103 protein-coding genes and 1 tRNA gene (1 of these 104 running past the window's edge) are annotated in these 115,343 nt (G+C 58.0%); 55 read left to right on the top strand and 49 right to left on the bottom strand.

Annotated features, from left to right (window positions below):
- Positions 1–485: the beginning of a PLP-dependent aminotransferase family protein gene (locus HNR03_RS25900; RefSeq protein ID WP_259156743.1), read on the bottom strand. 925 nt of this gene lie to the left of the window's left edge; only the first 485 of its 1,410 coding nucleotides appear in the window; the start codon lies at positions 483–485; its stop codon lies off the left edge, out of view.
- Between the two features lie 122 nt (positions 486–607).
- On the opposite strand from HNR03_RS25900, the gene HNR03_RS25895 reads away from it, so the two are divergent.
- A complete protein-coding gene (locus tag HNR03_RS25895; protein ID WP_259156741.1) occupies positions 608–1,099 on the top strand; it encodes a RidA family protein in 492 nt (163 codons plus the stop codon).
- A gap of 61 nt (positions 1,100–1,160) precedes the next feature.
- Here the strand turns inward: HNR03_RS25895 and HNR03_RS25890 are convergent, their stop codons facing one another.
- The 4 genes from HNR03_RS25890 to HNR03_RS25875 all read right to left on the bottom strand — a co-directional run bounded on the left by HNR03_RS25890 (position 1,161) and on the right by HNR03_RS25875 (position 5,028).
- The gene (locus tag HNR03_RS25890) at positions 1,161–1,865 is read right to left on the bottom strand and encodes a hypothetical protein (protein ID WP_222588362.1); all 705 of its coding nucleotides are present in this window, start codon (positions 1,863–1,865) and stop codon (positions 1,161–1,163) included.
- Positions 1,866–2,001: 136 nt separating this feature from the next.
- Complete coding sequence (locus HNR03_RS25885) at positions 2,002–2,739, bottom strand: DUF72 domain-containing protein (RefSeq protein WP_259156737.1); 738 nt, start codon at positions 2,737–2,739, stop codon at positions 2,002–2,004.
- A gap of 58 nt (positions 2,740–2,797) precedes the next feature.
- Complete coding sequence (locus HNR03_RS25880; protein ID WP_259156735.1) at positions 2,798–4,315, bottom strand: HAMP domain-containing sensor histidine kinase; 1,518 nt, start codon at positions 4,313–4,315, stop codon at positions 2,798–2,800.
- A complete protein-coding gene (locus HNR03_RS25875) occupies positions 4,312–5,028 on the bottom strand; it encodes a response regulator transcription factor (RefSeq protein WP_259156733.1) in 717 nt (238 codons plus the stop codon). Before HNR03_RS25875 ends, HNR03_RS25880 begins: the two co-directional genes overlap by 4 nt.
- A gap of 152 nt (positions 5,029–5,180) precedes the next feature.
- Between HNR03_RS25875 and msrB the strand changes: the two genes are divergently transcribed.
- From msrB to msrA, 3 genes are read left to right on the top strand one after another with little or no spacing between them, the layout of a single operon-like run.
- Positions 5,181–5,699 (top strand): peptide-methionine (R)-S-oxide reductase MsrB, encoded by a 519-nt coding sequence (gene msrB, locus HNR03_RS25870; RefSeq protein ID WP_259156732.1) that lies wholly within the window; start codon positions 5,181–5,183, stop codon positions 5,697–5,699.
- Between the two features lie 43 nt (positions 5,700–5,742).
- The gene (locus HNR03_RS25865; RefSeq protein ID WP_259156730.1) at positions 5,743–7,506 is read left to right on the top strand and encodes a cytochrome c biogenesis protein DipZ; all 1,764 of its coding nucleotides are present in this window, start codon (positions 5,743–5,745) and stop codon (positions 7,504–7,506) included.
- Between the two features lie 30 nt (positions 7,507–7,536).
- Entirely contained in the window at positions 7,537–8,247 is a 711-nt protein-coding gene (msrA, locus tag HNR03_RS25860; RefSeq protein WP_259156729.1) for a peptide-methionine (S)-S-oxide reductase MsrA, read from the top strand.
- Here the strand turns inward: msrA and HNR03_RS25855 are convergent.
- Both HNR03_RS25855 and HNR03_RS25850 read right to left on the bottom strand, forming a co-directional pair.
- Entirely contained in the window at positions 8,244–9,257 is a 1,014-nt protein-coding gene (locus HNR03_RS25855) for a sensor domain-containing diguanylate cyclase (protein WP_259156728.1), read from the bottom strand. The genes msrA and HNR03_RS25855 overlap by 4 nt on opposite strands.
- A gap of 75 nt (positions 9,258–9,332) precedes the next feature.
- Positions 9,333–10,235, bottom strand: a complete 903-nt coding sequence (locus tag HNR03_RS25850) for a LysR family transcriptional regulator (RefSeq protein ID WP_259156727.1) — start codon at positions 10,233–10,235, stop codon at positions 9,333–9,335.
- A gap of 102 nt (positions 10,236–10,337) precedes the next feature.
- On the opposite strand from HNR03_RS25850, the gene HNR03_RS25845 reads away from it, so the two are divergent.
- Positions 10,338–11,516, top strand: coding sequence for an aspartate aminotransferase family protein (locus tag HNR03_RS25845; protein WP_259156725.1), 1,179 nt, complete (start codon positions 10,338–10,340; stop codon positions 11,514–11,516).
- A 139-nt stretch (positions 11,517–11,655) separates the two neighbouring features.
- On the opposite strand, the gene HNR03_RS25840 is transcribed toward HNR03_RS25845, so the two are convergent.
- From HNR03_RS25840 to HNR03_RS25810, 7 genes are all read right to left on the bottom strand, one after another.
- Positions 11,656–12,156 carry an adenylate kinase gene (locus HNR03_RS25840; protein WP_259156724.1) on the bottom strand — a complete coding sequence of 167 codons (501 nt, stop codon included), beginning with the start codon at positions 12,154–12,156 and terminating at the stop codon, positions 11,656–11,658.
- A 14-nt stretch (positions 12,157–12,170) separates the two neighbouring features.
- Positions 12,171–14,093 (bottom strand): alkaline phosphatase D family protein, encoded by a 1,923-nt coding sequence (locus HNR03_RS25835; RefSeq protein WP_259156722.1) that lies wholly within the window; start codon positions 14,091–14,093, stop codon positions 12,171–12,173.
- 80 nt (positions 14,094–14,173) lie between these two features.
- Positions 14,174–14,554: a hypothetical protein gene (locus HNR03_RS25830; protein WP_259156720.1), complete on the bottom strand. Its 381-nt coding sequence runs from the start codon at positions 14,552–14,554 to the stop codon at positions 14,174–14,176.
- 299 nt (positions 14,555–14,853) lie between these two features.
- Positions 14,854–15,075, bottom strand: coding sequence for a formate dehydrogenase subunit delta (locus HNR03_RS25825; protein ID WP_259156717.1), 222 nt, complete (start codon positions 15,073–15,075; stop codon positions 14,854–14,856).
- On the bottom strand, positions 15,072–17,954 hold the full coding sequence (gene fdhF / locus HNR03_RS25820; protein WP_259156715.1) for a formate dehydrogenase subunit alpha: 2,883 nt from the start codon (positions 17,952–17,954) through the stop codon (positions 15,072–15,074). The genes HNR03_RS25825 and fdhF overlap by 4 nt, the downstream gene beginning before the upstream one ends.
- Positions 17,951–19,498, bottom strand: a complete 1,548-nt coding sequence (locus HNR03_RS25815; protein WP_259156714.1) for an NADH-quinone oxidoreductase subunit NuoF — start codon at positions 19,496–19,498, stop codon at positions 17,951–17,953. The genes fdhF and HNR03_RS25815 overlap by 4 nt, the downstream gene beginning before the upstream one ends.
- Positions 19,495–19,971 (bottom strand): formate dehydrogenase subunit gamma, encoded by a 477-nt coding sequence (locus HNR03_RS25810; protein WP_222588347.1) that lies wholly within the window; start codon positions 19,969–19,971, stop codon positions 19,495–19,497. The genes HNR03_RS25815 and HNR03_RS25810 overlap by 4 nt, the downstream gene beginning before the upstream one ends.
- 416 nt (positions 19,972–20,387) lie before the next feature.
- Here HNR03_RS25810 and HNR03_RS25805 point away from each other — a divergent pair, with 416 nt between their 5' ends.
- Positions 20,388–20,729 (top strand): potassium channel family protein, encoded by a 342-nt coding sequence (locus HNR03_RS25805; protein WP_259156710.1) that lies wholly within the window; start codon positions 20,388–20,390, stop codon positions 20,727–20,729.
- A 76-nt stretch (positions 20,730–20,805) separates the two neighbouring features.
- Positions 20,806–21,174, top strand: coding sequence for a PH domain-containing protein (locus tag HNR03_RS25800; protein ID WP_090180398.1), 369 nt, complete (start codon positions 20,806–20,808; stop codon positions 21,172–21,174).
- A gap of 201 nt (positions 21,175–21,375) precedes the next feature.
- Here HNR03_RS25800 and HNR03_RS25795 read toward each other — a convergent pair whose 3' ends face one another.
- Positions 21,376–21,690 (bottom strand): DUF3077 domain-containing protein, encoded by a 315-nt coding sequence (locus HNR03_RS25795; protein ID WP_259156708.1) that lies wholly within the window; start codon positions 21,688–21,690, stop codon positions 21,376–21,378.
- 762 nt (positions 21,691–22,452) lie between these two features.
- On the opposite strand from HNR03_RS25795, the gene HNR03_RS25790 reads away from it, so the two are divergent.
- A complete protein-coding gene (locus HNR03_RS25790) occupies positions 22,453–23,370 on the top strand; it encodes an Abi family protein (protein ID WP_259156706.1) in 918 nt (305 codons plus the stop codon).
- Positions 23,371–23,650: 280 nt separating this feature from the next.
- A complete protein-coding gene (locus tag HNR03_RS25785; protein ID WP_259156704.1) occupies positions 23,651–24,007 on the top strand; it encodes a hypothetical protein in 357 nt (118 codons plus the stop codon).
- Between the two features lie 203 nt (positions 24,008–24,210).
- Here HNR03_RS25785 and HNR03_RS25780 read toward each other — a convergent pair whose 3' ends face one another.
- The 4 genes from HNR03_RS25780 to HNR03_RS25765 form a co-directional block, all read right to left on the bottom strand.
- Positions 24,211–24,546, bottom strand: a complete 336-nt coding sequence (locus HNR03_RS25780) for a hypothetical protein (protein WP_259156700.1) — start codon at positions 24,544–24,546, stop codon at positions 24,211–24,213.
- Between the two features lie 264 nt (positions 24,547–24,810).
- Positions 24,811–25,227: a hypothetical protein gene (locus HNR03_RS25775; RefSeq protein WP_259156697.1), complete on the bottom strand. Its 417-nt coding sequence runs from the start codon at positions 25,225–25,227 to the stop codon at positions 24,811–24,813.
- An 852-nt stretch (positions 25,228–26,079) separates the two neighbouring features.
- Positions 26,080–26,496, bottom strand: coding sequence for a hypothetical protein (locus HNR03_RS25770; RefSeq protein ID WP_259156696.1), 417 nt, complete (start codon positions 26,494–26,496; stop codon positions 26,080–26,082).
- A 1-nt stretch (position 26,497) separates the two neighbouring features.
- A complete protein-coding gene (locus tag HNR03_RS25765; protein WP_259156695.1) occupies positions 26,498–27,052 on the bottom strand; it encodes a Panacea domain-containing protein in 555 nt (184 codons plus the stop codon).
- 450 nt (positions 27,053–27,502) lie between these two features.
- On the opposite strand from HNR03_RS25765, the gene HNR03_RS25760 reads away from it, so the two are divergent.
- The 3 genes from HNR03_RS25760 to HNR03_RS25750 all read left to right on the top strand — a co-directional run bounded on the left by HNR03_RS25760 (position 27,503) and on the right by HNR03_RS25750 (position 30,866).
- Entirely contained in the window at positions 27,503–28,369 is an 867-nt protein-coding gene (locus HNR03_RS25760) for a hypothetical protein (protein ID WP_259156693.1), read from the top strand.
- Positions 28,347–28,763: a hypothetical protein gene (locus tag HNR03_RS25755; RefSeq protein WP_059403154.1), complete on the top strand. Its 417-nt coding sequence runs from the start codon at positions 28,347–28,349 to the stop codon at positions 28,761–28,763. The genes HNR03_RS25760 and HNR03_RS25755 overlap by 23 nt, the downstream gene beginning before the upstream one ends.
- 444 nt (positions 28,764–29,207) lie before the next feature.
- Positions 29,208–30,866 carry a hypothetical protein gene (locus HNR03_RS25750; protein WP_259156687.1) on the top strand — a complete coding sequence of 553 codons (1,659 nt, stop codon included), beginning with the start codon at positions 29,208–29,210 and terminating at the stop codon, positions 30,864–30,866.
- Positions 30,867–31,423: 557 nt separating this feature from the next.
- Here HNR03_RS25750 and HNR03_RS25745 read toward each other — a convergent pair.
- The 13 genes from HNR03_RS25745 to HNR03_RS25685 form a co-directional block, all read right to left on the bottom strand.
- A complete protein-coding gene (locus HNR03_RS25745; RefSeq protein ID WP_161807459.1) occupies positions 31,424–32,044 on the bottom strand; it encodes an abortive infection system antitoxin AbiGi family protein in 621 nt (206 codons plus the stop codon).
- A 675-nt stretch (positions 32,045–32,719) separates the two neighbouring features.
- On the bottom strand, positions 32,720–33,085 hold the full coding sequence (locus HNR03_RS25740; protein ID WP_259156683.1) for a histone-like nucleoid-structuring protein, MvaT/MvaU family: 366 nt from the start codon (positions 33,083–33,085) through the stop codon (positions 32,720–32,722).
- A gap of 64 nt (positions 33,086–33,149) precedes the next feature.
- A complete protein-coding gene (locus HNR03_RS25735) occupies positions 33,150–33,338 on the bottom strand; it encodes a hypothetical protein (protein WP_259156681.1) in 189 nt (62 codons plus the stop codon).
- 54 nt (positions 33,339–33,392) lie between these two features.
- On the bottom strand, positions 33,393–34,256 hold the full coding sequence (locus tag HNR03_RS25730) for a hypothetical protein (protein WP_259156678.1): 864 nt from the start codon (positions 34,254–34,256) through the stop codon (positions 33,393–33,395).
- An 89-nt stretch (positions 34,257–34,345) separates the two neighbouring features.
- Positions 34,346–37,252, bottom strand: a complete 2,907-nt coding sequence (locus tag HNR03_RS25725; protein WP_259156676.1) for a DUF927 domain-containing protein — start codon at positions 37,250–37,252, stop codon at positions 34,346–34,348.
- A complete protein-coding gene (locus HNR03_RS25720) occupies positions 37,249–37,521 on the bottom strand; it encodes a DUF3077 domain-containing protein (RefSeq protein WP_259156673.1) in 273 nt (90 codons plus the stop codon). The genes HNR03_RS25725 and HNR03_RS25720 overlap by 4 nt, the downstream gene beginning before the upstream one ends.
- Positions 37,518–37,802: a hypothetical protein gene (locus HNR03_RS25715; protein ID WP_259156672.1), complete on the bottom strand. Its 285-nt coding sequence runs from the start codon at positions 37,800–37,802 to the stop codon at positions 37,518–37,520. Before HNR03_RS25715 ends, HNR03_RS25720 begins: the two co-directional genes overlap by 4 nt.
- Positions 37,799–37,960, bottom strand: coding sequence for a hypothetical protein (locus HNR03_RS25710; protein ID WP_252882638.1), 162 nt, complete (start codon positions 37,958–37,960; stop codon positions 37,799–37,801). Before HNR03_RS25710 ends, HNR03_RS25715 begins: the two co-directional genes overlap by 4 nt.
- Positions 37,961–38,336: 376 nt before the next feature.
- Positions 38,337–38,642 carry a hypothetical protein gene (locus HNR03_RS25705; protein ID WP_259156664.1) on the bottom strand — a complete coding sequence of 102 codons (306 nt, stop codon included), beginning with the start codon at positions 38,640–38,642 and terminating at the stop codon, positions 38,337–38,339.
- The gene (locus tag HNR03_RS25700) at positions 38,639–38,893 is read right to left on the bottom strand and encodes an AlpA family transcriptional regulator (protein WP_172791591.1); all 255 of its coding nucleotides are present in this window, start codon (positions 38,891–38,893) and stop codon (positions 38,639–38,641) included. The genes HNR03_RS25705 and HNR03_RS25700 overlap by 4 nt, the downstream gene beginning before the upstream one ends.
- 82 nt (positions 38,894–38,975) lie before the next feature.
- The gene (locus tag HNR03_RS25695; RefSeq protein ID WP_259156660.1) at positions 38,976–39,914 is read right to left on the bottom strand and encodes a hypothetical protein; all 939 of its coding nucleotides are present in this window, start codon (positions 39,912–39,914) and stop codon (positions 38,976–38,978) included.
- A 242-nt stretch (positions 39,915–40,156) separates the two neighbouring features.
- Positions 40,157–41,398: a tyrosine-type recombinase/integrase gene (locus HNR03_RS25690; protein WP_259156659.1), complete on the bottom strand. Its 1,242-nt coding sequence runs from the start codon at positions 41,396–41,398 to the stop codon at positions 40,157–40,159.
- Between the two features lie 165 nt (positions 41,399–41,563).
- A tRNA-Leu gene (locus tag HNR03_RS25685) sits at positions 41,564–41,648 on the bottom strand.
- Between the two features lie 107 nt (positions 41,649–41,755).
- Between HNR03_RS25685 and queA the strand changes: the two genes are divergently transcribed.
- The 6 genes from queA (at position 41,756) to HNR03_RS25655 (ending at position 47,845) form a co-directional block, all read left to right on the top strand.
- Entirely contained in the window at positions 41,756–42,805 is a 1,050-nt protein-coding gene (gene queA, locus HNR03_RS25680; protein ID WP_090180447.1) for a tRNA preQ1(34) S-adenosylmethionine ribosyltransferase-isomerase QueA, read from the top strand.
- A gap of 14 nt (positions 42,806–42,819) precedes the next feature.
- Positions 42,820–43,935 carry a tRNA guanosine(34) transglycosylase Tgt gene (tgt, locus tag HNR03_RS25675; protein ID WP_167360532.1) on the top strand — a complete coding sequence of 372 codons (1,116 nt, stop codon included), beginning with the start codon at positions 42,820–42,822 and terminating at the stop codon, positions 43,933–43,935.
- A 43-nt stretch (positions 43,936–43,978) separates the two neighbouring features.
- Positions 43,979–44,317: a preprotein translocase subunit YajC gene (gene yajC, locus HNR03_RS25670; protein WP_007916913.1), complete on the top strand. Its 339-nt coding sequence runs from the start codon at positions 43,979–43,981 to the stop codon at positions 44,315–44,317.
- 63 nt (positions 44,318–44,380) lie between these two features.
- Positions 44,381–46,249, top strand: coding sequence for a protein translocase subunit SecD (secD, locus tag HNR03_RS25665; protein WP_090180453.1), 1,869 nt, complete (start codon positions 44,381–44,383; stop codon positions 46,247–46,249).
- Positions 46,250–46,258: 9 nt separating this feature from the next.
- Positions 46,259–47,173 carry a protein translocase subunit SecF gene (secF, locus tag HNR03_RS25660; protein WP_222588338.1) on the top strand — a complete coding sequence of 305 codons (915 nt, stop codon included), beginning with the start codon at positions 46,259–46,261 and terminating at the stop codon, positions 47,171–47,173.
- A 120-nt stretch (positions 47,174–47,293) separates the two neighbouring features.
- Positions 47,294–47,845, top strand: coding sequence for a glycine zipper 2TM domain-containing protein (locus HNR03_RS25655; protein WP_222588337.1), 552 nt, complete (start codon positions 47,294–47,296; stop codon positions 47,843–47,845).
- A 251-nt stretch (positions 47,846–48,096) separates the two neighbouring features.
- On the opposite strand, the gene suhB is transcribed toward HNR03_RS25655, so the two are convergent.
- Positions 48,097–48,915 (bottom strand): inositol-phosphate phosphatase, encoded by an 819-nt coding sequence (suhB, locus tag HNR03_RS25650; protein WP_008014726.1) that lies wholly within the window; start codon positions 48,913–48,915, stop codon positions 48,097–48,099.
- Positions 48,916–49,061: 146 nt separating this feature from the next.
- Between suhB and trmJ the strand changes: the two genes are divergently transcribed.
- The 21 genes from trmJ to HNR03_RS25545 all read left to right on the top strand — a co-directional run bounded on the left by trmJ (position 49,062) and on the right by HNR03_RS25545 (position 67,925).
- Positions 49,062–49,832 carry a tRNA (cytosine(32)/uridine(32)-2'-O)-methyltransferase TrmJ gene (gene trmJ, locus HNR03_RS25645; RefSeq protein ID WP_201193707.1) on the top strand — a complete coding sequence of 257 codons (771 nt, stop codon included), beginning with the start codon at positions 49,062–49,064 and terminating at the stop codon, positions 49,830–49,832.
- A 2-nt stretch (positions 49,833–49,834) separates the two neighbouring features.
- The gene (gene cysE / locus HNR03_RS25640; protein ID WP_259156655.1) at positions 49,835–50,611 is read left to right on the top strand and encodes a serine O-acetyltransferase; all 777 of its coding nucleotides are present in this window, start codon (positions 49,835–49,837) and stop codon (positions 50,609–50,611) included.
- A gap of 184 nt (positions 50,612–50,795) precedes the next feature.
- Positions 50,796–51,287, top strand: a complete 492-nt coding sequence (gene iscR, locus HNR03_RS25635) for a Fe-S cluster assembly transcriptional regulator IscR (protein ID WP_007903581.1) — start codon at positions 50,796–50,798, stop codon at positions 51,285–51,287.
- A 51-nt stretch (positions 51,288–51,338) separates the two neighbouring features.
- Entirely contained in the window at positions 51,339–52,553 is a 1,215-nt protein-coding gene (locus tag HNR03_RS25630) for an IscS subfamily cysteine desulfurase (RefSeq protein ID WP_222588335.1), read from the top strand.
- Positions 52,554–52,636: 83 nt separating this feature from the next.
- Positions 52,637–53,023 (top strand): Fe-S cluster assembly scaffold IscU, encoded by a 387-nt coding sequence (gene iscU / locus HNR03_RS25625; RefSeq protein ID WP_003443374.1) that lies wholly within the window; start codon positions 52,637–52,639, stop codon positions 53,021–53,023.
- Positions 53,024–53,057: 34 nt separating this feature from the next.
- The gene (gene iscA / locus HNR03_RS25620) at positions 53,058–53,381 is read left to right on the top strand and encodes an iron-sulfur cluster assembly protein IscA (protein ID WP_007903589.1); all 324 of its coding nucleotides are present in this window, start codon (positions 53,058–53,060) and stop codon (positions 53,379–53,381) included.
- 8 nt (positions 53,382–53,389) lie between these two features.
- Positions 53,390–53,911 carry a co-chaperone HscB gene (hscB, locus tag HNR03_RS25615; protein ID WP_259156654.1) on the top strand — a complete coding sequence of 174 codons (522 nt, stop codon included), beginning with the start codon at positions 53,390–53,392 and terminating at the stop codon, positions 53,909–53,911.
- Positions 53,912–53,962: 51 nt separating this feature from the next.
- A complete protein-coding gene (hscA, locus tag HNR03_RS25610; protein WP_259156653.1) occupies positions 53,963–55,825 on the top strand; it encodes a Fe-S protein assembly chaperone HscA in 1,863 nt (620 codons plus the stop codon).
- 2 nt (positions 55,826–55,827) lie between these two features.
- Complete coding sequence (gene fdx, locus HNR03_RS25605) at positions 55,828–56,169, top strand: ISC system 2Fe-2S type ferredoxin (protein ID WP_222588333.1); 342 nt, start codon at positions 55,828–55,830, stop codon at positions 56,167–56,169.
- 14 nt (positions 56,170–56,183) lie between these two features.
- Positions 56,184–56,384 carry a Fe-S cluster assembly protein IscX gene (gene iscX / locus HNR03_RS25600; RefSeq protein ID WP_259156652.1) on the top strand — a complete coding sequence of 67 codons (201 nt, stop codon included), beginning with the start codon at positions 56,184–56,186 and terminating at the stop codon, positions 56,382–56,384.
- A gap of 92 nt (positions 56,385–56,476) precedes the next feature.
- Positions 56,477–56,902: a nucleoside-diphosphate kinase gene (gene ndk / locus HNR03_RS25595; RefSeq protein ID WP_007903599.1), complete on the top strand. Its 426-nt coding sequence runs from the start codon at positions 56,477–56,479 to the stop codon at positions 56,900–56,902.
- Between the two features lie 28 nt (positions 56,903–56,930).
- Positions 56,931–58,079: a 23S rRNA (adenine(2503)-C(2))-methyltransferase RlmN gene (gene rlmN / locus HNR03_RS25590; RefSeq protein WP_046054692.1), complete on the top strand. Its 1,149-nt coding sequence runs from the start codon at positions 56,931–56,933 to the stop codon at positions 58,077–58,079.
- 12 nt (positions 58,080–58,091) lie between these two features.
- On the top strand, positions 58,092–58,850 hold the full coding sequence (gene pilW / locus HNR03_RS25585) for a type IV pilus biogenesis/stability protein PilW (RefSeq protein WP_222588332.1): 759 nt from the start codon (positions 58,092–58,094) through the stop codon (positions 58,848–58,850).
- A complete protein-coding gene (locus HNR03_RS25580; RefSeq protein ID WP_222588331.1) occupies positions 58,850–59,902 on the top strand; it encodes a RodZ family helix-turn-helix domain-containing protein in 1,053 nt (350 codons plus the stop codon). The genes pilW and HNR03_RS25580 overlap by 1 nt, the downstream gene beginning before the upstream one ends.
- Positions 59,903–59,905: 3 nt before the next feature.
- Positions 59,906–61,015 (top strand): flavodoxin-dependent (E)-4-hydroxy-3-methylbut-2-enyl-diphosphate synthase, encoded by a 1,110-nt coding sequence (ispG, locus tag HNR03_RS25575; RefSeq protein WP_008147751.1) that lies wholly within the window; start codon positions 59,906–59,908, stop codon positions 61,013–61,015.
- 36 nt (positions 61,016–61,051) lie between these two features.
- A complete protein-coding gene (gene hisS / locus HNR03_RS25570; protein ID WP_222588330.1) occupies positions 61,052–62,341 on the top strand; it encodes a histidine--tRNA ligase in 1,290 nt (429 codons plus the stop codon).
- A gap of 40 nt (positions 62,342–62,381) precedes the next feature.
- The gene (locus tag HNR03_RS25565) at positions 62,382–63,023 is read left to right on the top strand and encodes a tetratricopeptide repeat protein (RefSeq protein ID WP_222588329.1); all 642 of its coding nucleotides are present in this window, start codon (positions 62,382–62,384) and stop codon (positions 63,021–63,023) included.
- Positions 63,016–64,167 (top strand): outer membrane protein assembly factor BamB, encoded by a 1,152-nt coding sequence (bamB, locus tag HNR03_RS25560; protein ID WP_259156648.1) that lies wholly within the window; start codon positions 63,016–63,018, stop codon positions 64,165–64,167. Before HNR03_RS25565 ends, bamB begins: the two co-directional genes overlap by 8 nt.
- A 212-nt stretch (positions 64,168–64,379) precedes the next feature.
- Positions 64,380–65,849 carry a ribosome biogenesis GTPase Der gene (gene der / locus HNR03_RS25555; protein ID WP_090180494.1) on the top strand — a complete coding sequence of 490 codons (1,470 nt, stop codon included), beginning with the start codon at positions 64,380–64,382 and terminating at the stop codon, positions 65,847–65,849.
- A 145-nt stretch (positions 65,850–65,994) separates the two neighbouring features.
- Positions 65,995–67,143: a pyridoxal phosphate-dependent aminotransferase gene (locus HNR03_RS25550; protein WP_259156647.1), complete on the top strand. Its 1,149-nt coding sequence runs from the start codon at positions 65,995–65,997 to the stop codon at positions 67,141–67,143.
- Positions 67,131–67,925, top strand: coding sequence for an amidohydrolase (locus HNR03_RS25545; protein ID WP_259156646.1), 795 nt, complete (start codon positions 67,131–67,133; stop codon positions 67,923–67,925). The genes HNR03_RS25550 and HNR03_RS25545 overlap by 13 nt, the downstream gene beginning before the upstream one ends.
- A gap of 203 nt (positions 67,926–68,128) precedes the next feature.
- Here HNR03_RS25545 and leuA read toward each other — a convergent pair whose 3' ends face one another.
- Positions 68,129–69,808, bottom strand: coding sequence for a 2-isopropylmalate synthase (leuA, locus tag HNR03_RS25540; RefSeq protein WP_090180500.1), 1,680 nt, complete (start codon positions 69,806–69,808; stop codon positions 68,129–68,131).
- A 398-nt stretch (positions 69,809–70,206) separates the two neighbouring features.
- On the opposite strand from leuA, the gene HNR03_RS25535 reads away from it, so the two are divergent.
- A complete protein-coding gene (locus HNR03_RS25535) occupies positions 70,207–70,563 on the top strand; it encodes a hypothetical protein (RefSeq protein ID WP_259156645.1) in 357 nt (118 codons plus the stop codon).
- A 136-nt stretch (positions 70,564–70,699) separates the two neighbouring features.
- Here the strand turns inward: HNR03_RS25535 and HNR03_RS25530 are convergent, their stop codons facing one another.
- Both HNR03_RS25530 and xseA read right to left on the bottom strand, forming a co-directional pair.
- Complete coding sequence (locus HNR03_RS25530) at positions 70,700–71,521, bottom strand: peptidoglycan DD-metalloendopeptidase family protein (protein WP_259156644.1); 822 nt, start codon at positions 71,519–71,521, stop codon at positions 70,700–70,702.
- 3 nt (positions 71,522–71,524) lie between these two features.
- Positions 71,525–72,904, bottom strand: coding sequence for an exodeoxyribonuclease VII large subunit (xseA, locus tag HNR03_RS25525; RefSeq protein ID WP_259156643.1), 1,380 nt, complete (start codon positions 72,902–72,904; stop codon positions 71,525–71,527).
- A 96-nt stretch (positions 72,905–73,000) separates the two neighbouring features.
- On the opposite strand from xseA, the gene HNR03_RS25520 reads away from it, so the two are divergent.
- From HNR03_RS25520 to guaA, 4 genes are all read left to right on the top strand, one after another.
- Positions 73,001–73,768: a sulfite exporter TauE/SafE family protein gene (locus HNR03_RS25520; protein WP_222588322.1), complete on the top strand. Its 768-nt coding sequence runs from the start codon at positions 73,001–73,003 to the stop codon at positions 73,766–73,768.
- A gap of 188 nt (positions 73,769–73,956) precedes the next feature.
- Positions 73,957–74,505, top strand: coding sequence for a sugar ABC transporter ATPase (locus tag HNR03_RS25515; protein ID WP_222588321.1), 549 nt, complete (start codon positions 73,957–73,959; stop codon positions 74,503–74,505).
- 117 nt (positions 74,506–74,622) lie between these two features.
- Positions 74,623–76,092 (top strand): IMP dehydrogenase, encoded by a 1,470-nt coding sequence (guaB, locus tag HNR03_RS25510; protein WP_090180524.1) that lies wholly within the window; start codon positions 74,623–74,625, stop codon positions 76,090–76,092.
- Between the two features lie 125 nt (positions 76,093–76,217).
- The gene (guaA, locus tag HNR03_RS25505; RefSeq protein ID WP_222588320.1) at positions 76,218–77,795 is read left to right on the top strand and encodes a glutamine-hydrolyzing GMP synthase; all 1,578 of its coding nucleotides are present in this window, start codon (positions 76,218–76,220) and stop codon (positions 77,793–77,795) included.
- A gap of 72 nt (positions 77,796–77,867) precedes the next feature.
- On the opposite strand, the gene HNR03_RS25500 is transcribed toward guaA, so the two are convergent.
- Positions 77,868–80,846, bottom strand: coding sequence for a membrane-targeted effector domain-containing toxin (locus HNR03_RS25500; RefSeq protein ID WP_259156641.1), 2,979 nt, complete (start codon positions 80,844–80,846; stop codon positions 77,868–77,870).
- Positions 80,847–81,065: 219 nt separating this feature from the next.
- Here HNR03_RS25500 and HNR03_RS25495 point away from each other — a divergent pair, with 219 nt between their 5' ends.
- Entirely contained in the window at positions 81,066–82,442 is a 1,377-nt protein-coding gene (locus tag HNR03_RS25495; protein ID WP_259156640.1) for a multicopper oxidase family protein, read from the top strand.
- Entirely contained in the window at positions 82,442–82,939 is a 498-nt protein-coding gene (tadA, locus tag HNR03_RS25490; protein ID WP_222588315.1) for a tRNA adenosine(34) deaminase TadA, read from the top strand. The genes HNR03_RS25495 and tadA overlap by 1 nt, the downstream gene beginning before the upstream one ends.
- Before the next feature lie 248 nt (positions 82,940–83,187).
- Here the strand turns inward: tadA and cmoB are convergent, their stop codons facing one another.
- From cmoB to HNR03_RS25450, 8 genes are all read right to left on the bottom strand, one after another.
- Positions 83,188–84,144 carry a tRNA 5-methoxyuridine(34)/uridine 5-oxyacetic acid(34) synthase CmoB gene (cmoB, locus tag HNR03_RS25485; protein WP_208669739.1) on the bottom strand — a complete coding sequence of 319 codons (957 nt, stop codon included), beginning with the start codon at positions 84,142–84,144 and terminating at the stop codon, positions 83,188–83,190.
- A complete protein-coding gene (gene cmoA / locus HNR03_RS25480) occupies positions 84,141–84,920 on the bottom strand; it encodes a carboxy-S-adenosyl-L-methionine synthase CmoA (protein ID WP_197678923.1) in 780 nt (259 codons plus the stop codon). Before cmoA ends, cmoB begins: the two co-directional genes overlap by 4 nt.
- A gap of 153 nt (positions 84,921–85,073) precedes the next feature.
- A complete protein-coding gene (locus tag HNR03_RS25475; RefSeq protein ID WP_259156639.1) occupies positions 85,074–85,709 on the bottom strand; it encodes a lysoplasmalogenase in 636 nt (211 codons plus the stop codon).
- A 2-nt stretch (positions 85,710–85,711) separates the two neighbouring features.
- Entirely contained in the window at positions 85,712–86,104 is a 393-nt protein-coding gene (locus tag HNR03_RS25470; RefSeq protein WP_259156638.1) for a protease inhibitor I42 family protein, read from the bottom strand.
- Positions 86,105–86,315: 211 nt separating this feature from the next.
- A complete protein-coding gene (gene lon, locus HNR03_RS25465; RefSeq protein WP_259156637.1) occupies positions 86,316–88,733 on the bottom strand; it encodes an endopeptidase La in 2,418 nt (805 codons plus the stop codon).
- Between the two features lie 947 nt (positions 88,734–89,680).
- Entirely contained in the window at positions 89,681–90,058 is a 378-nt protein-coding gene (locus tag HNR03_RS25460; protein WP_222588311.1) for a DUF6124 family protein, read from the bottom strand.
- A gap of 523 nt (positions 90,059–90,581) precedes the next feature.
- Positions 90,582–92,990, bottom strand: a complete 2,409-nt coding sequence (locus tag HNR03_RS25455) for a glucose/quinate/shikimate family membrane-bound PQQ-dependent dehydrogenase (protein WP_259156636.1) — start codon at positions 92,988–92,990, stop codon at positions 90,582–90,584.
- 209 nt (positions 92,991–93,199) lie between these two features.
- Positions 93,200–94,582 carry a carbohydrate porin gene (locus HNR03_RS25450; protein ID WP_259156634.1) on the bottom strand — a complete coding sequence of 461 codons (1,383 nt, stop codon included), beginning with the start codon at positions 94,580–94,582 and terminating at the stop codon, positions 93,200–93,202.
- Between the two features lie 286 nt (positions 94,583–94,868).
- Between HNR03_RS25450 and HNR03_RS25445 the strand changes: the two genes are divergently transcribed.
- Together HNR03_RS25445 and HNR03_RS25440 are read left to right on the top strand one after the other, a co-directional pair.
- Positions 94,869–95,099: a VF530 family protein gene (locus HNR03_RS25445; protein ID WP_259156632.1), complete on the top strand. Its 231-nt coding sequence runs from the start codon at positions 94,869–94,871 to the stop codon at positions 95,097–95,099.
- A 2-nt stretch (positions 95,100–95,101) separates the two neighbouring features.
- On the top strand, positions 95,102–95,773 hold the full coding sequence (locus HNR03_RS25440) for a Pr6Pr family membrane protein (protein ID WP_259156630.1): 672 nt from the start codon (positions 95,102–95,104) through the stop codon (positions 95,771–95,773).
- Between the two features lie 124 nt (positions 95,774–95,897).
- Here HNR03_RS25440 and HNR03_RS25435 read toward each other — a convergent pair whose 3' ends face one another.
- Together HNR03_RS25435 and HNR03_RS25430 are read right to left on the bottom strand one after the other, a co-directional pair.
- Positions 95,898–96,683, bottom strand: a complete 786-nt coding sequence (locus HNR03_RS25435; RefSeq protein ID WP_259156629.1) for a siderophore-interacting protein — start codon at positions 96,681–96,683, stop codon at positions 95,898–95,900.
- On the bottom strand, positions 96,680–97,258 hold the full coding sequence (locus tag HNR03_RS25430; RefSeq protein ID WP_259156627.1) for a PadR family transcriptional regulator: 579 nt from the start codon (positions 97,256–97,258) through the stop codon (positions 96,680–96,682). The genes HNR03_RS25435 and HNR03_RS25430 overlap by 4 nt, the downstream gene beginning before the upstream one ends.
- A 499-nt stretch (positions 97,259–97,757) precedes the next feature.
- Here HNR03_RS25430 and HNR03_RS25425 point away from each other — a divergent pair, with 499 nt between their 5' ends.
- The 6 genes from HNR03_RS25425 (at position 97,758) to HNR03_RS25400 (ending at position 104,744) form a co-directional block, all read left to right on the top strand.
- On the top strand, positions 97,758–98,243 hold the full coding sequence (locus HNR03_RS25425; protein WP_259156625.1) for a fimbrial protein: 486 nt from the start codon (positions 97,758–97,760) through the stop codon (positions 98,241–98,243).
- Positions 98,244–98,350: 107 nt separating this feature from the next.
- Complete coding sequence (locus HNR03_RS25420) at positions 98,351–100,873, top strand: TcfC E-set like domain-containing protein (protein ID WP_259156623.1); 2,523 nt, start codon at positions 98,351–98,353, stop codon at positions 100,871–100,873.
- Between the two features lie 31 nt (positions 100,874–100,904).
- Positions 100,905–102,176, top strand: coding sequence for a hypothetical protein (locus tag HNR03_RS25415; protein ID WP_310504658.1), 1,272 nt, complete (start codon positions 100,905–100,907; stop codon positions 102,174–102,176).
- Positions 102,177–102,219: 43 nt separating this feature from the next.
- A complete protein-coding gene (locus HNR03_RS25410) occupies positions 102,220–102,960 on the top strand; it encodes a molecular chaperone (RefSeq protein ID WP_259156621.1) in 741 nt (246 codons plus the stop codon).
- Positions 102,961–102,975: 15 nt separating this feature from the next.
- Entirely contained in the window at positions 102,976–103,476 is a 501-nt protein-coding gene (locus HNR03_RS25405) for a fimbrial protein (protein WP_259156620.1), read from the top strand.
- A gap of 50 nt (positions 103,477–103,526) precedes the next feature.
- On the top strand, positions 103,527–104,744 hold the full coding sequence (locus tag HNR03_RS25400) for a hypothetical protein (RefSeq protein ID WP_259156618.1): 1,218 nt from the start codon (positions 103,527–103,529) through the stop codon (positions 104,742–104,744).
- A 47-nt stretch (positions 104,745–104,791) separates the two neighbouring features.
- On the opposite strand, the gene HNR03_RS25395 is transcribed toward HNR03_RS25400, so the two are convergent.
- Positions 104,792–109,852, bottom strand: coding sequence for an NEL-type E3 ubiquitin ligase domain-containing protein (locus HNR03_RS25395; protein ID WP_259156616.1), 5,061 nt, complete (start codon positions 109,850–109,852; stop codon positions 104,792–104,794).
- 147 nt (positions 109,853–109,999) lie between these two features.
- Positions 110,000–113,116, bottom strand: coding sequence for a transglycosylase domain-containing protein (locus tag HNR03_RS25390; RefSeq protein WP_259156615.1), 3,117 nt, complete (start codon positions 113,114–113,116; stop codon positions 110,000–110,002).
- Positions 113,117–113,734: 618 nt separating this feature from the next.
- Between HNR03_RS25390 and HNR03_RS25385 the strand changes: the two genes are divergently transcribed.
- The gene (locus HNR03_RS25385) at positions 113,735–115,156 is read left to right on the top strand and encodes an amino acid permease (RefSeq protein WP_259156612.1); all 1,422 of its coding nucleotides are present in this window, start codon (positions 113,735–113,737) and stop codon (positions 115,154–115,156) included.
- Positions 115,157–115,343 lie beyond the last annotated feature (187 nt).

Here is a 115,343-nt window from a genome sequence, read left to right as displayed (position 1 = left end):
CGCAGCGGCAGGTAACCGCCCACCTCACCGTATTCGCCCATGCGCAGCGCGGTCGCACGAAGGGTGCCGCGCACGGCTTTTAGGAGTTCTTCAGCGGGCAGCCACGAACCCGGCAAGAATCCGCATCCGGGGCGCAACGCGCCATTGTTCAACAGGATTGCGCGGCGGACCCGACTGAGTATGTCCTGGGGTTGCAGGTCCGGGCCTGGCGCAGCCGGTGGCTGGTTGATGGCCCGTTGGACGTAGTGCCCCGAGCCCTGGCGTGAAACCACCAGTCCCTTGGCGCGCAATCGGTCCAAGGCATCGACCACCGTGGATTTGCCCACGTTCATCAATTCGGACAGTTCGCGAATCGGTGGCAACTTGGCCCCGTGAGGCAAGCCACCCTGGCTGATTGCCACAGACAGCTGATCGACGATCTGCTGCACCAGCGGAACTCCCGGCTGGAATTCGATGGCGGCGATCACTGCGCGCTGAGCCTGCATTTTACTGGTCTCCCTGGCAGTAAAGTTCGCTGGATTCTATACGAACTTGCCCTGATCAACGCAAACGACTGCCTCTACCATCATCTGCGCGGTTCGCATGATTGACCAAGGGGGTCCAGTAGATGATTCAGCAGATAACCCGCGATGAACGTTTCCTCGCGATGGCCAAAGAACACGGCTTTGACATCTACGACGAGAACGCAGCCGGCGGGCACTACGCGCCGCTGCTTCGGCACGGTGACGAGGTGTACGTCAGTGGCCTGGTGCCGCGCATGAACGGCAAAGTCCAGTACCCTGGGCGCGTCGGACTGGAACTCAACATGGCCGATGCCCAAGAGGCTGCCAGCATCAGCGCGATACGCGGGTTGGCGCTGATCCGCGAGGCCATTGGTTCACTGGATAACGTCAAGGCGCTCCTTCGCATCACGGTGTATGTGAAGTCCACATTCGATTTTGTCGACCTGAGCGAAGTGGCCAACGGTGCATCGGACGTGCTCACGCATGTATTGGGCGATGCCGGTCGACATACGCGAACGACTGTCGGTGTTTACCAGTTGCCGAAAAACGCCCCCGTCGAAATCGACATGATCGCGGCGCTGCATCCGTCGGTGTAATCAATCCAGCGGGCAATAAAAAGCCCCGCATGCGAGGGCGGGGCTTTGAGGTGTGGCAGTGTTACTGCGCGGCGATGCTGTAGCCGTCGAACGCGGTTTGCTGCTGAAGGGCGGTGATGATGTTCTTGCGGTTGACCGCTTGTTCGGCCCCGGTGTTGTCCAGGAACGTCTCGCTCTCGATCTCTGCGTCATCGCCTTCGCCGACGAAGGTGAAACCGAGGAATTCCAGCGCTTTGCGATCAACGTTCAGGCTCGAACGGGGAGTGCGCAGCGGCAGCGTGACGCTTACGCCGTCCTTGCTGATGGTGAACACTTCAAGATCTTTCTTGGCGCGAGCCGCTTTGCTCTTGCCGCTGCTCGGGTTGCTGATGGCCTGATGCGTCTGGTTCAGCACCTTCAATGCCAGGCCATAAACGATTTCCTGAAAGGCCGGATCGTCCTTGAAACTGGACAGAATGCGGCTGATCGGGAATTTGCTGCTCAAGTCTTCCAACGCGGCAATGTCAGCGGCTTCGGCATCTTTGAGTTGCTTGAGCTCGCCCATCAATTCGTAGGCTTTATCGTCGTCGAAGCTGTCGTGGGCCTGGCGGATCGCGGTGCGCAGCTCGCGGATCTGGTCGCTTTCCCGAGTGGACTGAAACGCGTCCAGGACCATCTCGCTGATGGTCTTGGCTTGTGGAACATGCTGTGAAAGATTGATGGAGTTTTCGTATTCCGCTTTGGACGACAAGGTGACTACGGATTCAGCGGTATTGGAATCGGACATTGAAATTTCACTACTTCTTTTAACTTGGGTTTAGGCGAGAAAGCACAGGGCCTTTTCAGGCCGCCTAATCTATTGGACCCAGCCTGAGTTGTCACGGATGAACAGGCCGCTGGTCATCATTTTTGCCGTGGAGGCTTTAGCCTGGGGCCACCATTTGTTGAAGCTCCAGCGCATTGGCGGTCGCCGCGCCACTGGCGGTGTTGTCGAAAATGCACCAGATGGGCCTGTCTTGAGCTTGGGGTTGCAGCGTTATGGCCAGTTCTTCCAGCCATGGCGTCTCGTAGCTTGAGTAGTAGATTCTCGGTGAGCCGTGCAACCGGAAATAGCGGATACCCTGCCATCCGCCGGGCACGTCACCTTCGGGGATCGGCGAAGGATCGGCTGCCACTTGCCCGATTCGATGTTCAATCAGCAATGCCTGCGCCTGCGGTGTCTGCCAGCTGACATGCCTGGGTTCCAACACCGCAAATCCGTCGTAGCGTGAACGAAATACGCTGAAAAAGCCTTGAGCCGTCTTGTCTTCAAACGCCAGGGAAGGTGGCAGCTGGATGAGCAGGCAACCAAGCTTCTGGCCCAAATGGGAGCATTGCCCGATGAACTCATCGATCAGCTTTGCACAGTCCAGCAAACGCGCTTCGTGGGTAATCTGCTTGGGGACTTTGACCGAAAACCGAAAGCCCTCCGGCACGCTCTCGGCCCACCGGGCATACGTTGCCGGGCGGTGGGGTCGATAGAAGGAGCTGTTGATTTCCACGCACGTCATCCGTGCGGCATACCGCTGCAGGTGAGTGCCTACGGTGGGAAATGCCTCCCAATGATCACGGGGCAGGCTCCAGCCGGCGCAACCGATGTACAAGGGCGTCGTGGCAGTCATCAAGGGCTACTTGCCTCAGCGTCAGGTCGGGTTCAAAGCTGTGACCGCTGAAACGAGGCTATTTCCCCATCGAGTTCAGGTTCATCGAGCGAACGGCCCATTGTTCAGCGGTTTGCTCATCCACCGGCAAGGAGAAACGGAAAGTCGCGCCGCGTCCTGGCACATCGACCAACTGGATCTCGATACCGTGTAGCTGCAGGATCCGATGCACGATGCGCAATCCCAATCCGCCATCGCGTCGGGCACCACCAATGTTGAATGGACGCAGGAACAAGCCTTCGCGCAGTTGTGGGGCTATGCCCGGTCCGGTGTCGCTGACGGTGACCTCAATGAACGACCCGTGAGGACGCAGGCTCAACTCGATTTCGCCGCCTTGTGGTGTATCGCGCAGGGCATTGTCGAACAGATTGGTCAGCACTCGCTCGATCAGCCCCAGATCGGCGCAAGCCGTCGAAATGTTCGGTGCGAAGCTCGCCTTGAGTTCGATCTGGCGTGCCTCGGCGGTGAGTTCGAATTTCTGGAAGATGTCCTGCACCAGATCGGTCAGGGAGAAGCGTTCGAGCACGGGTTGTACAAATCCGTGCTCCAGCCGCACCAGTTCCAGCAGTGATTGCGCCAGGCCACCGACCTTGCGGCTTTGATCCAGCGCGATGCCTAGGTAGCGCCGACGGTCAGCGGGGGACAGCGTGGTGTCCTTGAGCGACAGCGTTTCCAGATAACCGTGCAGCGAAGCCAGCGGTGTGCGCAGGTCGTGGGAGATGTTGGCCACCAGTTCGCGGCGCTCCTGATCCTGGCGGGTCAGCGAACGCCATTGTTCGCTGAGGCGGGTTTGCATCTGGCGGAAGGCGGCGTCGAGCACGGCGATTTCATCGTGGCTGGCCGCCTTTTCAACCGGTTCCGGGGTGGGCGGTGTAGTGGGGACGGCGTCGATGTCGAACTGGCTGACTCTTTCGGTCAAGCGCCGCAGCGGCCGGGTGATCAGGGCAAATGCCGTGAGACCGGCGATCAGGCACAACAACGCCACCAGACCAATGGACAACAGGGCGGTATTGAGCGCAGCGCTGGTGGCGCCGCGCTCGGCGAAGCGGTCGTGTTCTTCGCTGAGCAACACCACATAGAGATAACCCGCGGGTTTACCGTTGACCTGCAACGGCGCGGCGCTGAATACCTTGCGGCCCTCGGTGCTGCGCGGGTCGTCACCGAGAATTGGCAGCGCGTCGCCCTTGAGCAAACGCTGGATCGGCGTCAGATCAATGCGCTCGCGATGTATCCGGCCCTCCGGCGCGGCACTGCCGACAATGCGGCCTTCGGTGTCCAGCAGGTACACCTCGACACTGGGGTTGACCAGCATCAGTTTGCTGAACAGTTCGCGCACGGCATCGGGCATCAGGCCATTGCTGTCCATCAGCACCGTGTCGCGGGCAATGTGCTGCGCCAGGTCCCGGGACAATCCTTGCACCACTTCCAGTTCATGCATCTGGTTGGAGCGCACTTGCATCCAGGCCGATGTGCCGCAGCACACCAGCAACAGAACGGCGAACACCAGGGACAGGCGTTGTGTCAGGGTCAGCCTCATGGCTGCTCCTCCCTGGCCGCGAATTTATAACCGCGACCCCACACCGTGAGGATCCGCGCGGGTTGCGCCGGATCGGTCTCGATCTTGGCCCGCAGGCGGTTGATGTGCGTGTTGACCGTGTGCTCGTAGCCTTCGTGGCTGTAGCCCCAGACGGCGTTGAGCAAGTCCATGCGCGAGAACACCTTGCCCGGCTGGCGGACGAAGAAATACAACAGGTCGAATTCCCGTGGCGTGAGGTCCAGGCGCCGACCGTCGAGCGTGACGTCGCGAGTGATCGGATCGATGGAAAGACCGTCGGCGAGCAGGCTGCCGGCATCCATTTTCAGGTTGCGCGCCATCGCGTCGACGCGTCGCAGCAGGGCTTTGACCCGGGCAACCAGTTCAAGCATGGAAAAAGGCTTGGCCAGATAATCGTCGGCACCGAGCTCCAACCCCAAAATGCGGTGCACTTCGCTGGAGCGTGCGCTGGTGATGATGATCGGTGTGTAGCGAGCCATTGCCCGCGCTCGACGGCAGATTTCCAGGCCGTCGACGCCGGGCAACATCAGGTCGAGGATCAGGGCGTCCCAGCTTCCTTGCTGCAGCAGTTGCATGCCCTCGTTACCGTCGGCGCAGTGCACCACCTCGAACTGCTCATCGCGCAGATGCAGGCAGATAAGGTCGGCGATGTGCAGGTCGTCTTCGACCACCAGGACACGTTTGGTCTGTTCCATAAAGCTCAATCCTTTGTAGCGCAATGGGCACATTGTGCGGGTTTTCCTCGGGTCGAGTTATCACGAATTGTTTAACTCCCCGTGAGGATTTGGCGATCAACCCAAGCCTAGGCTGTGTTCCATGTCAGGCACCTGGAATTTTGGAGAAGGCCATGTTTTCACGGCGACAGTTTCTTGTAGCGGGCGGCGGGCTGGGGGCTGCAGCGTTGGTGATCGGTGTATTGCCAAAATTTTCCGCCAGCACGGCGCTGGTCAGCGATGCCAGTGCGGCGGAAGCTTTCGAGGTGACTCACAGCGACAGCGAATGGCGCGCCATGCTCAGCCCCGAGCAATACGAAATCCTGCGAGCAGAGGGCACGGAGCGGGCGTACAGCAGCCCGCTGAACAATGAGCACCGCGAGGGTCTGTTCGTCTGTGCCGGTTGTAATCTGCCGCTGTTTTCCTCCAAAACCAAATTCGACAGCGGCACCGGTTGGCCGAGTTTCTGGACGCCGCTGGACAACGCGGTGGCCACCCGTCAGGACCGGTCCCTCGGCGTCGTGCGTGAAGAAGTGCATTGCCGACGGTGCGGTGGTCACCTGGGCCATGTCTTCGATGACGGGCCAAAACCCACCGGCCTGCGCTACTGCATGAACGGGCTGGCGCTGACCTTCGTGCCCCAGGCGGCTTGATCCGTGGGCCCGTCCTTCCACTCACTTCATGCAGGTCGATGCTATGTGGCTTCTGGTTCTCGCTTATCTCGGTGGTGTGCTGACGATCGTCAGTCCGTGCATCCTGCCGGTACTGCCTTTTGTCTTCGCGCGCACCGGGCAGCCATTTATGAAAAGTGGTTTGCCGCTGTTGGCGGGCATGGCACTGACCTTCGCGCTCGTCGCCTCGTTGGCGGCGGTGGGCGGCGGCTGGGTGGTGCAAGTCAATCAGTACGGTCGCTGGCTCGCGTTGCTGTTCGTGGCACTGTTCGGTCTGACGCTGTTGCTGCCTCGGCTGGCCGAGCGTCTGACCCGGCCACTGGTGGCAGCCGGCAGTCGACTGTCGGAAGCGGCGGGCGCCGACCCCAAACCACGTCCCGGCGCTTCGTTCCTGATCGGCGTCGCCACGGGCCTGCTCTGGGCTCCCTGCGCCGGGCCGATTCTGGGCCTGCTGCTGACCGGGGCCGCGCTGCAAGGGGCAAGCATCGCAACCACCTTGTTGTTGCTGGCCTACGCCGCGGGTGCCGCTACCTCCCTCGCCGTGGCGCTGTTGCTGGGCGGTAAAGTCTTCGCGGCGATGAAGCGTTCGATTGGTGCTGGCGAGTGGCTGCGTCGCGGACTGGGCGCGGCAATGCTGGCCGGTGTGGCGGCGATTGCCCTGGGGCTGGATACCGGGATTCTGGCGCGGTTCTCGACCGCTTCCACTGGCGGCATCGAGCAAGCGCTGGTTGGCCGGTTGGCGGGGCAATCACCGAGTAACGGCGGGGTAATGATGGCCGCTGGCGGGGCGATGAAAGTGTCGGCGAAAGCGCCGGATGCATTGCCAGTCGAAGGCAACCTCCCGCCGCTTGACGGTGCTGTCCAATGGCTCAATTCGCCGCCTCTGACCGCACAGGCGTTGAAGGGCAAAGTCGTGTTGGTGGATTTCTGGACTTACTCCTGCATCAACTGTCTGCGCACCTTGCCGTATGTGAAAGCCTGGGCCGAAAAATACCGTGATCAGGGGCTGGTGGTCATCGGTGTCCATGCCCCCGAGTTCGCCTTCGAGCGTGATGTGGGCAATGTCACCAAAGCCATGAAGGACCTGGGGATCAACTACCCGGTTGCAGTCGATAACGACTATCGGATCTGGCGTGCTTTTAATAACGAGTACTGGCCGGCCCATTATTTTGCCGACGCTCAAGGGCGCATTCGCTATCACCACTTCGGTGAAGGCGAGTACGCCGAATCGGAACGGGTTATCCAGCAGTTGCTGCGTGAAGCGGGCGCCGCAAAAGTCGACAGCGGGTTGATCAATGCCGACGCCACGGGTGTTCAACTCGCACCGGACATGAACGAAGTGCAATCGCCGGAAACCTATGTCGGCTACCAGCGCGCGGAGCATTTCGTGCCTGAGGCCAGTCTGGCTCCTGACACAGTCGCGACGTACAGCCCGCCCTCCCAACTGGCTCTCAACGACTGGAGCCTCGGCGGTCAATGGAAAGTTGGCTCGGAACGCGCCACCTCAAGCGCGCCGGCCAGTCGAATCGTCTACCGCTTTCACGCGCGGGATCTGCATCTGGTCCTGAGTCCCAATACGGACGGTAAACCGGTGCGCTTCAAAGTGCTGATTGACGGACAAGCGCCTGGCGATGCCCACGGCACTGACGTGGCACCCGATGGTCGCGGACTCGTCACCGAACAGCGTTTGTATCAATTGGTGCGCCAGAACAGCGCTGTGACCGATCACACCTTCAGCATCGAGTTTCTTGATCCGGGTGTGTCGGCGTATGCGTTTACGTTCGGTTGATAGCCTTTCATTTACTTAGGAGTCAGACTCATGAAAACCCCGTTTACCTGGCGCCGTACCTTGTTGGGTCTGGCTGCGACGGGTGTCATCGGCCACTGTGCGGCGTTCTCTTTCGGTGGCGAAGAGGCGGTCGTCATTCCGCCGCCAGCGCTCGACGAAACCACCCAGGCCCACAGCGAAACGGCGGTTTTCGCCGGCGGCTGCTTTTGGGGCGTACAAGGCGTGTTCCAGCACGTCAAAGGTGTGAAGAAAGCCGTGTCGGGTTATGCCGGCGGTGCAGCGAACACCGCCCGCTATGAGCGCGTCAGTGAGGGCGATACCGGTCATGCGGAATCGGTCGAGGTCACGTTCGATCCTGCGCAGGTCAGTTACGGCACCTTGCTGCAAATCTATTTCTCGGTGGCGCATAACCCCACCGAACTGAACCGTCAGGGGCCCGATAGCGGCACCCAGTATCGGTCGGCAATATTCCCCGAGAACACCGAACAGCAGCGCGTGGCCAAGGCCTATATCGCGCAGCTCAACACCGCGCATTTATTCAACAAGCCGATTGTGACCACGCTGGAAACCTACAACGGTTTCTACCCGGCCGAGGAGGAACATCAGGACTTTCTGACCGAGCACCCGACGTATCCGTACATCGTGATCAACGATCTGCCGAAGGTGGCGCAGTTGAAACAACTGTATCCAGAGCGGTATCAGGAGAAACCGGTGCTGGTGAAGGCGGGGAGCAGCAGTTAGCCCGAAATCACATTCTTGCCAGCGACTTTCGACCGATACAGCGCCTGATCGGCCCTCGCCAGAAGGCCGGTCTGTTGCTCTTCCTCGAAGCGCTGGACCACGCCAAAACTCATGGTCACGTGAAACTCGCCCACAGGCGGCAGGCTCTCCAGCCCATGGCGGATGGTCTCGGCCAAGGATCGGGCGTCGGCCAGCGAAGTGTTGGGCAGGATCATGATGAACTCGTCGCCGCCCCAGCGCGCCAATAGATCGCCTTCGCGCACGTAGCGCTTCACGCTTTCGACGACCTGCACCAACGCGGCATCTCCCAGCGCATGACCGTAGTAATCGTTGATGTTCTTGAAGTCATCGATGTCCATGGCGATCAACGATAACGGTTGCCGAAAACGTTGGGCTCGCTCGCATTCCTGGGGCAGGGTTTTCTCTAGAAGATAGCGATTGGCAATCGATGTCAGCGCATCGGTTTCCGCCAGTTTGCGGTTTTCTTCCAGTTGAATCTGTAACTGCTGATTGACCCGGGACAACTCCCGAGTGCGCTCTTCGACGATGGCTTCAAGGGATTGATTGCGCCTCTCCATCTCTTCGAGGAGGCGTTTCTTATCGTCGATGCTGCGGTGAGCGCCGACCATTCGTGCGACCGATCCGTCGACATTGCGGGCCAGTATGTAGCCGCGATCTTCGATCCAGGTGTAACTGCCGTCCTGTCTGCGACAGCGATACTCGGCTTGATAACCCGGCGTCCGTTGATTCAAGTAATCATCGAACACGGCCATCACCCGCGGGAAATCGTCGGGGTGGATGACGTTCTCCCAGGTAAACACGGTGTTGTCCAGGGAGTGCGCGGCGTAGCCAAGCATCTCGTACCACGCGGGATTGCGGTAGACGAAACCGGTGTTGGCGTTCCAGTCCCAAATGCCGTCACTGACCAGTTCCAGAATGGTGTGCAACATGTCTTCGTTCAAATCCGACATATTGAATTTCAACGGCTCGATATTTGATGCCTCACCCATCACCGCTCTCCCTGCCGCACTGATATCAAAGTGACCCGTCAGTCGCGGAGAGTAAGGCATGGCCTATTGTTGCGGCTAGTGTTTGCCCCACTTCTGCATGGCAAAGTCGACGAAGCGACGTAGTTTCGGCAACCGGTAGCGATCCTGGGCATACAACAGGTTCATTGGCCGACTCAGCTGGAAATCCGGCATCAAAGCCACCAGTTTGCCGTCGCGCAAATCCTGCTCGACCAGGGCATCGGGCAACATCACGACACCCATGCCCGTGCGAGCCGCCTGATGCAGGCCTGCCGAACTGTTGATCACCATCGGCCCGCTGACCGTCACCATGACTTCGCCTTCAGGCCCGCTCATACGCCATTGTTTACCCACGGAATGCCAGTCGTCGCCGACCGGATACGCAAAGGACAGGCAGTCGTGATGTTGCAGATCTTCGGGTTTTGTCGGTGTGCCGCGACGTGCCAGATAGTCCTTCGAGGCGCACATGGTCAGGGTGTAGTCGATCAGTGGGCGGGCGATCAGGTTGGTGGGTTCGAGAGCCCCCAGGCGAAACGCCACGTCCAGACCGTTTTCGAGCAGATCAGGGCGCCCGTTGGTGAGCACCACATCCAGTTTGACTTGCGGGTACTGCAGGGTGAATTCGCTGAGCGCGGGCGCGAGTCTTTCTGTACCGAAGGTCAGGGGCGCCGTGATGCGCAAGGTGCCGGTCGGTGTGTCCTGGCTCTGTTCCGCCAGTCGCTCGGAATCTGCCACCAATCCCAGCACCTCAAGGCAACGCTGGTAGTACGCGGTGCCGAATTCGGTCAGGCGCTGGCGCCGTGTTGTCCGGTGAAGCAAGCGCACGCCAAGGCGTTGCTCAAGGGCACGAAGGTGATTGCCGACCATGGTCGTGGACATATCGCCCTGCTGGGCCGCCGCCGTCATGCTGCCGGTTTCCACCACTCTTACGTAAACCGTCATTGCCTGGAACAGATCCATTATCAAGCCCAGCTTTAAGATGATTGAAGTGTTGCAGCGTTTATCCAGCTCAGGTGGCTAACCATACTGCAAAAACACCGACAATTGATGGAGCTTGATGTCATGACCGCCGCTTGCCTGATGACCACTTACCAACCTCTGGCCCTGAGTTTCAACAAAGGCCTGGGCACCCGACTTTGGGATCAGGACGGTCGTGAGTATCTTGATGCGGTGGCCGGTGTGGCGGTGACCAATGTCGGCCACTCTCATCCCAAAATCGTCTCGGCGATCAACGAACAAGCCGGGTTGTTGTTGCACACTTCCAATCTCTACAGCATCGAATGGCAACAGCGGCTGGCGCAGACATTGACGACGTTGGCGGGCATGGAGCGGGCGTTCTTCAACAATTCCGGAGCCGAAGCCAATGAAACCGCGCTGAAACTCGCGCGGCTTTACGGCTGGCACAAAGGCGTCGAACAACCGCTGGTGGTGGTCATGGAAAACGCCTTTCATGGCCGCACCCTGGGCACCTTGTCCGCCAGCGATGGCCCGGCCGTGCGCCTGGGCTTCAATAAGCTGCCGGGCGACTTTGTCAAAGTGCCGTTTGGCGATCTACCGGCGCTGGAAAAAGTGCAGCAAGCCCATGGTCACCGCATCGTGGCGATCCTGATGGAGCCGATTCAGGGTGAAAGCGGCGTACAGATGGCGCCTCCTGGTTACCTCAAAGCCGTTCGTGAACTGTGTAACCGGCGTGGGTGGCTGATGATGCTCGACGAAATCCAGACCGGCATCGGTCGTACCGGCCAGTGGTTCGCGTTTCAGCACGAAGGCATCGTCCCGGACGTCATGACCCTGGCCAAAGGCCTCGGCAACGGCATCCCCATCGGCGCCTGCCTGGCCCGGGGCAAAGCCGCCGAGTTGTTCACCCCCGGCAGCCACGGCAGCACCTTCGGCGGCAATCCGCTGGCGTGCCGGGTCGGTTGCACCGTGCTTGAAATCATCGAAGAACAAAAGCTGCTGGAAAACGCCAGGCTCCAGGGTGATCGCTTGTTGGCCAGACTGCGTGCCGAATTGTCAGATGACCCCAACGTCCTGGCGATTCGTGGCCAGGGCTTGATGATCGGCATCGAACTGAAACAGCCTATCCGCGACCTGACCCAGATCGCCGCCCGGGACCACGGCTTACTGATCAACGTGACACGGGGCAAAACCATACGCCTGCTGCCACCGTTGACGATTGATGAGCGGGAAGTTGAGATGATTGTCAGAGGGGTTTGTCGGGCGGTGAGCGCCGCCTTGTAAGGATCGTTCCCACGTCGAGGCGTCGAACCGTCTGCGTGGGAATGCCTCAATGGACGCTCTGCGTCTGCTTTTGGGACGCGGAGCGTCCCGGGCTGCGTTCCCACGCGGAGCGTGGGAACGATCAATATTCGATATGAAATTACTCGGGTTGCAACAGGGAGTTGGCAAATGCGCTCACATCAGCCCAATCCACCAGCTTGATTTTCGAACCGCCGAACCCTTCAAATAATTGCCGGTGCGCGTTGAATCCACAGGAGTCCTCGCGCAACCGATAACTGCCAGCCCATTCCAGCAGCGCCATCAGCAAGGCGTCATCGTCCTGCCGGTTTTCCCGCTGGCGGATATTGGCGACGCAGGTGGCGTCGTCGACGCACAGCCAGACAAGCGCTGTTGCACGGTGGATAAGTTCGCTGACGATCCAGCCGTACACACCTTCGATCACCCAGCGTGGTTCATCCGCCGCGATCCGTGCCATGGCGAGTGCGTCGGCGCGGGGGCGGGCGATGCTGTATTCGTCTGACACCCAGTGGATCTGATCAAGATCGGTCCAGGGCGCATGAAGTTGTTCGGCCAATCGTTTAGCCAGCCAACTTTTGCCTGAGCCAGAGTTGCCGATGATCAGGGTTCGGGTGAGGTTCATGGCAGCTCACACGCTTAGTCGTGGTTGTCGGGCGCAATCATCCGCGTCTTTGGGGCGCCGTTGGAGTTGTGCTGATAAATAGCCTGCGGTTGTCCTTTCTCATTGAAGAACACTTGGCCGATCCCTGCCGAATTCCACAGCCGTTCGCCCGCTTTGGCATGCTCGGGGACGTGCGGGATGATGCGCATGCGGCGGCGTTTGGTGAACCAGTTCAGCGGCGAGCGTGGCGAGTAGAGCCAGCGATTGAGGCGGTCGAACCATTCGAGCAGCGCGGGTGGAAATTCGTTCTTGATGCCGCTGCTGGTGATCTGCCAGATATGTGGGCCGGCCTTGCGGTGTCGGATCAGCACTTCGTAGACGAAGGAATAATGCACATCACCCGACAGCACCACGTAGTTACCCGGTGTACGCGAGTGGCGGAAAATGTTCAGGATCACCTGGGCCGCGCCACGATGGGCCATCCAGTTTTCGGCATCCACGAGCAGTGGATAACCGCACCAGCTGAACACTTTTTGCACGGTTTCGATCAGCTTGACGCCGAAGATCGGTGCCGGCGAAACGATGATCGCCGACGGGTGATCGAGCAGTTCCTGTTGCAGTTCGCTGAGCGCTTCCCAGTCCAGCAAGCCTGAGGGTTGCTTGAGGTTCATCTCGCTGCGCCAGCGCCGGGTGCGGGTGTCGATCACCACCAGCGCCGGGGTGGTGGGCAGCACGTAATGCCAGTGCTGAAAGCCCAACAGCAGATCGATCAGGTCATCCTGCGCCTGGCTGTCGAGATAACGGTCATCCCCAGTGGCGCTCAATAAACGGGTTTTTTCCAGGACACCGCCGAACGCATCCGGGTTATTCCCCCAACCCTGGCACAGCATGTAGGCGATCAGCGCGTTGCCGATGATGCGTTTGGAGAACGGATGGCCGTAGGCCGTTTCCTCCCATTGCGCGGAAAGATTCCAGTCGTCGGTGACGTCATGGTCGTCGAAAATCATCAGGCACGGCAGGTGAGCCATTGCGCGCGCGACGCCGCCCAGGCCAGCCTTGAAGTGATCGATGCGCGTTTGTTCGAGGGCATATCGCTCGCGCCTTTCCGGCGTCAGTGCCGGTGGTTGTGGCGAGATCAGCGTCCAAGGTGTCGGTGACCAGACCAGCAAGTACATGGCCATGACTTCGGCGAACGTCACTAGATGGTTGTCGGCGCTGCTGCTGGTGAAAATCGGCTTGCGCGCGCCACCGAAAAATCGTTCGCGCAGGGTTTCGTTGCTCTCCAGCGCCGGTAACAAATCCGCACGGTGGTAGTAACTGGCCGGGTGTTCATAGAGCCTGGCGCTGTCGCTGACCACAGCGCCTTCGAGGTGTTCTTCAAACAACCCCAGTCGCTCGATCAAGGCATGGATCGCCCGCAACATCGGGCCGGCGACGTCATCCGCATACACTTGATCGCCGCTCATCATTAACAGCGCCGGGCGTTCAGTTGCGTCATGTTCGGTCGCCAACAGCTGATCAACGCAAAGCAAACCGTCTGCCGCCGGGTGGTGAGGTTTGCGGCAAGAGCCATGCAGCAATTGATCGATTCTCGAGCGCAAAACAAAGTTCGGACAGCGCGCTTCGCCGTACAACAAATGAGGCGCCCAATTGGAGATGCCTTCGTCGTCGCCATCGATCAGCAGGTCGTACTCGATCAGCGTGTCGCAGGGCAGGGCGGTTGCCAGCGGCACATCGATCAAGTGGATAAACGCGTGAGTGCCGATCGGGATGACGGTGCACTGTCCGGCGTCCAGGCGGATGTCGCTGCAGTCTTGCAGGCGCAACGTCAGTGATAGCGCCCGGGAGCCCACGAGCCACATGAGCAGCCGCGCAGGTTCCAGCCGCCGCAACAGCGGGCCGACCAGCACCGGCGGCAGTGAGTTGCAGTCATCAGGCAATGGCAGCGATGCGGACATCCGGGTTCAAGGCTCTTGGCGCACAAGTCGGCGATGATAGCGCAGAGCTCTGGCTGGACTTCATCAATTGCCCGAGGGGGTCATTTGAGGGGAAAGATCGTGACCGACACCACCAGCGCAATCAGTGCGGTCACCAGACTGCAGGCCACCGCAGCCAAATGACGATAGGCAGGAGATTGTTCCTTGTTGAATCGGGTGATCACCAAGAGCCATGTCCCGCTGAGGGCGCCCAAAAATGCCATCAACGTGTAAAGCGCGAATGCTGCCGTGGGTTGTGAGGCGTGAGTGTCCGGGGTTAGCCATCTCGAGCAAAGAATTAGCACCGCCGTCCCGACGATAAAACTTGCCACGGCACCACCGAGGTTCGCCAGCCAGATATTCAACGGGCCACGGCTCTTCACGATCCAAATCCACATCCCTGCTGATGCGACGAAGAACAGCAACATACTGATTAAAAACATTCAATCTTCCCTGTTAACCAACATCGTTGGCCTTTGATGAGGTGAGGCGATGGCATGCACGATATCAAATCAGTGGCAGGGAGTTGAAGTGAGAGGGGCGATTCAACAGGCAACGAAAGGCGAAAGATGATTGCCTGGGGTGGGCATCACAAATCTCAGGCACTCAACACAACCGAATGTGGGAGCGAGCCTGCTCGCGATGGCGTCAAAACATTCAGCATGATTGCTGGCTGAACTGACGCTATCGCGAGCAGGCTCGCTCCCACAGGTTTTTTAGCCAGTCTCAGGATCGCGAGAACCTAAGCCTCCCAACCCGCCCCGCTGACCGCCTCTTGCGCGAGCGGGAGCAAGTTGGCCCCATGATGCTCTGTCTGCCAGGCCAGCAATTCCTTGCGCATGCCGGGCGTCCAGTACAGCTGCAGATGATTACGCACACCAAGCACGGCTTTTTGATGGTCCGGTTCGATGGCGAAGTACTGGGCGATCTGGTTGACCATCTTGATCAGGTTCTCAGTGCTCATCGACGCACCTCCGCTTTTGCGCCACGACTATGCCGGCGTTCCTTGAGCAAGCGGTCCTGTTCATCACTGAAAGCCTGGTAGCGTTTTTGCCACTCGGAAGGGTGGTAGACGCGGCTGACTTCAACGGCGGTGACCTTGTACTCCGGACAGTTGGTCGCCCAGTCGGAGTTGTCGGTGGTAATGACGTTGGCCCCCGATTCCGGGAAGTGGAACGTGGTGTACACCACGCCCGGAGCGACCCGTTCAGTGACCCGCGCCCGCAATACGGTCTGGCCGGCGCGACTGCCGATGCCGACCCAATCACCTTCGTTGATGCCACGGCTCTCGGCGTCGGTCGGATGGATTTCCAGGCGATCTTCGTCGTGCCAGGCGACGTTTTCGGTACGCCGTGTCTGTGCGCCAACGTTGTACTGGCTGAGGATGCGCCCGGTGGTCAGCAGCAGCGGATAGCGACTGTTGACCTTTTCTTCGGTGGGCACGTAGCCGGTCAGCATGAAGCGCCCTTTGCCGCGCACGAACTCCTCGATGTGCATGGTCGGCGTGCCGTCCGGTGCCTCGGCGTTGCACGGCCATTGCAGGCTGCCGTGGCGGTCCAGTTCGGCGTAGCTGACGTTGGTAAAGGTCGGCGTCAGGCTGGCGATTTCATCCATGATTTCTGATGGATGTTTGTAGTTCATTGGATAGCCCAAGGCGTTGGCCAGGGCCACCGTGCCTTCCCAGTCGGCCAGGCCGCCGAGCGGTTCCATGACCTTGCGCACCCGAGAAATGCGTCGCTCGGCGTTGGTGAAGGTGCCGTCTTTTTCCAGGAACGAGGCGCCCGGCAGGAACACGTGGGCGAACTTGGCGGTTTCATTGAGGAAAATGTCCTGCACCACGATGCATTCCATCGCCGACAGGGCTGCAGTGACGTGTTGGGTATTCGGATCGCTCTGGGCGATGTCTTCGCCCTGGCAGTACAGGCCCTTGAAGCTGCCAGCCAAGGCAGATTCGAACATATTGGGAATGCGCAGGCCCGGGTCGGGTTGCAAAGAGACGTTCCACGCCTGCTCGAACTGCGCGCGAACCACCTCGTTGGAGATGTGCCGGTAGCCAGGCAACTCGTGCGGGAAGGAACCCATGTCGCAGGAACCCTGAACGTTGTTCTGCCCACGCAGCGGGTTCACGCCCACGCCTTCGCGGCCGATGTTGCCGGTGGCCATGGCCAGGTTGGCGATGCCCATGACAGCGGTACTGCCCTGGCTGTGTTCGGTGACGCCCAGGCCGTAGTAGATCGCCGCGTTGCCGCCGGTTGCGTACAGGCGCGCAGCGGCGCGGATGTCGGCAGGCTCTACACCGCAGACAGGACCCAAGGCTTCCGGTGAGTTCTCCGCGCGACTGACGAATTCGCGCCAGTGGTCGAAATCGATGTCCTCGCAACGAGCGTCGATAAAGGCCTGGTTGAGCAAGCCTTCGGTGACGATAACGTGGGCCAGGGCATTGAGCATGGCAACGTTGGTGCCTGGACGCAGGGCCAGGTGCAGTTCGGCGCGGGCGTGCACCGAGTCCACCAGATCAATGCGCCGAGGATCGATGACGATCAGCCGCGCGCCTTCGCGCAGGCGGCGTTTGAGCTGCGAGGCGAATACCGGGTGGGCATCGCTGGGGTTGGCGCCCATCACCAGAATCACGTCAGCCTGCATCACCGAGTCGAAACTCTGGGTGCCGGCGGACTCGCCCAAAGTTTGCTTCAAGCCATAACCGGTCGGCGAATGGCAAACCCGCGCACAGGTGTCGACGTTGTTGTTGCCGAACGCGGCGCGCACCAGTTTTTGCACCAGATAGGTTTCTTCGTTGGTGCAGCGGCTGGAGGTGATGCCACCAATGGAATCGCGACCGTATTTTTGCTGCAACCGGCGGAATTCGCTGGCGGCGTAGGTCACCGCTTCATCCCAGCTGACTTCCTGCCACGGGTCGTTGATGTGTTTGCGGATCATCGGCTTGGTGATGCGATCCGGGTGAGTGGCGTAGCCCCAGGCAAAGCGCCCTTTGACGCAAGAGTGGCCGTGGTTGGCTTGGCCATTCTTGTCCGGAACCATGCGCACCAACTGGTCGCCTTTCATCTCGGCGCGGAACGAGCAGCCCACGCCGCAATAGGCACAGGTGGTGATTACGCTGCGCTCGGGCTGACCCAGTTCGACCACGCTTTTTTCCATCAAGGTCGCGGTTGGGCAGGCTTGCACACAGGCGCCGCAGGACACGCATTCCGACTCAAGGAAATTATCGCCACCGGCCGCCGCCACCCGGGATTCAAAACCGCGCCCGGTAATCGTCAGGGCAAACGTGCCCTGGGTTTCTTCGCAGGCGCGCACGCAGCGGTTGCAGACGATGCACTTGCTTGGGTCATAGTCGAAGTAAGGGTTGGAGGTGTCCTTCACGTCGGCCAGATGGTTGTCGCCTTCATAGCCATAACGCACTTCCCGCAGGCCCACCTGACCGGCCACGGTTTGCAGCTCGCAGTTGCCGTTGGCCGAGCAGGTCAGGCAATCCAGCGGGTGATCGGAAATGTACAACTCCATGACGTTGCGGCGCAGGGTCGCCAGCTTTGGCGTCTGGGTGTGCACGGTCATGCCTTCGGTGACCGGCGTGGTGCAGGACGCGGGATAGCCGCGCATGCCATCGATCTCCACCAGACACATGCGGCAGGAGCCGAAGGCTTCCAGGCTGTCGGTGGCACACAGTTTGGGAATCGTGGTGCCCAGCAACGCAGCGGCGCGCATCACCGAAGTGCCTTCAGGCACGCTGATGCTGCGACCGTCGATGTTCAGGGTGACTTGCACGTCGCTGTCGCGGGCGGGTGTGCCCAGGTCGATATCGGTTTTCGGGTCGAAGAGAGTAATCATTGGTCGGCCTCCGAGGGCTGCAGACCGAAGTCGGCGGGGAAGTACTTGAGGGCGCTGGCCACCGGAAACGGGGCCATGCCGCCCAACGCACACAGCGAACCGTATTGCATCGTGTCGCACAGGTCCTTGAGGATGATCACCTGTTCTTCGCGACCGTTCTGGTCAGGCGCGGCGAGCAGGCGGTCGATCACCTCCACGCCCCGGGTCGAGCCGATGCGGCACGGCGTGCATTTGCCACAGGATTCCTCGGCGCAGAACTGCATGGCGAAACGCGCCATTTGAGCCATGTCCACCGTGTCATCCGCCACCACTACACCACCGTGACCGAGCATCGCGCCGATGGCGGTGAACGCTTCGTAATCCAGCGGCGTGTCGAATTGCGACGGCGGCACCCACGTGCCGAGAGGGCCGCCGACCTGCGCGGCTTTCAGCGGTCGGCCACTGGCGGTACCACCGCCGTAGTCTTCCACCAGTTCGCGCAAGGTCAGGCCAAACGCCCGTTCCACCAAACCGCCGTGACGAATATTGCCCGCCAACTGGAAGGGCATGGTTCCCAGCGAGCGGCCCATGCCGTAATCGCGATAGAACTGCGCACCCTTGGCCAGAATCAGCGGCACCGAGGCCAGCGTCAGCACGTTATGCACCAGCGTCGGCAGGCCGAACAGCCCTTGCAACGCAGGGATCGGCGGCTTGGCGCGAACGATCCCGCGCTTGCCTTCGAGCGAGTCGAGCAGCGCGGTTTCCTCACCGCAGATGTAAGCGCCGGCACCGACGCGCACTTCCATATCGAAAGCCAGGCCGCTACCGCCGACATTGGCGCCGAGGTAACCGTTGGTCCGGGCAATCTCCAGCGCCGCACGCAGGGTGGCCACAGCCTGTGGATATTCCGAACGCACATAGATGTAGCCATAGGTGGCGCCGACGGTAATGCCGGCAATGGCCATGCCTTCGATCAGCAGGAAGGGGTCGCCTTCCATCAACATACGGTCGGCAAAAGTGCCGGAGTCGCCTTCGTCAGCGTTGCACACGATGTATTTCTGCGCCGCCTGAGTGGCGCGCACCGTGCGCCATTTGATCCCGGCCGGGAACGCCGCGCCGCCACGGCCACGCAGGCCGGAATCGAACACTTCCGTCGCGGCCTGCTCTCCGCCAATGGTGACGGCTCTTTTCAAACCCTCGAAACCGCCGTGGGTTCGGTAATCGTCCAGCGACAGCGGTTGGGTAATGCCGGCGCGGGCGAACAACAGGCGTTGTTGCGACTTGAGATACGGCAACTCTTCCACCAGACCCAAGGCCAGTGGATGCGCGGAGGGCTCGCCTTGCAGCGCATCGAGCACGGACGGCACATCGGCAGCAGTCAGCGGACCAAAGCCGATACGGCCTTGCGGGGTGTCCACTTCCAGCAGCGGTTCCAGCCAATACAGGCCGCGAGAACTGGTGCGTTGCAGGTCCAGATCAGTCTGATTCGAAAGGGCCGAGGCCACGTCATCAGCGCCGACCGCACGGGCCAGCGAATCACACGGTAAATAGAGAGACGGCATCATGCGTCCTCCCGGCAAGCGTCGAGCAAGGCATCGAGACGCTCGGGATTCAGCCGCGCATGCACCTGGCCATCCAGCTCCAGAGCGGGCGAACAGGCACAGGCGCCGAGGCAATACACCGGACGCAGGCTGATACTGCCGTCAGCGCTGCTGCCGTGATCGTCCAGTTGCAGGCGTTCACGCAATTGCGCGGCAAGCTGCTCGGCACCACGGCTTTTGCAGGATTCGGCGCGGCACAGACGCAAAATATGGCGAGCCGGCGGCGCGGTGCGGAAGTCATGGTAAAAGCTGATCACCCCACGAATCTCCGCCTGACTCTGGTTCAGGGCGTGGGCAATCTCGGGGATGGCGGCATCAGGGATGTAACCGATGCCCTCCTGAATCTCATGGAGAATGGGCAACAGAGCGCCCGGGGAGCGTTTATGACGCTCCAGCACGCTGTTGACCATCGGCAATTGCAACATCTCATCAGGCATACAGCATTCCTCACGGTCACGGACAAACCAGGCGGTTGTCGGTCGTCCGAAAGTGTCGGCTGCGGCATTCACGCCACGTCACGGAATCGTGGCATTTTCAGGCCGTTGGCCAGGGCACCCTGAGCGGGCATCTTGTTGTGCCCGGCACGGTCTTCGCCGCACCTCATAAGGGCATTAAGGCAGCTTGCCACGCCGCTTTTGATTCATCTGCACCAAAGCGACGTGCTCAGTTCTGCCTACGACTCTCCAATAAGTCTAGAAGAGCGCAAAGCGTAGCGTTTGCTCACCAAATATCTTTCAAATACTCCTTGAGTGCGATGAGCGGCCCATCGACCTCGCTTGTGCCAAGCTGAAAGGAGGTTGAAACGCCGAGCATTCAATTGCCGGTCAGGCTAACCCCCCAAAGGGCCCATGACATGAACATCATTCATGCAGCACACGTGCGTCGAGAGTTCTACAAAGCCGTCAGGTTCTACTTTCACGTGGTCTGGCCGATTTTTTCCGTCCTGCTGTTCTTTATTGTGCTGTTCGGTCTGATCATCAGCTTTCTGGAAGGCTGGGACCCTTTCGACGGTATCTACTTCGCGTTCGTGACCGGCCTGACCATCGGTTATGGAGACTTCGTCCCGAAACTGGCCGTCTCGCGGGTGCTGGCGATTTTGCTGGGGTTTAACGGGGTGCTGATGACGGCAATATTTGCGGCGATCTGCATTCGGGCGATTGAGAATGCGGTGCGGGCGACAGAACACTTGGAGTAGGGGACGCAGCGACGTAGTACGAAATACGCTTTGACGTCATGCTCACGATATTCATTTGAAAAACAGGGAAAGACTGATGATTGATTTCAACAACAAGGGATTCTTCAAACTCAAGCAAAACGACGAATACGCCGAACGCGTTTCCGACCTTTTGATCGACGGCGAACACGTCATCGACTCCTATAAATCCATGCGCGACGGCGTGGTGTTTACCAACAAACGCATCATCGCGGTCAACGTCCAAGGCATCACCGGAAGCAAAAAAGACTTCACCTCATTGCCCTACAAAAACATCGTGGCGTACTCGGTGGAAACCTCTGGCACGTTCGACCTGGACTCCGAATTGGAGATTTACTTCTCGTCGCTGGGAAAAGTGAAATTCGAATTCACCGGCAGGACGTCGATGGTGGAAATCTCGAAGCTGATATCCCAGCACTTGCTTTGACCTAAGCACGAAAAGGCCCCGAAAAACTCGGGGCTCCAACTGACTCAATACACATCCAATGTGGGAGTGAGCCTGCTCGCGATAGCGCCAGACCGGCCAACATCAGTGCCAATGCCCGGCGACCCTCCCAGGCAGCTCACTTCCCCAAGCGTCATACCAAACAACGACAGGCATCAAAACCATCCCGCCATCGTTCAACGGCTACGCTGCAGACTTCTCCGACGTCTGCTGCTTAGTTGTCGATGCAGAAACCCGATCCCGAGTCAGCACCTTCACCGCATCATCCACCACAGCCTTACTCATCGCCGTCAAATAATGCGCGGCCCAAGAGTGGCGGTCGGTGTCCGTGGCGTAGGCGGCATCTTCGTTCAGCTTCTTGGCGAGGAAGAGAAAGTCAGAAGCCATGGATAGGGCATCACCGAGGGGGACGCCACGAGTGACGTGGAAGAGTGGTTGATCGGAGCAGTAGATGGCTGGGGTTAGGCCGATGGTTTTCATCTCTGATTGATCGGTCATTGGCCACCTCCGATGATGGGGAGGCAGTGCGAGAGGGCGGACAGTGGGGCGTTACGCAACAGGGAGTCGCGTTGAGGGAAAAGCCAGATTTTGTACGTATCCATACAGCGCATTGTGAAGCTCCTTAATTTTTAAGAGCTGCCACAATTCGTTACCAAGCGAATGGGTGGCAGCTGTGCGCAGGTTGGTAAACCGGGAAATCAAGGAAACCGGCACGTCCGAAGACGTCCCACGCACAGCCGCCATAACGCAGATCGCAGGCGAAAAAAAAGCGCCTGCGAACGCATGGCACTGTTGCGCAGTGATTTACCTCGGGTTACCAAGCCCGGCCGCTGAATTGGCAGCGACGGTGGGAGGGTAGCGTGCAGATCCCGTTCCTGCAACTTCCGAACCCCCTTTGCTCGGCCGCTGCTAGCGTCAGGCCCAAAAAAGAATAGCCCTACCGCTCTCTCGGAATGGCCTGACAACAATTCGCAGCGCTCTAATTTAGGCTGCTAACAAGCGTGTGCCATCGCCTGCAACAGATCGTCGCAAACCCGTATAAACCCGAGTGTTTGCCGCGTTTACCGTGACGTACACATTGACACGGTCATCAGGCTACGGCAGCATCAACCCCAATCGCGCCCGATCCTCTGGTGCTGGCTTAGTCCGGCATTACGTTCGGGCCTTCTTGTTTCTGGAACTTGGAAGTTGTCTAACCCAGCCCCTCCGAAGCCGTTCCGTACATACCCTGATTTGGTTGCGCTGCTTGTCAGCAGGGGTATGCAAATCCAAGACTCGTCTCGTGCAGAACGCAAGCTTGCGCAGTTAGGGTATTACCGCCTCAGCGGTTACTGGTATCCGGCGCGAGAGTTCAAAATGAACGGCCTGCAACAAGCAGCCTGCCCGTTCACGGGCAAACCTCTGCGTCTGGACACTTTCCAGGCTGCGACCTCTTTCGACTCGTCTGTAGACCTTTACAAGTTCGATAAGCAATTGAGAATGCTCATGCTGGATGCCGTCGAGCGCCTAGAGGTTCACCTTAAGACTGTAATGGCTCACGAAGTCGGGTATCACGACCCAATGGCCTACACCAATGCGAAATTCATCCTGCAAAAATGGACTCAACCGTATACGGACAGCCGCGGTAATTCGCGGAACAAGTGGACAGAGTGGAGTCAGAAGCAGCATTCGCACATTGCACGGAGTAAAGAGGACTGCATTCAGTGGCATTTCCGAGCCGGCAAGTCCATCCCCGTTTGGGTCGCGGTGGAGGCATGGGATTTTGGGGATCTATCGGAATTTTTCGAACTGCTGAGCAGCAAGTATCAGAATCTCATACTGGCGCGCCTCGGTATGAACAACGCCAAAATGCTCAGCCGGTGGATGCAGCAAATCAGCCATTTGCGCAACCGTTGTGCTCACCATGCACGTGTCTGGAATCAAGCCTCGCCTAACCCGCTGGCGGTCCCTACGGAACCGTATTTTCAGACGTTAGGGCTTGATCAACATGCACTAAAGAGACTGTATGGGTTAGTCGCAGTCATATGGTTCCTGCTGCAGAAAATCGCACCAGCCTCGACCTGGATTCACGACGTTGCGAATCTGATCGACTGCAAGCCTCCTATGCCTGGCTGCACCTTCAAGGCAATGGGGTTCCCGGATGAAATCGGATTCCCTCGGAAGCTGTTCGGGATCTAGCAGGCTGCGGCATAAGTCTCTGGCTTGAATGCATACATACTTGGCTCTTCGAAGTAATCAGCCCCTATCGTGGATTACTTTCAAATAGTCCTGAAGTGCGCAGATGAAAAAAAGGCCTTGCAAAGCAAGACCTTTTTTAATTTTGGTGCCCGAGGGAGACTGGAGCATTCCATATAAATCAAAGCGCATTTGCGGTTGTGTTTCTGGGAACTGTTGTTGGAGACGTCGCAGGCGGAACGGTAGCGGACTCGCTTGATGAGGAATTAGAGGAGTTTTCACATTGGGATATTCTTTGAGTCAATCTGAGTTGACAAAGATTAGGGTCGCGCTCTCGGATCCGTTCAATGATTTCCCGGTTGATTACGATTACATAGCGAGTCAGGTGAGAGGAGTTGATCCTCAAACCCTCTACGAGATCCTTTACTCAGAAGTCGCGCCTGTGTGCTTTACCAATATTGCGGCGGCCCTTCCAACGGTATGGACAGGCTTCGATCCTGACTCCCTCAATGCCATGATTGAAGAAAGGCGCGCCGCCCGGAAAAACAATTGGTTTCGTAGGCAGTTCGACAAACTACTTGTTCGTTGGTTGGAACATAATTACGGGTACATCTGGAAGGAAATCGTCAGCAGGCTGTGAGTTGGCAGCGATGTTTTATTTGCTTTTGAGTTTAGCGTCGTCACCAAAAAGGCATGTCAGGGCCTTTTTCATATGCAGCTTGTTTTACTTGGGCTACCAGCTTTCGACGACGCGAAGGAGGCAGATTTATTTCCATCTCAGCCAAAGCCCTACCCAGTACCGGTCGGTGTAAAAGCGGCGCCAATCTGTCCTAACCCAATCCTTCACTGTATATCTTTCAAGTAATCCTTAAGCGCAATGGCCGGCGCTTCAAGCTGCTCTATCGTCCGCGCATTTCCAAAATCAGCAGACAACCGATGCAGTTCACGCCCGAGCGACGTATCAACACCACCGATAGCCTCGAGCGCCAAACCTACACAATGCGCCACTCGAAACTGAATCCCCTCAACATCCCCCCGCCGCACCAACAACCCAAACACCTCCCGCTCATAATCACTCATGATCGGATCATCTCGCAGAATTGGACTTTCCCCCTCCCCCTCCCGCTCGTAAGCCAGCTTGAGGGCGAAAAGGGCAACGGTTTCCAGTGGCAATTCCATTGTGTGAATCCTTGATTCGTTGGCTGGGCGGGTTTGGTTTGTGGCGCCTTGAAAGCAAGATCAAAAGATCGCAGCCTTCGGCAGCTCCTACAGGTCGGTGGGGTGACGGTCACTTTTCTGTAGGCGAAAAAAAGGCCTTGCTAAGCAAGACCTTTCTTAATTTTGGTGCCCGAGGGAGACTGTCGGGTTCCATATAATACAAGGCTTGCAGCGATATCCGGCGGTTAGGGATACAAGCAGGGATACAAGCTTGTAGCTACTGAGTCATTCCTCCGCCTTAAGCAACCTGACCTGGTGCGAGTTGACCCACTCGTCCGGCACGTCTGCTTTATCGGCCACCAGTATAAATGAACCCCTTTCTTTGATGCCGTCAATTCCAGCACAAAGTGTTGGTGATGCATGGATGGCAAGGATCACATCGTGAGCGGTGTGGGGGGCAAGAGTAGCCTTGGACTCTAGAGTGATCTTCACTCCATTCATCATTACGGATTGGTTCCGATGCAGCCGGCTGAGATCTTCGCGACCGAAGACTCCTTCAAGGAAGGAACTGCTGCTCTTAACATTCACGTAAACCGTTAGCCGATTTTGGCTTTTCTTCGCTTCCTCAATCGCAAAATGAAGCGTCGACCTGATATGAATTTCGTCTGCGTGCACGGGCAAGAAAGCGATAACGGGTCCCATCGATACATCCCTGTTAGCTGTTGGTAGGCGGATGCACTCAAGCTGCTGACCGTGCAGCCGTTTGCAGTGCAGATAGTCCCGAGAATGCAGCCATTTCCATAGTGAGTGCAAGGGCTACCGAAAACGCCGGGGGCCCCTGTGACATTTGATCAGGTACGGGGTCGGAAACCCGCGTGATCTGGTTAGCAGCAGGCGCCCCAGCTTACTGAAATATCAGCGTTGAAATTGAAAGGATCTTGAAGAAAAAAGGGCATCGTTACTGTATCGGTAAAGGTAGCCTGAGACCGGCTGTTTACTAGGGCAAATGCACAGGTGAACAGGAGTTCACCGGGTTCACCTGTTCACTAAGCTGGGAGTTCTCCCGCTAAAAAGATCCGGCGGGTTTCCGACCCCGTGTCTCAATGAAAACCTCAGGGTCCCCCGGCAGACCGCGGAAGATGCACTTCCAGTTCGCTGGAGGGATTGATGCTACCGGGGAGCGGGGCTCGTATCTGTTCAAAATGCGGTGTAACTCGTGTAACTGATGTAACAACTATAGCTAAGTGATTGTATTTATTGGGTATTATTGGCGTTACACCAATTTGGCTCATATTTTTTAAGCGTGTAACTGAGTCCCGTCGTGTAACAGTTTCAAATGAATAATAATGAGAAAGGCGAGGCCATGCCTAGGAGGCTGAAGGCAGGGCGCACCAACTGCATGACAGCCTAGTGGTGATGGTTAGCCGTCGGTTATCGTCTGGCACCAGGTCGTCAGTTGTGTCAGCGATTTGCAGGCAGTTGCAACAGACTGCTTTCGGCCAAAAGAAGACTCTCAATAGGATCGTGCCAAAGCAGGTTCGTACAGGAGGGGGCTCACCTTGGAGCCAAACTGCCGTCGATCATAGACTCTTGCGCCTCGCTAATGTCATCCGATCCCTTAGCGCAAAACTGCACGTCCCGCGTGAACGTATTTCCAAGATGACCGATCCTGAAAACATCGCCGGTCGCTAACCCCTGTGTCAGTTTATTCTCGCTGATCTCATAAAAATCACTCAGGCAGACCCAAGTATTTTTCTGGAAGCAAGTGGAGTTAGCAGGAAAGAAGAAAGCAGCAAATCTGTTGGCACTTTGACATCCGAAGTCATTTCGGTAGTGATGCCCTTGCGATGTGGTTTTGGCCACCAGAACAATTCCATTTTTCAAGTTACCCAGCACAACCAAGTACTTGTCTTTGGTTGTGCCATCAGCAAACAAGAAATCTTTATGGAGATATACTGTTCCTGGGGTCACATCATTTCCTTAGTGTGGCGACCAACTCTGCTCGATCGGCGGCAAGCCTCATAACGGCGTCCTCCTCCTGCCTGCGTACAGCCATCCGGTACGGGATGTTCTCTTGCTTTCGCCCCTGAACCTCGTAGATTTGATGCCACGGCAGGTTTTCGAGGTGAGTTTCCTCCACCATTTGCTCCGCGTCAGAATTTTTAAATTGATCTGCCAAACTATGCATGATGCGAAGCTCACGCTTCGTAAAGTGAGACGAATCAAATTCGCTCAAAGCCTCAACTCGAAGCATCTGACCTTTCGCCGTAGATAGGAACTCGAACGAGCAGTTTCCATCCCAGTCTTGCTCTGGGCGCCTGAGTTCCTCAAATAGTTCGGTGGGTACAGGCCCCATAGGCCACGCAAAATACTCCAGCCCGGTGACTGGCCGGCCAGTATCTCTAAAATGCGTAAAGTCTAAGAAATACAGGAGCTTAAAAAGCTTTGTCTTTCCCAGCTTTCGCGTGTTTTGCGCAAAAAACTTGACCGCTTCGATCAGCTTTTCACGTTCATGGTTGATTAGCATAGGTGTCAGGATAGCTCAATGCGAGATCTCAGCTCTACAGCACTCGACCATTGGCACGGCAATGAGCTTGCACGCTTGCGACACGGTTATCGCAGGCTGAACGACTAAGGCCGAGCCAGGCCTAGAGATTCGAAGGCAGTCTGGTTTGTAGTAGCAAAGGCTGAGTACATCTGTGGACAGTGGATTTGCCAGATACCCATATCTGGGGTACTGTTTGGATGAACAGTATTTTGTGAGGCGACGCTAGGACATCAGTACGCCATGCATCTTAGAAGACGAAGACATTTTGCCATCATTGGAATTAGAATCAGCGACCTTCTGGTTCAGGAGGTGCGAGGCTCTAATCAGATCGTTCAGATCGTTCAGACCGTTTAGCGCGTCTACTGATCGTGCAGAAGAGAGTTTTCAGGTAGCCCTAGTGCTATTAATCATTCATGGAAGTAGGTCGCAATGCACGAGACGCTGAAGATCAAGATCGATTTTGCCAAGGAACGTCGCAGACCTGCCGAAATATTCCAGGCCATGAGCAGCTACATAGAAGCTTACCAGGCACTCGGGCAAGTTATTGCAACGAGCGTTGGCGCAACAGACGACTTTGAGCTTCGATTGGAAAATGTCGAGACGGGATCGATAGCGAGTTTGCTGAAGTCCGTTCCAGGGAAGGTAAGAACGTGGGTAGAAGATGCTGTTTTTGATGCCGGTGTGAAATTAGCGGGCGAACTTTCTGAAATCGACTCAACCAGCACAGAAGAAGACGTAGACCTCTTGGCGGCTAAGCTCGAAACTCACTTGAGCCAGTTTGATTTTGGGCAAACAGTGGATCCAATGATCGATCGAAAAGCTTTGGCAGTGGCTTTGAGTAAGCTTTCGGAAGCCAACAAACGATTGCTTCCAGAAGAGAGTGCTACGGCTACCCTGACTGAAGCTCACTGCGTAACTCCGATCAACACGCATTGGCGTTTCAATGCTAATCCCAAAGATATGTTTTTGGGAACAAAGGAAAGCCATATTGGTGTCGATAAACTTTATGTGAGGGCTCCTGTCAATATAGGCAAGGGGGCATGGGCCATGTTAAGTGTCAGCACTGGGAGTCGATACAATGCCAATATTTCTGATCTCGGCTGGCTAGAAGGGTATCAGGATGGGCTGATAAAACCTATCGGCCCAAAAGATGTTATGGAGGCTGAAGTTGCCTACGAGATTTACACGCCGCCCGCGGGGAAAGGTAAGCCTTTCATATCCAGTGCGAAAATTAAAAGGGTGATTGACATCCATCGAGATGTGGGGCTTCAGCATGAACCCAGACCTCTCCTCTAGAGACCGGAAGGCTATTTTAGCCGAACTTATGTCCGAGTACCTTTTCATCGTGATTCCCTTCACGATGCTGGTACTCATTAAGCTGTATGCTTACACATGGCAGGAAATTGTGCTTTCAGCTGATTGGTCGCTGGGGTCTTGCATAATTTTTGGACAGGTAGCAGTAAAAATGACGAGGTCGGCCATCAAGCACCGTACTACCGATGACAGGTTTCTGGCCTGGTATGCTTCCAAACGCTTCTTCATGGTAGCGGTGTCCTTGTTGTTCTATTTTGGGATGATTGCGCAGCCAACCTTGAAGCTGGGATTTGCGCAATTTATTGTGTTTGGGCTTGCCAGTTACTTTCACTTCAAAGATGGCGTGGCGGCGAGAGTCCTTGAAGCGCAAACATAAGTCTGAAAAGTTTTATAGAAAAACATTGCTGACGGATTTCACTTAACGTGGGTGTCCGAGTTTTTTTGTAACGAGCAGAGTGGCAAGGAGTATGAGGCTAAGGATGTAGTCCTCATCTTAAACTCCTCCGGTGGAGCGCACCAAGTTTGCTATTGTTACTTATGGGCGATGATGTCCGACAAATAGCATCCGACCGTGAGCGTCTGTGCTCGGCGCACAGGCGAATGCTTCATCTGAGTATTCGGTTAAAGTATAAAACTTATTTTATCGCATCGATAAACTTTGTTCGTTAAGGGTTGCGGTCGGGGTGTATTTGACTTTGTACTCAATTCGAGCTTAGCTTGTATCGACCAGACAATGATTTTAATCAAGAATTTTGTCGCATTTGCTTGCGGCAGCAAACCTCCTCTATTTATCGTTTTAACACCGCGTTGAGGACTGATTATGCTCAGTGATGACGGCCATGCAAAACTCTCTCACCCACTATTAGACACATTTAGTCAAATTGAGGCATCACAGCCTGGCCTTGCTTCTTGTCTTGATGCTTTGGGGTTATATCATCCCACGCAATATGTTCTTAGATTGAGTTATTCAGTACACAAGCTGGTCGATAGTGTCACTAAAAAAAAGAACGGGGATATAACTTGGGAAGAGTTTCAAGCTTTTTCGACATATCTCCACGAAACCGTTCACTGGTGGCAATTCATTGGCTCGACCATAGGCTTTATGTTGAGTATGGGTTATCCCGCGCAAACGCATAATAATATGGAAGCGCTGCAACACCTCGCAAAATCGAAGAAAGCCAAAAAGCCACTCATGGCGTGGGCTGAATCGGAGATGCGCAGAGGCAAAGATCATACGGATCCAGACATTGCACATGCTAACACCGTAACAAACAATACGTTGGATATAGCGTTTTACAGATCGCTAATCATGAATGCTTCGGGCATTAAACAGATAGCGACTTTAAATTATTTTGAGTCAAAGGCTCATGCTTTCAACGTTGCATACAATGCTACATTAAACATCCTAAAAAGTATGTTTGATCCTGAGTCGGAGTTTCTTCCTAATCCTGACGATTGGCACGACGATTTTGAGAGTAACAAGGTCGCCAAACTTAGCGGTTTTTTCTATGGCTCCCCTATAAAGCTATATCCTATTCGAGGGTTTGATATCATTGAAGGTCAGGCTAGGTTCATTCAGCTACAGTTTCTGTCAGCTGTAACCGAAAATAAGATAACGTTCGAGCAAATTGAAAAAGAGGGTTACCTACAAGGAGTATATGGTGAGGCGTTCAAGTTGTTTCTACAGTTAACAAATAGTGAGGCGCCTAAGCTAATCGATAGTCCTCTTGTTGCGCTGTATCTTCTTGTTTGTGATATATCACTTAATCCTTCTGAAGGTTTCCCAAAGGCAGTAACTTGCATGAAGGATTTCATTAGTGTTGCCGATTGTAATTATCGGTTTCTAGCACTTTGCAGGGCTGTGAAAGAAAACTCTCACTTAAAATTTCATATTAAGGATTACAGCAAAAAAGAATACCTCGAGGTGGCGCAAATACTGACGCATAGCAGTGGCCTCGAGCATCCATATGAAATACCTACTTTGATATCTACATGGAAAAAAGATAGAGGCTCAATCCAAGAGCTATTAAGGCAGCAAGACAGTTTTGATTATGATCCAGAAAGTATTGCCATTCGTGTCCTCTTCTCGCATTTTATAACTTTTAACTTGGATAAGCTTGAGGCTCCAGAATTTTTCTGTTGGGCAGGAAAACATTTTACGTTTGGAGAGGAGTTTAGGAAGTATCAAGATATCTGGTTGAGAAATTTATCATTGTATAGTGATCATTCTGAAGAGCAGACGATTTTACCACGTATGATTCCTGGAAAAACTGAAGCTAATATAAAAAAGACGTTCAACGCATTTTACGCTGCGAACCTTGTATATAACTTGAGTAGCCAGTGGGTAACTGGGCAGGGGGAATTTAAATATGAGTTCTCTTGGCTTACAGAGCGAGAAGATTCTGGAGTAATAAAGGATAAAACAAGTCGTTTGTTTGAAAATATTTTTAAAATTCATCCTGATGATATTAGCTGCTGAATAGCTGTAGTCGGCCCTTGATGGTGCGCTCTGATTGTATTGGCAGATGTGTAGTTTTTTGGGGTGAGGGGCTTAAGTGCGATATGGCTGGTGTGCACTGGAAGGGAATTTAGTTGGCAGACTATGTCGATAATTGCGACATTGGGTTGTTTGTGTGTGGAAGGCTCGGAATTAATAATGCTGTTCATTTAAACGGTATTTATTCCGAGATGTGATGCGCATGTTGAAATGAGCGACGCTAGGCTTGTCAAATATCGAATGTTCAATTGAGTCAAATTCAGCCTGAAGTAGACGTCAGCTATTGGCCGGTAGCAGCCTGTCACGAAAGGCTTGCTACCGGCCAGAAACAGTCGTTCTGGAAGGCCGGAACCGGCCAAAAGCGCTCGCTGGACAGCCCAGATATCAGTCGATAGGCTCAGCTTCCACGGAGCCTCAGGGGCCTACACAGACAGCATTTATCAGCCCTGCTCCAAAAAAACTCTCTAGGCCAAACAAAAAATATGGGAAGCCAGCAATCCCACCATCAAAAACGAAGGGGCTACAAGCTCATAAAAACTTCAAAAATCACTTTTAATCTGCTCAGCAGTTAACACTCTAGCAGTAATCCTCTCTACCTCGCGAGATGAAAACCTTCGGAGGTCACGCAGACTATCTAAAAAGCTAGGAAGTTCGTCTTCACTAGCTATTATAATGTACTTTATATCATCGGCATCAAAGTCTAGCCGGTAATCCTTTACACTTTCACTTGCTGTTATTAGAGTTTCTTCGGTAATGTCTTTTTCGGCATAATACATCTCGCAGGAACTACCAATTTCAGGGACATACCTCCACTCTCGCTCGTCCGAAAATCGGTACATTCCGTAAGACTCACCCTTGCGCTCCAATATCTCTTCGTAGTTTTTTGTATATCTAGCAATATCCGCAATCCTATTGAAGGCCGCAATAGCATCATCATCGTCAGCATCATCTTGCTCATAGTGCGTGATGGCATGCTCATAACTATGTGCAAGATTAGATCGTCGTTGTACATAAAGAACCGGATTTAAGCCTTTTTTGACTGCCCACTCTCTGGTCAGCCCAATACCATAAGAGCCATAACGCGAAAGGTGATCTTTGATCTGAGATAGAGGGATATCACAGAAACTTACCATGGGGACGTGAAGTGTCATGCTTTTCATGCCCCACCATATGCGTTCCCTGCAGTATTTTATTCGAAAGTTATCCGAGAGTATTCCGTCGAGAGCCGCCCGACTATCAGTCAAATGAATTAATGAGCTAGAGCTGAGCGCCATAAAACAAGTTCCAATAAAATAAATGAATATCTAAATTCTTTTTAAAAATATTAACGCTCTAGTCTCGCGACCGCTTGAGCGCATCATGTGCTCGATGCACAAGGCTAACCTCGTAGAGAATCGCACACAATCCTACCCCTGCTCAAAATAAACTGACGCCCTTTGGTTGTTCGATGCACTCCGCGAGTGGCTGCGTAGGTGGATCCCTACCAATCACCAATGACAGCTATGGGTCGATAGAAGGCGTTCGTGAAAAGATGGTATCAGCCGTACTGTGCCCCGGGTCAACCTCCAGGTTGTGCCAGTCATGCGTAGGGGGCGCTTCCTATAAGAAGGCTTGAGAAATCTGGGCAGCAAGCAAAACAGAAGCCTATGAAAAGATCAAATACATCGAGGGCGGTAGCGTCATTAGCGGAATGTTAGGTGGTGCTGCGGCAGGTGTGGTCATGCGGCGGAGCCCCATAGTGCTGCTTTCCGGCACGACAGTGATGTTTAGGTAAATCAAGAATACTAAAATGACAAAAAAGGGCCCATCTAGGCCCTTTTTCAGGTGCAGCGATCTTACTTTTTCAGCCAGCTTTCAACCACGTCGGAACCGTGTTGGGTTTTCCACTCTTTCAGGGTCTTGTGATTGCCACCTTTGGTTTCAACCACTTCACCAGTCTGCGGGTTCTTATACGTCTTCAGCTTTCGAGGTTTACGCGTGCCTGGCGTTTGAGCATGCGCTTGGCCGCGTGCTCTGCTCTGTGGGTCTAGTAGGTTGACGATGTGCTTGAGACTGAAGCCGTACTGGGCGAGCAATTCACGGAGCTTGGTTTCAAACTCGATCTCTTTTTTCAGGGCTCCGTCGTTCTTCAGTGTTTCCAACGCATGGAGCTGTTCGGCCAGATGTTTTTCAAGCTGACGGTATTCGGCAAGTTTTGACATTAGCACTTCCTAATTTATTTGTTGAAGATATCTATCTGAATAGCATTACAGCATAGAGTTCAGGCTAACTTCGACCTTTTAACTGGTTTTCGATGAGGTTCATTTCGTTCTTGATCAAGTTGACCGTTAGTGCCTGAACCTTAGAGATCTTTCCGGTGTTGATATCCACAACTTTCATCAGCGCGATCAAATGACTTTTGCGCGCCTTTAAAGTGTCAGTCCAGCTAGCACTGCTTTGTATTGGAGTAGTCATGATTTTTTCTTCCATGCGATTCTAAACGGCCCGCTTCGGCGGGCTATTTCGGGTTCACGCTGCCAGCAGATCCTCTAAAGTAATACTACGGGCCGCAGCGGCCAGTTCTGAATCACCAAGGTTCGAATGAAAAGGGCCGAATCGAGGTACATCCAGCTTGGAGAAACCGTATCCCGAGCTCCCCTTTTGGTAGCTCACGGCAAGTATCCGTGCACCTATAGCAATCAGTTGATTTGTAACGGCGTTCCACTCTTCGTCTAGCGTAAGCCCTACTGCACTGAGGGCTGCTTTTTTGGCGTCGTCTGCTCGCTGCCTGGCGTTTGAGATTTGCATTTCGAGGGAGTCGAGTTCCGCCTGTAAAGCTACGAGGATGAGCTCCTGCCTTCTAACGTGCTCATCTGTGGTTGCGAGTTGCTTGGCTGCCTTCTGAATTTCGCCGTTGGCAGCTTTTTCGCCTTCGCTGTCGCCACTGGCGAGACTTCTGGCATACAGACTTGCAGCGTCTCTTTCTGCTTGCTGCGCTTTTTCCAGGGATTGCTCCGCATCCGTCCGAATCGTCAGAAGGCGCTCATTCAAGTGCGACTGTGTCCGTTCCAACGCTTCGACCTCAGCAGCAGTTTCGGACATGGTCTGGATCGACTGCGATTTGATCTCGTCGACCTGCTCCATGCGTTCTAAGTACGCGATCTTCTTATCGATACGTTCAATTTCGGATGGGATGCCTCGTAAGCGGCTGTTGGCAGATGATAGTCGCTCCATAGCTTCACGCCCCTCAGGGCTTCCTATCATGTTGCCGTTCGGGCTGTAGTTGCTGGGGGCGTTGCGCCACTCGGCCTCCAGAACAGGAATACTGTTTTCGATGGTGTCGCGCTCAGCGACCAGAGCGGCTCGTTGCTGTTTCAATTCATTCATTTTCATGTTCATGGTCCTTGATGAGTTTTGATTACGTTGATTTGGCTGGCGAGGCCGGGAGTGAGCCGGCGTTACCTCGATCAGCTGAGATGCCCTCAGGCAGCCCGAGCCTCGCTGTCATCCGTTCCCGGAATTGCTTTCACGATGTAGCAGCGCTGTTGGCCTAAGCCGGGCAATCGCACCAGGCTTGATGCCTTGCCGTCGCTGCTCGGCTCCAGCACACCGCGTTGCAAGAGTTCCTTGTTTACTGCGGTAAGGTTCATGCCCCGGAAGATCTCCGAGCGCCAAGCCTCGGTCAGCACGTAGTAGGTATTTGTGGTGTGCAGGGTGTCGCCCATGCCGTGCTCCAGCGTCTTGCGAAAGCCGAGGCGGTCGATCGTGCGTGGGCCGTGTTCGTCGATCTTGGCTGCAGTCGATTCCCAGCGGGTGAAGCGGCTTTCGCCGAAGCGCTCGATGAACTGTCGCAGCCTCGTCGATATTGCATCGCCCTCGAAATTACCGGCGCCGCCACGTTCGTTTAGCCAAGCACTCAGGCACACGCGAGCGGCCGTGGTGGCGGTCCCGTCCGGCCAGCCGGTGATACCCATCGCGGTGGCCAGCTCGCCTGCGGCTGCCGCGAGACCGAAACGAGCGGCGGCACGGTGAGCCTGCCCACTCGCGGATGCAGGAAGCGATTTGGCAATAAAGCCTTCCAGCGTGCGGCGCAGGATGACCGCCCAGCCGTGGCGTTTGGCGGGCTCGCACAGCGCCGTCAGAAATGCAGTGAGCGGGGTGCCGTAGTATTTCGCTACGCGGGCTTTGAGCGCATCGGAGAGCGCTGCCGCATCCTCGAAACCGTTGAGCGTGTCGAACATGCCGAGGCCTTTGCTGGCATCGGCCGGAACGGCGAGCATGCGCACCTCCATGCCCGCTTTCAGTTCCTTGTTGGCTTCGGCCATGTGCTGGGCCAAGGTCTTCTCGCCTGTGGAGAGGAACAGCAGGCGCCACTCTTGTACCTGTCGGCCTGCTTGGCCTCGGTCATTGGCGCGAGCCTTCCCGGTGCCGTTGCCGAGCATGTAGACCGTTTCGCCAATGATGCGCGGATCGCACATGCCGATTTCATCCAGTACCAGGAGGCCATCAGAATGCGCGGCAGCGATGGACTCCAGCGCGTTGTCAGTCGAGCGCCACGAACGCACCAAGCGCGGTCCGCCATAGATCGAGGTGGCAACTTGCAGGTGAGTGGTCTTGCCGCCGGAGCTGTCGCCGTACAGGTGGAAGCCGCCCGACTCATGGCCAAGCATGTGTAGTAGCGGACCCGCGAAGGCCACCCCGACGACGAACGCTAGGCGATGATTGCCAACGCACAATGCGCCGATCTGCTGTTGCCATTGTTCGAGCGTGCCCGCTTCGCTGATCGGTGGAAGCTGTGCACCGGCGTCATAGAAGTGCAGATGTTCGCTGTGCGTGCCAACCTGCTGCTCGGGCAACAGAAAGGCGTTGTCGTGCCACCCCAAGCGGGTTACAAGACGTGCACGTTCCGCGCTGTCAAATCCGCCGAGATAACTCTGCAAGTCATTGCGTGCGTTGCGTCCCGAGCGGCTACCGGCGAGGCGCAGGCCCATGTCTACCAGCGGCCCAAGCACGTCCTTGCCGAAGTCGCCAGTCATCGTGCGTGCCGGAATGTTCCAGCGTTTTTTGGTGCCGTCTGGATCGTCGAACTCGACCAGCAGACCCCAGTTCTGGCCCTTGTCATCACGCGTACGAGCGAGGATCGCCAGAGGTGAGCAGACCGGACGCGCCTCGCCGTCGTCACCGGCATAAAACACGCCTTCGGACGTCAGGCGAAAGCCTCCCGGCATTAGGTCGTTTTTCGATTTGGTCGGGCGCTTGGGCGCTGCTTTAGGCTTCTGTTCGGGTTCTGGTTCAACGTGTGCAACAACCGTTTTTTCCTCGATCACAGCGAACAGTTCACCGCTGCTTTCCAGCGCGACGAAGTGGGCGGCGGTCCAGCCTTTGGCGATTGCATCGGCGGCATCGTCGCCGTCGTCCCATTGACCACCTTTGGCGAAATCGGCGCGGCCATTCTTAAGCGTCGGCTTGCGCTTGAACATCTCCAGTGCGACGACCCGCACCGACGCGGCACCGATCTCGCGCAGCCTGTCTGCCACGGTTTCCATGCATGCTGTGCCGCTAACGTCATTGTCTGGCCACAACAATACGTCGCGACCTTCGAGCTGTGTCAGGTCGGCTTTGTGCCAAGAGTTGGAGCCGTTCGGCCAGCATGTGGCCACGTGGTTGGGCAGCAATTCGGCGGCGGCATCGGCAGCTTTCTCGCCTTCGCACAGAACCACCGGTGCGTCACCGCGCTGGGCCAGTTCATCAAGGCGCAACAATGGACGCGGATCTGGCAGACCCTGCCAGCGCCATTGCTTGGTTTGGCCATCGGGGCGCTCGCACCATGTAAGTGGTGCAAATACCTTCTTCGGCTTGCCGTCATCATCGGGCGTGAGGTCGAAGCGGTAGAGCGCCATAAGCGGTTGGCCTTGTGTGTCACGGTAGATCCACACCTTGGACGGTGCGCCGTGCTGCCGATGCTTGGCAGGGCACTTGTTCATAGCCTCCGCTGGGATCGGCTGAATGGCAATCCACTCAGGGGCTTTCTTATTGGCAGGCGCGATCTTCGCCTTGGCGGTGCCGGGCGCAACATTAAGCAGGTCTGCCAATTTGTTGCAGGCCTCGACGTCGGTGCCGCCGTCCAAATAGCGCACCAAATCAATCAGGTCGCCGCCCTTGTCGCCGGTGGCGAAGTCGGCCCAGGTGCCTTTGCTCAAGTTGATCTTGAGCGAACCGGCACGCTTGTCACTGCGAGTAGGGTTAGGAGCGGTGTATTCCTTGCCACCGTCGACGCGCTTGCCGTTGGGCAGCCAGTGCGACAAGACACGATCAATGTCTTTCAGCGCGGCGGCTTTCACGTCGGCAAAGCTTGGACGTTTCGTGTTGCTGTTCGGGCGCTGGCTCATGTGTCAGCCCTCGGCAGAAACAGTGCGTCGTTGATGTCGTCGATCAGCGCTTTGGCCATTTCGCCTAGGTACAGAGCAGGCCAACTGAAACGCTCACCGCTGTCGCTCATGGCGGCGTCGAAGTTGAGTTGGTTGGCGTGATGCTGCAGCAGGGAAACCATCTCCAGTGCATCCTCGACCGGTACTCCGGCATTGACCCGGAACAACTTCAAATCGGAGGCGTTCGCGCGCGTGAAGGTGGCATGCCCGAGTGTGGTGGAGGTGTTCATAGCGCACCGCCTTTCTGCGCGGCGGGCATCGAGGTGGAGTCGCCGTGCAAGGTCAGTGTTTTAATCAAACCAAGAGTGCCGCGCACGTCCCAGAGGACGGCAGCGATGACATGATTAGCGAGGCGCGAGGAGTCGTTTTCGAAGTGTTCTTCAAGCAGCGTCAGAACCGAGTCGGCACGAGCAATGGCGCAGGTGATGGCGTCGATTGGCACACCGGCTTCTACGGTCGGACTCACGCAGAGCAGGTCTTCGGGCAGGGCGAAACTCAAAGCGTTGTTCATTGGGCACCGCCTGCGGTTTCGAGTGCGCGGGCTTTGGCCATGTGAGCGTTGTAACGGGAGAGGCGTGTAGCGAGGCTGGAATTGGCGTGTAAAGCGGCGAGAGCCATTGCACGGTGTGCAGCGGCGCGAATTTTGGACGGATTGAGGGCGTGTTGCATTTGTGAAGGCTCCTTGTACTGAGGAACCGCCACCGTCTGCCGCCAAGCAGATTAGGGTGACGGATTGCGCAGGATTGGCGGACCGGCGTACAAGGAGACCGGCGCACCCGAGGGTGCTCCTACGCAACCCGCCATAACATGGGAATGCGGGCACAAAAAAAGCGCCTGCAATCGTAATGGGGGCGCTGTTGCGCCTTGTACTGTTTGGGCCGCCAAGCCCAATCGCTGAGTTTGCAGCGACTTTCAGAGAGTAACGCCCGCTTTTCGAAAGTGCAACCGTGCGTATAACTTGCGAAATTTTCAGGTGCGGCATAAATTGATCTGGCATGTAGATTTACCTCAACGCCTCCGGATCGCTCCCGGGGGCGTTTTCATTTCAGGCATGAACTTCCCAGCGCAGGGAAAGCAGGGGCAGGAAGTCACCATCGATCATGGCGCGAGCATCTTCGTAGGCGGCTGCTTGCTGGCCTTCGTCGACAGTCACTGCATTGAATTTTTCGGTGTGGAAGGTAATGGCGCACCAGGTGCCGTCAGGCCAACTGAGCACACCAACGACGCGACTTTGTTTTTCCTGCCGGCTGCGATAACGCTCAAGGCGTTGCATGTAACGCGGCGAAAAACCGACTTGGCGCAGAATTGAGAAGGGTTGCAACACTGCCCTAGTGATAGGTCTTTTTCTCATGCTGCCACCCGATCACGTGCAGCGATGCGCGCGCGAGTCCATGCTTGAATCTCTCCGAGCACCCACGCGACTGGCGCACTTCGGGCGTTGCTGTTACTCAGCTTCACCGGGAGTGGAAATCCACTCTCAGGTTGGCGCATTAGCTTGTAGATGGTCGGACGGGCAAGCCCAACGATTGATACCACCTCGGGCATACGGATGAGAGTTGTGGCGGGGTCGTGTGAAGCAAGGTGTTTTATTGCGGTAGTCATAGCGATCCAAACCTGCGTTTATTGAGACGACAGGCCATACGCTACGGAGAGGGAAGGAAGCGGACTGTGTCCGTTCCCTTTTTTATTTGAGTGGTCTAAGACCTAGCGCGGTCAAATGATCACGAATGGTTTTCTTTGTGCCGTGCACGGTCTGGTCGAAAAGGAGATTGGTTAGCTCCGCATCTGTAAGGTTTCGCTTTTCAATTCTCCGACCAGCAATAATCTTCTCAGCGGCGGCCTTTATCTTTGATCGCCGATCCATCGTCTCTGTTTGTGTTTTAGAGCTAGCATCTTGATTGCCTCTGCCAGCCTCCTGTCCGCGTTTAGATGCCTTCGCTGAGAAAGCTTCGTCTAGTAGTCGGAGCATCAGACTCGATGTGTTGAAGCCATTTTTTGATACATCTATGCTTTCCACCTGGCGATAGAGGTTTGCCATCAACAATGCCTGGTTAGCCTCACCTTTTAAGGCGGCAAATTGCTCTCTCGCTTCAATTTCAAAACCGGCGCGGCGATCTCGCTCTTTGTCGATAAGGGCAGCGTACTGGCGGGGTGAGTCATTTCTTAGCCCCTCTATCAGATCCGCATCGATATCGTAGGTAGCGACCTCGAGCTCGAAGAGCCAATTTGCTAGTGCTTCCACAGCTTGTACGCCGAGTACTAGGGCAAAAGCTGCAACGAGTTGTGAGTCTGTAGCTGGATGATCGACCCCAATAAAACTTCGAATGACGTTAGGCAGTGATGCTGCCTCCGCAGAGCTTGCACGTTCATCGATAGCATCTCGGAGTCGGAACAAGGTTCTTGTGACGGATTCTGCACTGTTCGCGTAGGAGCCATCCTCAAGCCAGAATGATGTTGCCAAGCCGATGAGGTCGAAAGCTTCTCGGAAATGTTCGCTGAAATGGGGATACAACGCTAACTCGCGCACTGCTAGTTCAACGTCATCCATGTCCCAAACCAGGCACATCACGTCGATCCCTGCGATCTCTAGTTCTTCAGCTTCAATGCCTAGTTCAATATCCATTTAGTCCACCCCTCGCCCCGAGACAGGTGTGCTGTTCCAGCGTCGTGCATTTGATAAAACTGCTGCCGACAGAAAGGACGCGAGGATATTTCTGTTACACGACTTCGCGTCGTTACACTTGAGGTATTCGAGGTGTGAACAACGTGTAACTGACGAAAAACTGTTTATTATCAATATGTTAGTCGATGTTGTTACACCCGTAACACGCGTTACACCGATTTTTGAGAGGGGGCGATATGCGCTCATACCGCCTTCCCAAACTGTCCCTGCACCACGTTACCCGCCACCAACTTCTCAAGGTGGTCGGCATACCACTGCATCATCACTACACGCTGTTCAAGGTATTGAGCCTTGTTATATACCCCTGAAATGCCTTCCTCTTTGTGGGCAAGCTGCGCCTCAACGTGTTCTTTTGGCCAGCCATGTTCTCGAAGCAACGTGCTCGCTGTGTGGCGAGTCCCGTGTCCAACGAGGCGACCTTTGTAACCTATGGTGGCGAAAACCTTGTTAATTGTGTTTTCACTGATGGTCGGATTTTTTGCTCCGACTCCGGGGAAGAGCCAGCGGCTGCGACCGGTTAAGCAGTGCAGTTCTTTCAGCGCCGCAACAGCTTGGTGGGGAAGAGGGCATACAAAATCCCGACGCATCTTCATCTTGGAGGCAGGCGTGGTCCAAATTGCTTTCTCAAGGTCGAACTCCTTCCATTCAGCCAAACGTACCATTCCCGGTCTTGATGCCGTCCATACACAAAGCCATGCCGCAGTGCGGGCTGTCAGCCTGCTTGGAGTGTTTTTCAGTGCCTGGAGGAATTCAGCCAGCTCAGGCTCCAGTAAATGTGGATGCTGCTGAGTCTTAGGGGCTTGGGCTGCAATATCGCGCAGACGGCTGCCGGGATCATTTTCAGTAAGGCCTAAGCCGATGGCTCGCCCGAAGATCTGATTTATCCAGGTGCGACACTTTTCAGCCACGTTGTGTGCGTCCCGGGCTTCGATGGATGCCTGGAGCTCTGCACAATCGGTACGCGTGATTTCATCTAGAGGCTTGTCTCCCAGTGCCGGGAGTATGTCCTTGTCGAGGTAGGTGCGGATTTTGTTGAGGGTGGAGGATGCGAGCCCTTTTTCCTCTTTTGCCTTGAGCCAGGCATCAGCAGCAGCTCGAAAGGTTCGGGTTTTGGCCGCATCGATAGCAGCTTTCGCGGATCGCTTTTGCTCAAGGGGGTCGGCACCACTGCTCACTACTTTGCGTAGATCGGCAGCTTTGTCCCGTGCCAACGCACCACTTACTTCCGGATAACCCCCGAGCCCCATCCAAGCCCAATTGCCCGCCGGACGTTTGTAGCGGAGCTGCCAGGATTTACCACCATCAGGTTTGACCCTGAAGTAGAGGCCGTTTCCGTCCAGCTCCCGGTATTCCTTTGATTCCGGCTCCAGCCCCGCAAGCGTCGTGTCTGCGAGAGGGCGGCGCTTGATATCTGCGCGCTTCATCCTTGTATCCCAAAGTTCGGTATTTTTCTCAGGATACAAGCAGGGATACAGGGATACAACGGATAAAGGGATACAGAGGTAGATAGCCAGACACAAAAAAACCGGCTCAAATGGCCGGTTTCTCTGGGTCTGAGAGTCTGGTAGAGACTTTCAGATACTGCTATATGGTGCCCCGAGGGAGACTCGAACTCCCACTCCTTTCGAAAACGGATTTTGAATCCGCCGCGTCTACCAATTCCGCCATCAGGGCTCAATGGCGGCGAAGTATAGAGATGAGATTACCGTCGGTCAATCAGGTACATAGAGAATTTTCACTATTTCGGCTAGACTTCCGGCCCCTGCTAGACGAACCCCATCATGCGCGTTGCTGACTTTACTTTCGAACTCCCTGATTCGCTGATTGCTCGCCACCCTTTGGCCGAGCGTCGCAACAGTCGCCTGTTGACCCTTGATGGGGTCAGCGGCGCCCTGGCACACCGTCAATTCACTGATTTGCTCGAGCATTTGCGTCCGGGCGATTTGATGGTGTTCAACAATACCCGGGTGATTCCGGCGCGGCTGTTTGGCCAGAAGGCTTCCGGCGGCAAGCTGGAAATCCTGGTGGAGCGAGTGCTCGACAGTCATCGCGTGCTGGCCCATGTGCGCTCCAGCAAGTCGCCCAAGCCAGGTTCGAAGATCCTGATCGATGGCGGTGGCGAGGCTGAAATGCTCGCGCGTCACGATGCGTTGTTCGAGCTGGGGTTTGCCGAAGAGGTGTTGCCGCTGCTCGACCGTGTCGGGCACATGCCGCTGCCACCTTATATAGATCGCCCGGATGAAGGCTCGGACCGCGAGCGTTATCAGACGGTGTACGCCGAGCGCCTGGGCGCGGTGGCGGCGCCGACGGCGGGGCTGCATTTCGATCAGCCGCTGATGGAGGCAATTGCCGCCAAGGGCGTCGAGACCGCGTTCGTGACCTTGCACGTCGGTGCGGGCACGTTCCAGCCAGTGCGCGTCGAGAAGATCGAAGATCACCACATGCACACTGAATGGCTGGAAGTCGGTCAGGACGTGGTCGATGCCGTGGCGGCGTGCCGCGCTCGCGGTGGTCGTGTGGTGGCGGTGGGGACCACCAGCGTGCGTTCCCTGGAAAGCGCCGCGCGTGATGGCGTGCTCAAGCCGTTCAGTGGCGACACGGACATCTTTATCTACCCGGGCCGGCCGTTTCATGTGGTCGACGCCCTGGTCACCAACTTCCATTTGCCCGAATCCACGCTGTTGATGCTGGTTTCGGCGTTCGCCGGTTATCCCGAGACCATGGCCGCCTATAAAGCCGCCGTCGACAACGAATACCGCTTTTTCAGCTACGGTGATGCGATGTTTATCACCCGTAATCCCGCACCACGTGGCCCTGAGGACAAAGAATGAGTCGCCAAAGTCGTATGTCGTTTGAGTTGCTTGCCACAGACGGCAAGGCTCGTCGCGGTCGTTTGACCTTCCCTCGCGGTACCGTCGAGACCCCGGCCTTCATGCCGGTGGGCACGTACGGCACGGTCAAGGGCATGCTGCCGCGGGATATCGTCGCCACTGGCGCGGAAATCATTCTGGGCAACACCTTCCACTTGTGGCTGCGCCCTGGCACCGAAGTGATCAAGAAGCACGGCGACCTGCACGATTTCATGCAGTGGAAAGGCCCGATTCTGACCGACTCCGGCGGTTTCCAGGTGTTCAGCCTGGGCGCCATGCGCAAGATCAAGGAGGAGGGCGTGACCTTCGCCTCTCCTGTGGACGGCGCCAAAGTCTTCATGGGCCCGGAAGAGTCGATGCAGGTCCAGCGTGACCTGGGCTCGGACATCGTGATGATTTTCGACGAATGCACGCCATACCCGGCCGACGAAGACGTCGCGCGGGTATCGATGGAGCTGTCGTTGCGCTGGGCCAAGCGTTCCAAGGAAGCTCATGGCGACAACACGGCGGCGCTGTTTGGCATCGTTCAGGGCGGCATGCACCAGGATCTGCGCATGCGCTCCCTGGAAGGCCTCGACAACATCGGCTTCGATGGCCTGGCCATTGGCGGTCTGTCGGTGGGCGAGCCCAAGCACGAAATGATCAAGGTGCTGGATTACCTGCCGGGTCAGATGCCGGCTGACAAACCTCGTTACCTTATGGGCGTTGGCAAACCGGAAGATCTGGTTGAGGGTGTGCGCCGCGGTGTGGACATGTTCGATTGCGTGATGCCAACCCGTAATGCCCGCAATGGGCATCTTTTCATTGATACCGGCGTGCTGAAGATCCGTAACGCGTTTCATCGCCATGATGATTCGCCGCTCGATCCGACCTGCGATTGCTATACCTGCCAGAACTTCTCCCGTGCTTATCTGCATCACCTGGACAAGTGCGGCGAAATGCTGGGGAGCATGCTCAATACCATCCATAACTTGCGTCATTATCAAGTGCTTATGGCTGGTTTGCGCGAGGCTATTCAACAGGGTACATTGGCCGCCTTTGTCGATGCCTTCTACGCCAAACGCGGGTTACCTGTTCCGCCTTTGGACTGAGTTTTCTGACCCCAAGATTCAACATTTGCAACTGGAGTGCTAAATGAGCTTTTTTATCTCTAATGCCATGGCTGACGCTGCTGCACCGGCAGCTGCCGGCCCAATGGGTGGCGGTTTTGAGTGGATTTTCCTGGTCGGTTTCCTGGTCATCTTCTACCTGATGATCTGGCGTCCACAGGCCAAGCGCGCCAAAGAGCAGAAGAACCTGCTGAGCAGCCTGCAGAAAGGCGACGAAGTTGTGACCACCGGTGGTATCGCCGGCAAGATCACTAAAGTAGCCGACGATTTCGTTGTTCTGGAAGTTTCCGACACTGTCGAAATGAAGTTCCAGAAGGGCGCCATTGCCGCGACGCTGCCAAAAGGCACGCTGAAAGCGATCTAAGTTTCAACTTCATATTCAATCGACGGGGCGCGCAAGGCGCCCCGCGTCATAACGGGCGGCGTGATGCTGAACAAATACCCTCTGTGGAAATACATTCTGATCCTGGCGGTGCTGGCGGTCGGTCTGATTTATTCCGCTCCCAATCTATATCCTGATGACCCGGCCATTCAGGTCAGCGGTGCAAGTACTGCGCTGTTGGTCAATCAGGCTGATCTGGACCGCGTGAGCACTGCGCTCAAGGAATCCGGGATCAGCGTCAAGGCGGCCACTCTGGCGGCAAACGGCAAGGGCGGCCTGATCCGTCTGACCAAGGCTGAAGATCAGCTGCCGGCCAAAGACGTCGTGCGCAAGGCCTTGGGTGATGACTACGTCGTTGCACTGAACCTGGCGCAAACCACCCCGCAATGGCTGCGCAGCCTGGGCGCGCACCCGATGAAGCTGGGTCTGGACTTGTCCGGTGGTGTGCACTTCCTGCTCGAAGTGGACATGGACAAAGCCCTCGACGCACGCCTGAAAGTCTACGAAGGCGACGTCAAGAGCCTGTTGCGTAAAGAGAAACTGCGCTATCGCAGCCTGCCGCAACTCAACGGTGCCATTCAGCTGGGTTTCAGTGATGAAGCTTCCCGCGAACAGGCCCGCGCGCTGGTCCGCAAGAATTTCAACGATTTCGACATTGTTCCGGCCGACCTCAATGGCCAACCGGTGCTGCGTCTGGCGATGACCCCGGCCAAGCTGGCGGAAATCCGCGAATACTCCATCAAGCAGAACTTGACCACGGTACGTAACCGCGTCAACGAGCTGGGTGTTGCCGAACCGATCGTCCAGCGTCAGGGCGCCAACCGCATCGTGGTTGAGCTGCCAGGCGTGCAGGACACCGCAGAAGCCAAGCGTATCCTCGGCAAGACGGCCAACCTCGAGTTCCGTCTGGCTGCTGAGCCGGGTGCCTCCAAAGCCACTTCCGAAACCTTCGAGTTCCGTGAAGGCAAGCGTCCGCCTGCACAGATCGAGCGTGGCCTGATCATCACTGGCGACCAGGTAACTGACGCCAAGGCTGGCTTCGGCGAGCACGGCACGCCAGAAGTGAACATCCGTCTGGATGGCCACGGTGGCGAGCTGATGAGTCGTGCGACTCGCAGCAACGTGGGTCGCAGCATGGCGGTGATCTTCATCGAGCAGCGCCCGGTGACCACTTACGTCAAGCAAATGGTCAACGGCGTCGAGAAAGACGTACCGGTACAAACGTTTAAAGAAGAGAAGAAGATCATCAGCCTGGCGACCATCCAGTCGCCGCTCGGTGCTCAATTCCGCATCACTGGCCTGAACGGCCAGGGCGAGTCGTCCGAACTGGCGCTGCTGTTGCGTGCCGGTGGTCTGGCTGCACCGATGTACTTCGCTGAAGAGCGCACCATTGGCCCGAGCCTGGGTGCTGACAACATCACCAAAGGTATCGATGCATCGTTGTGGGGCATGCTGTTTGTCTCGCTGTTCATCATCGCCATCTACCGCTTCTTCGGCATCATCGCCACCGTCGCACTGGCTGTGAACATGGTGCTGCTGCTGGCCTTGATGTCGCTGCTGGGTGCAACGCTGACCCTGCCGGGTATCGCCGGTATCGTGTTGACGATGGGTATGGCGGTCGACGCCAACGTACTGATCTTCTCGCGGATTCGTGAAGAGATCGCGGCAGGCATGACGGTACAACGGGCAATCAACGAAGGCTTCGGCCGGGCATTCACCGCGATTCTCGACGCCAACCTGACAACACTGTTGGTCGGCGGGATTCTCTTTGCGATGGGCACCGGTCCCGTCAAAGGCTTCGCAGTGACCATGTCCCTCGGGATCTTTACCTCGATGTTCACGGCCATCATGGTGACCCGCGCGATGGTCAACCTGATCTTCGGCGGTCGTGACTTCAAGAAGTTGTGGATTTAAGGGGCTGCCATGTTACGTACAATCAACTTCATGGGCGTTCGCAACTTTGCGTTCGGCGTCACATTGTTCCTCACCGCGCTGGCCATTTTCAGTGTCTTTCATAAGGGCATGAACTGGGGCCTGGACTTCACCGGCGGTACGCTCATTGAGCTGACCTACGAGCGTCCGGCCGATGTCACCAAGGTGCGTGAGCAACTGGTTACAGCGGGTTATCACGAGGCAATCGTGCAGAGCTTCGGTGCAACTACCGATTTGCTGGTGCGTATGCCGGGTGAAGACCCGCAGCTGGGTCACCAGGTTGCCGAGGCCTTGCAGAAGGTCGGTGGCGATAACCCAGCGGTGGTCAAGCGCGTTGAGTTCGTCGGTCCTCAGGTCGGTGAAGAGCTTCGCGACCAGGGCGGCCTCGGCATGCTGATGGCGTTGGGCGGCATCCTGATCTACCTGGCTTTCCGCTTTCAGTGGAAGTTCGCGATCGGTGCCATCGTTTCCCTGATCCACGACGTGATCGTGACCATCGGTATCCTGTCGTTCTTCCAGATCACCTTCGACCTGACGGTGCTGGCGGCGGTACTGGCGATCATCGGTTATTCGCTCAACGACACCATCGTGGTATTCGACCGGGTTCGTGAGAACTTCCGTGTTTTGCGCAAGGCCAGCCTGATCGAGAACATCAACATCTCGACCACGCAAACCCTGCTGCGGACCATGGCGACGTCGATCTCCACCTTGCTGGCGATTGCAGCGCTGTTGTTCTTCGGTGGCGACAACCTGTTCGGCTTCTCCATTGCGCTGTTCATCGGCGTACTGGCGGGTACTTACTCGTCGATCTACATCGCCAACGTGGTGCTGATCTGGCTGAACCTGAACAGCGAGGATCTGATTCCTCCTGCGGCAAGCGAGAAGGAAGTCGACGACCGTCCATAACGGCCATCGCTTTTCCGGTTGTCTGCCAAAAAAGGCGCGAGTTGAACTCGCGCCTTTTTTTGTGCTCCAAGGCTGGGAGAAGCGCGGACATGTTCCGCGGGTGATGGTCAGGAGGTTCATGTGAACAAGTCGTTGCTGGTTGGTGCGGTATTGGGTGCTGTCGGTGTGACTGCCGGGGGTGCTGTTGCCACCTACAGCCTGGTTAAAAGCGGCCCTGAGTATGCGCAAGTTCTAGCCGTTGAACCGGTCAAGACACAGATCAAAACGCCACGTGAAGTGTGCAAGGATGTAGCAGTAACCCGGCAAGCGCCGGTGAAAGACCAACACCAGATCCTGGGTACCGCCATTGGTGCGGTGGCAGGTGGTTTGTTGGGTAACCAGATTGGCGGCGGTACGGGCAAGAAAATTGCCACCGTTGCCGGCGCGGTTGGCGGTGGTTACGCGGGCAACAAGGTGCAGGAAGGTATGCAGAATCGCGATACCTACACCACGACCCAAACTCGCTGTAACACCGTGAATGACATCAGTGACAAGGTCGTCGGATACGACGTTCGTTACTCGCTCGATGGCAAGGAAGGCAAAGTGCGGATGGACCGTGATCCGGGCAACCAGATTCCGGTCGACAAAGAAGGCAAGCTGATCCTGTCGCAGAACAACGAACAGAATCGCTAAATACTCAGGTTTAAGAATCAAAAAGAAGCACCTTTCGGGGTGCTTTTTTTGTGCCCACCATTTATACATCGCCACCGATCCGGTGTGGGAGCGGGCTTGCCCGCGATAGCGAGGTGTCAGTCGACATTAATGGTGCAGGTGATGACGCCATCGCGGGCAAGCCCGCTCCCACAGGGATCTGTGGTGTGCCTGAGGTGGAAATTCAGGCATAAAAAAAGCACCCCGAAGGGTGCTTTTTTGTGCGCGGTCGCTTAGCGTTTCAGCGAGGCCGGCAGGTGCGGCTGGATGGCCGTCAGTACTGCTTTGAAGCACTTGGTGTTACCGGCAACGATGTGGCCTTTTTCAAGGAAATCGTGGCCGCCGGTGAAGTCGCTCACCAAACCGCCGGCTTCCTGGATCAGCAGGGCGCCTGCAGCCATGTCCCACTCGGACAGACCCGACTCCCAGAACGCATCGAAACGGCCGGCAGCTACATAGGCCAGGTCCAGGCTCGCCGAGCCAGCGCGGCGGATGCCGGCAGTCTGGCCAACCAGGGCGCGGAACATGCCGAGGTAGTTGTCGAGGTTGTCCATTTGGTCATCGCGGAACGGGAAGCCGGTACCCAGCAGGGCGCCGTCGAGGCTGGTGCGACCGCTGACGCGCAGGCGGCGACCGTTCAGTTGAGCGCCGCGACCACGGCTGGCGGTGAATTCTTCCTGGCGAACCGGGTCCAGAACAACAGCGTGTTCCAGGCGACCGCGGTATTTGCAGGCGATGCTGACAGCGAAGTGAGGAATGCCGCGCAGGAAGTTGGTGGTGCCGTCCAGCGGATCGATGATCCACAGGTATTCTTCGCCTTCGATCCCGGTGCCAGCATGCATGCCGGTTTCTTCACCCATGATCGAGTGGTTCGGGTAAGCCTTGCGCAGCGCGTCGATGATTTTCTGTTCAGCGGCGCGATCCACCTCGGATACATAATCCTTGGCGTCTTTTTCGTCGACCTTGATGGTATCCAGGCGCTCGATGGAGCGGAAGATCAATTCACTGGCGCTGCGGGCGGCGCGCAGCGCGATATTCAGCATGGGCTGCATGGATGTGTCACCTAAGGTTGTTAAAGAAAGCCGGGCATTCTATCAGAACTTTTCTACAGGTGAAGGTTGGTGTTCGCTTTCATAGCTTAACGGTAGGTTGAGCTGTAAGATTCTGCTCCCGATTATTGTGTTCGAGAGCGCCTCCCTTGCTGCAAAACATTCGTGTCGTCCTGGTCAATACCAGCCACCCCGGCAATATCGGCGGGGCTGCGCGTGCCATGAAGAACATGGGCCTGTCGCGGCTGGTGCTGGTCGAGCCACGGTTGTTCCCGCACCACGAAGCCGATGCGCGTGCATCCGGCGCCGGGGACATCCTTGAAAACGCGCAAGTCGTCGCCACCTTGGAAGATGCCTTGGTCGGCTGCAATCTGGTGCTCGGTACTAGTGCCCGTGATCGTCGCATTCCCTGGCCGCTGCTTGATCCCCGCGAATGCGGTGTGAAAGTGGTTGAAGAAGCCGGGCAGGGCGCCGAGATCGCCTTGGTCTTTGGTCGTGAAGATTCCGGCCTGACCAATGAAGAGCTGCAGCGATGTCATTATCACGTGCACATCCCATCAGACCCTGAGTTCAGTTCGCTGAACCTTGGGGCGGCGGTGCAGGTGTTGAGTTATGAAGTGCGCATGTCCTGGCTCGCGGCCCAAGGGCAACCGAGCAAGGTCGAGAAGGATGAAGTGGCGTCCACCAAAAGCGGTGAACTGGCGACCATGGATGAACTGGAGCGATTCTATGAACACCTGGAGCAAACCCTGGTGGCCATCGAATTCCTCGACCCGGAAAAACCACGGCACTTGATGGCGCGCCTGCGCCGGTTGTACGGACGCAGCTCGGTCAGCCGGGCGGAAATGAATATATTGCGTGGCATCCTCACGGAAACCCAGAAAGCGGCCCGTGGCGAGCTTCTAAAGCGGAAGGATTAAAAATGTTCGAGCGTTTGCGTGAAGATATCCAGAGTGTTTTCCATCGTGACCCGGCAGCGCGCAACGCCTTTGAAGTCCTGACCTGCTACCCCGGCATGCACGCTATCTGGATCCATCGCCTGTCGTCGGCCCTGTGGGGCATGGGCTGGAAATGGCTGGCGCGACTGGTGTCGAACTTCGGTCGCTGGTTGACCGGGATCGAGATCCATCCGGGCGCCAAGGTCGGCCGTCGCTTCTTTATTGATCATGGCATGGGCATCGTCATTGGTGAAACCGCCGAGATCGGCAACGACGTCACCCTCTACCAGGGCGTGACCCTTGGCGGCACCAGCTGGAACAAGGGCAAGCGTCACCCGACCCTCGAAGATGGCGTTGTGGTGGGGGCGGGCGCCAAGGTGCTCGGCCCGTTCACTGTTGGTGCCGGTGCCAAGGTCGGTTCCAACGCGGTGGTGACCAAGGCGGTTCCGCCGGGCGCAACAGTCGTAGGGATTCCGGGGCGGATCATCGTCAAGTCCGATGACGAGCAGGACGCCAAGCGCAAGGCCATGGCCGAGAAGATCGGCTTTGATGCCTATGGTGTTGGCGAAGACATGCCGGATCCGGTGGCGCGTGCGATTGGTCAGTTACTGGATCACTTGCAGGCAGTCGATGGTCGCCTGGAAGGGATGTGCGGGGCGTTGAAGGATCTGGGCAGTAATTACTGTGCCAAGGATCTGCCTGAGCTGCGCGAAGAAGACTTTGCCTGTGTAAAGGGCAAGGACGAAAGCAAGGCCGGTTAAGGCCATGGTGGGTCGTATTCAGGCAATGGCGCAGCGCTCGGCGGTGTGCCATTAGGCCGCAGACCCTGATATGATGCCGCCGCTATTTTGCGGGTAATCCTGACTAAAGTACTAGGTCTTATAGTTGACTTAAACACTCGGGAATTGCATACTCGCCCCATTCCGAACTCCGTGGTAATTGTCCATGCGACTGACTACAAAAGGCCGATACGCCGTGACCGCCATGCTTGACCTGGCGTTGCACGCGCAGCACGGGCCGGTGTCCCTGGCCGATATCTCCGAGCGCCAAGGCATCTCCCTGTCCTACCTCGAACAGCTTTTCGCCAAATTGCGCCGTAGCAATCTGGTTTCCAGCGTTCGTGGCCCGGGCGGCGGCTACCAGCTGTCCCGCGACATGCAGGGCATCCAGGTCGCCCAGGTGATCGATGCGGTAAACGAATCGGTCGATGCGACCAAATGCCAGGGCCAGGGTGATTGCCATCAAGGCGACACCTGCCTGACTCACCACTTGTGGTGCGATCTGAGCCTGCAGATTCACGAATTTCTGAGCGGTATCAGCTTGGCTGACCTTGTCACTCGCCGTGAGGTACAAGAAGTAGCCCAGCGTCAGGACCAGCGCCGTTGCAACAGCAAGGCGCCACGCCTGGACAAGATTGAAGCGTCCGCCGTCGAATGACAGCCAAAGAGCTAAGCGGCACGCCAGCCAGCCTGATTTAGGAGATAGTCCATGAAATTGCCGATTTACCTTGATTACTCTGCGACCACCCCGGTTGATCCGCGTGTCGCGCAAAAGATGAGTGAATGCCTGCTGGTCGACGGAAACTTCGGTAACCCGGCGTCCCGTTCCCACGTGTTCGGCTGGAAAGCTGAAGAGTCCGTCGAAAACGCTCGTCGTCAGGTCGCTGACCTGGTCAACGCCGATCCGCGTGAAATCGTCTGGACCTCCGGTGCCACCGAGTCCGACAACCTGGCTATCAAGGGTGCGGCGCATTTCTATGCCACCAAGGGCAAGCACCTGATCACCACCAAGATTGAGCACAAGGCTGTCCTCGACACCATGCGCCAACTGGAGCGTGAAGGCTTCGAAGTGACCTACATCGAGCCTCGCACCGATGGTCTGGTCACCCCTGAAATGATTGAAGCCGAGCTGCGCGACGACACCATCCTGGTCTCCGTCATGCACGTGAACAACGAAATCGGCACCATCAACGACATCGAAGCCATCGGCGAACTGACCCGTTCCAAGGGCATCCTGTTCCACGTCGACGCTGCTCAGTCCACCGGCAAGGTCGAAATCGACCTGTCGAAGCTGAAAGTCGACCTGATGTCGTTCTCGGCTCACAAAACCTACGGCCCTAAAGGCATCGGCGCGCTGTACGTCAGCCGCAAGCCGCGTGTTCGCATCGAAGCGACCATGCACGGCGGCGGTCACGAACGTGGCATGCGTTCCGGCACCCTGGCGACCCACCAGATCGTCGGCATGGGTGAAGCTTTCCGCGTAGCCAAGGAAGACATGGCTGCCGAGAACGTGCGCATCAAAGCGCTGAGCGACCGTTTCTTCAAGCAGGTCGAAGGCCTGGAAGAGCTGTACGTCAACGGCAGCATGACTGCTCGCGTACCGCACAACCTGAACCTGAGCTTCAACTACGTTGAAGGCGAGTCGCTGATCATGGCGCTCAAGGACCTGGCGGTTTCTTCCGGTTCGGCTTGCACCTCGGCATCGCTGGAGCCTTCGTACGTACTGCGCGCCCTGGGCCGCAACGACGAACTGGCACACAGCTCGATCCGCTTCACCTTCGGCCGTTTCACCACCGAAGAAGAAATCGACTACGCCGCGAAAAAAGTCTGCGAGGCCGTCACCAAGCTGCGCACCCTGTCGCCGCTGTGGGACATGTACAAAGACGGTGTCGACATCTCGAAAATCGAGTGGGCGGCACACTGATTTCAAGTCGCCGCCAACCGGCCCTGTGAACCTTCGGGAGCAGGGCTCAAGAGCGACTCTCTGATGAGTGAGGATTAAGAATCATGGCTTACAGCGAAAAGGTCATCGACCACTACGAAAACCCGCGTAACGTCGGCAAGATGGACGCGGAAGACCCGGATGTCGGCACCGGCATGGTCGGCGCGCCAGCTTGCGGCGACGTAATGCGCCTGCAAATCAAGGTCAACGAACAAGGCATCATCGAAGACGCCAAGTTCAAGACCTACGGTTGCGGTTCGGCTATCGCCTCCAGCTCCCTGGCGACCGAGTGGATGAAAGGCAAGACTCTGGATGAAGCAGAGACCATCAAGAACACTCAGCTGGCCGAAGAACTGGCACTGCCGCCGGTAAAAATTCACTGCTCCGTACTCGCAGAAGACGCTATCAAAGCGGCCGTTCGCGATTACAAGCAGAAGAAAGGCTTGATCTGACTTTCAAGATTTGGCGACGAGTAAGGAGTCACCGATGGCTATCAGCATGACAGAAGCGGCTGCTCAACACGTGCGACGCTCCCTCAACGGGCGCGGCAAAGGTGAGGGGATTCGCCTGGGTGTTCGTACCACAGGCTGTTCCGGCCTTGCCTACGTGCTGGAGTTTGTCGACGAGGTGGTTGCAGAGGATCAGGTGTTCGAAAGTCACGGCGAGAAAGTGATCATCGACCCTAAAAGCCTGGCGTACCTGGACGGCACCGAGCTCGATTTCGTCAAGGAAGGGTTGAACGAAGGCTTCAAGTTCAACAACCCCAACGTGCGCGGTGAATGTGGCTGCGGCGAAAGCTTCAACATCTGAGGCTGCTTGTGGGTACTCTTTGTCATTTCGCTTTATTTGAGCTGCAACCGAGCTTCAATCTGGATCTCGACCAGCTGGCTACGCGCTACCGTGAGTTGGCGCGCAGCGTACATCCGGACCGTTTTGCGGACGCTTCCGAGCGCGAGCAACGGCTGGCGCTAGAGCAATCCGCGAGCCTCAACGAGGCCTACCAGACGCTCAAAAGTCCCCCCAAGCGCGCGCGTTACTTGCTCGCCATGGGCGGTCGCGAGCTGCCGCTGGAGGTCACGGTGCATGATCCGGAGTTTCTTCTGCAACAGATGGAGTTGCGTGAAGAGCTCGAAGACCTGCAAGACAACGCCGACATGGCCGGTATTGCAGCGTTCAAGCGTCGCCTGAAAACGGCGCAGGATGAGCTGAACCAAAGCTTCGCAGCCTGTTGGAATGACGCAGCGCAACGTGAGCAGGCCGAACGCCTGATGCGGCGCATGCAGTTCCTCGACAAGCTCACCTACGAAGTGCGCCAGTTAGAAGAGCGCCTCGACGATTAACCCAGTGCCGCTCCGGTCGCACGCCTGATATACAGATAAGTCCTGATCACGATGGCCCTACTGCAGATCGCCGAACCCGGCCAAAGTCCTCAACCGCACCAGCGTCGTCTGGCTGTGGGGATCGACTTGGGCACTACCAATTCGCTGGTCGCTGCGTTGCGCAGTGGTCTTTCCGAGCCCCTGGCCGACGCTGACGGGCAAGTCATCCTGCCGTCCGCCGTGCGCTACCACGCCGACCACGTCGAAGTGGGCGAGTCGGCCAAGCTGGCTGCCGCTACCGATCCCTTGAACACCGTGCTGTCGGTCAAGCGCTTGATGGGTCGTGGTCTGTCCGACGTCAAGCAATTGGGTGATCAACTGCCGTACCGCTTTGTCGGCGGCGAGTCGCACATGCCGTTCATCGACACGATTCAGGGGCCGAAAAGCCCGGTCGAAGTCTCCGCCGATATCCTCAGAGTGCTGCGTCAGCGCGCCGAAGCGACGTTGGGTGGCGAGTTGGTGGGCGCGGTGATCACCGTTCCGGCCTATTTCGACGATTCCCAGCGCCAAGCCACCAAGGATGCGGCCAAGCTGGCCGGTCTGAACGTGCTGCGCTTGCTCAATGAGCCGACTGCCGCCGCCGTGGCGTACGGTCTGGATCAACACGCCGAAGGCCTGGTCGCTATTTATGACCTGGGCGGTGGTACGTTCGATATTTCGATTCTGCGCCTGACTGGCGGTGTGTTCGAAGTGCTGGCCACCGGTGGCGACAGCGCCCTGGGCGGCGACGATTTCGATCACGCGATCGCTGGCTGGATCATCGAGAGCGCTGGTTTGTCCGCCGACCTCGATCCGGGTGCGCAGCGTCATCTGTTGCAAGCCGCTTGTGCAGCCAAGGAAGCGCTGACCAACGCCGCGTCCGTTGATGTCGCTTATGGCGACTGGAAAGCCGAGCTGACCCGCGAAGCCTTCAATGCGCTGATCGAGCCGATGGTTGCTCGCAGCTTGAAAGCCTGCCGTCGCGCGGTGCGTGATTCCGGCGTCGAGCTGGAGGAAGTGCACGCCGTGGTCATGGTCGGCGGTTCGACTCGCGTGCCGCGTGTTCGCGAAGCAGTTGCCGAAGCCTTCGGTCGTCAGCCTTTGACCGAAATCGATCCGGATCAAGTGGTGGCCATTGGTGCTGCGATCCAGGCCGATACGTTGGCGGGCAACAAGCGCGACGGTGGCGAACTGCTGTTGCTCGACGTCATTCCGTTGTCCCTGGGCCTGGAAACCATGGGCGGCCTGATGGAGAAGGTGATTCCACGCAACACCACCATCCCCGTTGCCCGCGCCCAGGACTTCACCACGTACAAAGATGGCCAGTCGGCCATGGCGATTCACGTTCTGCAGGGCGAGCGCGAGCTGATCAGCGACTGCCGCTCCCTGGCACGTTTCGAATTGCGCGGCATTCCGGCGATGGTGGCCGGTGCGGCGAAAATTCGCGTGACCTTCCAGGTTGATGCCGATGGTCTGCTCAGCGTTTCCGCTCGCGAACTGGGTTCGGGCGTTGAAGCCAGCATCCAGGTCAAGCCGTCCTACGGCCTGACCGACGGCGAAATCGCCAAGATGCTCAAGGATTCGTTCCAGCATGCCAACGACGACAAAGTCGCCCGCGTGCTGCGTGAGCATCAGGTCGATGCCCAGCGTCTGATCGAAGCCGTGCAGGGTGCCCTCGATGCCGACGGCGACCGTCTGCTCGACGCCGAAGAGCGCATGGTCATCGAATTGCAGATGCAGGAACTGACCGAACTGATGAAAGGTACCGATGGTTACGCCATCGAGCAGCAGACCAAGCGTCTGTCGCAAGTGACCGACGCCTTTGCTGCCCGCCGCCTGGATTCGACGGTGAAAGCCGCGCTGGCGGGGCGCAACCTGAATGAGATTGAGGAATAACGATGCCGCAGGTCATTTTTCTGCCACACGAGAAGTTTTGCCCGGACGGCATGGTTGTAGAGGCTGAGCCCGGCATCTCCATCCTCGAACTGGCTCACGAACACCATATCGAGATGGAAAGCGCTTGCGGCGGCGTCTGTGCTTGCACAACGTGTCACTGCCTGGTCCGCGAAGGCTTTGACTCGCTGGAAGAAGCCGACGAGCTGGAAGAAGACTATCTTGATAAGGCTTGGGGGCTGGAGGCACAGTCGCGTCTGGCCTGTCAGGCGAAAGTCGGGACTGAAGACCTGACCATCGAAATTCCGAAGTATTCGCTCAACCATGCAGCCGAAGCGCCGCACTGATTCAAGGAAGTGACATGAGTCTGAAATGGGTTGATGTGCTGGAAATCGCGATCCAGCTGGCTGAATCAAAGCCGGAAGTGGACCCGCGTTACGTGAACTTCGTCGATCTGCACAAATGGGTGCTGGCATTGCCGCAGTTCAGCGATGATCCGACCCGCGGTGGCGAGAAGGTGCTTGAAGCCATTCAGGCCGCCTGGATCGAAGAAGCAGACTGAGTCTGCACCGTACGCAGTTAGGCAATACCCAAGAACCCGCGTATAATTCGCGGGTTTAATTTTTCACAAATTACCGTTTCTGGAGTTACACCATGGCTGTTCAACGTACTTTCTCCATCATCAAGCCTGACGCTGTTGCAAAAAACGTCATCGGCGAGATCACCACTCGTTTCGAAAAAGCAGGCCTGCGCGTTGTAGCTTCGAAACTGAAGCAACTGTCCAAAGCTGAAGCTGAAGGCTTCTACGCTGAGCACAGCGCTCGTGGTTTCTTCAACGACCTGGTTGCGTTCATGATCTCCGGTCCAGTTGTCGTTCAGGTTCTGGAAGGCGAAAACGCTATCGCTCTGAACCGTGAGCTGATGGGCGCTACCAACCCTAAAGAAGCTGCTGCTGGCACCATCCGTGCTGACTTCGCTGACTCCATCGATGCCAACGCTGTACACGGTTCGGACTCCGAAGCCGCTGCTGCTCGCGAAATCTCGTACTTCTTCGCAGCTACTGAAGTAACCACTCGCTAAGCATTGGCTTAAGAGTGAAGGTGAATCCATGACTACATCGACTGTAAAAACCAACCTGCTGGGTCTGACTCAACAGGAAATGGAAAAATTCTTCGACTCAATCGGGGAGAAGCGTTTCCGTGCCGGTCAGGTAATGAAATGGATTCACCACCTTGGCGTCGATGATTTCGACGCCATGACGAACGTCAGCAAGGCCTTGCGCGACAAGCTCAAGGTTATTGCCGAAGTTCGTGGTCCCGAAGTTGTCAGCGAGGACATCTCCACCGACGGCACCCGTAAGTGGGTGGTGCGCGTGGCGTCCGGTAGCTGCGTCGAGACCGTGTATATTCCCCAGGGCAAACGCGGCACGTTGTGCGTTTCGTCCCAGGCAGGCTGTGCCCTGGATTGCAGTTTCTGCTCCACCGGCAAGCAAGGTTTCAACAGCAACCTCACCGCCGCCGAAGTCATCGGCCAGGTGTGGATTGCCAATAAATCGTTCGGCAGCATCCCGGCGACCGCCGACCGTGCCATCACCAACGTGGTGATGATGGGCATGGGTGAGCCGCTGCTGAACTTCGACAACGTCGTCGCCGCCATGCATCTGATGATGGATGACCTGGGCTACGGGATCTCCAAGCGCCGCGTAACCCTGTCCACTTCGGGTGTGGTGCCGATGATCGATGAGCTGTCCAAGCACATCGACGTCTCCCTGGCGTTGTCGCTGCACGCACCAAACGACGCATTGCGTAACCAATTGGTGCCGATCAACAAGAAATATCCGCTTAAGATGCTGCTCGAGTCGTGCCAGCGCTACATGTCGTCCCTGGGCGAAAAGCGCGTGCTGACCATCGAGTACACCTTGCTCAAGGACATCAACGACAAGGTCGAGCATGCCGTTGAGATGATCGAGTTGCTCAAGAACATCCCGTGCAAGATCAACCTGATTCCGTTCAACCCGTTCCCGCATTCCGGTTACGAGCGCCCGAGCAACAACGCGATTCGCCGGTTCCAGGATCAGCTTCACCATGCCGGTTTCAATGTCACCGTACGCACCACTCGCGGTGAAGACATCGATGCCGCGTGTGGCCAATTGGTAGGGCAGGTGCTGGATCGCACCCGTCGCAGCGAACGTTATATCGCCGTGCGCGAGCTGAGCGCCGAAAACGATATCGCACAGAACGCTGCGAACAATAATTAAGAGAGGATCTCTATGTCCCTGCGCTTTGCGCTGCTGTTGCTGCTGGCCAGCCTTTGTGCTGGTTGCGTCCTGTCGGGCGATTTCAACCCGATGAAGACCAGCAAGGGCCGCGATGAAGCGCGCACCGCCTACGTGCAACTGGGGTTGGGCTACTTGCAGCAGGGCATGACCGAGCGCGCCAAGGTGCCGTTGAAGAAGGCGCTGGACCTGGATAGCTCTGACCCTGACGCCAATGCGGCCCTGGGGCTGGTGTTCCAGGCCGAGATGGAGCCGGAGCTGGCGGACGAACATTTTCGCAAGGCACTGTCTTCGCGTCCCGGCGATGCACGAATACTGAACAACTACGGCAGCTTTCTTTTCGAAGAAAAGCGTTACAAGGAAGCTTACGAGCGCTTTGAACAGGCCGCCGCCGATACCCTGTATCCTGAGCGTTCGCGGGTGTTCGAGAACCTCGGCATGACGGCTTCGAAGCTGGGGGAGCGTGATCTGGCGAAGCAGCAGCTGGAAAAAGCCCTGCGTTTGAACCGCCAACAACCACGTGCATTGCTGGAAATGGCTGAGTTGTCCTTCGAAGACAGGCATTATGTGCCCGCGCGTGACTACTACGATCGTTTTAGCCTGCTCACCGAACAAAATGCACGTAGTCTATTGCTCGGCGTTCGGCTGGCAAAAGTGTTTGAAGATCGCGACAAGGCTGCAAGTGCAGGCCTGCAATTAAAACGACTCTATCCCGGTACGCCGGAATATCAGCAATACCTGTCGGAGCAATGATGAAAGCGGCGCATCCCGAAGTTGTAGCAGCGAATCGCGTTAACCCCGGTGAGACTTTGCGCCAGGCCCGCGAAAGCAATGGCTGGTCGCTGGCCGAAGTGGCCCTCAAGCTCAACCTCACCGTCAATTCCTTGAGCAATCTGGAAGCGGGCGCTTTCGACAAGCTGCCTGGGCACACCTTTGCTCGCGGTTATATTCGCGCGTACGCCAAGCTGCTCGGCATGGACCAGACCGTTCTGGTCCAGCAGTTCGACCAATCCACCGGTACCGACTCCCAAGGCAGCAATGTCCACAGCCTGGGTCGCATCGAAGAGCCGGTTCGGGTTTCCCACACTATTTTGCGTATCGTGAGCCTGCTGTTGCTGATCGCGGTGATTGGTGGTGGTTTTGTCTGGTGGCAGGATCAAACTTCGTCGCGTACCAAGGACCTGACCACCCTGGCTCCGGAACACGTTGAAGTCGAAGGCGCCGACGGCACCACCCAGATCCATCCGCTGGACGAGCCGGAAGACCAGGCCGTCGCGCAAGGTCAGGCTGAAGGCACCACCGCACTTGCATTGCCACAAGCCGAGACATCCGCCGAAGCACCGGCAGCCGCTGAAGCGCCCGCGCCGACAGCACCTGCGCCAACGCCTGCAACCCCGGCTCATAGCACCGCACCAGTTGTCGCGGCCCCGGCTCACAGCACCGCGCCAGCTGTCACGACACCGCTCTCGCCTGCGCCGACAGCCCCTGTTGTGTCGACCCCGCCGGCAAGCGCATCGGTGACACCGACCATTCCTCCAGCCACAGCGGCTGCTCCGGTGGCCGGCCAAGGCCAGGTTCAACTGCAATTCACGGCTGATTGCTGGACGCAAGTGAGCGACGGCACCGGCAAGGTGTTGTTGAGCGGTCTCAAGCGCAAAGGCGAAAATGTTTCTGTCAGCGGCAAACCACCGTTTTCAGTGCGTCTGGGCTTCGCCCGTGGCGCTCAAGTCAGCTACAACGGTCAGGTGGTTGATGTCGCTCCGTTCACCAGTGGCGAGACTGCTCGCCTGAAGTTGGGTCAATAAGTCATGCACGGCGAATCTCCAATCAAACGTCGCGAATCCCGCAAGATCTGGGTCGGTAACGTGCCTGTGGGCGGCGATGCACCTATCGCTGTGCAGAGCATGACCAACAGCGACACCAATGACGTGGCTGCCACCGTAGCCCAGATCAATCGCCTGGAAGCAGCGGGCGTCGATATCGTGCGCATTTCGGTGCCGGATATGGATGCCGCCGAAGCTTTCGGCAAGATCAAGAAACTGGTCAAGGTGCCGTTGGTGGCCGACATTCACTTCGACTACAAGATCGCATTGCGCGTAGCCGAACTGGGCGTTGACTGCCTGCGGATCAACCCGGGCAACATCGGTCGTGAAGACCGTGTGCGCGCGGTGGTCGATGCCGCTCGAGACCGCGGGATTCCGATCCGCATCGGCGTCAACGCCGGCTCCCTGGAAAAAGACCTGCAAAAGAAATACGGCGAGCCAACGCCAGCTGCACTGGTCGAATCTGCCTTGCGTCACGTCGAGCACCTCGAACGCCTGAATTTCCAGGACTTCAAGGTCAGCGTGAAAGCCTCCGACGTGTTCATGGCCGTCGCCGCCTACCGCTTGCTGGCCAAGGAAATCGTCCAGCCGCTGCACTTGGGTATCACCGAAGCCGGTGGTTTGCGTTCAGGCACGGTGAAATCCGCCGTAGGCCTCGGTATGCTGCTCGCCGAAGGGATTGGCGATACCATCCGCATCTCGTTGGCGGCCGACCCGGTCGAGGAAGTGAAAGTCGGCTACGACATTCTCAAATCCCTGCACCTGCGTTCCCGTGGCATCAACTTCATCGCCTGCCCGAGCTGCTCGCGGCAGAACTTCGATGTGGTCAAGACCATGAACGAGCTGGAAGGGCGTCTCGAAGATCTGCTGGTGCCGCTGGATGTCGCGGTCATCGGTTGCGTGGTCAACGGGCCGGGCGAAGCCAAGGAAGCCCATATCGGCTTGACCGGCGGCACGCCAAACCTGATTTACATCGACGGCAAACCGTCGCAGAAACTGACGAATGACAATCTGGTGGATGAGCTCGAACGCTTGATCCGCCAGAAAGCGGCCGAAAAGGTCGAAGCCGACGCCGCTGTTATCGCGCGTGGCTGACCCGACTGAAGCGCTGAACGAATTTAAGGATTTATAGTGAGCAAGTCTCTGCAAGCCATACGTGGCATGAACGACATCCTGCCCGATCAGACCCCCCTGTGGCGTCATTTCGAGGGCACCGTCTCGCGTTTGCTGGATAACTACGGTTACAAGCAGATCCGCATGCCGATCGTCGAGTTCACCGAGCTGTTCAAGCGCTCCATCGGTGAAGTGACCGACATCGTCGAAAAAGAGATGTATACCTTCGACGACCGCAACGGCGACTCCCTGACCCTGCGTCCGGAAGGCACGGCAGCGTGCGTGCGTGCGGTGCTCGAGCACGGCATCACCGGCGGCGGCCAGGTGCAGAAACTCTGGTACATCGGCCCGATGTTCCGCCACGAACGTCCTCAGAAAGGCCGTTATCGTCAGTTCCACCAGATCGGTGTCGAGGTGTTCAACCTCGACGGTCCGGACATCGATGCCGAGCTGATCGTGCTGACCTGGCGCCTGTGGGGCGAGCTGGGCATCCGTGATGCGGTCAAACTCGAACTCAACAGCCTGGGCACCAGCGAGTCTCGCGGTCGTTATCGCGAAGCGCTGGTCGAATACCTTTCGGCCCGCCTGGATCAGTTGGACGAAGACAGCCAACGCCGTCTGAAAACCAACCCGCTGCGGGTGCTGGACACCAAGAACGCCGACACTCAAGCAGTCCTGGTCGATGCGCCGAAAATGGCCGACTACCTGGACGAAGAATCCCGCGTGCACTTCGAGGGCCTGAAGGCTCGCCTGGACGCCGCCGGTATTCCTTATGTGATCAACCCGAAGCTGGTTCGCGGGCTGGATTACTACAGCAAGACCGTTTTCGAATGGGTCACCGACAAGTTGGGCGCCCAGGGCACCGTATGTGCCGGTGGTCGTTACGACGGTCTGGTGGAGCAGATGGGCGGCAAGCCGACCCCGGGCGTAGGTTTCGCCATGGGTATCGAGCGCTTGGTGCTGCTGCTTGAAACCCTGGAACAGATCCCGGAAGAAATCTCCCGTCAGGTCGATGTCTACCTGTGCGCCTTCGGCGAGGCCGCCGAACTGGCTGCCCTGACGTTGAGCGAGAAGGTGCGTGATCAGTTGCCAAACCTGCGCCTGCAGATCAATGCCGGCGCCGGCAGCTTCAAAAGCCAGTTCAAGAAGGCCGACAAGAGCGGTGCGCTGTACGCGCTGATCCTCGGCGACGATGAAATGGCCCAGCAAGTGGTAGGTTTCAAACCCCTGCGTGGCCAGGGCGAACAACAAAGCATTGCCTGGGATGCGCTTGCTGCACACCTGGCCACCTGCGTCGTGCAGGGTTGAAGCTGTCAAACAGCCGAATTAGCGATTAAGGAGTATTGGGGTGTCGAGTACCGAAGACGAACAGCTGGCGGATTTGAAGGACTGGTGGACACGCAACGGCAAGCCCCTGGTCACTGGCGGCCTGTTGGCGCTGGTCATCGTGTTCGGCTGGCAGGCCTTTCACAAGTATCAGAGCAATCAGTCGCAAACTGCCTCGATTCTCTATCAGCAACTGCTGGAAACCACGCTGACGCCTGACGGCAAGCCTGACGCTGCACGTGTTTCGGATCTGGCCGGCAAGCTTAAAAGCGAGTTCGGCGGCACCGCTTATGCGCAGTACGGCAGCCTGTTCGTGGCGAAAGTCGCGGTCGACAGCGGCAAGCTGGACGATGCTGGCACCGAACTGAAAGCCATCGTCGACAAACCGGCAAACCCGGCGCTGGGCGAAATCGCCCGTCAGCGTCTGGCGCAGGTATTGGCCGCGCAAAACAAGGCCGATGAGGCCTTGAAGCTGCTCGAAGGCGACGCCGACAAGGCGTTCCTGGCTACTCGCGAAGAACTCAAGGGTGACCTGCTGGTGCAGTTGGGTCGTACCGACGAAGCAAATACGGCGTATCAAAAAGCCAAGGCGGCACTGTCGGATGAAGCGGCAGTCGGTGGCCTACAAATCAAGCTGGACGACCTGGCCAAAGGGGATGCGTGACGTGATTCGTTGGAAACATGCAGCATTGCTGGCTCTGGCCATATTGGCCGCGGGTTGCAGCAGCAACGGCAAAAAAGAATTGCCTCCGGCCGAGTTGACCGACTTCAAGGAAGAAGTGGTTCTGCACAAGCAGTGGAGTCGTTCGATCGGTAACGGTCAGGGCGAAACCTACAACATGCTGGTTCCGGCGATCGACGGCGATACCATTTATGCCGCGGACGTCACTGGTGTGGTGATGGCGATGGATCGCAGCAACGGCGACGTCAAATGGAAGAAGGATCTTGATCTGCCTGTTTCCGGCGCCGTTGGCGTGGGTTACGGTCTGGTTACGTTCGGTACGCTCAAGGGCGAAATCGTTGCCCTGGACGCGATCAACGGTGAAGAGAAATGGCGCGCTCGCGTGTCCAGCGAAGTACTCGCACCGCCGGCCAACAACGGTGACGTGGTTGTGGTTCAGACTCAGGACGACCGTCTGATCGGTCTGGATGCCGCCACCGGCAACCAGCGCTGGTTGTATGACAGCACGCCTGCGGTCCTGACCCTGCGCGGCACCAGTGCACCGATCGTGACCAACCGCCTCGCGGTGGCTGGCCTGTCGACCGGTAAAGTGGTCGCTCTCGATATTTCCAACGGCGTGCCGGTATGGGAACAACGGGTTGCGATTCCACAGGGTCGTTCGGAACTGGAGCGCGTTGTCGATATCGACGGCGGTCTGCTGTTGTCCGGCGGTACCCTGTACGTTGCCAGTTACCAGGGTCGCGTTGCGGCACTGGACCTGGAAAGCGGTCGTCAGCTCTGGCAGCGTGATGCTTCCAGCTATGCCGGTGTCGCCCAGGGTTTTGGCAACGTTTACGTGAGCCTGTCTTCGGGCACCGTTGAAGGCGTCGACGAGCGTTCCACCACAGCATTGTGGAGCAACGATTCGCTGGCCCGTCGTCAACTGTCGGCTCCGGAAGTGTTCTCCAGCTACGTTGCAGTCGGCGACATGGAAGGCTACCTGCACCTGCTGAGCCAGGTGGACGGTCGCTTCGTCGGCCGCGAGCGCATTGACAGCGACGGCCTGCGTGCCCGTCCGCTGGTGGTGGGTGACACGATTTATGTTTATGGCAACAGTGGCAAGCTGGAAGCCCTGTCCATTAAGTAAGAACTATGCTTGGGGTTAACACCCCAGGCTGCTGCACATGTGGGAGCGGGCTTGCTCGCGAAGGGCGTCAACGATGACGCGTACAGCCTGAATAAACGCGGTGCTGTTACGGTTTTTCGCGAGCAAGCCCGCTCCCACAGTGTTGCCCCGAGCACCAGCCGCTGCCTCGCAGCGGCTTTTGTATTTTCTGAAATAACGAAGTGGAGAGCCGCATGGTTCCCGTAATCGCCCTGGTGGGCCGACCGAACGTCGGCAAGTCCACCTTGTTCAACCGCCTGACCAGGACTCGTGACGCCATCGTCGGCGACTTGTCCGGTCTGACCCGTGATCGCCAATACGGTGAGGCCAAGTGGCAAGGGCGTTCCTACATTCTGGTCGACACCGGCGGTATCTCCGGTGACGAGCACGGTATGGACGAAAAAATGGCCGAGCAGTCGCTGCTGGCCATTGAAGAAGCGGATGTCGTTCTGTTCCTGGTAGATGCCAAGGCCGGTTTCACCGCCGCCGACCAGATGATCGCCGAGCATTTGCGCAAACGTAACAAGCGTTCCTACGTAGTGGCTAACAAGGTCGACAACATCGACCCTGAAATGGCCCGCGCTGAATTCGCCCCGTTGGGCATGGGCCACGCGATTCCAATCGCCGGTGCTCATGGTCGTGGCATCACCCAGATGCTGGAAATCGCCCTGAGCGACTTCCCGAAAGACGAAGACGAGCAGGAAGAAGGCGAGGAAGAGATCGTTGCCGAAGGCGAGGAAGCCAAGCGCATTCCTGGTCCAAGCGAAAAAGACGGGATCAAGATCGCAATCATCGGCCGCCCGAACGTCGGCAAGTCGACCCTGGTCAACCGCATGCTCGGTGAAGACCGGGTAATCGTCTATGACCAGCCCGGCACCACCCGCGACAGTATCTACATCCCGTTCGAGCGTAACGACGAGAAGTACACGCTGATCGACACCGCCGGTGTGCGCAAGCGCGGCAAGATTCACGAAGAAGTCGAAAAATTCTCCGTGGTCAAAACCCTGCAAGCGATCAAAGACGCCAACGTGGTGATCTTTGTGATGGACGCCCGCGAAGGCGTGGTGGACCACGACCTCAACCTGCTGGGCTTTGCCATTGAGTCGGGTCGTGCGCTGGTCATCGCGATCAACAAGTGGGACGGCATGACGCCAAGCGAGCGCGACTTCGTGAAGGTCGAGCTGCAACGTCGACTGTTCTTCGTTGACTACGCCGATATCCACTTCATCTCGGCCCTGCACGGCACTGGCGTGGGCAACCTCTACGCGTCCGTACAGAACTCGTTCAAGTCCGCGGTCACCCGCTGGCCGACCAACCGCCTGACCCAGATTCTGGAAGATGCGGTTGGCGAGCACGCGCCACCGATGGTCAACAACCGCCGGATCAAGCTGCGTTATGCCCACTTGGGTGGCGCGAACCCGCCGATCATCGTGATCCACGGTAACCAGATCGAGAAAGTGCCGAAGTCGTACGTTCGTTATCTGGAAAACACCTACCGTCGCGTGTTGAAGCTGGTCGGTACGCCAATCCGTATCGAGTTCAAGGGCGGCGAGAACCCGTTCGAAGGCAAAAAGACCACGCTAACCGACCGCCAGGTCAACAAGAAGCGTCGCATGATGTCGCACCACAAGAAAGCCGACAAAAAGCGCCGCGATAAGAAGTAGAAGCAGCTTTAAGTTTCAAGCTGCAAGCTTCAAGTCAAAGCAAAAAGGGTCCTGTGCAGGGCCCTTTTTTGTGCATGATGGTTTGAGGCTTGACCGCTTGCAGCTTGTCGCTTGAAACTTGCAGCTCACCTGCAAGGGGCTACCGATGATCACCAGTAAGCTGCCGAATGTCGGCATCACTATCTTCACTCAGATGTCTCAGCTCGCGGCGCAAACCGGGGCGATCAACCTGTCCCAGGGTTTTCCCGATTTCGATGCGCCGCAGGCCCTGTGCGATGCGGTCGGTCGGCATGTTGCCAATGGTCACAACCAGTATTCGCCAATGACCGGTCTGCCGGCCTTGCGCCAGCAAATCTCGGCCAAGATTGCTCGCAGCTACGGCGTCAACGTGGATGCCGACCATGAAGTGACAGTCACGCCCGGCGCCACTCAGGCGATCTTCTGTGCCATACAGGCGGTTATCCACAGCGGCGACGAAGTGATCGTGTTCGATCCGTGCTACGACAGCTATGAACCATCGGTGGAGCTGGCCGGTGGCCGTTGCGTGCATGTGCAACTGGGCCTCAACGATTTTGCCATCGACTTTGAAAAGCTCGCGGCGGCGATTACGCCACGCACGAAAATGATCGTTCTCAACGCTCCGCATAACCCAAGTGGCGCACTGATCAGCCGTGCGGAACTGGATCAGCTGGCGACCTTGATTCGAGACCGCGACATCTACATCGTCAGCGACGAAGTCTACGAACACCTGGTCTTCGACGGCGTGCCTCACGTCAGCGTGCTGAATCACGAAGAGCTGTATCAACGAGCATTCGTGGTCAGTTCCTTTGGCAAGACCTATCACGTGACGGGCTGGAAAACCGGCTACGTGGTTGCACCGCCGGCACTGACTGCGGAGCTGCGCAAAGTGCACCAGTACGTCAGCTTCTGCGGCGTGACGCCGTTGCAATATGCCTTGGCCGACTTCATGGCCGAGCACCCGGAACACGTCGAGGAGCTTCCTGGTTTCTACCAGGCCAAGCGCGATTTGTTCTGCGATCTGCTGGCGCCGTCCCGATTCAGCTTCAAGCGGGTAACAGGCACTTATTTCCAGCTGGTTGATTACTCGCAGATCCGCCCGGACCTCAACGACGTCGAAATGGCGCTGTGGATGACCCGCGAACATGGTGTGGCGAGCATCCCGATTTCGGTGTTCTACCAGACCCCGCCCGAAGGCCAGCGCCTGGTGCGACTGTGCTTCGCCAAACGCGAGGAGACCCTGCGTGAAGCAGCGGCAAAACTATGCGTGATTTGAGTGCTCTGCCTAATCTGAATGTTGCGCTGATCCAGACAACCCTGACCTGGCACGACCGCCAGGCCAATCTGGAACATTTCGAGCAGTTGCTTGAACAGGCTCGCGGCGCTGACCTGATAATCCTGCCGGAGATGTTCACCACCGGTTTTTCCATGGAGTCGCAAACCCTCTGCGAGCCGGAAAACGGGCCCACCAGCAAATGGCTGCGGGTTCAGGCTGCCAAGCTCGATGCCGTGATTACCGGCAGCATCATCGTCCAGGCCGCTGACGGCAGCCATCGCAATCGTCTGCTCTGGGCGCGACCGGACGGGGAAGTGTGGCATTACGACAAACGCCACCTGTTCCGCATGGGCGGCGAGCATAACCACTACACGCCGGGTGAGCGTCAGGTGCAGTTCGAGCTCAAGGGCTGGCGTGTGCGGCCGCTGATTTGCTACGACCTGCGCTTCCCGGTCTGGAGCCGCGATGCGCAAGACACCGACCTGTTGCTGTACACCGCCAACTGGCCGGGTGCCCGGCGCCAGCACTGGAACCGTTTGCTGCCGGCGCGGGCGATTGAAAACCTTTGCTATGTGGCGGCGGTGAATCGCATCGGGACTGACGGTAAAGGGTTTGCCTATACCGGCGACAGTCAGGTGCTGGATTTCCAGGGCGAGACATTGCTCAGTGCAGGCGAGGCGGATGGGGTGTTTCAGGTGGTGCTGAATGCTGCGGATCTGCAGGCTTATCGCACGCGTTTTCCGGCGAACCTGGATGCCGATACCTTCGAATTCACCAACTGATCGTTAACAGATCGTTCCCACGCTCTGCGTGGGAATGCCTCAACGGACGCTCCGCGTTCGGCTGTTGATGGGACGCAGAGCGTCCCGGGCTGCATTCCCACGCAGAGCGTGGGAACGATCAGGCACAGGCGGCACAAAAACAGCAGGCAAACAAAAAGGCCCCGAGGTTCGCACCTCGGGGCCTTCTGCATTGCAGCGAAGGCTTACGCCGCTTTCGCTTCCGGCTGACTCAGGGATCGGTTCAGCGCGCTGAACAGGGCCTTGAAGCTGGCGGTGGTGATGTTTTCGTCGATACCGACGCCGTGCACCGCACGTTCACCGTTCACGCGCAGTTCAATGTAGGCCGCAGCCTTGGCATTGGTGCCCGCGCCGATCGCGTGTTCGTTGTAGTCCATGATCTCAACCGGAATCGGCAGACCGGCCACCAACGCTTCCAGGGCACCGTTGCCCTTGCCGCGCCAGTGCAGGTTGGTTTCGCCCTGGCCTTTGCCCGAGACTTCCACTTCGACGGCGCTGTGACCGTTTTCTTCCTGCAGGCGATGGCTGACCAGCGCGTACGGGGTGTTGGCCTGCAAGTATTCACTGTGCAGCAATGCGTGGATCTGCTGGGCGGTCATTTCCAGGCCGAGGCGATCGGTTTCACGCTGCACAACCTGGCTGAACTCGATCTGCATGCGGCGCGGCAAGCTGATGCCGTATTCCTGTTCCAGCAGGTAAGCGATCCCGCCTTTGCCCGACTGGCTGTTGACGCGGATCACCGCTTCGTAGCTGCGGCCGATGTCGGCCGGGTCGATCGGCAAGTACGGCACTTCCCACAGCGCGTCCGGTTTCTGCTGGGCGAAGCCCTTGCGGATGGCATCCTGGTGGGAGCCGGAGAACGCGGTGTGAACCAGGTCGCCAACGTAAGGGTGACGTGGATGCACCTGGATCTGGTTGCATTCTTCGACGACTTTGCGCACGCCGTCGATGTCGGAGAAGTCCAGCTCAGGGTGAATGCCCTGGGTGTAGAGGTTCAAGGCCACGGTCACGAGGTCGACGTTACCGGTGCGCTCGCCGTTGCCGAAGAGGCAGCCTTCGACGCGGTCGGCGCCGGCCATCAGGCCCAGCTCGGTGGCGGCAACGCCAGTGCCACGGTCGTTGTGGGTGTGCAGGCTGATGATCACGCTGTCACGACGGTTGATGTGACGGCCGAACCATTCGATCTGGTCGGCATAGATGTTCGGGGTCGCGCATTCCACGGTGGCTGGCAGGTTGAGAATCACCTTGTGCTCAGGCGTCGGGTTCCAGACTTCGATCACGGCGTCACAGACTTCCTTGGCGAACTCGAGCTCGGTCGCACTGAAGGTTTCCGGCGAGTACTCGAAGGTCCACTGGGTGTCCGGCTGCTGGGCAGCGTATTTGACGAACAGCTTGGCCGCGTTCACGGCAATGGCCTTGATCCCGTCCTTGTCCTGGTTGAAGACAATGCGGCGGAAGGAAGGGGAGGTCGCGTTGTACAGGTGAACGATGGCTTTCTTCGCCCCGCGCAGGGATTCGAAGGTGCGCTCGATCAAGTCTTCACGGCCCTGGGTCAGCACCTGGATGGTGGTGTCGTCCGGGATGTGGTTGCCTTCGATCAGGGTACGTACGAAGTCGAAGTCGGTTTGCGAAGCGGCCGGGAAGGAGGCTTCGATTTCTTTCACGCCGACCTGCACCAGGGTTTTCCAGAAACGCAGCTTCTTGACCGCGTCCATGGGTTCGATCAACGACTGGTTGCCGTCACGAAGGTCGGAACTGCACCAGATCGGCGCGGCGGTGATGGTCTTCGATGGCCAGGTACGGTCCGGGATATCGATGGTCGGGAACGCGCGGTATTTCGAAGACGGGTCTTTGAGCATGCTCATCGGGAAATCCTTATTGTGTGGGCCGAAAAAAGGCGGCCTGCCGGTGGATCAAATGTTCTTGGGGAAAAGCGTAGGGCGAGTCACCGCAAATTCAGCCCGGCAGTCGTGCACTGACGAGGCACAGGCTGCGGTGCTGGCGAAGCTGAATGAGGGTGTGAGAGGTTTTCATGTCTTCAACCCTAACCGCCGTTGTGGAGGATGGCAAGCAGTCGAAAAAAATTGAGAGGAATACCCGTAAAAGTCGATTTGTCGCGATTTTATTGTGCTGAATTAAAGTGATTGTCTGGATCCTTGCGCGAGGTTTGAGCGATGCGCAATCGCAGGCTTCAGCGGATGGGGCGTGTCAGTACAGCTATTATTAAAGCCTCAACAGGACGACTTGTACGCAGGAGTCAGCCATGAACGAGTCGGATTGGAAGCTATATAGCGCGTTGCGTCCATGGGCCCATGAGCGGATGTGTATCCGGATCATGGATGAGGTTGAGTGCACGGTGCTGGATAAAAGCCTGACGCCCTACGAGCGTATCGAAGCCAGTGAAGAAAGGCTCAAAGCCGGTCAGAAGGAGCTGTATTGGGCGTTTGACGTTTTCAGGCATTCACGCGATGAAGTGCCCGGTCACTTGCTGGGGCTGTGTTCGCGTGAGTTGATCACGGCCGAAGAGCTGGCGGGCTTCTCGCAGGAAACCCAGGATTGGATCAAAAAGAGCCTGGCGCACTGGGAGGTCCATGGGATTGAGGATCTGGAGGCGGAATAGCGGCGTCTGTAATGGCCCTATCGCGGGCAAGCCCGCTCCCACATTGGATCTTCAGCGACCACATTATTTGTGGCCACCAAAGATAAAATGTGGGAGCGGGCTTGCCCGCGATAAGGCCATCAGCCTCAACAATTGTTTATGGTTGAAACGCCCCGATAAAAATCGCCGGATCCACCCGCGCATCATTCAGGCTGACATTCCAGTGCATGTGCGGCCCGGTCGCGCGCCCGGTGGAGCCGACCTTGCCGACCACATCGCCGCGTGCCAGTGACTGGCCGACCTTCACATCAATCTTCGACATGTGGCAAAACATGCTGATAAAGCCCTGCCCGTGGTCGACGAACACCGTGTTGCCATTGAAGAAGTAGTTGCCGATCAGAATCACCTTGCCTGCCGCCGGAGTCTTGATCGGTGTGCCTGCGGGCACCGCGAAGTCCAGGCCCGCATGCGGATTGCGCTCCTCACCGTTGAAGAACCGGCGCACCCCGAACTTGCTCGACAGCGGCCCGTTGACCGGTTTGTCCAGCAGCAGGTTGCTTGGGGTATTGGGGCTGAAGCTGCGGTAGGCCTGGATCTGTTCGGCCAGTTCGCCCTCGATGCGCTTGAGGTTCTCCGGGTTCGGATTGACCTGCTGTGTGTTTTTCAGGGTGATGTGCTGTTCCGGGTATTTCTTGTTGCCGACCGTGAAACTCAGATTACGCCCGCCACTGCTGATCTGTTGCGTGCCCGGTTTTACCGTCAACGGCACGCCGACAATCGCCAGCCAATTGTTCTGTTCCTTGACCACCAGCACCGGTTTGCCTTGATAGCTGGCTTTCGGTGCCTGCGCAGCAGCGCCCAGATCCACCACGGCCACGCCGCCCGGCACCGGCTTGTTCAACAGGCGGGTGATGTAACTGTCGGCGTGAGCGTTGAAGGTCAGGCACAGCAACAGCAGTGAAGCGAAAAAACGCGGCATCGATTAATCCAGTAAAGAAAGGGTGACAGGCGTCAGGTGGTTGTCGTCGACCCGCACTTGCAACTCGCCGTCACCGAGTTTGGCTTTCAAGCGTTGACCGGTGTGGGTTTGCCCGGCGCTGCGGATCGCATTGCCGCGCTCATCCAGCAAAATGCTGTAGCCACGGGCGAGGGTCGCCAGCGGGCTGACCACTTGCAGCGTCTGCACCTGGCTTTGCAGTTGCAGGCGACGGGACTTGAGGCCTTCGCGCATGGCTCGGGGCAGGCGTTCGGCAAAGTTGTCGAGGCGCTGGCGCAGCAGCGCCAGTTGCCGCCCCGGGTGTTGCCCGGCGAGGCGGGTTTCCAGGCGGATCAGTCGTTCGCGACGGGTGTTGAGGCTGCGTTCGAAGGCGCGGCGCAGGCGCATGTCCAGATCATCCAGGCGTTGCGCTTGCTGGCGCAGGCGTTCGCCAGGATGACGCAGGCGGCGGGAGATGCCTTCCAGGCGCAGCCGATCACGCATCAGGCGGTCACGGATGCGCATCACCAGGCGACGATGCAGGCTTTCAACCCGACGCACCAGATCGCTGGAGTCCGGGGCGAGCAGTTCGGCGGCGGCCGATGGCGTGGGAGCGCGAACGTCGGCGACGAAGTCACTGATCGACACGTCGGTTTCATGGCCGACGGCGCTGACAATCGGCGTCACGCAGGCATCCACGGCGCGGGCCACGGCTTCTTCGTTGAAACACCAGAGGTCTTCCAGCGAACCGCCGCCCCGGGCCAGGATCAACGCATCGAAACCACGGGCGTCCGCCAGTTTCAGCGCGCGGACAATCTGCGCGGTGGCTTCGCGGCCCTGCACGGCGGTGGGGATCAACGTCAGTTGAACCTGCGGCGCGCGACGGCGGAATACGCTGATGATGTCGCGTATCACCGCCCCCGTCGGCGAGCTGATGATGCCAATGCGCTGCGGATGCGCGGGCAGCGGCACTTTCCGTTCGGCGCTGAACAGGCCTTCGGCACTGAGCTTTTCCTTCAAGGCATCGAAAGCCAAGCGCAGGGCGCCGTCACCCGCCGGCTCCACGGTGTCGAGGATCAACTGATAATCGCCGCGACCTTCGAACAGCGAAACCTTGCCGCGCACTTTCACCGCCAGGCCGTCCTTCAGCGCTTGGCGAACCCGCGCCGCGTTCTGCCGAAACAGCGCGCAACGCACCTGGGCGCCACTGTCCTTGAGGGTGAAATACACGTGGCCAGATGCCGGGCGGGCGAGGTTGGAGATTTCGCCTTCGACCCAGATATTGCTGAACACGTCTTCGAGCAACACCCGCGCGCGGCCGTTGAGCTGGCTGACAGTCAGGACTTCACGGTCCAGGCCGAGTCTTGCAAAGGGATCTTTAATCATGGGGCGCAGTTTAAAGGCAATCTCTGGCCGAATGCACGATCACTGAGCTGTGTAGGAGCTGTCGAGTGATCACCGGTATTCAAGGAAGACTTGCAGATGAACGTGCTTGAGTTGTTGCACCAATGGCCATTCGGCATGGTGGATTGGTTGGTGATCGGGCTGGGCATCGCCCTGGCTTACATCGTGTTCGGCATCGCCGGTTTTGGCACCGCGCTGGTGGCTGGGCCGGTTCTGATTCTGTTCATGCCTCTGTCGAAGATCGTGCCGCTGCTGGTGCTGCTGGATTTCGTTGCCGCGTTTGGAAATCTGCTGCCCTCGCGCCGAAATGTAGAGCGGTCCGAGTTGCTGCGACTGCTGCCATGCATGGCGGTGGGGTGCACGTTGGGGGTGATTTTTCTGCTGAACCTGAAGTCCGATGTGTTGCTGCTGTTGATGGGGCTGTTTATCAGTGCCTATGCGATTTACAGCCTGTGGGTCAAAACCCGGCCGACACAATTGTCCGCCGTTTGGGCGGTGCCGATGGGCACGGTGGGCGGGATGTTCGGGGCGCTGTTTGGCAGTGGTGGTTTTCTGTATGCGATCTATTTGAACAGTCGGTTACCCAAGGACGAGGCCCGAGCCACCCAAAGTGCGCTGATCAGTTGCAGCACGGTGGTGCGTTTGAGCCTGTTTGCCGTCGCCGGGGTGTATGCCGAGCTACCCTTGTTGATATTGGCGTTGTGTTTGTTGCCAGCGATGGCGGTGGGGCTGTGGATCGGCCGGCGATTGACCATGAAATTGTCCCGCGAGGCCTTCGTGCGGCTCGTGACCTGGTTGGTATTGGCCAGCGGGATCGCCTTGATCGGGCGTTACTTGAGTACTTGACCGGATTTCGTCAGGGATTAAGCTGCCGGCCGTCCTGACGCCTTCGCGGGCAAGCCCGCTCCCACATTGGATCTTCTGCGACCCCATTATTTGTGGCCACCCAAGATAAAATGTGAGAGCGGGCTTGCCCGCGAAGGCGCCAACTGGCGTCCCGCAGGAACATCCATTTGACGCAGTAGGCTTGCACCATGAACTCGCAAAGCATCATCGTTCCGAAAATCTCCACGCTGCCGGTTCACGAACCCCGGGCCCGGGCCGTCGTGCGGTGGCTGGTGCGCAAGAACATCGTCAAGGAAGAACTGACCACGTGCGGTCGTACCGGTAACCGCATGGCCCACGCCATTGGCGAGGGTGCCCGCGATGTGGTGTTGCGCCCCGAAGCGCTGCCATTCGGCGAGCCGATCAATGGCCTGGAGATCATCACCAAACGCTGCATCTATACACCCGCCAAGGGTTTCCTGGGGGAGGCTGGCTGCCCCGAGTGCCGCAAGGAAATCGGTGAAGCGTTGTTCGAAAGCCTGGAAGACTGGATGCCGGGACGCACCGATAATTTCACCTGCCCCGAGTGCGGGCATGAAGATGACATCAACGGGTTTCTTTTCCTGCAGGAATGCGGCTTTTCCAACCTGGGGTTCATCTTTAACAACTGGGCCGAGGCCGGGTTCAAGCAGAGCTTTATCGACGAATTTGCCGACTGGCTTGATCAGCCCGTGAGTTGGGTGAAAGTCGAGTTGTAGGAAGTGACAATCCCCGTATATCAGTAATGCTAATAATAGACAGAGTTTTACATTGAACCCGAGGGGGTGTCTGACTATAATGGCGCGCTTCCATTTTCCCGCTCGGGAGCCCCCGCGATGCTGCGTATCAGCCAAGAAGCTCTGACATTCGACGACATTCTCCTAGTGCCTGGTTATTCCGAGGTGCTTCCTAACGAAGTCAGTCTCAAGACCCGCCTAACCCGTGGCATCGAGCTGAATATTCCTCTGGTTTCTGCCGCCATGGACACCGTTACTGAAGCCCGTCTGGCAATCGCCATGGCTCAGGAAGGTGGCATCGGTATCATCCACAAGAACATGACCATCGAGCAGCAAGCTGCCGAAGTGCGCAAGGTCAAGCGTTACGAAGCCGGCGTGGTCAAGGACCCGATCACTATCGAGGCCGACGCCACGGTTCGTGAGCTGTTCGAACTGACCCGCATGCACAACATCTCCGGTGTTCCGGTCTTGCACGATGGCGACCTGGTCGGCATCGTCACTTCCCGTGACGTGCGCTTCGAAAATCGTCTGGACGCCACCGTCCGTGAAGTGATGACGCCTAAAGAGCGTCTGGTCACGGTCAAGGAAGGCGCTGACAAGAACGACGTCCGCGAGCTGTTGCACAAGCACCGCATCGAACGCGTCCTGATCGTCGACGACAAATTCGCCCTCAAAGGCATGATGACCGTCAACGACATCGAAAAAGCCAAGGCATACCCGCTGGCCAGCAAGGACGATCAAGGTCGTCTGCGCGTGGGTGCTGCGGTCGGCACCGGTAAAGACACCGGTGATCGCGTCGCGGCCTTGGTCAATGCCGGTGTTGACGTGGTGGTGGTCGACACCGCACACGGTCACTCCAAAGGCGTGATCGACCGCGTTCGCTGGGTCAAACAGAATTTCCCTGAAGTACAGGTCATCGGCGGCAACATTGCCACCGGCGCTGCCGCCAAGGCCCTGGCCGAAGCCGGCGCCGATGCAGTCAAGGTCGGTATCGGCCCTGGCTCGATCTGCACCACCCGTATCGTCGCCGGTGTCGGCGTCCCGCAAATCAGTGCCATCGCCAACGTCGCCGCTGCCCTTGAAGGCACAGGCGTGCCGTTGATCGCCGACGGCGGCATCCGCTTCTCCGGTGACCTGTCCAAGGCCATCGTAGCCGGTGCTTCCTGCGTGATGATGGGCTCGATGTTCGCCGGTACTGAAGAAGCTCCGGGCGAGATCGAACTGTTCCAGGGCCGTTCGTACAAGGCTTATCGCGGCATGGGTTCGCTGGGCGCCATGTCCCAGGCTCAAGGTTCTTCCGACCGTTACTTCCAGGACTCCTCGGCAGGCGCCGAGAAGCTCGTACCGGAAGGCATCGAAGGTCGTGTGCCGTACAAGGGCAGCCTGAGCGCCATCATTCATCAACTGATGGGTGGCCTGCGTTCCTCGATGGGTTACACCGGCAGTGCCGACATCGAAGAAATGCGCACCAAGCCTGAGTTCGTGCGGATCACCGGCGCTGGTATGGCCGAGTCCCACGTTCACGACGTGCAGATCACCAAAGAAGCGCCAAACTACCGAGTCGGCTGATGCCGACAGCTAAAAGCCACAAGCTATAAGCTGCAAGCGGTACTGCATTCATGCAGCTACCGCGCAGCTTCCGATAACTTGCAGCTTGCAGCTTGAAGCTTGCAACTGCTTTTCAGAGCTCTCCCATGGCCCTCGACATTCACGCTCACCGCATCCTGATCCTCGACTTCGGTTCCCAGTACACCCAGCTGATTGCCCGCCGCGTGCGTGAAATCGGCGTGTACTGCGAACTGCATCCGTTCGACATGGATGAAGAAGCGATTCGCGAATTCGCTCCAAAAGGCGTCATTCTCGCCGGCGGCCCCGAGTCCGTGCACGAAGCCAACAGCCCTCGTTGCCCGCAAGCGGTGTTTGACCTGGGCGTGCCGGTCTTCGGTATCTGCTACGGCATGCAAACCATGGCCGAACAACTGGGCGGCAAGGTTGAAGGCTCCGATCTGCGTGAGTTCGGTTACGCCCGTGTCGACGTGGTCGGCAAGAGTCGCCTGCTCGACGGCATTGAAGACCACATCGACGCCGATGGCCTCTTCGGCCTCGACGTATGGATGAGCCACGGTGACAAAGTCACCAAGATGCCGCAGGAATTCCACATCCTGGCCAGCACCCCGAGCTGCCCGATTGCCGGCATGTTCGACGATGCTCGCGGCTACTACGGCGTGCAGTTCCACCCGGAAGTGACCCACACCAAGCAGGGCGGTCGCATCCTGTCGCGCTTCATCCTCGACATCTGCGGCTGTGAAGCCCTGTGGACGCCGTCGAAGATTGCCGAAGACGCCATCGCCCAGGTTCGCGCCCAGGTCGGCACGGACAACGTACTGCTCGGCTTGTCCGGCGGCGTTGACTCCTCGGTAGTTGCCGCGCTGCTGCACAAAGCCATCGGCGACCAACTGACCTGCGTCTTTGTCGACAACGGCCTGCTGCGTCTGCACGAAGGCGAGCAAGTGATGGCCATGTTCGCCGAGAACATGGGCGTCAAAGTAATCCGCGCCAACGCCGAAGAGCAGTTCCTGAATAACCTGGCCGGCGAGTCCGACCCAGAGAAAAAACGCAAGATCATCGGCCGTACCTTCATCGACGTATTCGATGCCCAGTCCAACAAACTGGATAACATCAAATACCTCGCCCAAGGCACTATCTACCCGGACGTGATCGAGTCGGCTGGCGCCAAAAGCGGCAAGGCTCACGTAATCAAGTCGCACCACAACGTGGGCGGCCTGCCGGAAGAAATGAACCTCAAGCTGGTTGAACCCCTGCGCGAGCTGTTCAAGGACGAAGTCCGTCGTCTGGGCCTGGAACTCGGCCTGCCGTACGACATGGTCTACCGTCACCCGTTCCCGGGCCCGGGCCTGGGCGTGCGGATCCTCGGTGAAGTGAAGAAGGAATACGCCGACCTGCTGCGTCGTGCCGACCACATCTTCATCGAAGAACTGCGCAAGGCCGACTGGTACCACAAGGTCAGCCAGGCATTCGTGGTGTTCCAGCCAGTGAAATCGGTTGGCGTGGTTGGCGATGGCCGTCGTTACGCCTGGGTAGTTGCCCTACGTGCCGTTGAAACCATCGACTTCATGACTGCACGTTGGGCACACCTGCCTTACGAACTGCTGGAAACCGTCAGCGGCCGGATCATCAACGAAATCGAAGGCATCTCCCGCGTCACTTACGACGTGTCGAGCAAGCCGCCAGCGACGATTGAGTGGGAATAATCCCGCGCTGACAGATCGTCCGTAACACCTTAAAAGCCCCGTGAACGCGAGTTCACGGGGCTTTTTTGTCTATCAGGATCCGGCTACTTTCACCGGTCTCAGGCCGATGAGCCTTAACGCTGTCGAGAGGTCCGTGATGTTGGGGAAACGTCGGCCGGTGAGGGACGGCCAACTTGGCCGCTCAATGTAGAACGAACCGGAGTCGCGCTGGATCACTGTGCGAACGATGGTGCCGTCGCTGCTGCGGTGAATGAGTGTGGCCGTGTTATCGATGTTCATTACCGCGCAATCACCCGTATTGCGCAGGCTCTTTTCCAGTGTTTCGGCCAGCACAACACTGGGCGGTGTATCCAGTTGCAGACGCAGATCACCTTTGACGCTGGCCAGCGGCCGGCCGAAGTTATCGGTAGGAATGCGTCCCGGGTCCACTTCGATGCCTCGTGCCGTTCCGGCGTCGGTGCTTTCTATGCGCAAGCTGATGCCGCCCTCCAGTTCGCTGACACCGGGCACGCCGCCCCATGTGCTGGCGTGACTGTCGCCCATTAGCGCGACCCAACGATGAGCACCTCGGGCAGCCTGGTCGGCGCTGATGACCTGATGGGCAAAAAAATTCATCATTCTTTGCCGGAAATCAGGTTCGACACCGGTCATTCCCGTGCTCCGGTAGCTGGCCATGCAATCGATGGCCTGTATCCGGATATGGTTTCGGCGGGCCGCCTTGACCACTTCCAGAAACGTGAACTGACCGCTGGGGTCGGTGCTGTGCCCTTGATCCAGAATTTTCAGGTAATTCTCGAGATTTTCCGACATCGCTCCCGTTCGATTGAACACATCCAGATCAGCCTGATGAAAGTCGGTCAGCAAGTGCTCCATGTAGAGCGTTTTGATCTTTTGCTTGCTCAGGACCTCCATGTTTTCGATCAGGAACTGTTTGCTGGCAACGCTTGAATGGTTCTCACCGACCACCAGCCCTGATACCAGACGAAACAGCTTCTTGATGATGTCTTTGTAGGGCAGACGCGCTGGCAGCGTAGGGATTTCGGGCCTGGCTGGAAGGGTGTTTGATTCGAAGAATGCTGTGGCATCGCGGTACAGGGTTTTGCGCATGTCCTTGAAGTCGGCAACGGGATTGCTGCCGTCAGGCTTGGGCAGGCTGGCGGTGTAGTCTTTGAGGTCGTATTTGCTGCCACCTCCTTGGGCTAGGTTTTTGAGCTGTTCGCGCGAGGCCTGCGGCATATCGTATGCGCTGGGCGGGCTGTCGATGTCAGGTAGCGCGGTGCTGTCACGGCCCCACGGCCATAGTCCGTCGAACTTGCCGCCACCGAACAGACCCGGACGGTTGATGGGTTGCCATTCTCCCGCTGCATCCAGTCGGACCGGCAGGCTGCGATAAAACGAATAGGGATTGGCCGGGTCGATGATGACCCAGGTTTTCAGTGCCTCGGCGTAGCGTACAAGGTAGTAACTGTCGTTGATCAGCACATAATTGCCGCCGTTCGGCGGCTGATAGATGCCAGCGAATTTGCCTTCGTCGCTGACGGGCCACAAGCCATCCAGCACTTCATTGGTTTCAAAGGATGACAGCAGCTCCGCACCTTGCTCGGCATACGCCGGGCCGGGGGCGAATCGGGCGATGGGTGGGAGCCCTGAAGGGCTTGTGGGGCGTTCATTGACAGGTTCAGTGATGCTGTCCTGTGGCGTGAAGGTTTCGCTGGCTTCACTGACTTCGGCGAGCTCCGTTGCGCCGCGCAGGAAAGGCAGGTTGAACAGGGTTTCGATACCGCTGAAGATGGCACCCACGACCCCCGCCTTGCGCTCGGCCTTGGTGCTGCCATTGATTGCCTGGTCAATGTTCAAACCCATATCGGCAATGCCGGCGCCAACGGCGGCCAGCGCCACGGGCCATCCAAGGCCCGCCATCGAACTGAAGAGGTGGACGAACGCGTTCAAATAGCCGATCCACATCTTTTTTCGCAGTTGTCCGTTGGAGTGAAGGGACAGGTCCGCATCGCTGTACATGCGCGCCTTCACCGAGTCGCGCAACCAGGTGAAAACATCGCCGGTGATCGGCTCGGCGTTTTGATTGATCAGGTGATGGTCGTAGGCGCCCCACGTTGTATAGAGCAGGTCGATCGTAGCGTTCAAGCCGATTTTGCCGTCGTCCTGCTGTTGGGCGGACAACGGGAAATGACTCATGAATCGCGCCCGATTCTCTGCATAGTTGTTTTGCAGCAACAGCCACCAATGGAAATCGAGCAGGGTGGTAAAGATGTGGAACGTCTGGGTTTCACCCGGTGTGTAAAGGATGTTCACGCCGTTGCGATCGGTGATGCACAGGATATCGGTCGCCTGATAACCGCCGATATCCAGCGCGCACACGCGTAATCCGTCCACGGTTGGTGCCTGCGCTCGCAGCATGTCGAGGCTGACCGGCCAGCTCACATTGCCGGCCACGGCTTTGATCACCGTCTTGAGGTTTTCGTTGTTCAGTCGGGCGCCGTCGTGTTCGTCCAGTGCCTGCACCAGGAAGTTGAGTTTGGCGAGTGTTCGAAAATCGTCCGAATGGAGTGGCCAGAAGCGCTCCATTTTTTCTCGGTAGGATTGAGCGAAATTGAGGGCCCAGAAGTCCTTCAGAACATCCCTTGGGTACATCCTGATTTCGTTGGTTTGGTTAAAAATCGAGGCGTGAGGGCCTTGGTTGTAGAAGCCGCCATCGCCATCAGGCATGCCAGGGTCTTCCTGATCGCTGAGGCGGAATCGCTGGCCCACCAGTTGCGGCAAGGTCAGCGACTCGCAAGGCTTCGGATAACGTTCCCAGCCGAGAAAAGCCTTGGTGCTGCTGACCGACACGTTATCGAAACGGTGCCACCAGACCTTGTCCGGGTCGATGCCTTTGATTCCGTGTTTATCGAGTATGCCTTTTGCGACGTCGTAGGCCATCGCATGCATGTCGGGGCAGGCCTCGGTAAAAGGCTGCACCAGCGCTTTCAGGGATTGCTCGTCCGTGGGATTGGGCAAAAGGGATGGGGCAACTGATTCAGGTAAGTTCATTTCTCGCTCCTTGAGAAAATGGGGCGGTGAGGATCGCCCATTTGCTCAGGAGGAGTGCACTACATAGATATGCCCACACGGGATGCGCAATCGTGTAGGGGCGGTGACGCGGTGCGGCCATCCGCCGCGCTGCCCTTACTGTTTCTCATCCGCAGGTGTATCGTATTCGCCTTTTGCGGGCCTGCGGGCCTGTCGCTGATACGTGAGGTAGTTGAGTTCATGTCCTTTACCCGTCGACAAATACTCGGTGGTCTGGCCGGTCTTGTGGTGGTTGGCGTGGGGGCCGGTGGTGCGTCGCGCTACTGGTTGGGCAAGATGGCTGACGCTGACGCCGGCCATGACTATGAGCTGATCGCCGCGCCGCTGGACGTCGAACTGGTCGCCGGGCACAAGACTCAAGCCTGGGCGTTTGGCCCGTCGGCGCCTGGCACTGAGTTGCGCGTGCGTCAGGGCGAATGGCTGCGGGTGCGGTTCATCAACCACTTGCCGGTGGCGACCACCATCCACTGGCATGGCATCCGCCTGCTGCTTGAGATGGACGGTGTGCCGTACGTTTCGCAATTGCCGGTGCTACCCGGCGAATACTTCGATTACAAATTCCGCGTGCCCGACGCTGGCAGCTACTGGTATCACCCGCACGTGAACAGCAGCGAAGAACTTGGCCGCGGCCTGGTCGGCCCGCTGATCATCGAAGAGCGCGAGCCCACCGGTTTCAAGTACGAGAAAACCCTGAGCCTCAAGAGCTGGCACGTCGATGAAGAGGGCGCTTTCGTGGCCTTCAGCGTTCCTCGCGAAGCCGCCCGTGGTGGCACCGCCGGGCGCCTGTCGACCATCAATGGTGAGTCGCAAGCGGTGATCGACTTGCCCGCCGGGCAAATCACCCGCGTACGCTTGCTCAACCTCGATAACACGCTGACGTATCGCCTCAACATTCCCGGCGTCGAAGCGCAGATCTACGCGCTGGACGGCAACCCGATAGAACCGCGCCCGTTGGGCAAGGAATACTGGCTTGGCCCGGGCATGCGCATTTGTCTGGCGATCAAGGCGCCGCCGGCCGGTGAGGAGTTGTCCCTGCGCAACGGCCCGGTTCGCCTCGGCACGTTTCGTTCGGTGGCGAACACCGATGCTCCCACCGCGTGGCCGCCCGCGCTGCCCGCCAACCCGGTGGCCGAGCCGGACCTGGCCAATGCCGAGAAACTCAACTTCAATTTCGAATGGGTGGGCTCGGTCTCGGTGAACGTCGACAACGGCAAGCCACCCAGCTTGTGGCAGATTAACGGCAAGGCCTGGGACATCACCGACAAGACCTGCGCCGACCGCCCGATTGCCAAGCTCGAGAAGGGCAAGAGCTACATTTTCGAATTGAAGAACATGACTCAGTATCAACACCCGATTCACCTGCATGGCATGAGCTTCAAAGTCATCGCCTCGAACCGGCACAAGGTCATTCCGTATTTCACCGACACTTATTTGCTGGGCAAGAACGAGCGTGCGCAAGTGGCCTTGGTGGCGGATAACCCGGGGGTGTGGATGTTCCATTGCCATGTGATCGACCACATGGAAACCGGCCTGATGGCCGCAATCGAGGTGGCCTGATGCGTCAGATTCGTCCCGCCGCAATCATTGACCGCAGCCGCGACCGCGACTTCATGCGCGAAGCCCTGGCTCTTGCGGCTGAAGGTGCAACCCTTGGCGAGGTTCCGGTCGGCGCGGTGCTGGTGCAGGACGGTGAAATCATCGGGCGCGGCTTCAATTGTCCGATCAGCCGCCACGACCCGAGTGCCCATGCCGAGATGGTCGCGATCCGCGCTGCGGCGTTGGCGGCCAGCAACTATCGCCTGCCGGGCAGCACGCTCTACGTGACGCTTGAACCGTGCAGCATGTGCGCCGGGCTGATCGTGCATTCGCGGATTGCGCGGGTGGTGTACGGCGCCCTGGAACCGAAAGCCGGGATTGTGCAGAGTCAGGGGCAGTTTTTTACCCAGGGCTTTTTGAATCACCGGGTGCTGTATGAAGGCGGGGTGTTGGCGGAAGAATGCGGTGCTGTTCTCAGCGAGTTTTTCAAGGCCCGAAGAGCTAAACCAGCAGACTAAACACTGAACCCATGTGGGAGCGAGCTTGCTCGCGATAGCGGTGTGTCAGTCGACATAACTAGTGACTGATACTCCGCCATCGCGAGCAGGCTCGCTCCCACAGGGGATCCATGATCGTTCCCACGCTCTGCGTGGGAATGCCGCCCGGGACGCTCCGCGTCCCTTTACAAGCGTGACGCAGAGCGTCACCGGATGCATTCCCACGCAGAGCGTGGGAACGATCGAAATCCGGCAGGGAGATCGGGTGTTTACTTGCGGGCGACGATGACGGCCCGCATCGGCGCCGGCAGTCCTTCAATGGTCTTGCTGTGATCCTCGGGATCAAGGAAGTCGCTCAACGACTGGTACTTCATCCACTCCGTCCCGCGTTGTTCCTCAACCGTGGTCACGCTCACGTCGACGCAGCGAACATCGGTGAACCCGGCGCGGCGCAACCATAATTCCAGCGCCGGCACCGACGGCAGGAACCAGACGTTACGCATCTGCGCATAACGGTCTTCCGGCACCAGCACCTGTTGCTGATCGCCTTCGATCACCAGCGTTTCCAGGACCAGCTCACCGCCCTTGACCAGGCAATCCTTCAGCGCCAGCAAGTGCTCGATCGGCGAGCGACGGTGATAGAACACGCCCATGGAAAACACAGTGTCGAAGCCTTCCATGTTCGGCGGCAGGTCTTCGAACGGGAATGGCAGGTGCCAGGCATTGGGTTCGGACAGGTAGCGCTGCACCGCCTGGAACTGGCAGAAGAACAGCCAGTTCGGATCGACGCCAATCACGCTGTCGGCCCCGGCGCCGAGCATGCGCCACATGTAGTAGCCGTTGCCGCAGCCGACATCGAGGATGCGTTTGCCCTTGAGGTCCAGGTGCGGCGCGACCCGCGACCACTTCCAGTCCGAGCGCCATTCGGTGTCGACGTGCACGCCAAACAAGTCGAACGGCCCTTTGCGCCACGGCGACAGCCCCATCAGCGCTGTGCGCATTTGCGCACGGGTTTCGTCGTCGCAATCGGTGTCCAGCGTCAGGCCATTTAGCAGGTCGACTTCACTCGGCTGGATTTTAGGCAAGGCGTCCAGCGCACTTTGCCAACGTTCCAGGTCGCCGTGACCTTTCTCCATTTTCTTGTCGAGTTGCGCTTGCAGGGTATTGGCCCATTCGGCCAGCGGAGTGCCAGCCAGACGGCGGGCGAGGGGGGACAGATCAATCATGGCAAGGCAATCAACGAGGCAAAGTTAAGACACTGGAACCACGGCACGACTTTCGAGAACCCGGCCGCCATCAGGCGTTCGCGGTGTTCTTCGAGACTGTCGGGCTTCATGACGTTTTCGATGGCGCTGCGTTTCTGGGCGATTTCCAGTTCGCTGTAGCCGTTGGCGCGCTTGAACGCGACGTGCAGATCGGTGAGAAGCGCATGTTCTTCAGGATCGTTGAAGCGCAGTTTCTCCGACAGAATCAGCGCGCCGCCGGGCAGCAGCGATTGACGGATGCGCGAGAGCAAGGCTGTGCGCTGGTCGGGGGCGATGAATTGCAGGGTGAAATTCAGCGCCACCACCGAGGCGGGCTGGAACTCAAGGGCGAGGATGTCGCCCTCGATCACTTCCACCGGCAGCAACTCCTGGAACATCGAGTCCTGACCGTTGAGGTATTCGCGGCAACGCTCGACCATCGCTGCGGAGTTATCCACAGCGATAACGCGGCAACCGTCGGTGCGCACGTGGCGACGCAACGCTTGAGTCACGGCCCCCAAAGATGAACCGAGGTCGTAGAGCACGCTGTTGGGTTGGGCGAATTGCGCGGCGAGCACGCCGAGGTTTTCAACGATGGTCGGATAACCTGGCACCGAGCGCTTGATCATGTCCGGGAACACCCGCACCACGTCCTCGTTAAAGGCGAAGTCGGGCACCTGGGCCAAAGGCTGGGCGAAAAGGCGATCGGGTTCTTTGCTCACGGCGGTTCCAGCAGCTTCGGTTGAAAAGGCTGGCATTTTAGCCAAATTGACGGGGGGATGCGCGGGTTGTCTGATAAAGCGCCGGGCAGGCGCCGAGGTCCGCGTCTTCAGTGATACCGCAATCGCGAGCAGGCTCGCTCCCACAGGGACAGTGATAAACCTGTGGGAGCGAGCTTGCTCGCGATGAATTCAGCGCGGTTTCTGAGTGAACGCCGACGCAGTGATCCCCCATTGCCCCACCCAGTAACTGAGGATGATCACGTAAGGCGCTGCCTCGAACGGCACGACGAATCGGCTAATACCAATCACGCTGTCGGAGAACACAAACGCCACCGCACCGGCCGCCGCCAGCAGGGCCGAACGTTGAGGCACATCGCTGCCCAAACGAGCCAGCGCGCGCCAGAGCATCGCGCTGATGGCCAGGCCGTAAACGATCACCGGAATCAGCAACGGGCCCAGTCCGTGGGAAATCAGGATCCCCAGCAGCACCGCGCCAACCGCCAGGGCAATCACCAAAGGCAGCAACGCCAACCGCCGGCAATCGCTCAAATAAGCCTTCAGGTACGCCAGATGCGCGACCAAAAACGCACCGAGGCCAAACACAAACAGATCCCCTGGCCACGCCAGCAACACATCGCCGAGCAAGGAGAAAATCAGTCCAAGGCTGATCCAGCGCCGGTATTCGCTGGGCGGTGCATCGTGCAGCCAGCCGAGCAGGGCCAGCACCGGCAGCGGCTTGACCAGCAGGCATAACAACGCGGCATGTACGCTCAGCCCATAGAGGAACGTCACCGCACCCATCAGCGCCAGGATCAGCCAACCCATGATCAGTTAACCGAGATCGCGCAGTCGAAGGTGTCCACCGGCAGCACTTCCGGCGCCCAAGGTTGTTGGGAGGTCAGGCGCAGACGACCGTTGCCGGAGGCGAACGCCTGAAAGCGCCAGGTCGAAATACCGGCGCTGCCGACAATCCCGGCATCTTCGGGGTTGCTGTAGACCTCGGGGCCGAGTGCCTGCAACACGCCGCCGGCCGAGTCTTGAATCGCCCAGCGATATCCGGTGGTCGGGTTGCTGGGCAGGGTCAGGATCAGGTTTTGCCCGCTGCGCAGTTGCACGGGGCATTCGCTTTGTTTTTCCACGGTCACGTTCTGTTTCGGTTGCGTGGCGCAAGCCGCCAACAGGGAAAGGGCGAGGGGGACGAACAGGCGAGTGGGGGACATGGGGACAGGGGCTCCGGCGTTCACGACGAACGGCGAGCATAACTGAAGATGAGACAAAGTGTGACGGTGCAGCGGGCGATGATCGTTCCCACGCTCTGCGTGGGAATGCATCCGGTGACGCTCTGCGTCACGCTTGTGAAGGGACGCGGAGCGTCCCGGGCGGCATTCCCACGCAGAGCGTGGGAACGATCAGTACGATCAGGTGGTGGGGTCAGAACAGAATCTTTGCCACATCGGCAAAGCGTTTGGCGAAGTGCACGGTAATCCCTTCCTTCAGATAGTCCGGCAGTTCTTCAAAGCTTCCACGGTTCGGCTCGGGCAGGATCAATTCAAAGATCTTCTGCCGGCGCGCCGCAATGACCTTCTCACGCACCCCGCCAATCGGCAGAACATGCCCGGTCAGCGTCAGTTCACCGGTCATGGCCACGCCTTTTTTCGGCGGCTGGTTGCGGGCGAGCGAGAGCAGGGCGCTGGCCATGGTCACGCCGGCGCTTGGGCCGTCTTTCGGGGTGGCGCCTTCCGGGACGTGCAGGTGGACGAAGGCTTCGTCGAAGAACTTCGGATCGCCGCCAAATGACTTCAAATTCGAGCTGACGTAGCTGTAGGCGATTTCCGCCGACTCTTTCATCACATCACCCAGTTGCCCGGTGAGTTTGAAGCCGCGGTTCAAGGTGTGGATTCGCGTGGCTTCGATCGGCAGGGTCGCGCCGCCCATGCTGGTCCAGGCCAGGCCGGTGATGACACCGATGCCGGACAGCACTTGTTCGTTGCGGAACACTGGATGGCCGAGGGAGGCTTCGAGGTCTTTCGGCCCGAGCTTGATTACTGCCTTGGGTTCGTCGATCAGCTTGACCACGGCCTTGCGCACCAGTTTGCCCAGTTGTTTTTCCAACTGGCGCACCCCGGCTTCACGGGCGTAGCCGTCGATCAAGGCTTTCAACGCGCTGTCGCTGATGCTCAGGCTGCCTTTGGACACGCCGGCCTTTTCCAGCTGCTTGGGCCACAAGTGGCGCTTGGCGATGGCGATTTTCTCTTCGGTGATGTAACCCGACAGGCGAATCACTTCCATCCGGTCCAGTAACGGGCCGGGAATCGAGTCCAGGGTGTTGGCCGTGCAGATGAACAGCACTTTGGACAAGTCCAGGCGCAGATCCAGATAGTGGTCGAGGAATTCGACGTTCTGTTCCGGGTCGAGAGTTTCCAGCAAAGCCGATGCCGGGTCGCCCTGGTAGCTTTGGCCCATCTTGTCGATTTCGTCGAGCATGATCACCGGGTTCATCACTTCGACGTCTTTTAACGCGTGGACGAGTTTGCCCGGTTGCGCGCCGATGTAGGTGCGGCGGTGGCCCTTGATTTCGGCTTCGTCGCGCATGCCGCCGAGGCTGAAGCGATAGAACGGTCGGCCGAGGGATTCGGCGATGGATTTGCCGACGCTGGTTTTACCCACGCCTGGCGGGCCGACCAGCAGCACGATGGAACCGCTGATCTCGCCTTTGTAGGCGCCGACGGCGAGGAATTCGAGGATGCGGTCCTTGATGTCGTCGAGGCCGGCGTGGTGTTTATCCAGCACCTTGCGCGCGTGCTTGAGGTCGAGTTTGTCCTCGCCGTACACGCCCCACGGCACCGAGGTCGCCCAGTCGAGGTAGTTGCGGGTGACTGCGTATTCCGGGGAGCCGGTTTCGAGGATCGACAGCTTGTTCATTTCCTCTTCGATGCGTTTTTGCGCCTGGTTGGGCAACACTTTGCCTTCCAGGCGTTGCTCGAACTGTTCGATGTCGGCGCTGCGGTCGTCCTTGGTCAGGCCCAGCTCTTGCTGGATGACCTTGAGTTGTTCCTTGAGGAAGAATTCGCGCTGATGTTCGCCGATCTTGCGGTTAACTTCGGCTGAAATCTCTTTCTGCAGGCGTGCGACTTCGACTTCCTTGCGCAGCATCGGCAGGACTTTTTCCATGCGCTTGAGCATTGGCACGCAGTCGAGCACTTCTTGCAGTTCGCTGCCGGTGGCCGAGGTCAGGGCTGCGGCGAAGTCGGTCAGCGGCGAGGGATCGTTGGGGCTGAAGCGGTTGAGGTAGTTTTTCAGTTCTTCGCTGTACAGCGGGTTGAGCGGCAGCAGTTCCTTGATCGCGTTGATCAGCGCCATGCCGTAGGCCTTGACCTCGTCGGTCGGCTCGGTGGGCTGGTGCGGGTATTCGACTTCGACGAGGTACGGCGGGCGATGGTGTTTGAGCCAGGTGCGGATGCGCACGCGGGTCAGGCCTTGGGCGACGAATTGCAGTTTGCCGTTTTCGCGGCTGGCGTGGTGGACCTTGACCAGGGTGCCGTAGAGCGGCAGGGCCGAGGTGTCGAAGTGGCGTGGGTCTTCCTGGGGGGTGTCCATGTAGAACAGGGCCAGGGAGTGGTGGTCGGATTTGCTGACGAGGTCGAGGGTTTCGGCCCAGGGTTCTTCGTTGACGATGACCGGCAGGACTTGGGCCGGGAAGAATGGGCGGTTGTGGATCGGGATGATGTAGACCTTGTCCGGCAGGTTTTGGCCGGGCAGGGCCAGGCCTTTGCTGGTGGCAGGGTGTTCGGCGTTTTCTGGGTCGGCGTATTCGCTCGGGTCTTCGGGGAATTCTTGCTGGTCGCTCATGGGGCACCTGCGCAATGGGGTATGGGTCTTAGATGGGGCGGGTTGGCTGTGGTTTCAATGGCTCTGGATATTTCTAGGTGTGTTCAGGGGTTTGACAGGTGCTTGGTGACTTGGCGGCCTTTGGGCCGACCATGTTCTTATGGTGGGGTGTACATATCCGTTGCTGCGGTAACGGCGGCTTAGGGTTTCGCCCTGACGGCGACTCACTTTTTTTGACAAACGCCTCAAAAAAAGTAAGCAAAAAAAAGGCTCGCCCCGGCGTCCGGCCCCTCGCTGGGGCTCGGTGTTCCTTCGCTCCGGCATTCATCTGGGGGCATCGCCTCCGGTCTGCTTCGCGACGACCTCCTCTCGATGTGTGCGGCTTCGCCGCACGGCGCTACGCGCCTACCCCCAGATGAACGCCTCCACTCAGCCTCCCGAAGGGGCGGGTGGGTCAAAATCAAAAGCAGGCGAGCTACCGCTCGGCCTGTTGAGTGGTGAAGAGCGGGCGGTACGCCTCGATTTTTGATGATCGTTCCCACGCTCTGCGTGGGAATGCCGCCGGGGACGCTCCGCGTTCCGCTCTTGAATGTGACGCAGAGCGTCACGGGATGCATTACCACGCGGAGCGTGGGAACGATCAATGTACCCGGTCCACTGTGGGAGCTGGCCTGCCGGCGATGGCGGCCTGACAGCCGACGAGTCACTTTCAGGTGTACCCGGTCCACTGTGGGAGCTGGCCAGCGATGGCGGTGGGGCCGTCGATGTAAATGTTGTCTGATGCACTGCCATCGCGGGCAAGCCCGCTCCCACAGGTGATCGCCAGTGAATACAACATCTGTGTCCGACAACGATCCGGTGTGGGAGCGAGCTTGCTCGCGATAGCGGTGGGTCGGTTGAAATCCATGTGACTGTCAGGCCGCCATCGTCGGAACGCCGCCCGGAGCAAGCCCGACTCCCACAGGCGATTAGCGGTGTGGCGCGGGTTTCGGCAATTCAACGTTATCCAGCATCCGGTTCACCGCCAGCTCGGCCAGCATCACTATCTGCTGAATCGCCATTGCCGTGTGTCGGTGCGGGCCTTCCAGATAGCCGGCGAAGTCGCTGGCCATGACACTGGCTTGAGCCAACGATTCACAGGTGTGGGCCAGCAGGTCTTCATCTTTGATGTCCGGCGCAATCAGGAACATGGTGCTTGGTTTGCGGTTAGCTGGTGATTTGAGGGCTGCGGGGTTGAGGTAGTGGTCCAAGGCGCGTTCGGCGGCGTCGTTGAATTTTTTGGAGTCGGCGGATTCGTAGGGGGAAACGTCGTCGGCTTTCGGGGGATTGGGTGTTTCTTTGATCATGGTGAGGCTCCAAGTCAGTAATGGAGCTGCCACTAATCGCCGCGATGCGATGGAGGGTGGCAGCTGTACGCAGGTTCGCGGACCGAGCACTTGGTAAACCCGGCATACCCGAAGGTATCCCGCGCACAGCCACCATGAAATCAATCGACAAACTATGAAGGAGAGTCGGTTGAGGCGGTGATTATGCACCAAGTAAGCTAACTCAGGCCGCGATGCCCGGCCGCTGATGTGCAGCGACCCTCAAAGCCTATCTCCCAGCCTTCCGACATAACAACCGACACAACCTGTCGGAATCCCCCTCAAAAACCGCCACGGCTGTAGGACCTCCACAGATTTTTCAGGCCCACCTTGATCAAAATGTGGGAGCGAGCCTGCTCGCGATGGCTGTTTAACATTCAACATCTAAGTTGTCTGATACACCGCTATCGCGAGCAGGCTCGCTCCCACATTTTTTGATTTGCAGCGATGTAAAAAAAGGCGACCCCCTCACAGGAGTCGCCTTTGCTTTAACCGCCGCTACGTCTTACTCGGACAGTTTGTACGCCATCACGTAGTCACCTTGCTTGGTGCCCAACGAACCATGGCCGCCAGCGACGACGAGCACGTATTGCTTGCCGTCCTTGCCGGTGTAGGTCATCGGCGTGGTTTGCGCGCCGGCAGGCAGGCGGCCTTCCCACAGTTGCTTGCCGTTTTTCATGTCGTAGGCACGCAGGTACTGGTCGAGGGTGCCGCTCAGGAAGCCTACGCCACCGGCGGTGGTGAAGGTGCCGCCCAGGCTAGGCACGCCCATGCTCAGCGGGATTGGAACCGGTGAGCTGTCGCGCACGGTGCCGTTTTTGTGTTTCCAGATGATTTTGGTGGTGGTCAGGTCGACCGCTGTCACGTAACCCCAGGCTGGTGCCTGGCACGGCAGGCCCAGAGGCGAGAGCAGGGGTTCAAGGATGACGCCGTATGGCGCGCCTTTGTTCGGCTGCACGCCTTGGGTTTCGCTTTTACGCGGGCCTTGGGCGGCGATTTCGGCGGCCGGGATCAGTTTCGATTTGAACGCCATGTAGTCCGGGTTCATGAAAGCGATTTGACGCACCGGATCAACCGAGATGCCGCCCCAGTCGAACACGCCGAAGTTGCCTGGATAAACGATCGAACCTTGTAGCGATGGCGGCGTGAACGGGCCGTCGTAGCGCATGGATTTGAAGTCGATCCGGCAGATCAGTTGGTCGAATGGAGTCACGCCCCACATGTCGCGCTCTTTGAGGGGCGGCGGCATCAGGTTGAGGTCGGATTTCGGTTGGGTCGGCGAGGTGTGATCACCTTCGACAGCGCCTTGTGGAACCGGCACTTCGTTGATCGGCACGATCGCTTTACCAGTGCTGCGGTCCAGCACGTAGATGCTGCCTTGCTTGGTGGACGCGAGCACGGCCGGTTTCACACCGTCCGCGGTTTTCAGGTCCATCAGGGTTGGCTGGCCGCCGACGTCCATGTCCCACAGGTCGTGGTGGGTGAACTGGAAGTGCCAGCGCACTTTACCGGTGCCAATGTCCAGGGCGGTCAGGCCGGCGGCGTGCAGTTCCGATTCCGGGGTGCGAGCGCCACCGAACTGGTCGGGGGTCTGGTTGCCCATCGGCAGGTAGAGCATGCCGAGTTTTTCGTCGACGGCGAACATGGACCACATGTTCGGCGAGTTACGGGTGTAGGTTTTGCCTTCGGCAATCGGCGTGGTGTCGTCCGGGTTGCCGCTGTCCCAGTTCCACACCAGTTTGCCGGTGTGCACGTCGAACGCGCGGATCACGCCGCTTGGCTCGTCGGTGGAGACGTTATCGGTGACGTGGCCGCCGATCACGACCAGGTCTTTGGTGACGGCTGGCGGCGAAGTCGAGTAGTAACCGCCGGCGTTGAAGCCGCCGATGTTGGCGCTCAGGTCGACCTGGCCTTTGTTGCCAAAGTCTTCGCACATCTTGCCGGTGTCGGCGTTCAGGGCGATCAGACGGGTGTCGGCGGTCGGCAGGAAGATCCGGCGTGGGCAGGCGCTGGCAACTGGCGCGCTGGCGCTGCCGGTCGGGCTTTGTTCGGAGGCGTAAGCGGCGTCATCGTGATACGACACGCCACGGCAGGTCATGTGCGCCCAGCCCTTGAAGTTCGCCGCGTTCTGCGTGGAGAGCTTCGGATCGAAACGCCAGATTTCCTTGCCGGTGTCCGGGTCCAGCGCGATCACCTTGCTGTGCGGCGTGCAGACATACAGCATGCCGTTGACTTTCAGCGGGGTATTTTCGGCCGTGGTTTCGCCGGGGTCGTTCGGCCCTGGCAGATCGCCAGTGCGAAAGGTCCAGGCCGGGACCAGTTTGTTCACGTTTTGCGGGGTGATCTGCGCCAGTGGCGAGTAACGATCGCCATGGGCGCTGCGGCCGTAGGAGTTCCAGTCACCGTCGGGCATGGCCGGGGCGGTGTTGGTCATGCCCGGCACGCTGTCGCGGTCCAGCTGGCCTTTGATTTCTCCGGGGTTGGTGAACTGGCTGGCCAGTGCGGCAACGCCTGCCAGCACCACGGCGACGCTCAGCGCGCCAGTGCCCATCGGCGCGGGGCCGGTGATCAGCAGCGGACGACGGAACCACGGCAACAACATGACGATACCCAGCGCAAACAACATCGCCAGACGCGGCACCAGTTGCCACCAGTCGAGGCCGACTTCCCACAAGGCCCAAACCGTACTGGCGAACAGCACCAGTGCGTAGAGGCCCAGCGCAGCGCGGCGAGCCATGATCAGCAGCACGCCGGTCAGCGTCAGACCGATACCGGCCAGCAAGTAATACAGCGAGCCGCCGAGCATGCTCAGCTTGATCCCGCCTGCCAGCATGGCCAGGCCCATTAGCAGAAGCAGGATGCCGAGCAGGCTCGGCAGCAAACGGCTTCGACTCAAAGCACCATCAGTGCTCATAGTGTGGTTCTCCGTGACGTTTTAAGTAGTCCCGCGCAAGTTCACTGTAGATGACGATCTGGCGTGGGCATGGTTCAGTTATAAAAGTGAAACTTGATCCTTGTGGGAGCGGGCTTGCTCGCGAAGAGGCCATCAGCCTCAACATCAATGTTGACTGACCCACCGCTTTCGCGAGCAAGCCCGCTCCCACAAGGGTTTTGTGGTGTCGGTCAGAACGATGACTGGATTTTTATCCCGCCAATCAACGCGTCATCGACCTTGTCCACGCCACCGGGGTGGCGGATGTATTGCAGGTTCGGGCGCACGGTCAGCCAGTTCGTGACGTGCACGCCGTAATAGAGTTCGGCGCTGTATTCGGTGTCCTGCGGCGGCAGGAACGACGGGTCGTCGTAGTCGAAGACGGCGTGGGCCTGATTGGTCGCCTCGGCGTTCTTGCGAAAGGCCGGATTGACGTGAACCCGCGCCAGGGCGAAACCGATATCGTCTTTGGCGCGCGCATCGAACAAGCCTTTGTAGACGACGCCGGCCTGGACATAGTTGTCGATGGCGTTGGTCTTCTTGTCGTGCATCGTGCCGTTGGCGAACACGCTCAAGCCGCGCGAGTTGTCGCTGGCACGGCTGGTGATCTGCTGCTGCACACCAAGCCACACGCCGTGTTTGCTCGATGCGCTGCGGTAAGCCTCGCCGCTGAGCGCGGCGGGCTGGCCGTTGCTGTCCTTGTAGACATCGGTGGCGTTGGCGCTGCTGTAGTAATAACCGGCGCGGTATTCACCCGGCAGGCCATTGAGCTTGGGCGACCACACCAGTTCCACCGGCAGGATCGCGCCTTGGGTGCCGCTGCCGCTGAGTTTGAAGCCGTTGCCGCGATCGAGGTTCGACGGGTTCTGCTCGTACGCGCCGATTTGCGCGTACAGCTCTGGCGTCAGGTGATATTTGACGCGCATCGCCCACTGGCTGACCGGCCAGTTGTACCAGATGCCACCGACCCAGTTGCCGACCTGAGAGCCGCAGAACGCCAGGTTCTGGAAGTCGCAGGGGAAGCTGTTGAAGTCTTCGCCTTCGCCGAAACGACCGACTTTGATGTCGAGCTTCTGATCGAAGAATTTCTGCTGATACCACATCTGCGTCAGGCGCCAGGTTTGCCCACGGCCCCAGACTTCCTGGGCCGAGGTGAAACCACCGACGCGGGGATCGTTGATCCGGTCATTGCTGATGTTATTGCCGTTGCGCTCGGTGACGGTCAGCTGAAATTCAGCGGCGTTCCAGCCCAGAATCTTCTGCAAGTCCAGGTGAGTGCCGAGGCCGAATTGATCGCTGTAGCGTGCGGTGCGGTCATGGTCGTAGCCGCCGTGCAGATTGCTGCCCATCTCGCCGGTGTAATCGACTTTGAAGTCGTAGCCTTTTTCCGAGAGTTCGCTGCGCGTGCCATTCCAGTCGCCGAGCATCCAGGGTGATTCGCTATCAAAGGCTGGAGCGGCCTGGGTGTAAGTGGCGAGGCCGAGCGCGGTGAAGCCGCCGATCAGGTTCAGTGCTTTTCGGCTGGCAACAGCGATACGGACAGCGCTGTCTCGCGAAGTTTGAAAATCAGGCATAAAGGAGAAGTTCTGGGTCTTTTTCTAAGGGGGTGAACTGAACGCAGCAGGGGTGAAGGGGGGCAGCGGAAGCGTTTCAGCTTGACGGGCGCAAGGATAATGTCCTGTTACAAATAGAGAAAGCGCTTTTAGTGACATGAATTATTTCGTATTTGGTAACAGTGTCCGGCGCCGATCCGGTAAAGGTCACCTACATTTAGGGGATAGCGCACAGAGCGCTTCCACCCAGCCACACCGTCGGCTAAGGTGCGCGGCTTCCCAACCTGACATCGCTCGAAGGCCCGGCATGACCGAACAGAACAACGACCCGCTGCATGGCGTGACGCTGGAACAAATCCTCAACGCCCTGGTTGAACACTATGAATGGTCGGGGCTGGCCGAGCGCATCGATATCCGCTGCTTCAAGAGCGACCCGAGCATCAAGTCGAGCCTGACGTTCCTGCGTAAAACCCCGTGGGCCCGGGAGAAGGTCGAGCGCTTGTACGTGAAGTTGATGCGCACCAAGCGTCCGGTCTGAACATGGTCAAGCTGTTGGCGCCTGGTGCTGTCGCAAGGCGTCGTTGTGTGGCGGTGGCGGCGGTGCTCGGGTGGGCAGGTTTGAGCATCCAGCTCTACCTGATTTTCTATTCGCGCTGGACCTTGGCGGCCAGTCTGCTGGGCGGGCTGTTAAGTTTTTTCAGTTATTTCACGGTGCTGACCAATACGCTGGTGGCGACCGTCCTGACCTGCGAATGGACGTCCCGCGAATCGGCGGCGCGCCGCTGGTTTTTGCAGCCGTGGGTGAGCAGTGGGATAGCTGTCAGCATTACCGTGGTTGGTCTGGCGTACAGCCTGTTGCTGCGCCATCTGTGGCATCCCGAAGGCTGGCAGTTCCTGGCCGATGAGCTGATGCATGACGTCATGCCGCTGCTGTTTCTGGCGTATTGGGGGTTCTGTGTGCCCAAGGGCACGTTGCGGGTGCGGCATATCGGCCGGTGGGTGATTTACCCATTGGTGTATTTCGCCTATTTACTGCTGCGTGGGCATGAGTTGGCGGTCTATCCCTATCCATTCATTGATGTGGACAAGCTGGGTTATCCACAGGTGTTTTTGAATGCCGCAGGGTTGCTGGCGGGGTTTGTGCTGATTGCGCTTGGGTTGATCGGTTTGGATCGGTGGCTTGGGCGTCGTGCAAAGGATCGGGATTTTTAGTGGGTGAGCCATCGCCATCGCGAGCAAGCTCGCTCCCACATTGGATCGATTGTGAGCAAATGATCTGTGAACAACCGAGCCCTCTGTGGGAGCGAGCTTGCTCGCGATGGCGCCCTGGAGTCGATCACTCCTCGTCGCTGTCATCCGCACGCCAGTAGCCGACTGCCTTGACGAATTGCTCGTTCAGGCCGTGCTCATCAAGCAGCACCCGACGGATCTGCCGCGACACTTTGGTCTCGGTGGCCACCCACGCATACAGGCTGCCGCCAGGAATGTGCAGTTGCTTCACGGTGGTCAACAGGTTGTTCCTGCCGCCCTCGCGCAGGACCCAGATCACGTTGACCTGAGCCGGGCTGTCGAGTTTTTGCTGCTCGGCGCCGTTTTCCACTTCAATGACCACCAACGCACGCCGATTGGCCGCCAGGCCTTCGAGACGTCGGGCTATAGCGGGCAGGGCGGTTTCATCGCCGATCAACAGGTAGCTGTCGAACATGTCCGGCACGATCATCGAGCCGCGTGGCCCGCCGATGTGCAGGAACTGGCCGGGTTGCGCCTGCTCGGCCCAGGTCGAGGCAGGGCCGTCACCGTGCAACACAAAGTCGATGTCCAGTTCCAGCGTGTCGAGGTCGTACCGACGTGGCGTGTAATCGCGCATTGCCGGCAGGGGGCCGTTGTCCTTGCCAGCACCGAGCACCAGGGTTTCCAGTGCCGCTTGTTCCGCTGCGTTTTGCGGAAACATCAGTTTGACGTGGTCATCCGTGCCGAGGCTGACGAAGCCGGCCAGCTCCGGCCCGCCCAACGTAATCCGGCGCATCCGCGGCGTCAGGTCAACCACCCGCAATACTTGCAGGCGACGGCGTTTGATTTCATGCATGACACGGTGAATGGATTGCACGATCACTTCAGTCATTCGGCTTTCTCCTGAACGGGTTGAACGGCTGGGCCGTCGACGATGGCTTTGGCGGTGTTGTTGAGCAGGTCGCGCACCCGCAGGATTTCTTCCGGGCTCCAGCGGCCGTGGTGCATTTGCAAGGCGTGACGCAAGTTATGCACAGCCTCGTGGATCTCGGCGGGCCGATCCTGGCCACGCAATGAGCGCTTGCTGACTTCAATGCGCATCCGCACGCCGTCCAGCGCAATGGCCTGGTCGGTCAATGACTGACGACCGGCGTCGGTGATGCTGTAGCGCTTTTTGCCGCCCTCGGCATCGCCCAGGATCATTTCGCTTTCTTCAAGGAAAGTCAGGGTCGGGTAGATCACGCCGGGACTGGGGCTGTAGGCACCGTCGAACATGCTTTCGATCTGGCGGATCAGGTCATAGCCGTGGCAGGGCTGTTCGGCGATCAACGCCAGCAGCAGCAGTTTCAGGTCGCCGGGGGCAAATACGCGTGGGCCACGACCGCCGCGTTCGCGGCCGGGGCCAGGACGTTTTTCGAAGCCGTCGCGGACGTCGCCGTGGTCTCGATGGGAATGATGGTCTCTCATTTTTGCGTCTTCTCTCGTCGTGTTTAGATACAACTTAAGATATATCTTATGGTTTGCGCAAGCGTTCAGGACCAACGGTCGCCCTTGGGCGGCGCTCAAAGACCATGGGCAATGGATGATGAGTCGATTGATTTTTTAGAGTAATTGAACTAATTGTAAGTGGGTCTGCTTATCATTAATTGCCTGGCAGTAGTTAAGTAGTACCGGTCTTGCAGGGGCGGGGTTAGTTTATATCTGTGTGCTTTTTTAGTTAGAACTGTGTGTAGTATTTCTCTGAGGGTAAAGAAGTGCTGTTAGTGTTTTTTCAACTTTTTTCCTGCTGCTCGAAAGTCGTTGTTACTACATGTTCTTAGGAAGTTACGTACTTACTTTCTCAACGGATTTGACGATCATTCTCTGGCGTCGAAAGTTAAGCGAAATCGCCATCTCCGTGTTGAGTGGTATTCGCGTTTCAAGACTTTTCTCGGCCCAATCCTTTGAAATTGACAGGTACTTAATAATGTTCAAGAAGCTTGCAATCGCCGTTCCGATGTCCCTCCTGGCCCTGAGCTCTTCGATGGCGTTCGCTGCGGAAGAAATACGCTCGTCCATCAACATCAGCGCTAATATCCCCACCTTTGCATTCCACGCCCAACCGGTGGATCCTAACTTCGGTAAAGATGAAAAAATGGCCTACAACGTGTTGACTGAGAGCTTGAGCCCGCTGCGTGCGGCTTACGATATCCGCCACACTAACGGTTCGGTCAATGCTTATGTGGAAGGTGGTCCGAAACCCCTGTTCAACGGCAACACCTTCATCCCGCTGACCTACGTCTTCAACGGCGTAACTTTGACCGGTGCTTCTCAAGAAGTGGTCGGCGATACCGAATCAAACGCGGGCATGCGAGCTGATCTGGTAATTACCGCGGGCCTGCCGACGAGCAAACAGACAGGTCTTTACACGGCCAATCCAGTCGTGATCTTCGATGCCGTTCCGCGCATCTAAGTCAGCGATGACTTAAGGCTCAGCCTTATTCGTTAGCACTTACCGGTCGATGGGTCCACTGCCTGTCGATCGGGTTTCAACGCATTTATCTTCAGAGTATTTCGTTCATGTTCCCGATGACTCCCATCGCGACGGTGCTTGCCCTATGTTTTTGTGCAACCGCCCTGGCCGCGCCAGCGGACAACGGCCACACACCTCGAAGTTTGCTTGCGCAAGCCAAGGGTTTACCAAGCGACTTCGAAGAGCACTTCTTTGATGTACCGCTGGCGGTGCGCGTGGAACTTGATCAACAGTTTCTCGGTGAGGCGATGGTCGTGTTGACCCGCGATGATCGAATCACCTTGGTTGACTTCAATGATGTCAGCGACAGCACTATCAAACCCAGCGAACGCGACATCTGGGCCAACCATCTGAAACAAGGCGTGGCGCTGGGCGCCTGCCAGGCCAACTGCCCCGAACAACTGTTGGCCGTGCACTACAGCCTCGAAAACTCACTGGTGTCGATCCTCACGGAAAACGCCGAACGTGGCGATCAGGTGCAGGAGTATTACAACCTGCCCGAAGGCGGCAGCACTGGCTTGATCGTGCGCAACCAATTGAACCTCAATGGTGGCCAGAACCAGGACCTCGGTGGTCGTTACGGTCTGGAAGCCAGCAGCAGCCTGGGCAACTGGACCCAAGCGGTCAATATGCAGCTGTCGCGCCTGGGCGGTGTCGACAACCAGACCTATCACGCGGTACATGAGCTGTTCACCCAGCGTGAATTGCAGGGCAATTTTGTGCGCCTGGGCTATTTCACGCCCAACTCTGAAGGCCTGACCCGTCAGCCGCGTACGTTTGGCGCCAGCCCAGATACCGCGTTGGGTGTCATGTATGGCAGTTCCGACAGCCTGGCGATCAACAATCCGAAACCGGCGGTTTATCCGATCTATGTCACGGCCAATCGACAGGGTTCTGTGGAGATATATCGCGACGGTTTGCTGATCAACACTCAGGCCGTCCCGGCAGGGTTGCAGACCCTCGATACGCGTCCGTTGCCCGGCGGAATTTATGAAGTGGAAGTGCGCCTGATCGAAGACGGCCAGATCACTTCCAGCACCCTGGAGCTGGTCTACAAACCGAACAATTGGCGCAATCATGACGAGCGCTGGCGCTACAACCTGTTCGCCGGTCGCGAATCCAAATTGCTCAGCAATTGGGAAGAGCAGGCCGACGGCGACATGACCGCCGGTGCCGCCTTCAACTTCCTGTGGCACCCGCGTGTGATCCTCGGCCTGACAGCGCGGCAGGTGCGCGAGTCGCTGCAATACGGCACGTCGATTGACTGGGCAATCGTCAACAGCGCCAGCCTTTTCGCCAACGTCTACAAAACCGAAGACTACGGCACCGGCCTCGATGTGCAGGGACTCTATTCCTATGGCAGCGGCAGCCTCGTCGCCAGCCATAACCGCAGCTGGCTCGACACCACTCGGCTGTACGACACCCTGCCGGACGGCACGCGGGTGCAGCAGCGCAACGTATTCATCGGGCAAACCAGTAACTCGTCGTTATCGGTAAACCACCGGATTACCAGCAAGAGTTCGGCTAATGTCCGGGTGTCCCACAGCGAAGGCAACACCAATGGCACGGGCGTGGATCTGGGATGGACCCAACGTTCTCAGCTGTTTGGCAGTGATGCCAATTGGCGCCTGTCGCTGTTTGATCGTCCGGGCAGCGTGAGCTCGGGAGACGACCGTAATCGTGGCATCGACTTGAGTGTGAACATTGCGTTGGGCGGCCCCGGTGAGCAGATCTCCGGCAGCATCGGCACGCGCACCGCCCGTGACGGTGGCCGCGATAACAATGCCTCGCTCACTTACCGCAAAGACTTGCAGGATCATCTGCTGCAAAACGTCTCGGCCACGGTCATCAGCGACACCTACGGCATCGGTTTGAACGCGATGGCGTCGATGCAATCGGGCGTGGCCAGCGGCGACGGGTTTATCCAGCGTTCCTCGTTCAACAACGACCTCACTGGCGGTTTGAACCTGGACAGCACCGTGGCCGTCGGCGGTAAAAAAATGGTCGTGACCAGTCAATACCACCGCAATGGTGCCGGGATGATCATCGATGTCGAATCGGACATCGACGGTATCGCCTTGCGTGCCGACGATTTGAGCGGTGGCAGTGCGGTGCTCAAACCCGGGCGCAATTTTGTACCGATCACGGCTTACAAAAGCAGCTCGGTCAGTTTCGATTTCGAGGGCACCGACGTCCCCGCCGCGACCATTCAACCGTCCCGATCCAGTTATCACCTGAACAAGGGCGGCGTGGGTTATCGGCAGATTCGCGTGATGCAAACCCTCACCGTGCTCGGTCGCCTGATCGACCCTCAGGGCAATCCGCTCAAGGGCCACCACATCATCAACCACGCCAGTCGCGGGGTGAGTGAAGTGGACGGGTTCTTCTCCATGGAAATGAACGCCGGCTCACCGACCCTGGAAGTGCGCCACGGCAATCAGTTGCTGTGTCAGTTCCGGCTGGACCCGAGCCAGGGGCGAACTGAAAACAATGTGTTGATGATCGGGGATTTGCGCTGCAGCCCGGACACGCTGGCGGACGTTGGTGATGCTGCGCAGAGCGCCGGTTGATGAAAGCCGATCAATGTCTGGAGTTCACAAAATGATGAGTTTATTGACTGTGCCATGGCGCACGGCAAGAACGTTTTTCATTGCGGCCTGCCTGGTTGTCACGCCGTCGCAAGCGGGAGCGGTGGTTAAACAGATCACCGCCACTTTCAACCCGGATCCGAGCAATCCGCAGAAAAACGAATTCAGGAATACGACGCGTAATGAAGGATTCTGCATTAGTCAATCAGCCACCTGTAAGGCTCACAATATTTTCAGTCTGCGCTCGCATATGGCAGGTGTTGAGTCCATCGGCCCCATCCAGCCCAACCATCCAGACGTACGACAGGGCGCGATGATCAAGACGCCAGCCGCGTGGCGTTCATTGATGGTCACCAACCGTGAAACGGGCGAAGTGACCACAGTGGAAGTTCGTATTGCAGGGATGGGCGCTGTTTATCAGCTTAGCGACGATGTGAGGGAGATCACGGGCGAGTCGAATTTGTTCTTTTCCCATCGGGTGTTGTGGGCAACCGATCATTGGCAACTTGCGCCCAGTCCCTGCGTGGCAATCGGACCTATTAGCCATCACGGCTTCACGGGCTTCGAATTTTTCTGGCTGACCCCTACAGAAGCGGTGTGTCCCAAACAGGCCAAATTTCTTATTCCCGGTTTCAGTTATCGGTATCTGGATTTCACCTACGAATTGCGCACGCCGGATCCGCTGAAGATGTCCTCGGGCGTCTACCAGGGCACGCAGGTCTACACCATCGGCCCCGGTGGCGACTTCGATCTTGGCGATGTCGTCGTGGCCTCGGACAACACTATTCAACTCGACTTCACCCTGACCGTCGAACACACCCTCAAAGTCGAGATACCCCCCGGTGGCAATCGGGTCGAGCTGTTGCCACAAGGCGGCTGGCAAGCCTGGTTGCAGCAGGGGCGCAGACCCACGCGCCTGTTCCGCGACCAGACTTTCAATATCTCGGCCAGTTCGCGCTTCAAGATGAATATGGAGTGTGAATACACCCAGGACGGCAAGACCTGCTCGTTACGCGAACCGGTGTCCGGTCACATCGTGCCCCTGAACGTCAGCGTCAGCCTGCCTCGGGGTTTGAATGACGCCAACGGCCTCGCTGTCGAACGGCGCCCCCTGCTGCGTGACGGCAGCGGCACCGGATTATTTCAACCGGCTTTCTATGTGGAGCGAAGACCGGGAACGCTGCACTTCGAGATTCCTCCCGACGAAGTCGCGCAAATGATAAGGCCCGAGCGACAACGCCAGTACTCCGGGAATGTGACGGTGATCTGGGATTCAGACATCTAGCGGGCCGCACTTTGCAGCATTCAATTCAATGAGGTTCAGTACGATGAAACACCTGTTGGCACTGTTTGGTTTTTATCTTTTCGCGCAACTGGCGCACGCCGCGCCGAGCATCAATATCGGGACCGTTTACGACTATCTGGACGGCGACAAAAGTACCTACTTGAAGCGCGTGTTCAATGGCGGCGACAGCACGGCCTTCGTCAAGGTCAACATCCTTGAAATCCTCTATGAAGCCGATGGCACCTCGCGCGAAGTGCCGCTCAAGACCCAGGCTGACGGCAGTGCCCGGGATGGCTTGATGGCCAGTCCCGCACGCTTGATCGTACCGGCCAATGGCATGCAGGGCACACGGTTGCTGTACATGGGTGAGCGCGAGCGGGAACGCTACTTCCGGGTGCGTTTCATACCGGTGGTTCCAGAGAAGGAAGACGAGTTCGCCGTTTCCAGCGAAGAGCGCGAAGACTACAAAAAATCATTGTCCGCCGGGGTCACCGTGCTGGCAGGTTACGGCGCGGTGTTTTTCGTGCGGCCCAAGGACGCGCGTTTCGACAGCGCGATCGAGAACGAGTCGGGCAACTACCGGATCCGCAACAACGGCAACACGGTGGTGGTGATCGACGAGTTCAAGGATTGCTCGATCAAGAACGAGCAGGACTGCCAGCCAACGACCAAGCATCACATTCTGGCCGGTCGCACGTTTCAGTTCGAGAAGCAGGCCGGCCGCGAGTACCGCTTCACCTTGGTCGAAGGTGAGAGCAGCAAAAAAATCGACGTGAAGGGCTGACCCCGGGTGGTGACCATGTTCAAGAAACTGACTGTCATGCCCATGTTGGCTGCCGCCTTGTTGGCAAGCTCGTGGTCCTATGCGGCCAGGGAAAGGCACACGTTCGACGTGTTCGTGACGATTCCAACCCTGGCGTTCTACGTGATCCCCTCCGACCCTGGGTGGATTCATCGTGAACAACGCCTGCCGTGGAACCTCACGGCGTCGACACTGGGCAGTCTGCGCAAGTACTTCGATGTGAAAAATGAGGCCGGCTCGATTGAAGCAAAGCTTGAGGGGCGACCTTATCTGTCGAACGGCACTGACGCCCATGACATTGGCTTGCGAGTGCTGTTCAACGGCGTTCTGTTGAGTGAGTTGAATAACCGCGAAGTGCTGCCGATGAGCGAAGCGGCGCCGGGTAAACGGTTGCTGCTGGAGATCGTGCCATTTCCACCGGTCGACGGCGTTTACAAGCCTGGAAATTACTTTGGCAGCGTCAATCTGATTTTCAATGCGGTGTTGCCTGGAGCGTGATGCGCACCCATCGGCTTTGCACAGAAGCACCCAAAAGGACTGTATGAATCATGGACAAAATCAGAATAACGAGCCAGTTGAGTGCGCTGTTATTGACGGGGGGATTTACTGCGTCGGCAGGCGCGGTGTCTGTGGATTTGACGGCCGTGTTTCGGCCAGACCCGGCAAAGCCCATGCACAACGAATTCAAGAACACGACCCCGCAAGGGGGGTATTGCAAGGATCATCCGGCTTATTGCGCCGATGGGATCTTCAGCATCGCTCTACCGATTCGATTCAGGTCCATCGCACCTATCCTGCCTGGGCATGCCGAACGTCAAGGCGCGATGTTCCGGACACCGTCGTACTGGAAGGAAGTCACGGTCATCCATGACGGCACCGGAAAAGCCGAGACGTTAAAAATGCGCGTCAACGGCATAGGGGCGTCATACACCATCAAGGAAGCGCTTCCTGTCGGCGTTTGGGACGCCTCTTGGGTCAATGCGCCTGCACCGTGCAATTATGGCGGCGTGGGTTACGGGACTACCTATTACTACGCGTTTTTCTGGCGAGTGCCGGCCAATGCGGGGACCTGTGCGAAACGGGCTTTCCAACCGATTCCCGAGACGCTTGGATTTGCCTATCAGGATGTCGGTTTTTCATATGAGCTGGTCACACCCGATCCGCTGAAAATGTCGACAGGCACTTACCGGGGCGTCATGAACTACACCGTAGGGCCGCAGCAGGATTTTGATATGGGTGATGTCATGTTGCCCGACGACGATTTGATCAACCTCAACTTCACGCTGACGGTTGAACACACCTTGAAAGTGGATATACCTCCTGGCGGTGATCGTGTGGAGCTGGTCCCGGAAGGTGGCTGGCAGTCCTGGCTGACTCAGGGGCGTAAACCGACCCGGTTGTTTCGTGATCAGACGTTCAATATCTCGTCATCGAGCCGCTTCAAGATGCATCTGGAGTGCAACATTCCGGGATTGTTCGATTGCATGATTCGCGACCCCGTTTCGCAACGCGCGGCGGTGGTGCAACTCAGCATCAGCTTGCCGAACGGCTTGACGGATACCAACGGGCAACCGGTCAAGCGTCGGCCATTGCATGTCGGGCACGTGAATGCACAAGAATTCAAACCCGGTTTTTACCTGGATCGTGCGCCGGGCATCCTGCATTTCGAGATTGCACCTTATTACGTGAACTACATGTTGAAGCCGGGCGAGGCCTCCAAATACTCCGGAAACTTCACCGTGGTTTGGGATTCGGATATCGGATAAGCGCCGCATGCCCTGAAGGCGTTTGTTTGCCTTCAGGGCACTGGCGGTTAGCCGGCGTTGAGCAGCGCCTGTCGGGTCAACCGCCGGCTCAGCTGTTTCTCCTCGTAGCCGATGTCGTTCAGCAATCCGCCGTAGACCTCGTCGGTCATTTCTTCATCGGTGAGCACACGGTTTTCCTGGACGTTCAGTTGATGGGCAAGGTCCAGCAGTCGCTTCTTGATCGCTTGTCTTTGCGCAATCACCTGTCCTTTGGAATTCGCCCAGGAACGCTGGGCCTCGCGCAATTCATCCAATTGATCGGTTCTGATTTCATACGTTCGGGCATTGCGCCTGAACTCCGTGGGATAAGTGTCATGCAGGTATTTTTCCCAGAAGGGCTGCTCGATCATGTGATTGATCAAACCGTCGCCGTCTTCCATCGAAATCACGGTATCGAAGGCCGTATCGAGCGTTTTGGCACTCACGCCGGCAATGGGTCGATAGAGCATGGTCTGCGATTGCCAGGGTAAGCCGAGACGCTGGGCAAGGCCGGTCTCGTAAGCGAGGAACACCTGGACTTCATCGGGATTACCTTTGCGGCTGGAGAAATCCGCCCGGGCGATGTCATCCACCCGTTCGAGACGCGCAGCGCCTTTGGCCAGGATCACCAGCTTGCTTTCCAGAATCGCGGCCGATGTCGACTGGGCATAGGCCTCGCTGACCAGGACTTTGATGCCCATGTTGTTGAATACCTGGGCACCGGCGTCGGCGCAGGTGGTCGGTGCGGTCGCCATCTCGAACAACTCTTTGCGCAATGTCGTGTCCAGGTCGATGGCCTCGATCATTCGCCATACGCGATCACTCAGTTGTTTGCGCCGCTCGCCATCGGCGCGGTAATCCGCCGACTCGGTCTGCTTCTGGATCAAGCGGAAGAACCCTCGCGAATGTGGCTCGGTCATCAGGTCATGCCAGGCTTCCACCCTGAAGATTCCCAGGCCCGCAGACTTGTGGCTCCACCACTGGGAATCGTCGGACATAGGCCACTGATCGATCGCACGATCGGCGATAGCCGAGTACAGATTATCCGGGCTGATGCCGACTGACATCCGGTAGTCCGTATAGACAATCTGGTTGGTATCCGAAAGATCGGTCGGAAACAGTCGCGTGCGTGCCACGAGGCGCGCGGCGTCCGAGCCGGGAACGACCGAGGGGATGTCGCGCAACGGGTTTTGCATCAGGTCCAGATAAAACCCTCGCGGGCGATGCCTTGCGAACAGGCCGTCAGGCCAGGCAGTTGCGCCGGTGTTGCTCAAACTCAGAATCTTCAGTTTCGGCATGCGTTCGACGTTCGGCAGCAGACCCAACTGTGGGTTGTCATCGAGCCTGAGCGTTTCCATGTGCGTCAAATGGCGCAGTTGCTCGACGGCCGAGCGGGTCAGCCGGATCCGGTTGTTCATCAAGCGCAGCGTGCGAAGGAAGTGCATTTTGCCAATCGTTACCGGCAGTTTTTCCAATCCAGAGCCTCGGGCACTTAGTTGCCGAAGATTAGGGAAATCCTTCAACAGCCCTGTGGCGCTGGTGGAAAAACCGGTGCGGTCCAGATTCAGCGTACTGACCTGGTCGAGGTAATACTTGAGATCAGGCAGTTCGCGCCACCACAGTTCAAGATCAAGGGTGTTGAACTCCGTTGACAGGTCCAGCACATACCCGCCTTCGAGTGTGGCGCTGCGTTCGCCAAAAGCCATCGATTTTCTTTGAAAACAGGCGATGAGCCGCTCGTAAATGTGCAGCCCGCCACCGTTCATGAACCCGCTATGATTCGGGCCCCAGGCTTCTGGTTGGCGATACCGCCATTTGTTGAGCGTGACTTGAAGATCGTACAGTTCGCGGTCAAGCCTATCGACGGTCTTGCGCGCCTGAGGTTCTTCGCCCAGCGAGCGGACAAAGGTGCTAATCTCGCGCTCGTTCAAGTGCGGGTAAATGCCCTGAACCCGTTCCGCGAGGGTGGCCCTTTGTATGGAAAAGCCCGGGCCACGCAACAGCAACAAGGTGTCCGGGTCACCGATAGGGCGAATCGGCGGCTCTGCCAGCGCGATCCGGCGCTCGGCGGGCGCTTGGGTTTTGACCAGCACCCATTGTCTGAACAAGGCGCCCTGGCCGGGTCGATACCCCAGTTGCCGGCGTTTGCCATCCGGTAGGGCGTTGAGTACCGATTCGTAAAAGTCGTCGGCGTCATGCAGTTTGTGGTCGTCGGCGTCCCACACTTCGTAGCGTGCCCCGGCGTCCTTGATCAATACCCGGATGACCGACGCGTCTTCTGCTCCGACGCTGCATCGCAGCGGCCCGATGTCGGTGCCCTGGCGAACGTCGATACGCAAATCGCCGAACGTGTCGGTGTGAATCCTGAGTGCGTTGAGCACCAGTCGCTCGGTCTCCGGCACCCAGCGCGCTTCATCGGTGAAACCTTCATAGGCGTGGTTGGCCCGGGTTTCGAAGGCCGCTTCACGCGCCTGGTTTTTCAGGTCCAGTGGCAGGCGTTTGTCCTGTGTCATGCGTTTGAGCTCGGTGCCGCTGGCATTGTTGAGCAGTACCGTTGCCGCTCGGGTCGGCAGCTCTGGAGCCACCTCGCGCAGCCGTTGGACCTGCGGGTTGGTGCTCGCTTGTGCGGCTTGATAGCGCTGATTGAAGATGTCGGTTTGCAGGCGGTCTGCCTCGTCAGCCAGTTGATTGCGCAGTGCCTGGAGTTGTTCTTCCCTGGCGACACCCGGGCCGAGCACCGCTTGAAGTTCTTCTTCGCTCAGGAACTCGACGAGCTGCTGTGGCAGGTCACCCTGCATGAGACGCGACAGACTGATGGCAAGCGTCTGTTCGTCGCTTGCCGAGTCATTACCGTAGGTGCGAAAGCGGCCCCTCAGTTCGGCGTTTTCGTAGACCCTCAGGGCCTTGTCCGAGGGCCAGCCCTCGAGGTAGGTCGCCAGCGGTTCGAACCAGTAAGAAGCGGGATCGATTGGCCTTCCGTAGCGAATGTCATCAATTGCCTGCACGGTTTGCTGCTGGATGTCTGCGCGATCAAGGCCGTCGGTGAGCAACGGCGGCGGTGCGCTGTTGTCGACGTACATTTGGCGCAATGCCGCCGCCTCGGTGCCGCTGGCAATGCGAATCTGCTCCAGTTGCGCATCGTTGAAAGCGTCGACGCGATCACCGAGACGCCGCATCAGTGTCGGGTGGTCCCAGTCTCGCGGGTTTTCCGCTTCATGTGTCCAGGCACCCAGACCGTTGTGTTTCAGCTCGGGTAAATAGGCCTCGCTGCGATGGGGATGTCGGACACGGTAGGTGCCCGTTTTCGGGTCTTTTTGCACGGCGTAATGTTTGTTGTCCAGCGGCAGAATTTTCTGACTTCCATGGGTATGCAAACCCAATGCGTCAGGCACGGAGTCGGCCGGCAACTCGACGTTCGGCTGCTCGTAGGGCGTGAGGTCGGGATGCCACAGGCGTTGCTGGCCACTGGGCAGTTCCACTGGTTTCATGCCTTCGATCAGCGGCGAGAGTTTGAGGCGGGCGATCTGGCCGATCTGCGCTCCAGCGGCGAAGGCGGCCAACTGAATGACATCCGTCACAACCCCGACAATATGTTCGGTGGCCTCGATCCACAGGCCGAGCGTCAGGTCCACGACGGCTTCGATCACGTCGGTGGTGATCTGGTAGGCGGTGTACGCCATCATCACTTCACCCAGCCCCGGAACGAATGGCGTGAAGACCAGCAGCGCGACGTTGAAAATGTCCGAGACGACTTTCTTGAAGTTTTCCCACCAGGCCCATCGGGCATTGCGATCGGTATCGGCGGTGGACACGGCGATATTCCGCGCATCATTGAGGATCTTGTTCAGCTTCTGCTGATAGAGGTGCTCCCAGACGTCACCGCTGATCGGTTCGGCGCTGAACTGCAGACTGGGGCTGCTGACCGGCTCTTCACGCCAGCTTGGACGTGGGTCCAGCGGTTCTTTGGGATGCCATTTGACCTCGAACAGGCGTTGCTGCAATCCGCCGAAAAAGTGCCCGCGCGCGGATTGGTCGACGAACCGGCTGAAGTATTGGCGATAAGTCATGGTGGTCGACGAGATGACCTTGTTGTCACGCAGCTGGCGCGTCAGCTCATTCATGAACGCGACGGTTGACGGATATTCTTTGAGGGGGTGTTCGGGGTCTTGCGGGACGTAGGCAAAAATCGGCACGACGTCGCGGGTAAGTTCCAGGTCCGGGGTGATCAACACGATCCCGGTCAGCAGGCTGTCCTGCATGAACAGTTGAGTGAATTGCATCACCCGGCCCTTGCGGGTGAGGTTGCGCTGACCCTCGAGCATTTTCAGGATCAGGTCGCAAGCGTCGGCGTCGATGTCATGGGTCATCACGGCCTGTTGCGCTGCCGCTTTGAACGCGGCTTTCTCGTGCTCGACGACGTTACGTTTCAAAAAAATCCGCGCCAGCCCGTCACTGGGCAGCAGCTGTTCATTGAGGTATCGGGAGTAGCGCGCGCCGATGTCCAGTTCGCGGCATAACGCCTGGAACTGTGCGATGGACATTTTCTGTTTGATGGGCTGAATGTCGAAGTGCCCGCGTGCATCGGGCTGGCTGATGAAGTCCGAATCGGCTTCGCAGGTTTCGTTCAGCGCGAAGTTGTGCAGCGCCGCATCCAGCAGTGAAACCGCGCGGGTCACCGCACCGCCGGAGAGGTCAACCACATACCATGGGCGCTCCTTGGGCAAGTAAAGGTGTAGATACGTGGTCTTGACGTCCACCTCGACGCCGTACTGTTTACTTAATGCGTCGGAGAGTAACGGCTCGGCGAACTTATAGATGTTTTGTAACTTATCGATAAAACGATCCACCCTGTTTTGAGTGGACCAGAGTTTGAGATTGGCTTCTTGTAAGCGGTCATGATCGAAGTCGCTGGCGCCCTTTATCCATTGCCCGTTTGCCTTCTGAGTGAGGCTCAGCTCTCGGGCCCTTCGCAATGACGCGCTGGTGAAAGTGGGGTGGATCAGGTTCTTTATTAAGGGGTAATGGCGGCCTTTGGTATCGTCGGCCCCCTGCAAGGGGCCGTTGAATATACTTCCTTGTATTTCAGGCATCTTTTTAAACCTTGAGCGTTGAAGAGAGGCATCAGCCTAACGTCCGAGGCTCAAAGTAAAAGTCTGAATTCCTGCTGTTGAATACAGCTGGATACGTGTCGACGCATTGAGATTATCAATGCCGAAAATATTTAATTACCGCCCGTATTACCGCCGGGCAACTTCAACCGGCAGGCATCCTGTGTGACTCCCTGGTTGCAGATACGGCGTCAGGATCGGCGCCATGCCCTTGAGCACTTGTACCGGCAACGCCGAGGTGAATTTAAAGGCTTCGGCGGAGCGCCCGGGAACAAAGGCTGTCAGGGTGCCGAAATGGTTGTCGCCGATGTAGAACACGAAGGTCGCCGTGCGGTTGATCGACTTCGAACTGAGAATCCGCCCGCCCGAACCAATGGCTTCAATGCGGTTATCGCCGGTCCCGGTCTTGCCGCCCATGGCCAGTGGTTTGCCATCGGGGCTCACGAAACTGCCGGAAACACGTTTGGCTGTACCGGCGTCCACCACTTGCGACAAGGCTTCACGCATCGCAGCCGCCACTTCGGAAGGCATTACCCGTTTGCCGACATCCGGGTCGTTGATCAGCTTGGTTTCATACGGTGTGTTGGCGGCGAAGTGCAGGGTGTCGATACGCAGCGTCGGCATGCGCACGCCATCGTTGAGGATGGTGCCGATCAGCTCGCCCAGCGCTGCGGGACGGTCGCCGGAGCTGCCGATGGCGGTAGCCAGCGATGGCACGAGGTGATCGAACGGATAGCCGACTTTCTGCCAGCGTTGATGAATGTCGAGAAACGCCTCGATCTCCAGCATGGTGCGAATGCGGCTGTCGCGGGCGCCTTTGTGACGGCTCTTGAACAGCCAGCTATACACTTCCTGGCGTTCGAACTGGCTGGCTTTGACGATCTGGCTCCACTTGGCATCCGGGTTGTTCAACAGATAGCCCATCAGCCACAGGTCCAGCGGGTGAACCTTGGCGATAAAGCCCTGATCCGGCAGGTCATAGGCGCCGGGGCTGTAATTTTCGTACAGGCGTTGCAGGCGCTCGTCGGTGAGTTTTTCAGTGAGCTTGGCGCCTTTGAGGTGCGAGCGCACGAAGGTGTTGAAGCTTTCCTGACTGGCTTGCGGCAGCAGATAACGGTGCACCGCCGCCATCCGAATCGGAGTCGGGCGCATGCTGTCGAGGAAGGTGTCGAGTCGTGCCTGGGTGTCCTTGTTCTTGTACTTCTTCCAGAACTTCAGCAGGAACGATGTGCCTTCGCGGTCGGCGAAATCGGCCAGGTATTCCTGACGCCGAGGGTCGCGGTCGTCCCCGAGCAATTCGGCGCTGTTGTTAGGCCCAGAGTAGGTGGCATAGCGCACCAGATCACGCATCAACCGAATGAACGGCAGGTTGATCGATTCGCGCAGGGCATCGCGCAGGGTCGGCATGCGGCCGTTGTCTTCCTTGCGGAAGTTATGGAACACGTGCAGTCCGCCACCGGTGAAAAACGCTTCGCCGGGGCTGGCCGAGTATTTGCGATCCAGTGCGGCGCCGAGCATGGCCGGCAGGTTGCGATCCTTGTTCTGGATCAGGTAATCGACGGCCCAGCGGCTCAGGCGATCCTGTTCCGGGACGTTGACTTTCTTCAATTCCGGAACCGTCATGCCGGCGTATTTGTCGTGCAGCTCGGCCATGATTTGCAGGTAGGTGGTGAGCACGCGCATTTTCGCGGTGGAGCCCAGCTCCAGCTTGCTGCCTTCGTTGATATCGAACGGCTGATCGGTGCTGTCGGTCTGCACGCGCACCCGGGCGCCGTCCGGTGTCAATTCGAACAGCGTGAAGCTGTAGCGCACCTGGGTGGTGCTGGTGGGGGTGAGCAAGCGTTCACCCATCAAGCCGATCTGCGTAGCAAACGCCGGGTCCGCCAGGTGCTTGAGGTATTCGGTGGCCTTCGATTGCAGGTCGCCTTGCAAGGTGCTGGTGGCGGACAAGTCGAGGCGGTCGAGGTCGTACAGCGGACGGTTGAGCAACCCGCCCAGGCGGCTGCGTGCCACGCTGATGCCTTTGTTGGTTTCGATGGGCTGGATGGTGGGCTGGGTTTGCCAGTCGCGATACGTCACTTTACTGGCCAGCGCGGCGGCGGCGAACTGCGCATCGATCACGCCGTTCTGTGCCAGCAGACGAATGTGGCTGTCAGTGAGGTCAGCCAGTTCATCACGACCCTTGGTCAGGTAATGGGAAGGGCGACGCTGAGCGATCATCAACGACAGCATCTCGCGCAGTGCCAGGCCTTTTTCGGCCATGGTCTTGGGATCGGTGGCGTTGCTGTTCAGCCGTTCGTTGGCCGCGTTGAAATCGGCGCCGTACCAGACGCGCAAGCCTTCGGCCATGCCGTGCACTTCACCGTGGCCCGGTACCGCCGACAGCGGCACGCTGTTGAGGTAGTCGCGAACCACATTTTGCCGGACTTGCAGGGTTTCGGGGCCGGATTGATAAGCCCGCACCGTGGCGGAAATCATCTGCCGGATCTTTTCAGCGCCTGATACCGTCAGGCCATCGGGCGAGTGCCGGTATTTCTCAAGCTGCGTCGCCAGCGTACTGCCGCCCGCCGACTGCCCCGGCAGGTGGATCAGTTTGGCGATCTGAGACCAGATCGCCATGCCGAATCGCGGCCAGTCCACCGCCGGGTTGGCCATTGGCTGGCGAGGGTCGAGCAAAAAGCGGTTTTCAATAAACAACAGGCTGTTGACCACCACGGGCGGGATGGCCTCAAAGCTCGAATACAGCTGTTGTGGGTATTTGTACTGGTAGAGCGGTTCCGCACGGCAATCGGTAATCGACAGACCTGCCTGTATTTTCTCCGCGTAGGGTACGAAAAAACCCCTGTCGGTGTAGTCCATCAGTTTTTGCGAGAAGCGGGTTTGTGACGCCACGACGTAGTTGCGTTTGATCAAGCGTGGCAGGAATTCACCCAGAGAACTGTAGCCCAGACGCAGGTCGAAAGGACCCGCGCCGGGATAGTGAATGGCATTGCTCGGACCGGGTTGCAAGTCGTAGCTCAGGGACGCGGCAAATTTGCTGACCTCCCGGGATTGAAAACTGGACGTGCGCATTTCCTTGGCGGCGGCGAGGCCCAGCACCAACAGGATAATCAACAGCAGCAACCAGAACGCACCCCAGCCGTGTTTGATGCGACTGCGAGGCGGTTTTTCAGGTATAGGCGCTTCATCCACACGCTCAGTCGGGACCACAGTTTCACTCGTATCGGTTTGCCACAAAGCGCCCATAGTCGATTGATCCATTCACGCAGATTGATCGGACTTGTCTGAAGCTTAGACGGTGGTTGGCGATGGTGAAAAAATTGTGGGCCGCGATGGCGTGATTTTTTCTGGATCCAGCATGCATCCCGGTAGGAGCTGTCGAGTGAAACGAGGCTGCGATCTTTTGACTTTGATTTTTACAAAACAAGATCAAAAGATCGCAGCCTCGTTTTACTCGACAGCTCCTACATGGCTCCTGCAGGTAAGGCGGAAGGAGTGTTCTTGTTCGAAAGGCTTGAGATAGAGCCATCCGGTAGCAAGCATTGCTTTGGGCGTTGGCATGACGATGCACCATTGTTGTGCAATACTCGACGCCGTTTCAGTCGCGAGCAAACGCGGAAAATCCAGGTAATGCCCCTCCGCAAACCGCGCTTTTGCCAAGAGTTCTGGCTGAATGTTGTGGTTTATAGAGTGAAAACTCCTGCCTTAAGCTTTTTATACTGCACGCCCCGCTGATCCTGGAGGTTTTGTCCTACAGGACGGTTCTGCCCACGAAGCAGGCCCGGTTTTTCACAAGCACTGGCTTACCGGTCAGCGCTTCGACACTCGGTGGTCATATCCAATAACAAGACGAGGTTGTACCCCATGCCAGTTGGCAATCATCTGCCCCACGGCGAGACCGCTCAGGGCGGCCCGCTTAAACGCGAACTCGGCGAACGGCATATTCGCTTGATGGCGCTGGGCGCCTGTATCGGCGTCGGCCTGTTCCTCGGTTCGGCCAAGGCCATCGAAATGGCCGGGCCGGCCATCATGCTGTCTTACATCATCGGCGGTCTGGCGATCCTGGTGATCATGCGCGCCCTCGGCGAAATGGCTGTGCACAATCCGGTGGCGGGCTCCTTCAGCCGTTACGCTCAAGACTACCTTGGGCCGTTGGCCGGCTTTCTGACGGGCTGGAATTACTGGTTCCTGTGGCTGGTGACCTGCGTCGCGGAAATCACCGCGGTGGCGGTGTACATGGGCGTCTGGTTCCCCGATGTGCCGCGCTGGATCTGGGCGCTGTCGGCGTTGGTCAGCATGGGCACCATCAACCTGATCGCGGTCAAGGCCTTCGGTGAGTTCGAGTTCTGGTTCGCCTTGATCAAGATCGTCACCATCATTGCGATGGTGATCGGCGGCATCGGCGTGATTGCTTTCGGCTTCGGTAACGATGGCGTGGCCTTGGGGATTTCCAATCTCTGGGCCCATGGCGGCTTCATGCCCAACGGCGTGCAAGGCGTGTTGATGTCCTTGCAAATGGTGATGTTCGCCTACCTCGGGGTCGAGATGATCGGCCTGACCGCCGGTGAAGCGAAGAACCCGCAGAAGACCATTCCCAATGCGATCGGCTCGGTGTTCTGGCGGATTCTGTTGTTCTACGTCGGCGCGTTGTTCGTGATTCTGTCGATCTACCCGTGGAACGAGATCGGCACTCAGGGCAGTCCGTTCGTGATGACCTTCGAGCGTCTGGGCATCAAGACTGCTGCCGGTATCATCAACTTCGTGGTGATCACTGCGGCGCTGTCGTCTTGCAACGGTGGCATCTTCAGCACCGGGCGCATGCTCTACAGTCTGGCGCAGAACGGCCAGGCCCCGGCCGGTTTCGCCAAGACTTCGAGCAACGGCGTGCCGCGTCGCGCATTGCTGCTGTCGATGGGGGCGTTGTTGCTGGGTGTGCTGCTCAACTATCTGGTGCCTGAGAAGGTGTTTGTCTGGGTGACCGCGATTGCCACTTTCGGCGCGATCTGGACCTGGGTGATGATTTTGCTGGCCCAGCTGAAGTTCCGCAAAGGACTGAGCGCCAGTGAGCGTGCCGGTTTGAAATACCGTATGTGGTTGTACCCGGTCAGTTCGTATCTGGCGCTGGCATTTTTGGTGTTGGTGGTGGGGTTGATGGCGTACTTTCCGGATACCCGTGTGGCGTTGTATGTCGGACCGGCGTTTCTGGTGCTGCTGACGGTGTTGTTTTATGTGTTCAAGTTGCAGCCGACGGGTGTTTCTCAAGGGGTGGTGGGGTCGGCTTCTTAAGTTGTGGGGTTTGGTTTGGTTTGCTTGCTTGCTTGCTGGTTGGGCGGGGGGCATATCCGTTTCTTCGGTAACGGCTTCTATTGGTTCCGCCTTTATGTATGGACTCGCCCACACTGACTACCTGCTTTTCAAACACTGCTACCCGGTTGCATTTATGTATAAGGCCTGTCCGAGGAAGCTGTCTTGA

This window comes from Pseudomonas sp. JAI111 (assembly GCF_024809425.1).
Lineage (GTDB): Bacteria > Pseudomonadota > Gammaproteobacteria > Pseudomonadales > Pseudomonadaceae > Aquipseudomonas.
This window is presented reverse-complemented; position numbering and strand designations above follow the sequence as displayed.

Excerpts from the sequence above, each read along its gene's own strand:
- HNR03_RS25445 (WP_259156632.1), top strand. The coding sequence starts at position 94,869 with ATGACCGAACAGAACAACGACCCGCTGCATGGCGTGACGCTGGAACAA.
- HNR03_RS25630 (WP_222588335.1), top strand. The coding sequence starts at position 51,339 with ATGAAATTGCCGATTTACCTTGATTACTCTGCGACCACCCCGGTTGAT.
- HNR03_RS25515 (WP_222588321.1), top strand. The coding sequence starts at position 73,957 with ATGAACTCGCAAAGCATCATCGTTCCGAAAATCTCCACGCTGCCGGTT.
- fdhF (WP_259156715.1), bottom strand. The coding sequence starts at position 17,954 with ATGATTACTCTCTTCGACCCGAAAACCGATATCGACCTGGGCACACCC.
- iscA (WP_007903589.1), top strand. The coding sequence starts at position 53,058 with ATGGCTATCAGCATGACAGAAGCGGCTGCTCAACACGTGCGACGCTCC.
- HNR03_RS25475 (WP_259156639.1), bottom strand. The coding sequence starts at position 85,709 with ATGGGTTGGCTGATCCTGGCGCTGATGGGTGCGGTGACGTTCCTCTAT.
- HNR03_RS25815 (WP_259156714.1), bottom strand. The coding sequence starts at position 19,498 with ATGATGCCGTCTCTCTATTTACCGTGTGATTCGCTGGCCCGTGCGGTC.
- HNR03_RS25750 (WP_259156687.1), top strand. The coding sequence starts at position 29,208 with ATGCTCAGTGATGACGGCCATGCAAAACTCTCTCACCCACTATTAGAC.
- bamB (WP_259156648.1), top strand. The coding sequence starts at position 63,016 with ATGCGTGACGTGATTCGTTGGAAACATGCAGCATTGCTGGCTCTGGCC.
- rlmN (WP_046054692.1), top strand. The coding sequence starts at position 56,931 with ATGACTACATCGACTGTAAAAACCAACCTGCTGGGTCTGACTCAACAG.
- HNR03_RS25890 (WP_222588362.1), bottom strand. The coding sequence starts at position 1,865 with ATGTCCGATTCCAATACCGCTGAATCCGTAGTCACCTTGTCGTCCAAA.
- HNR03_RS25880 (WP_259156735.1), bottom strand. The coding sequence starts at position 4,315 with ATGAGGCTGACCCTGACACAACGCCTGTCCCTGGTGTTCGCCGTTCTG.
- cmoB (WP_208669739.1), bottom strand. The coding sequence starts at position 84,144 with ATGATTGATCTGTCCCCCCTCGCCCGCCGTCTGGCTGGCACTCCGCTG.
- msrA (WP_259156729.1), top strand. The coding sequence starts at position 7,537 with ATGAAAACCCCGTTTACCTGGCGCCGTACCTTGTTGGGTCTGGCTGCG.
- iscU (WP_003443374.1), top strand. The coding sequence starts at position 52,637 with ATGGCTTACAGCGAAAAGGTCATCGACCACTACGAAAACCCGCGTAAC.
- HNR03_RS25730 (WP_259156678.1), bottom strand. The coding sequence starts at position 34,256 with ATGAAAATGAATGAATTGAAACAGCAACGAGCCGCTCTGGTCGCTGAG.
- tgt (WP_167360532.1), top strand. The coding sequence starts at position 42,820 with ATGTCGTTTGAGTTGCTTGCCACAGACGGCAAGGCTCGTCGCGGTCGT.
- HNR03_RS25865 (WP_259156730.1), top strand. The coding sequence starts at position 5,743 with ATGTGGCTTCTGGTTCTCGCTTATCTCGGTGGTGTGCTGACGATCGTC.
- HNR03_RS25395 (WP_259156616.1), bottom strand. The coding sequence starts at position 109,852 with ATGCCTGAAATACAAGGAAGTATATTCAACGGCCCCTTGCAGGGGGCC.
- ndk (WP_007903599.1), top strand. The coding sequence starts at position 56,477 with ATGGCTGTTCAACGTACTTTCTCCATCATCAAGCCTGACGCTGTTGCA.
- HNR03_RS25435 (WP_259156629.1), bottom strand. The coding sequence starts at position 96,683 with ATGACTGAAGTGATCGTGCAATCCATTCACCGTGTCATGCATGAAATC.
- HNR03_RS25755 (WP_059403154.1), top strand. The coding sequence starts at position 28,347 with ATGAACCCAGACCTCTCCTCTAGAGACCGGAAGGCTATTTTAGCCGAA.
- HNR03_RS25825 (WP_259156717.1), bottom strand. The coding sequence starts at position 15,075 with ATGAGCACTGAGAACCTGATCAAGATGGTCAACCAGATCGCCCAGTAC.
- HNR03_RS25800 (WP_090180398.1), top strand. The coding sequence starts at position 20,806 with ATGATTGATTTCAACAACAAGGGATTCTTCAAACTCAAGCAAAACGAC.
- HNR03_RS25715 (WP_259156672.1), bottom strand. The coding sequence starts at position 37,802 with ATGAACAACGCTTTGAGTTTCGCCCTGCCCGAAGACCTGCTCTGCGTG.
- HNR03_RS25460 (WP_222588311.1), bottom strand. The coding sequence starts at position 90,058 with ATGATCAAAGAAACACCCAATCCCCCGAAAGCCGACGACGTTTCCCCC.
- HNR03_RS25735 (WP_259156681.1), bottom strand. The coding sequence starts at position 33,338 with ATGACTACTCCAATACAAAGCAGTGCTAGCTGGACTGACACTTTAAAG.
- queA (WP_090180447.1), top strand. The coding sequence starts at position 41,756 with ATGCGCGTTGCTGACTTTACTTTCGAACTCCCTGATTCGCTGATTGCT.
- tadA (WP_222588315.1), top strand. The coding sequence starts at position 82,442 with ATGCGTCAGATTCGTCCCGCCGCAATCATTGACCGCAGCCGCGACCGC.
- HNR03_RS25500 (WP_259156641.1), bottom strand. The coding sequence starts at position 80,846 with ATGAACTTACCTGAATCAGTTGCCCCATCCCTTTTGCCCAATCCCACG.
- HNR03_RS25695 (WP_259156660.1), bottom strand. The coding sequence starts at position 39,914 with ATGGATATTGAACTAGGCATTGAAGCTGAAGAACTAGAGATCGCAGGG.
- secF (WP_222588338.1), top strand. The coding sequence starts at position 46,259 with ATGTTACGTACAATCAACTTCATGGGCGTTCGCAACTTTGCGTTCGGC.
- HNR03_RS25425 (WP_259156625.1), top strand. The coding sequence starts at position 97,758 with ATGTTCAAGAAGCTTGCAATCGCCGTTCCGATGTCCCTCCTGGCCCTG.
- cysE (WP_259156655.1), top strand. The coding sequence starts at position 49,835 with ATGTTCGAGCGTTTGCGTGAAGATATCCAGAGTGTTTTCCATCGTGAC.
- HNR03_RS25740 (WP_259156683.1), bottom strand. The coding sequence starts at position 33,085 with ATGTCAAAACTTGCCGAATACCGTCAGCTTGAAAAACATCTGGCCGAA.
- HNR03_RS25805 (WP_259156710.1), top strand. The coding sequence starts at position 20,388 with ATGAACATCATTCATGCAGCACACGTGCGTCGAGAGTTCTACAAAGCC.
- HNR03_RS25810 (WP_222588347.1), bottom strand. The coding sequence starts at position 19,971 with ATGCCTGATGAGATGTTGCAATTGCCGATGGTCAACAGCGTGCTGGAG.
- HNR03_RS25710 (WP_252882638.1), bottom strand. The coding sequence starts at position 37,960 with ATGCAACACGCCCTCAATCCGTCCAAAATTCGCGCCGCTGCACACCGT.
- HNR03_RS25545 (WP_259156646.1), top strand. The coding sequence starts at position 67,131 with ATGCGTGATTTGAGTGCTCTGCCTAATCTGAATGTTGCGCTGATCCAG.
- iscR (WP_007903581.1), top strand. The coding sequence starts at position 50,796 with ATGCGACTGACTACAAAAGGCCGATACGCCGTGACCGCCATGCTTGAC.
- HNR03_RS25830 (WP_259156720.1), bottom strand. The coding sequence starts at position 14,554 with ATGTTTTTAATCAGTATGTTGCTGTTCTTCGTCGCATCAGCAGGGATG.
- HNR03_RS25415 (WP_310504658.1), top strand. The coding sequence starts at position 100,905 with ATGATGAGTTTATTGACTGTGCCATGGCGCACGGCAAGAACGTTTTTC.
- guaB (WP_090180524.1), top strand. The coding sequence starts at position 74,623 with ATGCTGCGTATCAGCCAAGAAGCTCTGACATTCGACGACATTCTCCTA.
- HNR03_RS25430 (WP_259156627.1), bottom strand. The coding sequence starts at position 97,258 with ATGAGAGACCATCATTCCCATCGAGACCACGGCGACGTCCGCGACGGC.
- HNR03_RS25720 (WP_259156673.1), bottom strand. The coding sequence starts at position 37,521 with ATGAACACCTCCACCACACTCGGGCATGCCACCTTCACGCGCGCGAAC.
- HNR03_RS25550 (WP_259156647.1), top strand. The coding sequence starts at position 65,995 with ATGATCACCAGTAAGCTGCCGAATGTCGGCATCACTATCTTCACTCAG.
- lon (WP_259156637.1), bottom strand. The coding sequence starts at position 88,733 with ATGAGCGACCAGCAAGAATTCCCCGAAGACCCGAGCGAATACGCCGAC.
- HNR03_RS25390 (WP_259156615.1), bottom strand. The coding sequence starts at position 113,116 with ATGGGCGCTTTGTGGCAAACCGATACGAGTGAAACTGTGGTCCCGACT.
- HNR03_RS25795 (WP_259156708.1), bottom strand. The coding sequence starts at position 21,690 with ATGACCGATCAATCAGAGATGAAAACCATCGGCCTAACCCCAGCCATC.
- HNR03_RS25410 (WP_259156621.1), top strand. The coding sequence starts at position 102,220 with ATGAAACACCTGTTGGCACTGTTTGGTTTTTATCTTTTCGCGCAACTG.
- HNR03_RS25765 (WP_259156695.1), bottom strand. The coding sequence starts at position 27,052 with ATGCTAATCAACCATGAACGTGAAAAGCTGATCGAAGCGGTCAAGTTT.
- HNR03_RS25420 (WP_259156623.1), top strand. The coding sequence starts at position 98,351 with ATGTTCCCGATGACTCCCATCGCGACGGTGCTTGCCCTATGTTTTTGT.
- HNR03_RS25405 (WP_259156620.1), top strand. The coding sequence starts at position 102,976 with ATGTTCAAGAAACTGACTGTCATGCCCATGTTGGCTGCCGCCTTGTTG.
- HNR03_RS25875 (WP_259156733.1), bottom strand. The coding sequence starts at position 5,028 with ATGGAACAGACCAAACGTGTCCTGGTGGTCGAAGACGACCTGCACATC.
- der (WP_090180494.1), top strand. The coding sequence starts at position 64,380 with ATGGTTCCCGTAATCGCCCTGGTGGGCCGACCGAACGTCGGCAAGTCC.
- HNR03_RS25495 (WP_259156640.1), top strand. The coding sequence starts at position 81,066 with ATGTCCTTTACCCGTCGACAAATACTCGGTGGTCTGGCCGGTCTTGTG.
- HNR03_RS25835 (WP_259156722.1), bottom strand. The coding sequence starts at position 14,093 with ATGTCCGCATCGCTGCCATTGCCTGATGACTGCAACTCACTGCCGCCG.
- HNR03_RS25690 (WP_259156659.1), bottom strand. The coding sequence starts at position 41,398 with ATGAAGCGCGCAGATATCAAGCGCCGCCCTCTCGCAGACACGACGCTT.
- yajC (WP_007916913.1), top strand. The coding sequence starts at position 43,979 with ATGAGCTTTTTTATCTCTAATGCCATGGCTGACGCTGCTGCACCGGCA.
- HNR03_RS25850 (WP_259156727.1), bottom strand. The coding sequence starts at position 10,235 with ATGGATCTGTTCCAGGCAATGACGGTTTACGTAAGAGTGGTGGAAACC.
- HNR03_RS25775 (WP_259156697.1), bottom strand. The coding sequence starts at position 25,227 with ATGGGACCCGTTATCGCTTTCTTGCCCGTGCACGCAGACGAAATTCAT.
- suhB (WP_008014726.1), bottom strand. The coding sequence starts at position 48,915 with ATGCAGCCCATGCTGAATATCGCGCTGCGCGCCGCCCGCAGCGCCAGT.
- HNR03_RS25470 (WP_259156638.1), bottom strand. The coding sequence starts at position 86,104 with ATGTCCCCCACTCGCCTGTTCGTCCCCCTCGCCCTTTCCCTGTTGGCG.
- HNR03_RS25725 (WP_259156676.1), bottom strand. The coding sequence starts at position 37,252 with ATGAGCCAGCGCCCGAACAGCAACACGAAACGTCCAAGCTTTGCCGAC.
- fdx (WP_222588333.1), top strand. The coding sequence starts at position 55,828 with ATGCCGCAGGTCATTTTTCTGCCACACGAGAAGTTTTGCCCGGACGGC.
- HNR03_RS25455 (WP_259156636.1), bottom strand. The coding sequence starts at position 92,990 with ATGAGCACTGATGGTGCTTTGAGTCGAAGCCGTTTGCTGCCGAGCCTG.
- HNR03_RS25790 (WP_259156706.1), top strand. The coding sequence starts at position 22,453 with ATGCAAATCCAAGACTCGTCTCGTGCAGAACGCAAGCTTGCGCAGTTA.
- HNR03_RS25705 (WP_259156664.1), bottom strand. The coding sequence starts at position 38,642 with ATGAGAAAAAGACCTATCACTAGGGCAGTGTTGCAACCCTTCTCAATT.
- pilW (WP_222588332.1), top strand. The coding sequence starts at position 58,092 with ATGTCCCTGCGCTTTGCGCTGCTGTTGCTGCTGGCCAGCCTTTGTGCT.
- HNR03_RS25780 (WP_259156700.1), bottom strand. The coding sequence starts at position 24,546 with ATGGAATTGCCACTGGAAACCGTTGCCCTTTTCGCCCTCAAGCTGGCT.
- HNR03_RS25895 (WP_259156741.1), top strand. The coding sequence starts at position 608 with ATGATTCAGCAGATAACCCGCGATGAACGTTTCCTCGCGATGGCCAAA.
- HNR03_RS25530 (WP_259156644.1), bottom strand. The coding sequence starts at position 71,521 with ATGCCGCGTTTTTTCGCTTCACTGCTGTTGCTGTGCCTGACCTTCAAC.
- xseA (WP_259156643.1), bottom strand. The coding sequence starts at position 72,904 with ATGATTAAAGATCCCTTTGCAAGACTCGGCCTGGACCGTGAAGTCCTG.
- HNR03_RS25535 (WP_259156645.1), top strand. The coding sequence starts at position 70,207 with ATGAACGAGTCGGATTGGAAGCTATATAGCGCGTTGCGTCCATGGGCC.
- HNR03_RS25440 (WP_259156630.1), top strand. The coding sequence starts at position 95,102 with ATGGTCAAGCTGTTGGCGCCTGGTGCTGTCGCAAGGCGTCGTTGTGTG.
- HNR03_RS25700 (WP_172791591.1), bottom strand. The coding sequence starts at position 38,893 with ATGACTACCGCAATAAAACACCTTGCTTCACACGACCCCGCCACAACT.
- HNR03_RS25520 (WP_222588322.1), top strand. The coding sequence starts at position 73,001 with ATGAACGTGCTTGAGTTGTTGCACCAATGGCCATTCGGCATGGTGGAT.
- HNR03_RS25400 (WP_259156618.1), top strand. The coding sequence starts at position 103,527 with ATGGACAAAATCAGAATAACGAGCCAGTTGAGTGCGCTGTTATTGACG.
- guaA (WP_222588320.1), top strand. The coding sequence starts at position 76,218 with ATGGCCCTCGACATTCACGCTCACCGCATCCTGATCCTCGACTTCGGT.
- HNR03_RS25580 (WP_222588331.1), top strand. The coding sequence starts at position 58,850 with ATGAAAGCGGCGCATCCCGAAGTTGTAGCAGCGAATCGCGTTAACCCC.
- leuA (WP_090180500.1), bottom strand. The coding sequence starts at position 69,808 with ATGAGCATGCTCAAAGACCCGTCTTCGAAATACCGCGCGTTCCCGACC.
- HNR03_RS25845 (WP_259156725.1), top strand. The coding sequence starts at position 10,338 with ATGACCGCCGCTTGCCTGATGACCACTTACCAACCTCTGGCCCTGAGT.
- HNR03_RS25385 (WP_259156612.1), top strand. The coding sequence starts at position 113,735 with ATGCCAGTTGGCAATCATCTGCCCCACGGCGAGACCGCTCAGGGCGGC.
- HNR03_RS25760 (WP_259156693.1), top strand. The coding sequence starts at position 27,503 with ATGCACGAGACGCTGAAGATCAAGATCGATTTTGCCAAGGAACGTCGC.
- secD (WP_090180453.1), top strand. The coding sequence starts at position 44,381 with ATGCTGAACAAATACCCTCTGTGGAAATACATTCTGATCCTGGCGGTG.
- HNR03_RS25840 (WP_259156724.1), bottom strand. The coding sequence starts at position 12,156 with ATGAACCTCACCCGAACCCTGATCATCGGCAACTCTGGCTCAGGCAAA.
- msrB (WP_259156732.1), top strand. The coding sequence starts at position 5,181 with ATGTTTTCACGGCGACAGTTTCTTGTAGCGGGCGGCGGGCTGGGGGCT.
- HNR03_RS25855 (WP_259156728.1), bottom strand. The coding sequence starts at position 9,257 with ATGGGTGAGGCATCAAATATCGAGCCGTTGAAATTCAATATGTCGGAT.
- ispG (WP_008147751.1), top strand. The coding sequence starts at position 59,906 with ATGCACGGCGAATCTCCAATCAAACGTCGCGAATCCCGCAAGATCTGG.
- HNR03_RS25450 (WP_259156634.1), bottom strand. The coding sequence starts at position 94,582 with ATGCCTGATTTTCAAACTTCGCGAGACAGCGCTGTCCGTATCGCTGTT.
- HNR03_RS25745 (WP_161807459.1), bottom strand. The coding sequence starts at position 32,044 with ATGAAAAGCATGACACTTCACGTCCCCATGGTAAGTTTCTGTGATATC.
- hscA (WP_259156653.1), top strand. The coding sequence starts at position 53,963 with ATGGCCCTACTGCAGATCGCCGAACCCGGCCAAAGTCCTCAACCGCAC.
- iscX (WP_259156652.1), top strand. The coding sequence starts at position 56,184 with ATGAGTCTGAAATGGGTTGATGTGCTGGAAATCGCGATCCAGCTGGCT.
- cmoA (WP_197678923.1), bottom strand. The coding sequence starts at position 84,920 with ATGCCAGCCTTTTCAACCGAAGCTGCTGGAACCGCCGTGAGCAAAGAA.
- HNR03_RS25885 (WP_259156737.1), bottom strand. The coding sequence starts at position 2,739 with ATGACTGCCACGACGCCCTTGTACATCGGTTGCGCCGGCTGGAGCCTG.